The following is a 115,343-nucleotide window of genomic DNA, read 5'->3' as shown; positions in this document are numbered from 1 at the left end:
GCAACGACAGGCTGACGTTGCGTGTGACGTCGAGCTGGCCGAATCGCTTGGACAGCCCCTGTATGTCGAGTGCAGCGCTCACGGCGTCACCTCCTTGTCCGTGGTCGTCGCGTTGGGGTTGCCGGTGGCGTCTGCCGCGGTCGTGCGCTGGACCCGGCGTCGCACAGGGGCCACGCGGGCGGCAAAGCGATCCACCAGTCCGATCAGGCCATCGGGCGCGAACCGCACCACGAGGATGAGCAACACACCGAGCGCGGCGAGCCAGTTCGTTGGATCGATGGCGGCGATGCGATCGGACAGCACCATGAAGACGATCGCCCCGAGCGCCGCGCCGTAGAGACGTCCGGTGCCGCCCAGGGCGAGCATCACGAGCACGTTCGCCGACAGCGTGAACGACAGCGTGTCAAGGGCGACGATGTTGTTGACCTGGGCCGAGAGCGCCCCTGCCACGCCTGCCAACGCTGCGGCGAGGGTGTACAGCATCAGGCGGCGCAGGCCGACACGCACGCCGAGCAGCGACATGCGCATGGCGTTCTCGCGAATGCCCTGCACGGCAAGACCGAACGGCGAGTTCACGAGGCATTGCGTGAACAGATACACGACGAGCAACACGGCGAGTGCATAGAGATACGCCGTGTGCCCATAGATATCGAACGTGAACCTGCCCAGCACCGGGGCGATGGTGTAGCCGGTCAGGCCGTCATCGCCCATCGTGATCGACTTTGCGACATTGCCCGCCTCGTAGAGCAGCGTGGCGCACGCGAGGGTGAGCATGATCTGCGTGAGCCCGCTCACCCGCAGCACGACGATGCCGGTGATGAGCCCCACCCCGGCGGCCACCACCGCACCGGCCACCAGCCCCAGCAGCGGGTCGGGCGATACGTGCAGCGCGAAAAGGCCGGCCGCGTAGGCACCGCTGCCGAAGAATGCCGCGTGCCCCAGCGTCTCGATACCGCAATAGCCCTGCACGAGATCGAGCGAGAGCGCGAAGATGATCATGATCAGCACGCTCGTGGCGAGCGCGAGATACAGATCGGCAAAGAAGTAGGTGGCGACGGCGGCGAGAAGCAACACCGCATCGAGCGCGCCGAGCCGTTTGCGACGCAGCGCGGAGGCCACCTGCACCGTACCCGCAGCCGGCGGCAGAGGATTCGTATGTGACATCGTGACCCTCCGCTCAGGCACGGCCGACCAACCCTTGCGGGCGGATCAGCAGAATGGCCAGCACGGCCAGGTAGATCATGAAAGCGCCAAGCGCCGGCACGTAGTAGCGCCCCAGCGTGTCGATCAGACCGAGCAGCAGCCCCGCGTAAAGCGACCCGCGCAGACTGCCCAGACCACCGGCGGCCACCACGATCAGCACGAGCACCAGGTACTTCAGGCCGTAATACGGTTCGAGCGGCAGAATCTGGCTCGACAGCGCGCCGCCCAGCCCGGACAGACCGCATCCGATGGCAAACGTGATCGAGAACACGAGCGGCACATTGATGCCGACGCATCGCGCCATGCGCGGGTTATCGACCGCCGCGCGCAGCCTCGCGCCGAAAGGCGTGCGCTCCAGGCCCCACCAGATCCCGAGTGCCACGACCGCGCTGCACACCAACGCGAAGATGCGATAGACGGACACGGAGAACGCACCGAAGTCCCACGTGCCGCGCAGTCCCTCCGGGATGGGGATCGACTGCAGCTCGGTCCCGGCGAGATGCTTGGCCAGCGCGCAGATGATGAACGCGAGTCCGATCGTCATGAGCAACTGCCCCAGGCCGTTGGCCGTGTAGACCCAGCGATACAGCGTGCGCTCGAGCACGGCGCCGAGCATCATCGTGCCCGCCACCCCGACGAGCAGCGCGGCGAAGAAATCGAGCCCGGCACGCTGCATGGCCCACAAGGTGAAATAACCGCCGATCATGGCGAAGGCGGAGTGCGCGAGATTGACCACGCGCATCACGCCCAGCGTGACGGTGAGACCCACCGAGATGAGGAACAGCAACATCCCATAGGCCACACCGTCGATCGACAACGACAGGAAAGTGGCAAGCGATTGCGTCATGACGAATTACCGAACGAACTGAGCGACGATGTCTGCGTTACTTGGCAGCCACCTGGGGGTGGCTCACGTGCCACGGCTCGACCACCGACTTGAAGGTCTCAATGGGCTTGTTGCCCAGCTTGCCGTCGATGTTCTCCACGCGGCGGATGTACACGTTCTGCACGATCTCGCGCGTCTTCGGATCGATCGACACCGGTCCACGCGCGCTCATCCAGGCGAAGCCCTTCACGGCGGCGATGGCCTTGTCGCCATCCCTCTTGCCCTTGGTGGCCTTGATCATCTGTGCAATCACGGTCATCGAGTCGTAGGCCGACACGGAAGCGATCGACGGCAGCGCCCCCGGACCGTACTTCGCCTTGTATGCCTTCACGAACGCGGTGTTTTCCGGCGTCGTCAGGAACGGCGAGTAGTGCAGTGCTGTGATCGTGCCAAGCGCGCTGTCGCCAATCGCCGGCAGATCGGACTCCATTGTCTCCGTCGTTGCGAAGAGCTGGATGCCGGTCTTGTCGAGTTCGCGCTCCTTGAACGCCTTGACGAAGCCCGCCGACATCGGTCCCACCGGCATGAACAGGAAAAGGGCATCCGGCTTGGCGTCGCGCACCCGTTGCAGGTAGCTCGAGAAGTCGGTCGTACCGAGCGGCACCTTCACTTCAACGGCGATCTTGCCGCCCGCCTTCTTGAACGTCTCGCTGTAGGCGTCGATCGCGTCGTAGCCCGGAGCGTAATCGGCGACCACGATGGCCGCGTTCTTCACGCCCTTGCTGGCCGCATACTCCACGAGCGGCACGCTCACGGTCCACTGCGTGAAGCCAGTACGCACGAAATACGGCGACTTGAGCGTCACGCTGGACGTGCCCGAGTTGCCGATCACGAGCGGCGTCTTTGTCTGCGTCGCCACGTCGGCCATGGCCAGCACGTTCGGCGTGAACGAACCGCCGAAGAGGTACTGCACCTGATCGCGCACCACCAGTTCCTGCGCAAGCTGACGCGTGCGCTGCGGATTCACACCGCCTTCGTCACGCTCCAGGACCACGAGTGTGTCGTCGCCCACCTTGCTCTTGTGCTGCTCGAGCCACAGGTTCACACCCCGTCGATACTCCGTGCCCCACCAGGACGCCGAGCCGGAGAACTGCCCCAGCATGCCGACCTTGATTTCCTCGGCACGCGCCGAGACAGCGGTGAATTGGCAAACGCTCGCAAGTGCCACAGCAAGCCAAAGATGGCGCTTCATCATGGTGTCGTCTCCTCCGTCGGCGTCGTGCGCCGCTCCGTTTTTTGATGTGGCGCGCCGGGGGTTGGCGGGCCTTTTCAAGGTATCGGAAACAGCTTAGGCAGCCGGGCGCGGCACGTCGAATGAAACTCCCGCGTCGAGCGTTGCGTTTTTCGTATATCCCCGAGATTTCCCCTACGTGATGGGACGCATTTTGCGAAGGAGATTTCGCAGTGCGAGACGTTCCGCGTTCCCATGGTGGAACACCCGTCACAAAAGGCGCGGCGGGAAATCGTCAAGGAACGTGATGGGAATTGGGACGCGCGCGAGGCAGAACGCGACAACGCATGCAAGTCATGGTGGATTGGGCGAAATTCGCCGCGCTCGCGAACGATATCGCGAGCGCGCTGCGCGTCTTACGTCGGATGCTGCATGGTCGGTGCCAGTGCGCGCAGCTCGTCGAGCAACTGCTCCGCGGCCGGGGACAACAAACCGTCGCGCCGCGTCGCAACGCCGATCGCACGACGAGCGTGTTGCAACGGCACTGGCACGACGGCCAGTTCGCCGGTGCGCAACTCCGATGTGATCTGCACCGGCGAGAGCAAGGCGAGCCGGTCGCTCGACGACAACAGACCACGTACCACCGGCGAACTGCTGGCATGCACCTGTGTGCGCGGCAACGCCAGATCTTCCGCATGAAACACGCGCTCGAACACTCTGCGCGCGGGCGTGGCGGGCAGCGGACTCACCCAGCCGTACTCGGCAAGTTCCGCCAGCGTTGGCGTACGCGCCGACGACAGGCACGGATGATCGGCACGCGCGACCACCGACAGATGATCCTCGAACAATGCCTCCTGACGGATGTCCGGCGGCACATCGCTCGCCCGCAAGGCGCCGACGATCATGTCGACGTCCGCCTGGCGCAACTGGCGAATCAGGGCTTCGTAGGTGCCGTCGACCACCGTCACGTTCAGATACGGCGAACGGAACAGCAAACTGTCGATCGCCTTGGGCAGCAGGAAGCCGCTGGACAGCGGCAACGCGGCCACGATCACGGTGCCTTGCTGACGCCCGCCGAACGGCGCGAGTTCGTCTTCGGCAATCGCCAGCTCGGCCAGCGCGCGCTTGACCGGGCCGAGCAGGGCCTGCGCCTCGTCGGTCAGGCGCGTGCCGCGCGGCGTGCGTCGAAACAGCTTGATGCCGATGAGATCTTCGAGCTGGTCGAGATTGCGCTGAATCGTCGGCTGAGAGCATTGCAGGCGGCTCGCCGCGAGCGGTCCGCTCCCCAGCTCCGCCACCGCGATGAAGCTCGTGAGCTGTTGCGGCGCGACGACCGCCGCGAAGCGACTTGCCGCCCGCGCGCCACCGTCGGCCTGCGACGCCGTGGCCGCGAATGCCTCGCGATACCCGGTGGCCAGCTCCGCGAGCGCGCGCGTGGCGCGCACCCCCAGGCGCTGGCCGGCCGCGTTCGGAATCAGGCCACGTCCGCTGCGGTGAAACAGCGGAAAACCCAGCTCCGCTTCGATGTCGGAGATCGACCGCGCAACGGCGGACTGCGAAAGATGCAACGTGCGCGCCGCCCGCGCGACCGAATCGCATTCGAGGACGGCGACCATCGCGCGCAGGCCGCGCAACTTTCGGCACAGGAGCGACGCCTCGTTGGTCTGTGGCGTGCGGCTCCAGGTGCCGCGCTCGTGACACGCCAGCGCGGGCGCGGGCGGCGTGTGAGTCAGACTGATGGAGGTGTCGATGGACATGTGCGATGCCTGGTTCGGCCGGGCTCAGCGCATGGTCGGCACGCGTCGCGTGGCCATGAACTCGTCGAACGTCTCGCCGCGCATGAGCGCATAGACCTCGAGGTTGGTTTTGCGCACCACGCGGGCGAACTTCTCCAGCACGAAGAAATTCACGCCATGGCGCACCAGACCCAGCCAGTCCTGCGCCTGCACCATCGCCTGTTCGTCGGCGGTGAGGCCGGCCGCCGTCATCGCGGCGACGGGATCGCCGAGGAACGTCTCGCGATTCTCGGCGCGAATCATGTGCCAGAAGAAGCGGTTGAGCTTGAGCGTGCGATGGCTCACGCGCAGGTCGAACGCGTACGTGCCAGTGATCGCCTCGATGCCTTCGAGTTGCGGATTCATGCGGCCTCCTCCTCGTAGAGCGCGACGGTCATCGCGGTGGTGGTCGCGAGGTAGTAGTTCAGATGCAGGCGCTTGATGCGTGGACCCAGCGCACCGCGCATTGACAGCCACATGATTTGCTCGACGCTCTCGGCTCCGCCGCGCGCCACGTAATCCACATGCTTGAGTTCGGTCAGCGTCTCGGGCTGGTTTTCGAGCAACGACAGGAACTCGCGATCCCACGCTTCGTCGTTGTAGCCCGCGCGCTCGCCGTGGATCTGATGCGAGAGACCGCCCGTGCCGACGACCACCACGCGCAAATCTTCCGGATACGACTCGATGGCGCGGCGCACGGCCTGGCCGAGGCGATAGCAGCGACGGCCCGTCGGCAACGGGTATTGCAGGACATTGATGGCGATCGGCACGACAGTGCCCGGCCAGTCCGGCGTGTGCGGCCAGAGCAGCGGCAGCGGCGACGCGCAGCCGTGGTCGATCGGCTTGTCCTGGAACACAGTGATGTCGAACTCGTCGTTCACGAGCGACTCGGCGATGTGCGCCTGCAACGCGACGTCGCCTCGAATCGGCGGCAGCGGACGCAGCCCCGCCCCTTCGTCGGCAATCGGGAACGTGTCGCCCACGCCGAGCGCGAACGTCGGATACATGTCGAAGAAGAACGTGGTCGCGTGATCGTTGTAGAAGAACACCAACACATCGGCCTGTTTCTCGGCCAGCCACTTCGCCACGGGCTCGTAACCCTGGAACAGCGGCGCCCATGCGGGATCCTGCTGCTTGCCCTTGTCGTACGCCACGCCGATGGTCGGCACGTGCGACGTACCGATCCCGCCAATGATCTTTGCCACGTGAAGTCTCCGTCTTTTGTCTTGTCATGCGCGGGCGGCGGCGTGCGACGACCCGCATTTGTGCTGCGGCGAGTCTATACGGGATCCCGTATGCACATAAAGCAGGGTATCTACTGATGCTAAAGGTAATTACGGGATCCCATAATAAAAAAGCCGGGGCTGGAAAGGTCCAGCACGACCGGCACGTATTCCAGCGATCGAAAGGAGACGCATGCTGCATCCCACGCCAACCACGGTTCTGTTGCGCGAGATGATCCTCAAGGGCGAACTGGCGCCCGGCGAGCGCCTGGCCGAAGCCAAGCTCGCAGAACAGTTGGGGGTCTCGCGCATGCCGGTCCGGCAGGCGTTGCCGGTGCTTGCCGAAGAGGGACTGGTGGTGCGCGCCGGTCAGCGAGGCTACGCGGTGCGCGCGCATACGCGAGAGGAGAGTGTCGAGGCGCTGCATCTGCGCGGCGCACTCGAAGGCTATGCCGCGCGTCTGCTGGCTGAAAAAGGCGCCAGCGTCGAATTGCTCAAGCAATTGCGCGCGCTGCTGGCCGAGGGCGATGCCTTGCTCGCCGACCATACGATGACGGCCGAAGTGCAGATTGGGTACGCCTCGCTCAACGCGCGCTTTCACGACCTGCTCGTCACCGGCGCACAGAACGCACTGCTCGAAGGCTTTGTCACGCGCTGCAATCTGGTGCCATTCGTCGCGCCGCGCACGGTTGCCTTCGGGCACAAGGATCGACGCCAGTACGCCGACATCATCGCGTATGCGCATCGGCAGCATCACGCGATCGTCGAGGCGATTGCCGCACGCCAGCCCGATCGCGCCGAGTTCATGTGCCGCGAGCACATCGTCACGCAAGAACACAGCATGGGTGCGCAGTGGCTCTGACGCGCCGCCCCTGACTTCACCGACTTCACCGACTTCACCGACTTCATCCCGATCATTTTCCATCAACACGAGCACGCGCCAGTCGAAGGCGCGCCAAGGAGACAAATCATCATGTTCCTGAAAAATACCTGGTACGTCGCCTGCACGCCGGACGCGTTTGCCGACAAGCCGCTGGGTCGCAAGATCTGCAACGAAGCGATGGTGTTTTTCCGCGATGCGAATGGCAATGCCGCCGCCCTGGAAGATTTCTGTCCGCATCGCGGCGCGGCGTTGTCGCTGGGCTTCGTCAACGACGGCCACCTGGTGTGCGGTTATCACGGCCTGACGGTCGATGGCGGCGGCAAGTGCACGAAGATGGTCGGCCAGCGTGTCGGCGGCTTCCCGAAAACGCGCGCGTATCCGTGCGTGGAACGCTACGGCTTCGTGTGGGTCTGGCCGGGCGACGCCGCGCTCGCGAATCCCGACGAGATCCCGCACCTGGAATGGGCGGTGAGCGATGGTTGGGCGTACGGCGGCGGCCTGTACCACATCAAGTGCGACTATCGACTGATGATCGACAACCTGATGGACCTGACGCACGAGACCTATGTGCACGCGACGAGCATCGGTCAGGAAGAGATCGAGGAAGCCCCGCCGAAGACGACGGTGGAGGGGGACACGGTGATCACGGCGCGTCATATGGAGAACATCAAGGCGCCGCCGTTCTGGGCGAGCGCACTGCGCGCGAACGGCCTGGACGATCAGGTGCCGTGCGACCGCTGGCAAGTGTGCCGCTTCACGCCGCCGAGTCACGTGATGATCGAAGTGGGCGTGGCGCACGCGGGTCATGGCGGTTACGACGCCCCGGCCGACAAGAAGGCAGGCAGCATCGTCGTCGACTTCATCACGCCCGAGACCGACGAGTCGATCTGGTACTTCTGGGGCATGGCGCGCAACTTCAAGCCCGAGGATGCGGCGCTGACCGCCTCGATCAAGCGCGGCCAGGGCGGCATCTTCGCCGAGGACCAGGAAGTGCTCGAAGCGCAGCAGCGCAATCTCGCGGCGTATCCGGAGAAGAAGATCCTCAAGCTCAACATCGACGCCGGCGGCGTGCAGTCGCGCAAAGTGCTCGATCGTCTGATCGATGCCGAACGGGCCCGGGCGGCGAACGTGGAGAGCGCGGCATGAAGGTCCGGCTGGCGAGCAAGCGCGATGTCGCCACCGACATCTGCGAATTCGAATGGGTGAGTGTCGACGGCAGCCCGCTGCCGGCCTTTACCGCTGGCGCGCACATCGACGTGCATGTCGCCGACGGTCTCGTGCGGCAGTACTCGTTGTGCAATGCGCCCGGTGAGACCCATCGTTATTGCGTGGGCGTGCTGCGCGATCCGGCGTCTCGAGGTGGCTCGACCGGCATGCACGCGCTCACGCCCGGCACGACGCTGGAGATCAGCGCCCCGCGCAATCACTTCCCCTTGGCGGAACACGCCACGCACAGCATCCTGCTCGCCGGTGGCATCGGCGTGACGCCGATTCTGTGCATGGCCGAGGCGTTGTCTGCCCGCGACGCATCGTTCGAAGTGCATTACGGTACGCGTGAGCCGGCGCGCACGGCGTTTCGCGAACGTTTCGCGCGCGACGATCTCGCGGCGAAGACGCGACTGTACTTCGACAGCGAAGGCGAGCGCGCCGATCTCGACGCCATTCTTGCGCAACCGTCCGGCGGCAAGCACCTTTACGTCTGCGGTCCGGCAGGATTCATCGACGCCGTGCTGGCGCGTGCGGATGCGGCGCAGTGGCCGGAAGGCAATGTGCATCGAGAGTACTTCGCCGCACCGGTACCCGTGGAGACGGCGGGCGACAAGGCGTTCCAGGTCAAGCTGCATTCGAGCGGTCGCGTGATCGACGTGAAGGCCGGCGAGACCATCGTCGCGGCGCTCGCGGCGCAGGGTGTGGAAGTGCAGATGTCGTGCGAACAAGGCGTCTGCGGCACGTGTCTCACGCGCGTGATCGACGGCACCCCTGAGCATCGCGACGTCTACCTGACCGACGATGAACGCGCCGCGAACGACCAGATCCTGCCGTGCTGCTCGCGTAGCCAGTCGCCCATGCTGGTGCTCGATCTGTAACGCGTCATCGTCGACACCGTAGGGAATCGCCCCGCTTCGCATCGCGAGCGGGGCCGCATTTTCCAATGATGACCGAACCGCGTCGCGACCTTCGTCGACGTCATCGGCGCTGCGGACATCACAGCACCCGGTCCTTGGTCTCGCGGACGAGGACCGTCGAGATCAGTGCCATCGCGGCAATCACGAGGAAGTAGACGATGACCGGCCAGATGTGGCCATGGCTCCATGCAAGCAGGCCCGCCGCAATCATCGGTGCGAGTCCGCCACCGAGCACGGTACCGATCTGCTTGCCGAGCGATACGCCCGAGAAGCGCACACGCGTATCGAACAATTCCGAGAAAAAGCTGCCTTCGGGGCCGAACATCATCGGGTGAATCAGGCCCGCGCCGATCACGATGGCGAGCACGACCAGCGCCGTCTCCTTGCTGCCCATCATCAGGAAGAACGGATAGATGAAGATCGCCGTCGCGACCAACCCCAGCAAGAACATCGGACGGCGTCCCAGCTTGTCGGAGAGCATGCCGAACGCCGGGATCGTCAGCATGGCGAGCAGGTTCGCGTACAGCACGCCGTCGGCCATCGTGCTGCGCGGCAAGCCGAGCGTCTTGGTACCGTACGACAGTGAGAAGATCGCCACCAGGTAAAAGAAGCTCGTCTCGGCCAGACAGATGAAGAACGTCACGAGCGTCGGCCGCCAGTAATGCGTGAGCACTTCCACGACGGGCACTTTCGCGATGTCGCGATGCTGCTCCGCCGCCTTGAAGCTCGGCGACTCCTCCACTTTCAGGCGCACATAGGTGCCCAGTGCCACGAGCAGCAGGCTCACGAGAAACGGCACGCGCCAGCCCCACGTCAGCAGATCCTTTTCGGGCAATCGGGTGATCAGCACGATGGCGAGCGACGCGGCAACGATCGACGTCGGCCCGGCGGCCTGGATCAGTCCGCCGAAAAGGCCGCGCAGGTGCGCGGGCGCACCTTCGACCGTCATCAGCAGTCCGCCGACCGACTCGCCGCCGAGCGCAAACCCCTGCACGAAGCGCAGCGTCACGAGCATTATCGGCGCCCACATGCCGACCTGGTCATAGGTCGGCAACAGGCCGATCATCGTGGTGGCCACGCCCATCAGCACCAGCGTGAACAGCAGGATGGACTTGCGCCCGACGCGATCGCCAAAGTGTCCGAAGACGATGCCGCCGACAGGCCGCGCAAGGAAGCCGACGGCGAAGGTGGCGAACACGGCGATCATGCCGGTCATCGGGTCGAGCTGGGGGAAGAACAGCCGGTCGAACACGATGGGCGCGAGAAAGCCATAGACGAAAAAGTCATACCACTCGATGGCGGTACCGAAGCAACTGGCCGCCACCACGCGGCCGAAATTCGCCGTCGCGCCGGCGCGCGTCGCTTCGTTGTGTTGCATGTCGCCGGCCTGCGTATGGCCGGACGTTGCGCCGGCGGCAGCCGGTGCAGTCTCAAACGGTTGTGACACGGTTGTCTCCTCCGGCCGTCTGTTCCGGTGTCCCGGCTGCGGCGGTATGGTGGTCCTGCATGACGCCATCGGCGCCGAGTGACGGAACGTCGCTCAGAACGGGTAATGACGCGGGGTGGTCTGCACTGTTATCCAGCGCAGATCGGTGAATTCATGGATACCGGCCTTGCCGCCGAAACGTCCCCAACCGCTCGACTTCACGCCGCCGAATGGCATCTGCGCTTCGTCGTGCACCGTGGGGCCATTGATGTGACAGATGCCCGATTCGATGCGCTTGGCCACGCCCATCGCGCGAGCAATGTCACGGCTGAACACGGCGGACGACAGGCCATAGGCATTGTCGTTGGCGCAGGCGATGGCGGCTTCGTCGTCCTTCACCCGCACGATGCCCTTGACCGGACCGAACGATTCCTCGCGATAGATGTGCATGTCCGGCGTGACGTGATCGAGCAACGTCGCGGGCATCAGCGTGGTGTCGGCCCGGCCGCCGCACAGCAGCGTTGCGCCCTTGGCAAGCGCATCGTCGATCAACGCATTGCAGCGTTCGACCGTAGCCATATCGATCACTGAGCCCAGCACGACCGGCCCCTCGCGCGGATCGCCCAGCGGTAGCGCGCGCGCCTTGGCGGCGAGCTTGTCAACGAAGGCGTCGGCGATCGATTCGGCAACCACGATGCGCTCCGTCGACATACAGATCTGGCCGGAGTTGGCGAACGCGCCGAACGCGACACCGTCCACGGCCGCGTCGAGGTCGGCATCGTCGAGCACAAGGCACGGCGCCTTGCCGCCCAGCTCCAGCACCGCCGGCTTGAGATACTCGGCGCACAGCGTGGCGATGATGCGGCCGACGCGCGTCGAGCCGGTAAAGTTCACGCGACGCACGGCAGGCGCGGCGATCAGCGCCTCGACGATCGCGCCCGCGTCTTTTGGTGCATTCGTGATGAAGTTCACGACCCCCGGTGGCAGACCGGCTTCGTCGAGCGCATCGGCAATCAGGCCGTGCGTGGCCGGGCACAGCTCCGAGCCCTTGAAGACGACGGTATTGCCGCAGGCGAGCGGCAGGGCAAGCGAGCGCACGCCGAGAATCACCGGCGCGTTCCACGGCGCGATGCCAAGCACCACGCCCGCCGCCTGACGCACGCCCATCGCAAGGCTGCCCGGCACATCCGAAGGAATGATCTCGCCGGCGATCTGCGTCGTCATGGCAGCCGCTTCGCGCAGACCCTGTGCCGCCAAATGCACATTGAAGCCCGCCCACAATCCGGATGCACCGGTCTCCGCCGCCATGGCCGCCTGAAACGCTTCGACCTTCGCTTCCAGCCGGTCGGCGGCCTTCATCAACAGTGCGCGCCGTTCTCCGGGGCCGGTGCTGGACCAGGCGGGGAAGGCGTCGCACGCGGCCTGCACCGCGGCGCGGGCGTCGTCGGCCGTGGCGGCCGGGGCACGCGAGGCCACTTCGCCGTCCAGCGGATTGCGTCGCTCGAACGTGGCGCCGTGCTTGGCGCCGATGCGCTTACCGGCGATCAGCATCGTCAGCGCTTTGGGGTCTTGCTGGGCTTGCATGGTGATTTGTCTCCTGGCTTGGTCGTTCGTCTCGGGATGGCATGCGCCGTGCGTCACATCACCACGATCTCGACAAGACGCGTCTCGCCGCTCGTGATCGCCTGCGACAGGACGTCGCGCAACTCGCTACCCTGCGCGACGCGCTGCGCACGCACGCCCATGCCCTCGGCCAGACGCACGAAATCCAGATCGGGCAGATCGGTGCCCTGCACCGGATCGGCGGGGCCGAAGCCGAACGACGGCGCAAATTCCTGCAACGCGGCGTAGCGACGATTATTCAAGATAACGAATGTGATTGGCAGCCGGGCTTGCACCGCGCTCCACAAGCCTTGGATCGAGTACATGGCAGAGCCGTCGCCAATCAGGCCGATGACACGCCGCCCCGGATGCGCCATCGCCACACCGACGGCGGCAGGCATCGAGTAGCCGAGACCGCCGCTGTTCATCGTGTAGAACGTGCCAGGCTTCGAGAACGGCAGGTATTGCTGCATCACGGCGCGCGCGCTCGGCGCCTCCTCGACGACGATGTCGTGCGCCTCGCGCACGCTCGCGAGCGTTTGCAGTGCGAAGGCCGTCGACATACGCTCGCCGGCGGCATTCGGCAGCGCCACCGGTGGCAGGTTGCGTGCGGGCGGCAAGACACGCTCGCCGGGGATGTCGCGCGCGAGCAAGGCTTCGACACCGAGTCGCACGTTACCGACGACAGAGGCGCCGACCGGCGTCCACGCGGCCACGCCCGGATCTTCGATCAACTGGAACAGCGAAGCGCCTTCGGGCACGTGCGGCCCCGTTCCTTCCACGTGATACGTAAACGCCGGGGCGCCAATCACGAGAATCAGATCGTGACCGCCCAGCAGATCGACAATCTTCTCGCGCATTGGCGGCAGGAAGCCGGCAAACAACCGGTGATCCTCCGGGAATGCACAACGCGCGCACATCGGTGCGGTGAAGACGCGCGCGTGATGCCGCTCGGCCAACGCGCGCACGGCATCGAACGCCCCCGCGCGATCAATCGACGAGCCGACGACAAACACCGGACGCTCACATGCGTCGAGCGCCGCCCCCAGTTGGGCAAGCGCGAACGGGTCGGGCTGCACTCGCGTGCTCACCTGGCGCGGCGGCAACGCCTCGGCGGGCCGATCCCAATCGTCGACCGGAATGGAGACGAAGACCGGCCCTTTCGGCTCCTGCATGGCGATGTAATACGCACGGGCCAGCGCCAGCGGCACGTCTTCGGCTCGCGCCGGTTCCAGACTGAACTTGACGTACGGCTGCGGCAGCTCGGTCGCGCGCACCGACGCGAGGAAAGGATCGAACGGGAGAATCGAGCGTGCCTGCTGTCCGGCCGTCACGATGAGCGGCGTCTGGTTCTTGTAGGCCGTAAAGATATTGCCCATCGCGTTGCCCACACCGGCGGCCGAATGCAGGTTGATGAACGCGGCGTTGCCGGTCGCCTGCGCGTAACCGTCGGCCATGCCGACAACGACCGCTTCCTGCAGGCCCAGCACGTACTCAAAGTCCGGCGGGAAGTCGCGGAACAGCGGCAGCTCGGTCGAGCCGGGATTGGCGAATACCTTGGTCATGCCATGGCGGCGCATCAGATCGATGACCACCTCGCGAACCGTCAGGGCCTGAGGGTCGCCGGCGCGTTGGCCGGCACGAAGTTCTCGGCTGTCTTTCATGGGGGCTGTCGTCTCCTGCCGCCGTCGACGTGCAAACGCGTGACGGCGGGGTGCCTGTGTCGTGGCTCGGACCGCGCGATGGGGCGTGGGGCGCAGCGAGCGTTTCGGTGAGTATAGGCAGTCGACATATGCATCGGAATTGCTTTTGTGTGCCGAAGTCATTACGCTTTTGCATGACTTGTGCGTCGCCACGTCGCCATGGTGACGCGCGGTCTCGTCCCGAACTCCGGAGTGCCTTCCGCCTCATGAGCCTCAATCTCCAGCAATTGCGCGCTTTCACGACCATCGTCGCGACCGGCAGTCTCGGGCGCGCGGCGACGGCGCTGCATCTCACGCAGCCCGCGCTGAGCCGCACCATCAAACGGCTCGAAGCCGATCTCGGCGCGCCGCTGTTCGAGCGTCACAGCAAGGGGATGGCCTTGACGGCGTTCGGGCAGGCATTGCTGCCGCACGCGATGTTGCTGGAGCGGGAAGCCGACCACGCGCGCGAGGAAATCGATGCGCTGCGCGGTCTCGCCAAAGGCACGATCAAGGTCGGCGCGGTCGGCGCCATCGCAAGCCATGTGCTGCCGCTCGCGGTCGAGCGCGTGCTCGATCGCTGGCCGAACCTGCGCGTGGAAATCATCGAAGGGGTATGGGACCGGCTCGCCCAGGGACTGATGCGCCACGAGATCGACCTGGCGCTCTCGACCGTGGCGACCGATACCGACGACATCGTTGCGATCTCCGACTGCCATTGGGAGGACAACAGCTATGTGGTGGCCGCATGCGACCATCCGTTGCGCCAGCGCAAGGCGCTCTCACTGGCCGACACGCTCGGGGAACGCTGGGCGATTCCGCCGCGCGGCACCGCGCCATACGCGCATGTGGAGAGCGTGTTCGCCGCGCATGGGCTGGCACTGCCGAACATCGTCGTGGAGACGCGTTCTGTCCCGGTGCTCAAGAGCATGGTCGCGCGATGCGGGTTTCTGACGTGGATGCCCGAGCCGATGTATGACGTCGAAGCGCGGGCGCGTGTGATGGACACCCTGCCGATCGCGACCGTACACGCCAAGCGCACGCTCACGGCCTTTCGCCGCCGCCAGGGGATCCTGCCGAGTCCTGCCGCCAAGCTGCTCGACGAACTGCGTCGACTGACGGCACCCGGCTGATGCCGCGGACGCCAGTCAGTCGGCGACAGCCACGATGTGCGCACGATGGTATGGCGTACCGCCGTACTCCTTGGGGCCGTGAATTGTCTCGACGCGCGCGATGCGCCACGCCACCGGCCGCGTGAAGCGCGGACCATCGTAGGCGAACGTGTGGAACTCGCCGTTCTCGCCACACGCGTCGACGTGCGTCGGCAGATCGGCCAGCAAGGACGCATCATATTCGCGGCCGACGAATTCCGGCCCGAGGTGCCGGCCATCCACACAGACGATCACCGCGCGATAGCCCAGCGAGATGAACTCGTGCGCGAGCGTCAGACGCGCTCGCTGCCACAACGGCAATACGGCGGTCATGCCGGCGGCTGCGCAGACCTTCTCTTCCCAATCGCGATGCGGCTGCAAATCGATATCGCCGAACAAGCCGTGCGTGATGCCGTCGGCGCGCATTGCGTGCAAGCGGGCGACGAACGCCGCCTCGTATTCGCGCCAGCCGGCATGGCCGACGTCGAGCGCAATGCCGAGCGCCTCGGCCTGCGCCTGCATCAATTCACGCGGCAAGCCGTGCGAGCGCGAGCTGTCGCCCGTTTCATCAAACATCGCCAGTAGACGCCGCACGTCGTAGTGCGGCTCGCCGCGCGCGTCGCACGACAGCGCATGATGCAGGGCAAGGCAGGAATCCTTGCCGCCGCTCCAGGAGAAAAAGGCGGGGGTGGGCATGGGGTCTCGTGAGGGGATCGCAATAAAACAAAGCGGACCCCGCAGGGTCCGCCTTCGATACCGGCCGGGCCGCGCGATGTCGCCATCGGCACCGCCCGCCAGGCGTCGCACTCAGTGCGAGCGGATCATCGTGCCGAACGGCTGTTCCGTCAGGATTTCGAGCAGCACCGAATGTTCGATACGGCCGTCGACGATGTGCACCGACTTCACGCCGCTCTTCGCGGCATCGAGTGCCGACGAGATCTTCGGCAACATGCCGCCCGAGATCGTGCCGTCTGCGAACAGGTCGTCGATCTCGCGCGCCGACAGATCGGTCAGCAGCTTGCCGTCCTTGTCCATCACGCCCGGGATATTGGTCATCATCACCAGCTTCTCGGCGCCCAGCACCGTGGCGAGCTTGCCCGCCACGAGGTCGGCGTTGATGTTGTACGCCTGACCGTCTTCCCCGACGCCGATCGGCGAAATCACCGGGATGAACGCGTCGTCCTGCAGGGCGCGCACCACGGCCGGATTGATCGAGTCGACTTCACCGACAAAACCGATGTCGAGGAGCTCGCCGGCGTTTTCGCGATCCGGAATCAGCATCTTGCGCGCATTGATCAGCCCGCCGTCCTTGCCGGTGAGCCCCACCGCCTGGCCGCCGTACTGGTTGATCAGCATGACGATGTCCTGCTGGACTTCGCCGCCGAGCACCCACTCGACCACTTCCATCGTCTCTTCGTCGGTCACCCGCATGCCCTGGATGAACGTGCCCTGCTTGCCGATCTTCTTGAGCGCCTGATCGATCTGCGGGCCGCCCCCGTGCACCACCACCGGGTTGATGCCCACGAGCTTGAGCAGAATGACGTCGCGCGCGAAGCCTCGCTTCAGACGCTCTTCGGTCATTGCGTTGCCGCCGTATTTGATCACCACGGTCTTGCCATGGTATTTGCGGATGTACGGCATCGCCTCAGCCAGAACTTCGGCCTTGAGAGCAGGTGCGATGTCGTCGATGGAAGACAGTTGCGGATCGGACATGGCAGGAAGCATATTTCGCAGATGGACCAGAAACACGGCGAATTGTACAGCCAAGAAGCCCGTGCGTGCGGGGCGTCGACGGGTTTCGGAAGGGTCTGGGACGTGCATCGGCCAATGTCCCTGGCTACCCGTCGTCTCATGCGGGGCGGCAACCGCAAAAGCGGCGATTCTCGCCCCGTCAGCGGCGCAGGACCGAGCGTGCATATCTCCCCCTTTGACGTCTGTGCGGACGCCCGTCAGCGGCTCATTTTTACCTCGCCCCCTGTCGTTCGCCGATTTGCGCGCCGCGGCCGCCCGCCGGTGACCGCGGCGTGACGGCACCGACGCTGTTGCAGTTGTGCAACTCGTACCGCCGCGCAGCACCGATGACATGGGTGGCGAAGCAACGCCGCCGTCTCACGCACGGCGCTGCTTGCCGCCGGTGAGGGGATTGACGGCACCGCCGCCGCCCCCGACTGACCCCGGTCGACGGCCTGTCCCCCCGGGTGCGCCCGGTGCCGGTGGCGGAGGTCGTCCCCCGGTGTGACGGCCGCCCACGCGGCCGCCGACACCCGCCGTGCCGCGAAACATCAGCTTCTGACGCGTACCGAGGGACTTGTTGGCCATGGACCTATTCGTTATGTGCGCCGTGCGCCATGCCTGCCATGCCGGCCATGCCGCTGCCCGCAGGCGCGCCCGCCGTCAGGGCGCGCACGGGCACCTGCACCTGCTGCTCGGACACCTTGTGATCGGCGGATTCGAAGCGCAACGTGACCGGCACGGTGCCGCCCGTCTTGAGCGGCGCCTTCAGGTCATTGAGCATGATGTGATAGCTGCCCGGCCTGAGCTGCACGGGCTGATTGGCTGGCAGCGGCAATCCGTTCGGCAGGGCGCGCATTTTCATGAGCGTGCCTTCGAGCTTCATTTCATGCACTTCGGCGTTGGCTGCGGCGGGGGTGCTCACGCCGACGAGGGTGGTCGCCCGAGACGCCTGCAACGTCATGAAGATGCCGGTCGCGGTCTGACCGGGCACCGTGCCGCGTGCCCACGCGTCAGAAACTGCCACCTGCCCCACCTGTGCGTAAGCCGAGGCCATGCCAAGACTCAGTGCGGTAGCCGCCCAAAGTTTGTGCTTCATGCAAACTCCTTATCGTTGACGGCGGAAGGCCGCCGCCCTGTATCGCATGAGAGGTTGCGCGACATCCTGCCGCGCAAGACGTGGGCATTCATTGTAGTCTCGCCCCGCCAAACGCGGGCGCGTGCTGCGTGATGCCGGTCATCGGCCGCATGCGGCAGAGTGTCGCAGCGCCCGGCGACGCCGGATTGCCCGTGACCCGGACTTGGTACACTTGTCGTATGACTCATTTTCCCATCGAGCGAGCCAACGTCGTTCAGCTCTTCTGGTTGCGCTGTCTGGCCATCGTTGGTCAGTTGGCCACCATCGGCGTCGTGCAACTCTGGCTCGGGGTACGCCTGCCCCTCGAGCCGATGCTCACCATCATCGCGCTCGAAGTCTTGTTCAACGTGCTCACGTGGGTGCGCGCGCGACGCGGTATCGAGCGTGCCCGGCGCCATACCGATCTGGACCTGATGAGCCAGTTGCTCGTCGATCTGGCCGCGCTCACGGCGTTGCTGTTCTTCTCGGGTGGCGCGACCAACCCATTCGTCTCCCTCTTCCTGCCGGGCCTGGCCATCGCCGCCGCCGTGCTGCCGTGGCGCAACGCGTCGCAACTGGCACTGCTCTCGCTGGTCGCCTATGGCGCGCTGAACTTCCAGTACGTGCCGCTCAATCTGGCGGACCCGGGCAACCTGCTGCGCCTGCATCTGGCGGGCATGTGGGTCAACTTCGTGGTCAGCGTACTCGTGATCGCGTGGTTCGTTTCGCGGATGTCGCGGGCCTTGCGCGCGCGCGACGCGCAACTCGCCCGCGCCGAACAGCGACTGCTGCGCGACGAGCGGATGGCCGCCCTCGGTGCGCAAGCCGCGAGCGTGGCGCACGAACTCGGCACGCCGCTCTCGACGATGGCCGTGGTCGTCGGTGAACTGCGCAGCGAGAGTCGGGGCAACGCCGCATTGACGCCGTTCGAACCGGATCTGCAGACCCTCGAACAACAGATCGCGCTGTGCAAGAGCGCCATCGGTCACGTGCAGACGCGCGCCGCGGCGCCGGTGCGGCAGGCATTGGCCGAGTGGTTGCCGGCGTTCACCACGCAATGGCGTCTGCGGCACCCGCAAGTCCAGTTCCAGTTGCGCGTGCCGCCGAAGTTGACCGCGCGCATCGAAGACACCGTGCAGGTTGGACAGATCCTGACCATCCTGCTCGACAACGCCGCCTACTTCAGCCCGTCGTCGGTCACCCTCGACGTGGCCGTCACGCCGGACGACATCCGCTTCACCGTGTGCGACGAAGGTTCCGGCATGAGCGCCGAGCTGCGCACCCGGCTGGGAACGTCGCCTGTCATGAGCACGCACGGCGGGCATGGCATGGGCCTGTACCTGGCGTTTGCCAGCGCGCAGCGGCTCGGCGGCGACATCACCCTCACCCCCAACACGCCGCAAGGCACGCGCGCCGAGCTGCGCCTGCCGATGGCCACCTTCCTCTTCGGCTCGCGGAGTCAGACATGAACGCCTCCCACTTCCTACTCATCGACGACGATGTCGTCTTCGCCGAAACGCTCGCCCGCGCGCTGACCCGGCGCGGCTACGACGTCCAGATCGCCGCCGACAGTGCCGCGGCGCTACTCGCGGCACGTACGCGTCAGTTCGACCTGATCTCGGTGGACCTTCATCTCGGCCACGATTCCGGACTGCCGCTCATCGCACCGCTGCGCGCGTTGCAGCCGAAATCCCGCATGCTGGTGCTCACCGGTTACGCGAGCATTGCGACGGCAGTGCAAGCCGTCAAGGACGGCGCCGACAACTACCTGGCCAAGCCCGCCAACGCCGACACCATCCTGGCGTCGCTGCGCAGCGACGCGAGCGAGACGCAAGCCGATGAAGCCATCGAGAACCCCTCGCCGCTGTCGGTCGCGCGCCTCGAATGGGAGCACATTCAACGCGTCCTCACCGAACACAACGGCAACATCTCCGCCACGGCACGAGCGCTGAACATGCACCGGCGCACGCTGCAACGCAAACTGCTCAAGCGCCCAGTGAAGCAGTAACGCCAATCGTCGAACGCAAAAAAGGCCCCGAAGGGCCTTTTTTACATCGCATCACATCGCAGCGAACATCACGCCATCACAGCACGTAGCGCGACAGATCTTCGTTCTGCGCCACTTCCTCAAGGAAGCGATTGACGTAGCTGGCGTCGATGGTCACCACTTCATTCGCCTGCTTGCCGGCGTTGTACGAGATGTCCTCGAGCAGCTTCTCGATGACGGTGTACAGACGTCGCGCGCCGATGTTTTCCGTCTTCTCGTTGACCGAGTAGGCGATCTCCGCGAGCCGCTTGATGCCGTCCGGCGCGAAGTCGAGGTTCACGTCTTCCGTGGCGAGCAAGGCCTGATATTGCTTCACGAGGCTGGCATCCGTCTGCGTGAGGATCGCTTCGAAATCCTGGACCGACAGCGATTCGAGTTCGACGCGGATCGGGAAGCGGCCTTGCAGTTCCGGAATCAGATCGCTCGGCTTGGCCAGATGGAACGCCCCGCTCGCGATGAACAGGATGTGATCCGTCTTGATCATGCCGAACTTCGTGCTCACGGTCGTGCCTTCGACGAGCGGCAGCAGGTCGCGCTGCACGCCCTGGCGCGACACGTCGCCGCCGCCCACTTCGCTGCGCGTGGCGATCTTGTCGATTTCGTCGAGGAACACGATGCCGTTCTGCTCGACGTTGCGCAAGGCCAGTTGCTTGACCTCCTCGTCGTTGAGCATCTTCGACGCTTCCTCGTCGGTCAGCACCTTGAGCGCGTCCTTGATCTTGAGCGTCTGGCGCTTCTTGCGCTGGTTGCCCAGGTTCGCGAACATCCCCTTGATCTGCTCGGTCATCTCTTCCATGCCCGGCGGGCCCATGATCTCCATGCCCTGCACCGGAATTTCCACTTCCAGCTCGACTTCCTTGTCGTCGAGCTGCCCCTCGCGCAGACGCTTGCGGAACGTCTGGCGCGTGGCGTTATCCTCGCTGCTGGGCTCGACCTCGTGCGATGCCGCTCCGAAACGGATGTCGCGCGACGACTCGCGCCCGCTCGGCAGCAGCAGATCGAGAATGCGATCCTCGGCACGATCTTCCGCCGTGGTGCGCACCTTCTTCATTTCGGCTTCGCGCGTCTGCTTGATCGCGATTTCCGCGAGATCGCGCACGATGCTGTCCACGTCGCGCCCCACGTAGCCGACTTCAGTGAACTTGGTCGCTTCGACCTTGATGAAAGGCGCATCGGCCAGCTTGGCCAGACGGCGCGCGATTTCGGTCTTGCCGACACCGGTCGGGCCGATCATCAGAATGTTCTTCGGCGTGATTTCCTGACGCAGGGGATCGGCCACCTGCTGGCGACGCCAGCGGTTGCGCAACGCCACCGCGACGGCCTTCTTGGCCTTGTGCTGGCCGATGATGTGTTTGTCGAGTTCGGAAACGATCTCTGAGGGGGTCATATGGGTCATGACGTTAGCCAAATTAGGGGGTTCGCACAGAGGGTGACGCCCGGCCGCACACGGCCCGGCCGGCCATTCGCACCGCAGACGTCCATCGGCTGCGGCACGTGCGTCGTCACTGCGCTGCCTTCGGGGGCAGCGACTCGATGATGTGGTTGCCGTTGGTGTAGATGCACATTTCGCCCGCGATCGTCAGCGCCTTCTTGACGACTTCCGCCGGCGTCAGCTCGGTATTCTCGACCAGCGCCCGGGCCGCCGCCTGGGCATACGATCCTCCCGAGCCGATGGCGGCAACGCCGCCTTCCGGATCGAGCACATCGCCGTTACCGGTAATGACCAGCGTGGTCTCGGCATCGGCGACGATCATCATCGCTTCGAGCCGGCGCAGCATGCGGTCGGTGCGCCAGTCCTTGGCCAGTTCCACCGCCGAGCGCGTCAGATGCCCCTGGTGCTTCTGGAGCTTCGCTTCGAAACGATCGAGCAGCGAGAAGGCATCGGCCGTCGCACCGGCGAAGCCAACCATGACCTTGCCTTCGTAAATCGTGCGTACCTTGCGGGCGGTGCCCTTCATCACGATATTGCCGAGGGTGACCTGACCATCGCCGCCAAGCGCGACCTGATCGCCGCGTCGAACGCAGACGATGGTGGTGCCGTGATATTGCTCCATGCCTGTTCCTTTTCGGGGGGCGACACGCGCCCCGTAACGATTGGCCCGACCGCGCGCGCCGCACAGCCGCGACGACGCGCCCTGCCGGGCGAGACGTGACTGTAGTTTAGGGCAATCGAAAGAATATCAAGAGGCGTCGACGGCAGCACATCCGCCCCGCTCGTCGACACCCGGCCGATGTCGCGCAATGCGGCATGGATCGGGAGATTTGCGCGGCATCATGCCGCGCAAATCGCTTGTTGCGAGAAAATTTCTCGGAAATTGCCTCGTTTTTGCGGAGCGATCCCGCTCAGAACGTGGTGCGCAAACCGACGCGAACCGAGCGCCCTCCCTGCGGCGCAATGTCGCGCAACACCGAACTGGCCAGACGTACCTCCTGGTTGGTCAGGTTCTCCCCTTTCAGGTACGCCAGCCACTGTGCGCCCCCCGCCTTGAACTGGTACGTGAGCGCTGCACCGAGCGTGGTGTAGCCGTCGGTCGTCAGATCGTTGGCGGGCACGCGACCTTGCGCGCTGGCGTGCACCATTTCCAGTCGCGCCCCCCAGTGGCCCAGACCGTACGCAAGCGCCGCCGTCAGACGCAACGGCGCAATGCGCGGCAGCGGTTCGCCTGTGTCGCGATTGCGTCCGATCGTGTAATCGCCGCGCAGCTCGAGATCGAGATTGCCGTGCCCCTGCCAGAGGCGCGCACGGCCTTCGGCTTCCGCGCCGTAGAGATCCGCAGGCACGCCCGCGTATTGATAGACGGGCAAGCGCTGGTCGCCCTCGTCGATCGTGCGCCCGGTGTTGTTGAGCGCGATGAAGTTGTTGAAGCGGCTGTAGAAGAGACCGACGCTGCCCTTGTTCGCGCCGTGAGCATACCGTAGCGACAGGTCCGTCGAAAACGCCTTTTCAAGTGCGGCCTGCGGATTGCCGATTTCCCAGACGCCGGTCGCCAGATGTGGCCCATTCGCATACAGCTCGTAGAACGTCGGTGCGCGCTCGGTGTATGAGGTGTTGAGCGCGACCGACCAGGCCGGCGCCAAGGCGACCACCGCGCCCGCGGACACGCTGCCCGGCGTGAAATCGCGCGACGGCAGGTTATCGAAGCGTGCGTTGCCGCCGGCTGTCGGCTTGACGCTCGAGTGTTCAATGCGCGCGCCGAACGACAGCTTCACGGCCTGACTGACGGCCCACTCCTCCAGCGCGAACAGCGCGACGTTGCGCGTGTCGCTCTTCGGCACGAAGGCTTCTTCTCCCAGGGCGGAGAACGTGTTCTGCGAGAACTGCATGCCCACCGCGCCATCGAGCGGCCCGATCTTCGCGTGGCGCGCTTCAATACGGCCTTCGTAGCCGTGGTTCTTGAAGGTCGTGCCCGTCTCGCCGTTTTCGATTTCCTTGTGCTCGTAGTCGGTGTAGCCGAAGTCGAACTTGAGCGCGGTGATCGGGCCGCTCAGGTCACGGACTTCGCCGGCCAACGCCAGGCGCTGTTGCCGCAACCGGATGCGCGTGTCGGCCTCGGCCACGGTGCCGTAATCGGAGTCGTAACCGGCGTACGAAATGCCAGTGTAGCCATTGGCCCATGTCCGCGAAGCGCCGACGGCCGCGCCACTCACTTGCCCCTGACTGTTAGGTAAGGTACCCGACGGTTGCGCCGTGCCTTCGTCGTCGAGTGCCCGCTGTCGCGCCGAACGTGCGAAGCCGGGAATGCGCAGGTCTGCGCTTTTTCGCGCGAAACCGTCCACATGGAACGCGAACTCGCCGTTGCCGAATTCGAGCTGCGCGGCCCCGGCGCGTTCGCGATTCGCGCCACCGTAGCTCACGTCCGTCGCCCCGGAAATGCCGGTGATGGATTCGCGTGGAATGCGGTTGTCGAGGGTATTGATCACACCCCCGACCGCGCTGCCGCCATAGAGCAGCGCCGCAGGGCCCCGCACGATTTCCACGCGTTCGATCGTGAGCGGATCCTGCGCGACGGCGTGATCGTAGGAGAGCGACGAAGCGTCAAGCGCTGCGGTGCCGTTCTGCAATACGCGAATGCGGTCGCCGTCGAGACCGCGAATGATCGGACGGCTGACGTTCGGACCATAAGACGTGGCCGAAACACCCGGCAGGCCGTCAAGCGTCTCGCCCAGCGTGCCGGCACGGCGCAGTGCCAGCGCCTTCCCGTCGAGTTCGGTGAGCGGCACGGTCAGGTCGGCAGCGGCGCGTCCGAGCGGATTGCCCGTCACGAAGGTGGCCGGCAGGGTCACTTCGGCCAGCGCCGGGGCGGCCGTGGCGGACGACGGTTTCGATGATGCATCGGGCACGTCGGCCGCCTGCACGGACACGCTTGCGGCGGCGAGCGCGCCGAACGTCAACGCGGCGGCGAGCGGCAGTGGCGCGAGCACGGAACGTGGGTGGCACATCTGGCGCGAAGCGCAAAGGGCATCAAAAGGGGAAGCGAGCGAGAACGTCGCGCGCTCACGCGCGGCGGTCGAAACAGGGAGTGCCATGTCGGTATGAAATGTATTGGGGCGGTGCGCGGGAGCGTTGTCGAACGGCTCCCGGGGATCCCGTGATTCGGCATGAACGAAGCCCCGCCGCGCCGGCCCCGAGGGGCAGACGAGCGCGCAGCCGCAACCACCATCGGGCGCCGGAGAGCGGCGATGGTCGGTGCGAGCATTGGCAGGGATTCGCGCCGTCAGCGCGGGGGAACGCGAAATGCGCGAGGCATCGCGCGAAGACGCGTGGCGTCAGGCCACAAGCGGCGGTGCGCGGGAGTCGAACGGTCGTCGCAGAACGCTCGCGTGGCGGCGTCCGGTGGGGCGCTGCGGGGCGCTCGCTGTGGCGCCATCGCTGCCCCACGACAAGACGGCCACGGCCATCGCGGCCGCCAGTGTCGCCCCTTCGAACAGGTGGCAATGATGGTGGTGGCTGCCAAAACCGATGGACGCCACCCGCATCGATTGGCCCGGCCCATCTGCGGCGATCGCTAGATCCGCATCATCCGCATCCTCTGATTCGGCCGCGTCGACCGCGGCCGACGCGGCACGATCTGCCGATACCCGCGGCACACTGCCGGACAACCCGCGGGCATGCACGATCTCGTGCTGCAGTCCCCAGATCTGTACGCCGAGCAGCGCGACGATGAGCCACGCGACCCAACCGCTTCGCCCACGCCCCATCAGCGTGCGCAGACGCGCACGCCACAGGCAAGAAGCGGATTCGATGGATGGCATGGGCGAACTCAATTGCAACTGAGTTGCAATTGTGACATAAAGCCTGCCCGACGGCGAGCGTTAGCGGGCGTTGCGTATAAGCCACAGTCCCGAACGGACGGCGTCAAAAAGGCAACAAAAAAGGCGTGCCGAGAAGACACGCCTTTTGGCAAACCGGGGGCCCGACGGACCCGCCCCGCCGCCGCGCGGCGTCGGGCCGGTGATGCGATCAGTCGCCGAACAACTTTTGACGGAGTTCGCGACGTTCCTGCGCTTCGAGCGACAGGGTGGCCGTCGGGCGGGCGAGCAGACGCGGAACGCCGATCGGCTCTCCGGTTTCTTCGCACCAGCCATATTCACCCGATTCGATACGCGCGAGCGACTGTTGTACTTTCTTCAGCAGCTTGCGTTCGCGATCGCGGGTACGCAGCTCGAGCGCGTGCTCCTCTTCGATCGTGGCGCGGTCGGCCGGATCCGGGACGAGAATGGTTTCCCGCAGGTTCTCGGTGGTTTGACCGGCGTTACGCAGAATGTCAGCTTGCAGATTTTCCAGACGATCCTTGAAGAAGGCGAGTTGATCTTCATTCATGTAGTCCTTCTCGCCCATCTTCAGAATTTCGGCCTCGGTCAAAAGTCTTTTCTTGCTCATGGGTTTTTGTGGCGTCTCTTTCGGATAGTCCGGTGACGCCCCTGCAGCGAGTGGGGCGTCTTGCTTACCGGCGATGCCGCGGGCGGCTTCTTGGGTTACGTTCCTGCCGGACGATCTGGGCACCCCGTGCTTGGCAGCGGCCTTCTCGCCCGTCTTCGAATTACCTGCTGGAGCCCGACTGGCACCCGCTTCTGACGTCAGTCCCGACCGACGCGTGGGGCCTGCGGTAGCAGTCTTGCGAGAGGCGGTAGCCATAGCGGTGCTCCTCTGCCTGCCCTCCGAAGTGCCGCGTCGGTTCGCTGGCGGCAGCCCCAGTGGGCACGTATTGTAACCGAATCGTTCAACGGCCACGGTTAAGGGGTTTCCCGTTGCACGGTTCGCCGGTCCCGCTCAGACCAGACAGCGCTCCAGCCCTTGCAGGATGATGTCTTTCGGCAGCTCGGCGCCAATGAACACCATCTTGGTGTTCGGCATCTCACCGGGTTGCCATTTCGCGCCCACGTCGCTGCCCATCATCTGGTGCACGCCCTGGAACACGACCCGGCGGTCGATGCCGCGCATGTTTAATACACCTTTATAACGCAATAAGCGTTCGCCGTACACCTGTAGGATGCTCCCGAGGAAATCCTCCAGCTTCGCCGGATCGAAGGCCTTCTCACTGCGGAAGACGAACGACTTGATGGCGTCGTTGTGGTGGGCATGGGCGTGGTGGGCATGACCGTGGTCGTGCCCCTCATGGGCACACTGGTCATGTTCGTGATCACATTGCGAATGATCATGGTCGTGATCATGGTCGTGATCGTGGTCATGGTCGTGCTCATCGGCACCGAGGAAGTCCGGATCGATGTCGAGCTTGTCGTTCAGGTTGAAGCCGTGAAGGTCGAAGATCTGCTTGAGGTCGGCCTGGCCGAAGTCGACTTCCTGTTGCGGCGCACGCGGATTCATGTGCGCGAGGCGATGCTTCAGGTCGCCCAGCGCTTCGGGCGTGACCAGATCGGCCTTGGTGATGAACAGGCGATCGGCAAAGCCCACCTGGCGCTGTACCACTTCGTGCTGATCGAGCTGCTGCTGGCCGTGCTTCGCGTCGACCAGCGTGATGATGGCGTCAAGCCGGTAGGTGTCGGCCACTTCGTCGTCGATGAAGAAGGTCTGTGCCACCGGGCCGGGGTTGGCCAGGCCAGTCGTCTCGATGACCACGCGATCGAACTGAATCTCGCCCGCGTCGCGCTGGCTGTTCAGGTCGGACAGCGCCTTCACCAGGTCGCCACGGATCGTGCAGCAAATGCAGCCGTTGCTCATCTGCACGATCTGCTCGGCGTTCTCCTGCACGAGGATGTCGTTATCGATGTTCTCTTCACCGAACTCGTTTTCGATGACGGCGATTTTCATGCCGTGCGCCTCGGTCAGGATGCGCTTGAGCAGCGTGGTTTTCCCGCTGCCGAGAAAGCCGGTCAGGATGGTGACGGGGGTCATGAATGCTATGTCCTGTAGTCATACGGCGTACCCGATGCCGCCGGAATGTCGCCCACTGTACCCGAGGCGGCGAAAAACGGCTGGGAACGCGTCAGTTGGGGGCGCCCGCGCACTGCGCGCAGGTGCCGTGAATCATTAGCTCGACCTGTTCGCCCACGAAACCCTTGGGCAGGCGCTTGAGTTCGCGCTCACTTAATTGGGGATGCTGCGGCCAATCGTCAAGACAGAAGGTTCGGTGGCAGCGTACGCAACGAAAATGTCCGTGTTGCGTATGCGGACGCGGCGACGCAGCGCGTTGCGGGTCGACATGCTCGGCCATCACGAAGCGGAAAATGCGGTCGTCGCCGGCCTGCTTGATGGCCCAGCCCTGCGCGACCAGCCAATCGAGCACGCGGTAGGCCGTGACACGGTCGAGCGGATCGGCGTCGGTGGCAAGATCGGCCAGCACTTCCTGATGCGTGAGCGGACGGCCTGCCTTGAGCAGCAGCGCCAGCACACGGACGCGCCCCGAGGTCACACGGCCCGATTGCTCCTGCAAGCTTGCGCGGGCCGCTTCCAGATACGGTTGTAGTTGAGTAAGGCTCATGAATCGATTTAAGCACAGCCCCGTCAGCGCTGCAACCGAGTTGCAACAGTGAGCGCTTTGTCGCGAGCGCCAGGGGACCACCGAGGCACGCCGGCCGATTCTGGCGGGAAGTCGACGACGAAGGCGCCTTACAATTGACGCAAAAATCACCGATCGCCATGTCGCCCACCGCTCTCGCCCTTGTCGTCACTGCCGCTTTTCTGCACGCCACCTGGAATTTCCTCGCCAAGCGCATCGACACGAGCGAAGGCGGCGGCCCGCAACTCGTCTTCCTCTATGCGTTGCTCACCGTGGTGCTGTACACGCCACTGGCGCTGTTCTTCCTGATCGGCTCGCACGCCCATTGGCCGAATACACTCGGCTGGATCGTCATCGCCACGAGCGCCCTGCTTCACTACGGCTACACGCTGGTCTTGCAGCGCGGCTATCGCGTGGGCGACCTGTCGGTTGTTTACCCGCTGGCGCGCGGCACCGGGCCGTTGCTCTCGTCGCTGGGTGCCATCGTGTTGCTGGGGGAACGCCCGGGTTGGCTGGCGCTTTTCGGGATCAGCCTGGTCGTGATGGGCGTGCTGCTCATTGCCGGTGGCGAGCGCCTGTTCCGGCGCGGCGCCCTGCACGCGGGTGCCGGTTGGGGCGTGCTGACGGGCGGCTTCATCGCGGCATATACGCTGGCCGACGCCTACGCCATTCGCACGCTGTTGCTCGCGCCGCTCGTCTATTACTACCTGGAGAACGTGCTGCGGGTGGCGCTCTCGGCACCGATGGCGTGCTCGCGTCCCGCGCGCATGACGATGCTCTGGCAGGCGAACTGGCGCAAGATCGTGCTGATCTCGCTGATCTCGCCGATGTCCTACTTCCTGATCCTGACAGCGCTCAAGTACGCGCCGGTCTCGCACGTCGCCCCGGCACGGGAGATGTCGATGATGATCGCCGCGCTGCTGGGCGTGCGCCTGCTGGGCGAGGGAGAGGTGCACCGCCGCGTGGGCGGTGCCGTGTTGATCGCGCTGGGCGTGGTCGCGCTGACACTCGATTGATGCCCCAAGAAAGCGAGCACTTACATTCGTTGTAGCCAAAGCCCCTTGAGGTATTCGCCTTCAGGGAATTGCGTGAGCATCGGGTGGTCCATGCCTGCCGACAGGCGGCGCAGAATGCGTGCGTCGACACCGGCATCGACGGCCGCGCCCGCCACGATCTTCTGGAACAGGTCGGCGTCGATCGCGCCCGAGCATGAGTACGTCAGCAGCTGGCCGCCCGGACGCAACAACTTGAAGCCCGCCATGTTGATGTCCTTGTACGCCCGCGCGGCACGGTCCACGTGGTGGGCCGACGGCGCAAACTTCGGCGGATCGAGCACGATCATGTCGAACACCCGCCCCTCTTCGCGCAACGCGCGCAGGGTCTTGAAGACATCGGCGTCGCGCCATTCGGCACGCGCGGCATCGAAACCGTTGAGTTCGACGTTGCGCGCGCCGATCGCCAACGCGTCGCCCGACGAGTCGATGGACAGCACGCTCTGTGCCCCGCCCGCCAACGCCGCCAGCGAAAAGCCGCCGGTATAGCAGAAGCAGTTGAGCACGTCGCGGCCCTTGGCCTGTTGCTGCACCAGCAGACGGTTGTCGCGCTGATCGACATAGAAGCCAGTCTTGTGCCCGTGACGCACGTCGACGTAATACTTCACCCCGCACTCATACGTCGTCAGCAACTCGGGGGCCTCGGGCGGCTCGGCCCCCGCCAGCACGCCCGTGAGGCTCGGCAGGCCTTCGCGCTCGCGCACGGCGGCATCGGAGCGCTCGTAGACATTGGGGCAGCCGGTCGCGCCGACGAGGGCGTGTACGATCGCGTCCTTCCAGGCCTCCACGCCCGCGGCCATGAACTGGCAGACGATCTGGTCCGTCACTGGTGCGCCGGGAGCCGACTGGTATCGGTCGACGATCAGGCCCGGCAAGCCGTCGGCCTCGCCGAAGATCACGCGGGTGGCGCCGGTGTCGTGCACCATCTGTTCGCGATAGGCGAGAGCGGCGCTCACGCGACGTTTGAAGAACGCATGATCGACCGGCTCGTTTTCATCGAACGTCCATACGCGCGCGCGGATGGCGGAGACCGGGCTGAAGGCGGCGCGCGCGAGAAAGCGCCCGTCGGCGGCGCGCACCACGACCGTCGCGCCGGAAGCCGGCTTGCCGTCCACGCGCGCCACGGCGGTGGCGTAAATCCAGGGGTGACGGCGCAGCAAGGACTTTTCTTTGCCGGGCTTGAGGGTCAAGGTATTCATGCGGGACGGACCAACGGTTGCCTACGGGGTGACGGCAAGTCGTACGGCACGGGCAGCGGCGTCGCCTCCGGAGAGTGACGTCCGGCAGACGGACAACGTGCGGGACTTGCTGGGGAAGGACGCGATTCTACACCGAGTCGCCCCGTGCGCCGCAACGCTCAGGGCTTCTTGCGCGAGCGCGGATGCGCCTGATCATAGACCTTCGCAAGATGTTGGAAGTCGAGTTTCGTATAGATCTGCGTCGTCGAAATATTGCTGTGACCCAGCATTTCCTGCACGGCGCGCAGATCGCCGGACGATTGCAGGACATGCGTGGCGAACGAGTGGCGCAACATGTGCGGGTGGACGTGTGTGGGCAGGCCGGCCGCCAGCGCGTGGCGCGCCAGCCCTTGCTGCACCGCGCGCGCGCCGATGCGCTTGCCGCGCGCCGACAGGAACAATGCATGCGGCTCGGCCGTTGCCAGCGCGGCACGCATGTCCAGCCAACGGGTCAGCGCCAGCGCCGCTTTCTCACCCACCGGCACGCGGCGTCGCTTGTTCCCCTTGCCGGTCACAACCACGTCGCGTTCGGGCAAATCCAGCCAGCTCGCGGAACGGTAGCCGTCGGCTTCGACATAGCAATGGTCGAGGCTCGTGAGTTCCGACAGACGCAGGCCCGACGAGTACAGCAGTTCGAACATCGCCCGGTTGCGGACGGCCTCGGCGGACGTGCCCGAGGCAAACTCGACGAGGGCCGACGCCTGATCCGGCGACAGCGCCTTCGGCAACGGCTTGGGCTGCTTTGGCGCACGCACGCCTTCGACCGGATTGGCCGCCAGCGAGGTGCGCTGGGCGAGCCAGGCGAAGTAGCCGCGCCAGGCGGAGAGCTTGCGGGCGATCGAGCGGCCGACGAGGCCCTCGCCATGCAACTGCATGACGAAGTGGCGAATGTCGCCATGCTCCAGCGATTCGAGCGAACGGCCGCGCGCCAGACGCTGCAACTGGCGAAGGTCGCGCGTGTAGTTCTCCAGGGTGAGTCCGGCGAGCTTACGCTCACTGGCGAGCGACGTGAGGTAGTCGCGGATGCCTGGTTCGAGCGGCGCATCGTCGATCGGCGCTTCGGCGTCCGCCTTGGGCTTGCGCCCGCGTGCCAGCGAGGATTGACCGGCGCGGGCCTTGGATGCGGCCCCGCTGACAGGACGTGGCGATCGAGTCGAGGTGACCATGAGCCGTGGTGAATTGAGCCGTCAGATCGTCAGACCGACAGGGCGCCGGCGACGCGCATCAGTCGTTCGCGCGCAGCTTGCTGAGCGCCGCCCCGGCCAGCTCACCGATCTGCGACAGGAAGTCGGTCGCCATGCCGTCGTGGAAACGGCGGGCGTCTTCCGAACCCATGACGAGCAGGCCGAAGACCGGTCCATCGGTCAGTTGCGGGTCGCGCAGCGCGAGCAGGGCCACCGACGCCGGATCGCTCGGCGCGCCGAGCCACGTGACCGCTTCGAAACCGGTATTGGCGCCGCAATAGGGCGTCGCGAGGCTCGACGCGAAGATTTTCACCTCTTCGCTCACGCTGCGGGCGAACTCGGCGGGTGCATACGGCGCCGCCACGTTCCACACGCGAACCGCCGCGTAGGGGACGTTGAAAACGTCGCGCAAACCCCGGGCGATCGCGTCGGGCAAGGCATGCGGATCACGCTCGCCGAGCAGGCCGAGGGTCCACCGATGCAGTTTGGCCGAGATATCGTCGTTTTCGTGGCCATAGCGCATCAGTTCCGCGAGGCGTCGCTCGATCTGCTTGGTCTTCTCACGCTGCATCTCGATCTGACGCTCTTGCAGCGACACGGCACGCTGGCCGTGCGGACTGGTGAGCCGCACGCCCGCCAGCAATTCGGCATGGCGTTCGAAAAAGTCGGGATGCGCAATCAGGTATTCCGCAATATCTCGGTCGTTCATGAGTGTCCGTCTGCTGTTCGTCAACGGCCGCCAGCCACTTCTGCGCACAAGGCACAAGCGTGGCATGCGGCCGCCAGGGTCGCTAAATCAGAGTCCTTCAGAAACCAAAATCTTACTGTGCCGCTACCGCAGCGCGTCCGCGCGGAACGTCGGAACCGACAGTCCGCGTCAGATCTCGATCGTCCCTTCGAAGACCGTGGTGGCCGGTCCCGTCATGATGACCGGGCCGCTTGCGCCATCCCAGTCGATGGTGAGCGTGCCGCCGCGCGTCTCGATGGCCACGGGCGCGGCAAGCAGGCCACGGCGGATGCCCGCCACTGCCGCCGCGCACGCACCGGTGCCGCAGGCGAGCGTTTCGCCGGCACCGCGCTCGTACACGCGCAGACGCGCCCGATGCTTGTCCACCACCTGCAGGAAGCCTGCATTCACACGACGCGGGAAGCGCGCATGACGCTCGATCTGCGGGCCGTCCGTTTCCACCGGCGCGGTATCGACGTCCTCCACCACCTGCACGGCGTGCGGATTGCCCATCGAGACCACGGAAATCCACGTCGTCTTGCCGGCCACGTCGAGCGGCCAGAGCATGTCGTCGCCCTCGCGACGGCCTGCCAGCCCGTTGGCGTCGAACGGCACGTCCGACGCCGTGAGGATCGGCGCGCCCATGTCAACGCTGACCTGGCCGTCGTCGCGCATCGTAAGCGTGATCACGCCCTGCTGGACCTCGACGCGTACCGAACGCTTGTCGGTCAGCCCCGTGTCGCGCACGAACTTGACGAAGCAGCGCGCGCCGTTGCCGCAATGCTCGACCTCGCCGCCGTCGGCGTTGAAGATGCGATAGCGGAAGTCCACGCCGGGCTGCATCGAGCGTTCGACGAGCAGGAGCTGATCGGCGCCGACGCCGAAATGGCGGTCGGCGAGCGCGCGCCACTGCTCGGGCGCGAAATCGATGGTCTGCGAGATGCCGTCGATCACGACGAAGTCGTTACCGGCGCCTTGCATCTTAGTGAATTTGAGCTTCATGCCGCTATTGTAGTGGAGAAGGTCGACGCGCATCCGGCGCCCGTCAATACACGCCCGGCTCGCCGGGCGGGCGCGTCTTGAAGCGCTTGTGCACCCAGTAGTACTGCTCCGGCATCTTCAGGATCTGTTCTTCGAGGAACGCGTTCATGCGGCGCGCGTCGGCGTCCGGGTCGCCGCTCGGGTAGTTTTCCCACACCGGGAAGACCTTGAGGCGGTAGCCCTTGAAATTGGGCAGCACCTCGCCGATGAACGGCAGGATCTGGGCCCGGCCGACCTCGGCGAGACGTGACACCGACGTCAGCGTACAGGTCGGAACGCCGAAGAACGGCACGAACGTGGAGTTTCGTGCGCCGTAGTCCATGTCGGCCGCCAGCATGACCGGCTTGCCTTTGCGGAACATGCGCAGCACGTCGCGCGCGCTGTCGCCGCGCGGGATCATTTGCGCGTCGAAACGACCACGCTGCTCGCGCGCCATGGCGTCGAACGCCGGGTTCGACATCGGCGTGTAGAGCGACGCGCACGGCCGGTGCAGCGAGTAATTGATAAACACCGAGCCCGCCTCGATGCCCACGAAGTGGAACCCGAGCAGAATCGTCGGCGGCATATTCGGGTCGCGCAGGTCGACGGCCGAGTCGAGTTCGATGAGCCGCTCCAGCTTCTTGCCGTCGGCGAACCATTGCACGCTGCGCTCGGCGTAGCTGCGAATGGCGTGCACGAACGACGCCTTGGCGACGCGCTCGCGCGTCGCTTCGTCCCAATGTGGAAAGCACAGCCGCAAATTGGTGTGCACGACGCGCTTTCGAGAGCTGGGAATCCGGTACAACAGGTGCCCGAGGCCCGCGCCAAAGCGCGCGACCCAGCCGTAGGGCAACAGGTTGAGCCCGCGCAGCAGGCCAACGCTCAGGTAGTACCCGAGGGATTTCTTGGGAGTGGTTGCCATGTCGCAAGCAGGAATTCTTCAGGGGCGTATAATAAGCGACATCGCCGAGTTAACTGACAACTTGCGGGGCGATTCGGATGTGCCACCCTATCGAGGCAGCGCATTCGACCAATTTTCCGCTAAAGCGTCGCCGCTTCCCCTCCGATGACGGCAACGTGAGTCGCCAAATTCGTTTAAAGGAGCCAGAAGTGGCGAACGACTATCTCTTTACTTCCGAATCGGTCTCCGAAGGCCACCCGGACAAGGTCGCCGACCAGATTTCGGATGCCGTTCTCGACGCCATCCTGACGCAAGACAAGTACGCGCGTGTTGCCGCAGAAACGCTGTGCAACACGGGCCTCGTCGTGCTGGCGGGTGAAATCACCACGACCGCCACGGTCGACTACCAGCAGGTCGCGCGCGAAACCATCCGCCGCATCGGCTACGACAACACCGACTACGGTATCGACTACAAGGGTTGCGCGGTGCTGGTCGCCTACGATCGCCAGTCGCCGGACATCGCCCAGGGTGTGGACCGTGCGCATGACGACAACCTCGATCAGGGCGCCGGCGACCAGGGCCTGATGTTCGGCTACGCCTGCGATGAAACGCCGGAACTCATGCCGCTGCCGATCTACCTGTCGCACCGTCTGGTCGAGCGCCAGTCGCAAGTGCGCCGTGACGGTCGTCTGCCCTGGCTGCGCCCGGATGCCAAGTCGCAAGTCACCATCAAGTACGAAAACGGCCGCCCGCACAGCATCGACACGGTCGTGCTCTCGACGCAGCACCATCCGGACATCGCGCTGGAAGCCTTGCGCGAAGCCGTGATCGAAGAGGTCATCAAGCCGGTGCTGCCGGCCGACCTGATCAAGGGCGACATCAAGTTCCTGGTGAACCCGACCGGCCGTTTCGTGATCGGTGGCCCGCAGGGCGACGCCGGCCTCACGGGCCGCAAGATCATCGTCGACACCTACGGTGGTGCCGCACCGCACGGCGGTGGCGCGTTCTCGGGCAAGGATCCGTCGAAGGTCGACCGCTCGGCCGCCTACGCCGGCCGTTACGTCGCGAAGAATATCGTGGCCGCCGGTCTCGCCTCGAAGTGCGTGATCCAGGTCTCGTACGCCATCGGCGTGGCGCGTCCGACGTCGGTCATGGTCAACACCTTCGGCACGGGCAAGATCAGCGATCAGCGCATCGCCGAGCTGATCGAGAAGCACTTCGACCTGCGTCCGAAGGGCATCATCCAGATGCTCGACCTGCTGCGTCCGATCTACGAGAAGACCGCCGCCTACGGCCACTTCGGTCGTGAAGAGCCGGAGTTCTCGTGGGAAGCGACTGACCGTGCCGACATCCTGCTGGCCGACGCCGGCCTGCGCGCCGTGGCCTGATCCGGTATCGCCCTCGCGGCATCCGCCCGGCTCGACCGGGGGATGCCAGACGAAACCCCCGCTCGGGTCGAACCGGCGGGGGTTTTGTTTTGTCGCGACGCCGAATGCCAGCGCCGCGCAATCAGCGCAACAACTGCCGGATCATCGTGGCGAACACCCTGCCATAGGGCGGATTGAGCAGCCCCGCGCCATTCCAGCGCGCCTGCCGGAAGATCGGCTTCTCCTTGGAGAACGTCCGGAAGCCCGCCTCGCCGTGGTACCCGCCCATGCCCGAAGGCCCGACACCGCCGAACGGCAGCCCATGCTCCGCGACATGCAGCAGCGTGTCGTTGATCGTCACGCCGCCCGACAGCGTGCCGTCGACCACGCGGCGAATGCGCGTGTTGTCAGTGTCGAACACATACAGGGCGAGCGGATGCGCACGCGCGTTCACATACGCGATGGCCGCGTCCAAATCGTCGTAGGGCACCACCGGCAACAACGGACCGAAGATCTCCTCGCGCATCACGCGCATGCCGTCGTGCACGCCAGTGAGCACCACGGGCGGCAGACGTCTGCGCGATGCCTGCGCCGGGGTATCGAACAGCGCGTGCGACGTGGCGCCCTGTGCCGCCGCCTCGGCGGCAAGCCCGGACAAACGCTCGAAGTGACGCGGCGACACGATGCTCGTGTATTGCGGATTGTTCACGGCGTCCGGATACAGCCGCGCCGCCACCTGCCGCGCCGTGGCAACGAAGGCGTCGATCCTCTCACGCGGCACGAGCACGTAGTCGGGCGCCACGCAGGTTTGCCCTGCGTTGACCAGCTTGCCGAGCAAGATGCGCTCCACGGCATGCTCCCAGCGCGCACCCGGTCCGATGATGGCCGGCGACTTGCCGCCGAGTTCGAGCGTCACCGGCGTGAGGTGTTCGCTTGCCGCGCGCATCACGTGATGGCCGATCGATGTCGCCCCGGTGAACAACAGATGGTCGAACGCCAGCGTCGAGAACGCGCGCGCGACCTGTGCATCGCCGGTCACGACCGTCACCCACTCCGGCGGGAAGGTCTCGGCCACGGCGGCCGCGAATGCATCCGCGAAGCGTGGCGTGACCTCGGAGACCTTGATCATCACCCGATTGCCGGCGGCCAACGCATCGGTGAGCGGGCCGACGGCCAGAAACAACGGATAATTCCACGGCACGATCACACCGACGACGCCAAGCGGCTGCGGCACGACGGCGCGCCGGGCAGGCAACAGCCACAGGTTCGCCCAGCCGCGCGAGCCGCGCATCCAGCGACGCGTGTGCGCGAGTGCATGTTTCAGGTTGCCGTGTGCGGGGAATAGTTCGAGCATGTCCGTTTCCTGCGCCGAGCGGCCGCCGAAATCGGCGTCGATAGCACGCGCGAACGGCTCGCGATACTTGTGCAGCATCGCCTGCAGCGCCTTCAGATGGCGCTTGCGCGTCGGCCAGTCGACTTGCGGCGCGGCGTCGTGTGCTCGGCGCATCGCGTCAAAGCGCGGCAACAGCATCGCGCAGGCGATGTCGTCGTCCGTCGCGGTATCCCGTGCCGACGACACCGGTATCGCCTCATGCAAATCGTTCAACTCCCGGGTGTGTCCCATGCCCTGTGCTCCCTGAGGTCGCGGGTAGCCCCCGTCGGGGCCGTCCAGCGCCGTCGATATATTGTTATCCGTTATGCGAGAAAAGCCCGGTCGAGCCAGGCGCGTTGCACTGCCACCGCGAGCGTGTCCGGCATCACGCCGTACACCCGCCCGCCCGCGTTCGAGAAGCGGCTCTCGATGAAGCCGTGTGCCAACTCGGCCGGCGCGTGTTCGAGCAACAACGCCGCCTGTGCCAGCAGCACCACCTGCTGTGCAATGGCGCGCGCGCGGGCCGCGTGCGTTGCCGGATCGGCGGCCAGCCAACCGTGCAACTGCGCCAACGCCGCGCGCAGCGGCGCATGCGACCCCGTGCGCTCGGCGAGCCATTGGAACCAGTGTTGGGTGACGTCAGGCTCGCGGCTCATGGCGCGCAGCAGATCGAGACACATCACGTTGCCCGAGCCTTCCCAGATCGAATTGACGGGCGCTTCGCGATACAGACGCGCGAGCGGGCTGGTCTCGACGTAACCGTTGCCGCCCCACACCTCCATGCACTCGCCCGCGAGTTCAAGCGCGCGCTTGCATACCCAGAATTTCGCGGCGGGCAGCACGATGCGGCGCCACGCCCGCTCACGCGGCGAATCGTCGTCGGACGCCTGCGCATCGAACGCCCGCGCCAGCCGCATCGCCAGCCACGTCGCCGCTTCCGACTCCAGCGCCAGATCGGCGAGCACCGTCGTCATCAGATCCTGATCGATGAGCTTCGCCCCGAACGCCGAGCGATGGCGCGCGTGATGAATCGCCTGCACGACACCCGTTCGCATCATCGCCGCACTGCCGATCACGCAGTCGAGCCGCGTGTAAGTCGCCATCTCGATGATGGTGGGAATCCCGCGCCCCGGCGCGCCGACGCGTGTGCCATATGCGCCCTGCAACTCGACTTCGCTGCTCGCGTTGGAGCGATTGCCAAGCTTGTCCTTCAGGCGCTGCACCTGCACCGCGTTCTTGCGGCCGTCCGGCGCATAGCGCGGCACGAAAAAGCAGGACAGCGCGTCGCTGTCGGCATCGCGTGCGAGCACCAGATGCGCGTCGCACTGCGGTGCCGAGAAGAACCATTTGTGGCCGATCAGCGAGAACGCGCCGCCGCCGCATTCGGTGGCCGTGGTGGTGTTGGTGCGCACGTCGGAGCCGCCCTGCTTCTCCGTCATCCCCATGCCGATGAGAATGGCGTGCTTCTGCGCAAGTGGCACGTCGCGCGGGTCGTGTTGGGGCGCGAGCAACTTGTCCTTGATCGACGCGAAGCGCGTGGGTTCCTTGGCGAGCACGGGAATGCTCGCGAACGTCATGGTCGTGGGGCACAACGCGCCCGCCTCGTTTTGCGCGTGCAGGAAATACGAGGCCGTGCGCGCCGCCATCGCGCCATCGCGCGGATGCGCCCACGGCATCGACTGGAGTTCGGCGCCACGCAACAGGCCCATGAGCGCATGCCACGATGGATGAAACTCGACGCGATCGATGCGATTGCCTTGCGCATCGAACGATTGCAGCTCCGGCGCGTGACGATTGGCGGCCTCCGCCCACGCCTGCACCTCGGCTTCACCCAGCCGGGCGCCCTGGCGGTGCAGGACTTTCGCATGCCAGCCCGCGCCGAACGCCGTCACAGCGGATTGCAGCGCAGTGTCGGTGGCGTAGAGGTTGTAGTCGGTGAGCGGCGGCACCTGATTGGTGACGTCGTGGGTCTGCCAGGCTTGCGTCATCCGTGTCTCCATATGCCCGATCACCGTATGCGGCGGTCGCGCTAAGTGCATCCTTTCATCATAGCGGCTAGGTTCGCGCGCTCCCATAAATTAGAGGATTACTTCACATCCCCCCCGGGCGCGCGGATTGTCTGCCTACAATGAGTGCCGCTGCGAGTTGACACCCATGCGGCGGCACTGCAGGCGGCGAAACACGAGAAAGCAGCGTGCAGGACCATAAGCAGAAAGCAGCGGACAAGACGTCAAAAAAAAAGCAGCAGGTGCGGTGCCCATCCAAGGGAGGATGACAGCATGGAGTACGACTACATCATTGTTGGTGGTGGCTCGGCCGGTTGTGCCCTGGCGGCGCGATTGGCCGACGGCGCGCCCGGCAGCACGATCGCGCTGATCGAAGCGGGCCCACCCGACGACAGCTTTCTCGTGCGGCTACCGCTCGGTATCGCCGCGTTGGTGCCGTTCCGCTCGCGTCGCAACTATGGCTATCGCACAACCCCGCAGCCGGGACTGGCTGGACGCCAGGGCTATCAGCCGCGCGGACGCGGTCTCGGCGGCTCGAGTTCGATCAACGCGATGATCTACACGCGCGGCCACCCGGACGATTACGACGCGTGGGCGCAGGCCGGCTGCACCGGCTGGGGATGGGACGACGTGTTGCCGTACTTCCGTCGCAACGAACATAACGAGCGCGGCGCGGATGCCTGGCATGGCACAGGCGGCCCGCTCAACGTCGCCGATCTGCGCACGGTCAATCCGTTCTCGCAACACTATGTCGACGCAGCGCGCGAAGCCGGGTTTCCCGTGACCGACGACTTCAACGGTCCGCACTACGAAGGGGCGGGCATCTATCAGGTCACGCAGAAAGACGGGCAGCGATGGAACGCGGCACGCGCCTATCTGCACGGAAAATCGCGCGCGAATCTCCACGTCGTGACCGATGCGCTCGTGCAGCGCATCGTCTTCGAGGGCAGGCGCGCGACCGGTGTCAAAGTACAACGGCGCGGGGCGCTGGAGACGATCCGCGCACGCGCCGAAGTCGTGCTGAGCGCTGGGGCGTTCAATTCGCCGCAGTTGTTGATGTGTTCCGGGATCGGCCCTGCCGAGCATTTGCGCTCGCATGGCGTGGCGGTGCAGGTCGATGCACCCGGTGTCGGCGAGAACCTGCAGGATCACATCGACTTCATCATCAACAAGTTCGTGGCCCATCGCGATCTGGTCGGCTACACCCCTGCGGGACTGTGGCATCTGCTTACGCAGGGACTCGACTATCTGCGCGAGCGGCGCGGCCTGTTCGCGAGCAACAGCGCCGAGGCGGGTGGGTTCCTCAAGAGCGATCCGTCGCTGGCGCATCCGGATTTGCAGATGCACTTCCTGGTGGGCATCTGCGACAACCACAATCGCCGTCTGCATTTGCGGCGCGGCCTGTCGTTGCACGCCTGCGTGCTGCATCCGAAGAGCCGTGGACGCGTGACGCTCGCCAGCGCGGACATGCGCGACGCACCACGGATCGACCCGGCCTTCCTGCAAGCGCAGGAGGACGTCGACACGCTGCTGCGCGGGGTACGGGTGATTCGCCGGATTCTTGCGGCGCCGTCGCTCGCGCAGTTCGGCGGCGAGGAGTTGCACAGCCGGGGCATCGAATCGGACGAAGCGCTCACGGCGCTGATTCGTGCGCGCGCCGACACCATCTACCACCCGGTCGGCACGTGCCGGATGGGCAGCGATGCGACGTCGGTCGTCGATGCGCAATTGCGCGTGCGTGGCGTGGCGGGGTTGCGCGTGGTCGACGCGTCGATCATGCCCACGCTTATCGGTGGCAATACCAACGCGCCGTCGATGATGATCGGTGAAAAGGCAGCGGACCTGATGCTGGCCCGAACGGGCACGTCGATGCAGCGCGTCGAATCGGCGCCGGTCGGCGCCGCGCCGCGCACGCCGCCCGCGTTAGCCGCCCGGGCGCAGCCACAGGTTTAGAAGCGGCTCGCCCCACAGCAGGCTCGCCACCGCGCCCAGGCATAGCCAGGGGCCGAATGGCAGCGGCTCGCGCGTGGCGCGGCCGCGCCACGCGCCGAGCGCCGCGAAGGCAAGCGTGGCCGCCACCGCGCCGAACGCCAGCATCAGCGGCGTGCCGATCCAGCCCAGCCAGGCACCGCACGCGGCGGCGAGCTTGGCGTCGCCGCCGCCGAGTCCGTCGATACCGGTCAGCGCCCGATACGCCCCCCCCGTCGCCGCCATGACCCCATACCCCAACGCAGCGCCAAGCACAGCGTCGTCGATGGGCAGGGTCAGGCCCGCGACGCTGCCCAGCAATCCCGCCCACAGCAGCGGCAACGTCAGTGCATCGGGCAACAACCGCGTGTCGATGTCGATCAGCGCAAGCGCCAGCAACGTCGCGCCGAAGCCGCACCATGCCAGCATCGCGAGGTATTGCATCGACGGTACGAAATGCCACGCGACAATCGCGAACATGACACCACAGGACAGTTCGACGAGCGGATATCGCAGCGAGATCCCGGTGCGGCAATACGCGCAGCGGCCGCGCAGGAAGACAAAACCGAGCACCGGGACATTGTGGCGCGCCGCGATGCGCGTCTCGCAACGCGGGCAGCGCGACGGCGGCCACGCGAGGTTGAAGGTGGGCGCGACCGGCGGCGCCTCGCCAGACCACGACGCCGCCTCCTGCGACCATTGCCGCTCCAGCATGCGCGGCACGCGGCACACGACCACGTTCAGGAAGCTTCCCACAAGCAGCCCCAGCGTCGCCATCGCGGCCACCACCGCTTCGCGCGGCAGCGCCCGAAAGTCGTGCCACAGGGCATCGATAAGCCATGACATGGTCAGAACATCGACTCCGCGTATTCCCCCGCCGCGTGGCCGATCTGCAGCATGCCGCCCACGGTGAGGATGATCGTCAGGCCAACCAGCGCCATCAGCACCGAGCGAAGCGCGGCAGAACGCGTCTTGATGCGGTCCGCGACCTCCTCGATGGTCATCAGGCCGATCTTGCGAATGCCGGCGTCGAAGTTGGTACGTCCCGAGTATTCGACCAGGCGATCGAAGACTTCCTCGTTGAAGATGCCGGTGTCCATCGCCTTGACCATGCTTCGCTCGCTCTTGAGCGACGCTCGCATGCGCAGCAAATGCGAGCGCATCCACGGCGAGGCGCCCGCGAGCATCAGCGACACGGCGTCGAACACCGACGTCTTTGCACCGGTCAGCGCGGCCAGTGACACGAGAAACTCCCCGGCGCGCACGTCGCGATACACCGCGTAGGGGCCGAAGTTCTCGACGCGCTGCCGCAGCGGCCCCGTCCATCGGCTCAGCGACAGCAATACCGCCACCACGATCAAGACCGGCACGCCATAGAGCAATGGCCACCAGTTCGCCACGAACCCGGACACGATATACAACCCCGCGCCCACGAGGGGAAACATCTCCGGCGGCATGATCTCGGTCATGATCGGCATCATGCCGTAGGCCACGCCCAACTGGATCGCGGCGAGCAGCACCGACATGAAGATCGGCAGCACAACGGCCCCGGCGATCGCCGCGCGTGTTTGCTGCTGCAGGGTGACCACCCGCGCCAGAAAGCGCAGCGTGCCGGCCAGATCGCCCTTCTCGCCGGCCGAGATCACGATCAGGTCTTCGTCGGGAATCGTGCCCTGCCACGACTTTCGCAGGTTCTTCGAACTGGCGCGATCGCGCCATATCGCATAGAGCGGCGCCATCGGACTGCGCCGCTCCTTGGCGCGCGCATACCGACGGGAGAACAGTTCGAACGGATTGGCGCCGTCCTCGATGGCATCGGCAAAGTCGCTGTAGAACTTCGCTCGCATTTTGCGAAAGTGACGTTTCGCACGGCTCAGGCCCGGGTACGGGTCACGCGCGGGCGATAGCTTGGCAAGCAGACGATTGACGGCTTCTAGCATAGGAAGTTGGGCGACGTTTCGAACAAGTTTCTTGAGGATGACTTACACGCTCGCGAGTCGGCGTGGCGGTTGCGGCGACGTGGTACCCCCCTGCCATATCTGGAATTTCTTGAGCTTGTAGAACGAGGCTTCGATGTCACGCGGATCGACGCGACCTTGCGCCATCTTGTAGATCGCATGCTCCATCGCCGATTTTCCGTGCATGATGGGGCTCGTGAGATCGCCATCGTGGTAGGTACGCCAGTGGCGCTGCGCCTCCCAGAATTTCGACTGGCGCAGCAGATCGAGCAATTCCTCGGTCACCTCGCACACCTCCGCCACGACCGTCTGCCCCGCGGTGCCCCGGTCCTTGCAATGTGCGCACCCCGGCCCCGCCACACACACGCGCGCCGTGTCGATACCGAGGCCGCCGATCACGCTCAACGTCATCTCGTCGAGCTTGCCGACGGCCGGCACCTTGCAGTGATCGCACAACACCGGGATCAGCTTTTGATACACCATCGCGGTGAGAAAATTGGGAGACGTCACAGCCGAGACCGGCATACCGATCTCATCGCTGATCAGGCGCGGAATGATGCCGAAGGCGCTCGACGCGTGCACGGTGGAGAGTACCTGGTGGCCCGTCTCGGTCATCGATTTCGCGAAGGACCCGGTCTCGACATCGCGGATCTCGCCAGGCATGAGCTTGTCCGGGTCGCCGCGCAGCAGCACCTTGGCCGCCGCACCGAAGGCCGATTCGCCGTGACCGTCTTCGGCACGCCGCTGAATCGGGATCTGCGTCACATGAGGCTGGATGTATTCGACCGGATCTTCGATGGAAAAGAATTTCTTACCGGCGTCGCGCTCATACATCATCATCGTGCGCAGCGTCGTCGACTTTCCCGAACCCGTCTCGCCGGCGATGATCGTCAGCCCCGGGCTGCGATGCACCGCGTTCTCCAGCACTTCGACCTGATCGTCGGAATACCCGAGTTCGGCGAGCGTCATGACATCCTCGTCGACAGCCTCGTTCACGAGCAGACGCAGCACGACGTCGACGCCGCGATTCTCCTTGATGCTCTGCAAGCGCAGTTGATACTTGCGATTGCGCAGGTTCAGCGGAATCGAGCAACTCTGGTGCTGGTCTTCGTCGAAGTGATTGTGGCTTCGGCTGCTGGGGTCGGCGCGCGAGTTGTAGGCCGCCGAGACGGCATCGAGCATGGCATGGTAGTCGCGCGAGAGGCGATCCAGCTCGCTGGTCGCACGAAGCTTGCCGTGGATGCGCATGCGCACGCGCACATGCTGGCCCTCGCGAAACTCGAAATGGATATCCGAGGCACGCGCATCGATCGCCCGTTCGATGATCAGGTCGAAGTTTCGATAGGCGCCGGTGCGCTGCTCCTCGGCTCGGGCACCCGTCTCGCCATACTGCTGAAGGCGCGACTGCATGAGCAGGATCTCTTCCGTGGTGCCAACGTAGACACCTTCGAGATCCAGCCGATGCGTCGCGCGCACCGCCTGTTCGAACCGCGAGAGCAGGTCGGACCCCTGCATGCGCACGAACGTCGTGTGCTCGAGCAACACCAGGAACAGGCGCGGCTTGATGGCCACGAGCACCAGCGAACCGTTCTCGGCCCCGGCCAGGGTAATGCCGAGATCCTGACGCCAGCCCTGCGTCTGGATGTCGTCGATGCGAAGGTCGGCAATCGGCCGCGCCACCGCGCCGCCACGCGCACTGACGCGCGAGAATACCGCCTGGAAGCGGTCAGAAATCGTCGCCATTGCGCCGCCCCGGTGACCCCTGTCTTGCACTGCCCGCGCGTGTCGGGCCCATCGCATTGGGTAACAGCAGGCGGCGTGGCTTGCCGCCTCGCGCCACGTCGACGTAGTCGCGGCCGATCTTCACGACTCGCCAGTCGCCAAACCGATCGCCGTCGCTCACGCTGTAGCCAAAGCGGCCGTCGACGCGCAGATAGGCCACCGTGGTGTCGTCAACGCCATGAATGAACAGCAGTTCCGGCGACACGTCGGGCGTCGCGCCCGTGGCGGGCTGGCGCGCGTCCTCCGCCGTCGCACGCTGCGCGTCCGCGGCTTCCTGCGACGACTTGAGATGCGCACGTGCAAAGGTGTCGATCGTCTCGGCGGCACGCGCAGGCGTGATCGGCAACGAGAGCATCGCGGCCGTCGCGAACCCTGCGGTGAGGCGAAGCTTAGTGGACATAGTAGGTTCCTTGAGCGGAGAAGACGGGTTTGGTGTCGTCGATCACAATCGTCAACTCGCGCAATGACATGTTGCCGGCGCGCATCATCAAGCCGGCCACGGAGTCGACAAAGGCCAGGTGTCCAGCCATCTTCCATTCGCCCTTGGCGATCGGCGGCGGCACATCGCTGCGCGTCGCCACCCCCGCGGGCGCGTTGACCAGCGGTTGGGGCATGGACAGCGAGATGTCCATGCCGTAGTCGCCGAGCGATTGCAGACGGGCGCCGGCCGTGCGCAGGAACTGCGTGCGCGGCACAGGCGTCACGCGCGCATCGCCATCGTCGATGTCCTCTTCGCCGTCGGCGAGCCCTTTGGCGGCGTTCGCGGCCGACGCCGTCGGGGCCGGTTTCGACACCGGTACGAGGGTGTCGGCGGGCGTCATCGTTTCCGTTGCATTGTCGAGATCGACGATCTGCGCGTTCGGGCGCTGGGAGAGCAGCAGATCGAACGTGCCGCCCTCCCGGCGACGCCACTGAATCTCGCAGACATTGACGTTGCACGTGATGGCCGCGGGACGCCATCCGCCAGCGCTCGCCGGCAATGCCTGGATCGCGTGTTGCAAACGCCTGGCATACGACGCGCCGGCCGAAAACGGCTCCGCGGCGATCGCGCGCGCAAGTGCCTGCTTGTAGGCGTCGATCGGATCGACCCGATTGGCCGCGGCAAGCTTCGCCTGCTGCATGTCGTCATACCACGACCATCCCCACCAACCGGCGCCGCCGACGAGACAGAGTGCCGCGAAGCAGAGGGCGACGATCTTCAGTTGCCGGGCGGGCAGCGGCTTGCGCACCACCTGCAGCCGCGCCTCGTGCGGGACATCCGCATGCATCTGCTTCGCGATGTCGTCCAGCGTGAGCGCCACATCGGCACCACCGCAACTCAAGGGGGCGACACCGGCAATCGTGATCTTGCCCTCGATCTCCGCGGCCCATTGCTCCAGCCGTGCGGCAACGTCGGCGGCGGGCATCACCAGATCCAGTTCCGGGCGGCGATCGCGCAACGTAATGAACAGCGTTGCCGAGGCATTGTCGGGGTCGGGATGCAGGAACGCGACGTTGGGTGCATCGACCAGGGTGCCGAGCACCGCACCGAGCGCATATCGCTCTGGCGCGCGGTCTCCTTTGACGACGGCGTCCATCGCAAACAATCCCACGGTGCGCGTACCTGCGCCGTCGTCTGCTACGGCGAAGTGCGACGCGTCGCGGCTCCTGGCGAGACCCCGGATCTCCGTGAGCTCTTTTTGCAGGCCGAGCAGTGTCTCCCACTGCGCGCCGACGACGAGCTGGTTGGACAATATGCGCGTCATGTCACACGCCCTCGGTCAGTTCCGGCGAAATCAGGATGACGACTTCCTTGACCTGCTGACGCGCCTCCTTCGTGCCGCCTTCGTAATTGAAGATGCCGTCGCGATCGGTCGAATCGTCATTGCGACGGAAGCCGCTGAGCACCAGCGTATCGCCCGACTTGAGCGACGCCCGCTGCATGGTCTGGATCGACGCCGTGATCGGCAACTGCATGAAAGTGCCTATGCCGAGACCGTCATCACCGCTCGTGCGTCCGGCCCGGCCACCCACGCCCACGCGCACGCCATCGGCACCGATTTCCGCACTCACGTCAGAGCCTGAGCCTTCGTCGGTGCCTGCGTTGCTGCCGCTCGGCGTTTCCTTGCCCGTGCGCAAATTGATCTTGTCGAGCTTCCTGAGGTCGGACATGTCGATCTGCACCTGCAACATCACGCTTCGGTTATCCATGAGCGTGGGCAACAGGTTCATCACAAAACCGGTGGTCAGCACTGACTGCTCGGCGGTCACGACCGCCTGTCCGCCATAGTTGCCGGGCGTCATCTTCGTTTGCGCGACGAAACCCTGGTTCTGGGTGACCGCCACCGGCGCCGGCTGATTGTTCAGCGTGACGACCGTAGTGTCGATCACCGTACTCACGCGCCCCTGCTGACTGAGCGCGCGGATAAACGCGTTGGAGCCCTTGAATCGCCCGCTGTCGAGTGTCCTGATCTGCATGCCGCCTTTGCGCGACATCAGCGCGCCGCCAGCCGCAGGACCGGCCAGCCCCAGCGTAAAGCCACTCGCGGCCTGGTACACCAGATCCCAGTCGACGCCCACGGCCGAATTTTCTTCCAACGAGACGGAATACACCTGCACGCGCAACTTGACCTGACGGCCGAGCACCGCGTTTTCCGATTCGATATAACGTGCTACGCGTTCAATGACGTCGGCCGTGTCACTCACGACCAACGAACTCGTCACGACTGAGGGTGTGACACGTCCGCCCTCGGAGAGCATGTCCGTCACGGTCTTGACGAGATCCGACCAGTAGTCGAGTTCGGACTCCACGCTCACGTTGGCGTCGGCGTTGAAGCTCAGATCGACGCCGCCCGCCGAGCCGCTCGCCCCGCCACCGCCGGAGGCACCGCGATTGGCCTGCATTTGCGAGGCCTTGCCCACGGACGCCCGATACGACGAGCTGCCGGGCATCATCTTGATCTGGAAGGTTCGCGTGACATACCGCGCGAAGTGAACGACACCGTCGCGATAGGTCCAGTGCGTCCCCGTTCGATGCGCGATGGTGTCCAGCAAACCGGAAAGCGTGCCGGAGAATTGCAACGGCACCGCCGGCTCGCCGGTTTCGGTGCAATTGAGTTGGAAGAGGTTCGTCGGACCGCCCCCGCCGTTGCCGCCACGACTCGGGCCGCGCCCCCCACGCGCACCACCGCCCCCATTACCCACGGCGCACGACACATCCGAGGCCATGCGGATCGTCAGGCCGTTGCTGCGGGCCACCTGGGCCAGGACGACCGACATCGGCAACGGCGCCCCGGTCGCAAAGCGCACGTTGCGCTTGAAGAAGTCCGGCAACGCAATCGAGGCATGGATCGGGACGGAGCGCTTCGCCAGCCACGCCCCCTCGACGTGCTCGATGGCGCGAATCGGGGCGGCCGAATGCGCGTCAAACGCCGATCGCGCGCTCGTTTGCACTTGCGAGACGTTGGCATCGGTCTTGGAGAGCATGCCGGGTGTACCGCACGCCGTCAGGAACATGGTGGCGCACAACACGCCTAGTCGCTTACTCATGGATTGCCGCTTCCGTGATGATGGCTGCGCGCGGGGGGATGCGCAGCGCTTGTTATTGAGTGGCGTGAACGACGCGTAGCACCCGGTTGGCCTCGTAGACCTTCACGCGAATGGGGGCGTCAGTGTTTTGCAACGAGACGACGACCTGCTCGACGATGCCGAGGAAGTCGCCCGTGAACGTTGCCGGATACTCGATGGGGAAGTCGCGGTCGATTTCCCAGGCGAGTTGCCAGCCGTGCGCCTCCAGGTAGCGCGCAAGCGCCACTGACACACGGCCGTCGCCCGGCGACATCAACAGTTCGAGAAGCTCCCGGACTTCGACCTGCGCCGCCAGCGGTTCCGGCGGTGTCGCGGCCTGCGATGCCGCGTCAGGCGTGGAGCCCCCATCTGGCGGCGCATCGCCCGGCGCCGCCGTTTCCAGCGCACTTGCGAACGAACGCGGCGACGATGCCGCTGCCGCCGCGTCGCCCGACATCAACGGCTTATGGCTGGCGAACGCGATCGGCAGATCGCCAGATCGATGCGCCCCATCGGAAGTCTCGAAAGCGAAAACCGTACTCGACCATACAGTTGACGCGACAGCAGCGGTCAGCACTCTTTTGATGTGCATGGTTTCCTCACGTCGAATTCAATGCCGAAATGCCGGATGGGGTTCGACCATGGGATCAGGAGCCGCTGATGGTGAACTCAAGCTTCGCCTTGGTCAGGTCGTTCTTCCCGACGTCGCCCTGGCCGCCGGAATTCGACGATTTGCAAGCCTCCGCCAACTTGCTCATCTGGAAGCTTGTTTTCAGATTTTTAAGCGACGTGCCGTTCACGGATATCGTCGCGAAGTTCGTATGCAACGTCGTCATGAATTTTTGACATTGGTCGCTGGGAACATCCTCCGACGTAATCTGTACCCCGAAATTCGGCCCGTCATTGATAGCGGCAGTGATAGGTGCCATCTTCATGATCCCGCCGAACCGGTTCAAGTATTCACCATCAACGTTGCTTGGCGACGGCGTCATCGCCCCGAACAACCCCATGTTGTCCATGTCCTTCGGGGTCGTCTTGGCAGTCAATTGCCCGGACAGCACAGCGTTCTGCACCGATACCACCGCCATCTGCCAGTCCTTGATCTCCTGGTTCACCCGGACCGAATTCATCAGCCTGGGCACACCGACCATCGCGCCGGCCATGATCAGCCCCATGACCGCCACGGCGACGGACAACTCCACCAGCGTTACACCGCGCTGACGGCGCTTGTTCCACCGGTCAGCCATGTTGTGCTTCATTTGCACGAGTGCGCGCTCGTTCCCTTGCATGTCCATACCCCTCTTCCTGAGCAAATCGATTGGAAAAGTCGCGCGCCTTACCGGTGACATCCCTGCGCTGCGACAGGGGCGATTTATGCCTGAACACCCGGCAACGCGTTATCGCGTGTTATCCGGATTTTTCGCAAATTGACAATTCCGGATAGCAAGAAAGCCCCCATCCGGGTGCAAATTCCGATAAGACGACGTCTATCGCCAAAGTCCGGACGACGGCCTTGGCGGGGGTGCAGAACAAGGGGGAACGCGGATCGAGGCGAACGGGCGTCGCGAGAATGGTCGTCGTGGCCTTCGGAATTGGCCTAACCGTAGGAAGAGTATTCACAACGTCGAGCGCCGACGTCGTTATTCAGCGGTTTCACAAGCCACGTGGCGCGCCTGCGTACGCAGATCCGGGGCTACGCGATGTCCCTGCGGCGGACCGGGCGCAAGGTCGGGTTTGCGCCGCGCCGCATCACTGCGGGGACGTTGGCACCATCAAGGTGCAGCGGTCATCCCACCTTCATGCCTGCCAGCTCCGGCCGCGCGGGCGGATACGACAGGTTCAGCTCGGTCAGCGCCTGCACCAGCAACTCCGCCACCATCAGGTTACGGTGACGCTTCACGTCGGACGGCACCACGTACCACGGCGCATGTTCCGTCGAGGTGGCCGATAACGCTGCCTCGTAAGCCTTGGTGTAATGCGGCCAGAAGCTGCGTTCCTTGAGATCGTTCAGTTCGAATTTCCAGTGCTTGTTCGGATCGTCGATGCGCTCCTGCAAGCGCTTGCGCTGCTCGTCGGACGAGATATACAGGAAGCACTTGATGATGCGCGTGTGGTTGTCCGCAAGCAGGCGTTCGAAGTTGTTGATGTGCGTGTAACGTCGCTTGCACTCGTCGGCGTCGATCCAGTCGTGCACGCGCGTGATGAGCACGTCTTCGTAATGACTGCGATTGAAGATCACCAACTCGCCCGCCCCCGGCACGACGCCATGGACACGCCAAAGAAAATCGTGCGCCAGCTCCGAGGGCGTTGGCGATTTGAAATTGGCCACGCGAATGCCGAGCGGATCGACGTTCTGGAACACCGCCCGAATGGTGCTGTCCTTGCCGCTGGTGTCCATCCCTTGCAGCACGAGCAGGACGCGCTGCCGACTGTTGGCGTGCAGAAGCGTCTGCAACTCGTCGAGCTTGAGTGCCAGCTCTGCCATGCGCGCCTTGTCGTCGCCCTTGCGCTCGCCCGTGAAAGGCGTGTCGGCCGGATCGTAGTCCGACAGGTCGAGCTTCTTGCCGAGCGGTACGCGGTATTTCTCGAACATTGCCAACTCCTCGTGACAGGCTTTGCGACCTAGTATCGCGCAAAAGCAAAAACGCGGTGCCGAACCGGCCACCGCGCTTATTTCCTGAAATGCCGCCGCCACCGCGATGGCGTCCGGTTCCGCCCGAATCAGGCCCCGAGCTTCTTCTTGAGCAACGCGTTGACCTGCGCCGGATTGGCCTTGCCCTTGGTCGCCTTCATCGCCTGGCCGACCAAGGCATTGAACGCCTTCTCCTTGCCGGCACGGAACTCCTCGACGGACTTGGCGTTGGCGGCCAGCACTTCATCGATGATCTTCTCGATCGCGCCCGTGTCGGTGATCTGCTTCAGGCCCTTCGCTTCGATGATGCGATCTGCCGCGCCCTCGTCGTCGGCGCGCGCTTCCCACATCAACTGGAAGACCTCCTTGGCGATCTTGTTGGAGATCGTGTTGTCGGCGATACGCGCGAGCAAACCCGCGAGCTGCGCGCTCGATACCGGGCTTTCGTCGATGCCGATGTCGTCCCGGTTCAGTTGCGACGACAACTCGCCCATGATCCAGTTCGCGGCCGGCTTGGCGCTTGCCTTGCCCGCCTTCGCGACCACGGCTTCGAAGTAAGCGGCTTGCGCCTTCGACTGCGTGAGTACGGCGGCGTCGTAGTCGGACAAGCCATACGACTCGACGAAGCGCACCTGCATGCCGGCGGGCAGCTCGGGCAGCGAGGCGCGCACGCGTTCGATCCATTCGTGATCGATCACGAGCGGCAGCAGGTCCGGATCGGGGAAATAGCGATAGTCGTGCGCATCTTCCTTGCTGCGCATCGAACGCGTTTCCTTCTTGTCGGGATCGTACAGGCGCGTTTCCTGCACCACGGTGCCGCCGTCTTCGATCAGCTCGATCTGACGGCGCACCTCGTACTGGATCGCCTCTTCGAGGAAGCGGAACGAGTTCAGGTTCTTGATTTCGGCACGCGTGCCGAATGCCTTCTGACCGACCGGACGCACGGAGACGTTGGCATCGCAACGGAATGAGCCTTCCTGCATGTTGCCGTCGCAAATACCAAGCCACACCACCAGTCCGTGCAGCGTCTTGGCGTAGGCCACGGCCTCGGCCGCGCTGCGCATGTCGGGCTCGGTCACGATCTCGAGCAGCGGCGTGCCGGCACGGTTCAGGTCGATGCCGGTCATGCCGGCGAAGTCTTCGTGCAGCGACTTGCCCGCGTCTTCCTCGAGGTGCGCACGCGTGAGCGTCACGACCTTTTCATAGGCTTCGCGGCCGGTGCGGGCATCCGCCTCGACCTGGATCTTCAGCGAGCCGCCCTGCACCACCGGGATTTCGTACTGGCTGATCTGATAGCCCTTCGGCAGATCGGGGTAGAAGTAATTCTTGCGCGCGAAGATGCTGCGCGGCGCAATCGTCGCCCCGATCGCCAGGCCGAATTCGATCGCGCGCTCGACAGCTCCGCGATTGAGCACCGGCAACACGCCCGGCAGCGCCAGATCCACGGGACAGGCTTGCGTGTTGGGGGCCGCGCCGAACTGCGTCGATGCGCCCGAGAAAATCTTGGAAGCGGTGGAGAGCTGTGTGTGCGTCTCCAGACCAATAACGACTTCCCATTGCATAAGGTTCACCCTGTCTCAACTTGTCGGCATGGCGCATTCGCCCTGCCCTTGCCGCCGGCCGTCCCCGCTGCGGTGACGCGCCGGCCTCTGTTCCTGTTCGCCGATGCTGACTGGCGCCTACCTGCGAGTATCCGCCGCACAGATCCCCGAGCGCGGATCGAAACTCACCGGCCAGGCGTTCTGGTAGATCCCCGGCGTGCAATACGCCTCGCAATTCGCATGGCCGATGGTCACATTGCCCGGATCCTGCCAGATGAGCAGCTTGCAGCTTCCACTGTTCGCCCGCAGTTCGATGCTCGGGCGCCACTGCGTCTGGTGGAAATCCGCCAGATTGAAGTGGCAACTTCCGCGCTGGCCGACCCACAGACGCCAATCAAGCGACTGCACCTGGTTGGACGACACCTTGAGCGTAGCCTGTTCGCGAAACCCGTCTTCGTCCGTCTGCGAGCAGTAGCCCGACAGATTGATCTCGCGGTAAGCGATCGGCGTCGGACGCCCGATCGGCAGGCTGCACGACGCGAGCGTGAGCACCATGCCGGCGAGCACCAGCCCCTTCGATACCCACGTGGCGGCGCGCGCCCCCTGCGGCGCGAGCGACGTCGTCAAGCGCTGGCGGCGCACGGTCAGACGCCTGCCGGAGCGCGCGTGTGCCAGTCGGTCGCGCGCTGGAACGCGTCGGCCACTTGCAACAGGCGGGCTTCGTCGAAGTAGTTGCCAATCAGTTGCAGGCCGACCGGACGCGCTTCGCGTCCCGTGCCGACCGGCAGGCTCATCCCCGGCAGTCCGGCCAGGCTCACCGACAGTGTGTAGATGTCGGCCAGGTACATCTGCACTGGGTCGGCGCTCTTCTCGCCAAGGTTCCACGCGACCGACGGCGCTACCGGCCCCATGATGACGTCGCACTGTGCGAACGCATTCTGGAAGTCCTGCGCGATCAGGCGGCGAATCTTCTGCGCCTGCAGATAGTACGCGTCGTAGTAGCCATGCGAGAGCACGTACGTGCCCACGAGAATGCGGCGTTTGACTTCCGTGCCGAAGCCTTCGGCACGCGACTTCTTGTACATGTCGAGCAGATCGCGATACTCGGCCGCGCGGTGGCCGTAGCGCACGCCATCGAAACGCGAGAGATTCGACGAGGCTTCGGCCGGTGCCAGCACGTAGTACACCGGAATCGACAGCTCTGTCTTGGGCAGCGACACCGGTACGCGCACGGCGCCAAGCCCCTCGAATTCGCGCAGCGCGTTGTCGATGGCTTCGCGCACGTCGGCATCGAGGCCTTCACCGAAGTACTCGGCCGGCAAGCCGATGCGCAGACCGGCCAGCGGCTTGTCGGCCGTTGCGCCGTCGAGCGGCTTGCCCAGACCGCGTGCGAAGTCTTCGTCGGCGCGCTCCAGGCTGGTCGAGTCGCGCTCGTCGAAACCGGCCATGCCGTTGAGCAGCCATGCGCAATCCGCCGCGCTATGGCCGAACGGACCGCCCTGGTCGAGGGACGAAGCGAACGCGATCATGCCGTAACGCGACACCCGGCCATACGTCGGCTTGATGCCGGTCACGCCGCAGAACGCCGCCGGCTGACGAATCGAGCCGCCGGTATCGGTCCCGGTGGCGACCGGCGCGAGACGCGCGGCCACCGCGGCGGCCGACCCGCCCGACGAGCCGCCGGGCACGGCGCGCTTGTCCCACGGGTTCTTGACCGGCCCGTAGCACGAGTTTTCGTTCGACGAGCCCATGGCGAACTCGTCCATATTGGTCTTGCCCAGCGTGACCATGCCGGCGTGCGCGAGGCGCTCGACGACCGCGGCGTCATACGGGCTCACATAGTTCTCGAGCATGCGCGAGCCGGCGGTACTGCGCCAGCCGCGCGTGACGAACACGTCCTTGTGCGCGACGGGAATGCCCAGCAACGGCCGGTTCGCGCCCTCGCCGGCGGCAATGCGGGCGTCGGCGGCGCGCGCCTGCGCGAGGCTCGCCTCGGCGTCGACGTGCACGAACGCGTTCAGATCGGCGGCCCCGCCAATGCGGTCCAGGTAGTGCTGCGTGAGCTCGACGCTCGAGACACGCTTGGCGTCGAGCGCGGCGCGCAAATCCTGCAAGTGAATCAGATCTTGTTCCATGGTGGCTGCTGTGCGTTATAGCGCATGAAGGCATGAGGGCATGCGGGGCGCCGAGGGCGCGCGGCAATCCGTTGCACGAGCGCCCGGCGCGCCGGACACTCCGCAACGGGCCGGACTCATTCGATGACCTTCGGCACCAGATAGAGGCCGTCCTGAACGGCGGGCGCGGGGCGCTGGTTGGCCTCGCGATCGACCTGCTCGGTCACCGCATCGGTGCGCAGGCGCTGGGCAACGGCCTGAATTTGCTCGATCGGATGCGCCAGCGGGGCGACGTCCTTCGTGTCGACCGATTGCATCTGCTCGACGAGCGCGAAGAAGCCGTTCAGCTCCTTTTCCATGTGAGCCGCCTCGTCATCGGCCAGCTCGAGACGCGCGAGGTGGGCGATGCGTTTGACGTCTGAGAGATTCAAAGCCATGAAGAAATCCCGAAAAAATGCGCATTGGAGAGCAGCCGGGTGCATGTCTGACGCCAAAATTAGGGACAGAATGCGGAGAATGTGCGGACGAGGCCGGACTCGTCTACGGTTTTACTCCGTGCACCGGGCTGCGCAGGAGGGCTGGCACGCCGTGCCACAAGGCGCTCGGCGCGCGCGCCGGGGGCGTCGAATGGGGTGTCAACGTGCTCGTTTTTCCTGCAAAACCTGCGAAATTATAAGGTATCATTGCGCATTAAATTTGCGTCGGAGCGTGTTTTTGCACCCTTCGACGCTGTCGCGCAGGTGGGCCTCGGCCAGTCCGGGGGGCGCGACAGACGATCGCGCAGTCCATCGGAAGACCCTGACGCGACGGATGGATAACGGCAGTCCCGCCTCCTGCCCGGTACCGCATTCCTCGGTTTGTCCGCACGTTTCGCGAGCCGCCGCGTGGCGCCTGGCGAATTTTTTGCGAACAGGCTGGAACCCAGATGACAGGCTGCCGTCCCAGTCACATCCATTGGGGCGGCCTCACGCAAACACAGGATTTTGCATGTTCGGTTTTCTTCGTAGCTATTTCTCAAACGACCTGGCCATTGACCTGGGCACGGCCAACACGCTCATCTACATGCGCGGCAAGGGCGTCGTGCTCGACGAACCGTCGGTCGTCGCCATTCGCCAGGAAGGCGGCCCGAGCGGCAAGAAGACGATTCAAGCCGTCGGCAAGGAAGCCAAGCAGATGCTCGGCAAGGTGCCGGGCAACATCGAGGCGATCCGCCCGATGAAGGACGGCGTGATCGCCGACTTCACGGTGACCGAGCAGATGATCAAGCAGTTCATCAAGATGGCGCACGAGTCGCGCCTGTTCTCTCCGTCGCCGCGCATCATCATCTGCGTGCCGTGCGGGTCGACCCAGGTCGAGCGCCGCGCCATCAAGGAAGCCGCCCACGGTGCCGGCGCCTCGCAGGTGTACCTGATCGAAGAACCGATGGCCGCGGCCATCGGCGCCGGCCTGCCGGTCTCGGAAGCCACCGGCTCGATGGTCGTCGACATCGGCGGCGGCACGACCGAAGTGGGCGTGATCTCGCTGGGCGGTATCGTCTACAAGGGTTCGGTGCGGGTTGGCGGCGACAAGTTCGACGAAGCCATCGTCAACTACATCCGCCGCAACTACGGCATGCTGATCGGCGAACAGACCGCCGAAGCCATCAAGAAGGAAATCGGTTCGGCCTTCCCGGGCTCCGAAGTCAAGGAAATGGAAGTCAAGGGCCGCAACCTCTCGGAAGGGATTCCGCGTGCCTTCACCATTTCGAGCAACGAAATCCTGGAAGCCCTGACCGACCCGCTGAACCAGATCGTGTCGTCGGTGAAGATCGCGCTGGAACAGACGCCGCCGGAACTGGGTGCCGATATCGCCGAGCGCGGCATGATGCTCACGGGCGGCGGTGCACTGCTGCGCGATCTCGACCGCCTGCTCGCCGAAGAGACCGGCCTGCCGGTGCTCGTCGCCGAAGACCCGCTCACCTGCGTGGTGCGGGGCTCGGGCATGGCGCTCGAGCGCATGGACAAGCTCGGCAGCATCTTCTCCTACGAGTAAGCCAACGTGCGTGGTTCGTCGTCCGGCGCGGTGGGGCCAAGCGTTTCCCCCCTCGCCCGGCACGGCCGGCCACGCTGCAACACCATGCGCACGGAGCGTGTCGTCATGCCGTTCCGTCGCACCCGACTGACACCATTCGCGCACCGCGGCGCCTCGCTGCGCGTGCTCCCCTGAAGGGCCCACCATGCAGTACAGTCCGCCGCCACTGTTCAAACAGGGTCCGTCGGCGTTGGCCCGGCTGATCTGTTTCGTCGCGCTCGCCATCGGCCTGCTCGTGGTCGACTCGCACTACAACACGCTGGAGCGGGTTCGGTCCGTCGTCGGCACCGCCCTGTATCCGGTGCAGCGCATGATGCTGCTGCCGCGCGACGCCATTCTTGGCGTGGCGGGCTTCTTCTCAACCGAATCGCAACTCTCGGGCGAGAACCGGGCGCTTCTCGCCCAAAACCTCGAACTCTCCGTGCAGGCCCAGCGCAATAACCAGTTGGTCGCTGAAAACGAACATCTGCGTCAACTGCTCGCCCTGCGCGAGCGCCTGCCCGTGCCGAGCATTCCCGCCGAGATCGAATACGACACGCGCGACCCGTTCACACAGCGCGTGGTCATCGATCGCGGCACGAAGCACGGCGTGAAGCTCGGCGCCCCGGTCGTCACGGAACAGGGCCTGCTCGGCCAGGTCTCGCGCGTCTTCCTGCTGCAAAGCGAAGTCACCCTGCTCACCGACAAGGAGCAAGCCGTGCCCGTGCAGGTCGCGCGCAGCGGGGTGCACAGTGTGATCTACGGCGGACTGCGCGGCGATGTGCTTGACCTGCGCTTCATTCCGCTGTCAGCCGACGTCAAGGTCGGTGACGAAATCGCCACCAGTGGCCTGGACGGCATCTACCCGGCCGGCCTGCCCGTGGCCCGCATTACCAAGGTCGACCGCGTCTCCGACACCGCGTTTGCGCGCATCCTGTGCCAGCCGGTCGCCAATCTGCGCAGCCAGCGTCAGGTGCTGGTGCTGCAATACACCACGCCGCTTGCCCTGCACCCGGACGCCGCCGCCGATCTCGCGCGCGCCTCCGATCCGTCGGCCAGCGGTGACAAGCCCGGCCAGAAGGGCGGCACGCGCGCCGATCCGAAGCGCCCACCGGCCGCCCGCAAGGGTCATTGAGGAATCGATATGTCACGACCGCAATACATTCTGCTGCCGGTCAATCCATACTTCATCGCGCTCAGCCTCGTGGTGGCGTTCCTGGTCAACCTGATGCCGTGGGGGCATGCCCCCGCCATGCCCGATTTCGTCGCGCTGGTGCTCATGTTCTGGAACATCCACCAGCCCCGCAAGGTGGGCATGGGTGTGGCTTTCCTCGTCGGACTGCTCATGGATGTGCACAACGCCGGCCTGCTGGGCGAGCACGCGCTCGCCTACACGCTGCTGTCGTATGGCGCGATCATGATTCACCGCCGTGTCCTGTTTTTCACGCTGCTCGGTCAGGCGCTGACGGTGCTGCCGTTGCTCTTGCTCGCGCACGTGGTGCCGTTCATCATCCGCCTGGCGACCGGTGCGGCGTTTCCGGGCTGGTGGCCGCTCGCGGCGGGCTTTGTCGAAGCCCTGCTCTGGCCGGTGATCAGTATCCTGTTGCTGGCGCCGCAGAAACGCGCCGTCGACCGCGACGACACGCGTCCGATCTGATGGGCTCCCTCCCCTTCCGATCGCACCACCGAGCCCCGCCTGCATGACCGAGTTCAAGAATCCCCAGCAACAACTGCAGACGTTTCATCTGCGGATCACGGCGGCTGCCTTTTTCGTGCTGATCTGCTTTGGCCTGCTCAGCGTACGCTTCGTCTACCTGCAGGTCTTCCGTCACAGCCAGTACGCCCTGCAAGCTGACGAAAACCGCGTCTCGCTCGCGCCCATCGTGCCCAACCGGGGCGTGATCATGGATCGCAACGGTGTGGTGCTCGCGCGCAACTATTCCGCGTATACGCTGGAAATCACGCCGTCGAAGATCGGTCGTCCGCTGGAAGATCTCATCACCGATCTGTCCGACGTGATCGAGATCACGCCGCGCGATCGGGCGCGCTTCAAGAAGCTCATGGACGACAGCAAGAGCTTCGAGAGCCTGCCGATTCGCACGCGCCTGACCGACGAGGAAGTCGCGCGCTTCACCGCGCAACGTTTCCGTTTCCCTGGCGTGGATGTGCACGCCAGGCTGTTCCGTCAGTATCCGCTCGGCGAGACAGCCGCGCACGTGATCGGCTACATCGGCCGGATCTCGCAGCGCGATCGCCAGCGTATCGAGGCGATGAGCGACGAGAACGACAGCGACAGCGCCAAGTACGACATCCGCCGGGACGTCAATAACTACAAGGGTACCGATTACATTGGCAAGATCGGCGTCGAGCAGAGTTACGAGACGCAGCTCCACGGCATCACCGGTTTCGAGGAAATCGAAGTCACCGCCGGTGGCCGCCCGGTGCGCACGATCTCGCGCACCCCGGCCACGCCGGGCGACAACCTGGTGCTGTCGCTCGACATCAAGCTCCAGGAAGTGGCCGAGCAGGCCTTCGCCGGGCGGCGCGGCGCGGTCGTCGCCATCGAACCGAAGACGGGCGACGTGCTCGCGTTCGTGTCGGCACCGAGCTTCGATCCGAACCTGTTTGTCGAAGGCATCGACCAGCAGAACTGGGACGCGCTGAACAACTCGCCCGACCGGCCCCTGCTCAATCGTCCGTTGCGCGGCACCTATCCGATTGGCTCGACCTACAAACCATTCATGGCGCTCGCCGCGCTCGAACTGGGCAAGCGCACCACGAGTTGGGGCTTCCAGGACACGGGCTCGTTTACGCTCGGCAACCATACGTTCCGCAACGACGTGCGTAACGGCCAGGGCTGGATCGACATGTACCGCTCGATCGTGGTCTCGAACGACACCTATTACTACATGCTCGCGCACGACCTCGGCGTGAACGCCATTCACGACTTCATGGCGCCGCTCGGCTTCGGTCAGTTGACCGGCATCGACATCGAAGGCGAAGCGCGCGGTATCCTGCCGTCGACCGAGTGGAAGCGCAAGGCGTACAAGAAGCCCGCACAGCAGAAGTGGTACGACGGCGAGACGGTCAGCCTGGGCATCGGGCAAGGCTACAACTCGTTCACGATCCTGCAACTGGCGCACGCCACGGCCACGCTGGCCAACAATGGCGTGGTGATGAAACCTCACCTCGTGAAGGCCATCGAGGACCCCGTCACGCATGTGCGCCAGTTGACCGTGCCGCACGAAAGCGCGCGGCTGCCTTACAAGCAGGCGAATATCGATTTCGTCAAACGCGCGATGGTCGGGGTGATCAAGGAAGGCACGGGCCGCCAGGCATTCGCGGGCGCGCCGTATGAGGTCGGCGGCAAGACCGGTACGGCGCAGGTCTACTCGCTCGGCAAGAACGAGAAGTACAACCACAACGCCGTTCCCGAATTCAAGCGCGACCACGCCTTGTTCATCGCGTTCGCCCCCGCCGACGATCCGAAGATCGCCATCGCACTGATCGTCGAGAATGCCGGATGGGGCGCCGCACAAGCCGGTCCGGTCGCGCGTCGTCTGCTCGATTACTACCTCATCGACGAGCCGAAGGAGCGCGCTGCTGAAGCGGCTGCGTTGCAGGCCGCCGCATCGGGTCCCGGCGCGGCATCAGGTGCCTCGGCCGTATCCGCCGCGCCGGACGCCGCGCCCGCCAGCGCGGCCGAACTCGCTGGCCGCGCTGGCGATGGCGCGACGACTGCGGCACGCGTCGCCAGCAAGGCATCCGCCGCCGGCGCGCCGAAGCCCGCCCCGGCGCCGCATCGTCAGCCCGCCGTGAGTCCGACCGTCGCCGACGAGGCTCGCCATCGCGCCGCCATTCGCGCGCAAGGAGGAACGCCATGATGGCGCTCGACAAACATGCATGGAAAGAACAGGTCAAGCGTCTGTTCGTCGGTTTCGACAAACCGCTGGCATTGATCGTCTTCCTGCTGCTGTGCGTGGGACTGGTCACGCTCTACAGCGCCAGTATCGATGTGCCCGGGCGCGTCGAAGACCAGGTGCGCAACATCGTGCTCACATTCATTCTGATGTGGCTGCTGGCGATGCTGCCAACGCAGACGCTGATGAAGTTCGCGGTGCCGCTCTATACGGCCGGGATCGCGCTGCTCGTTGCGGTGGCGATGTTCGGGCTGACGAAGAAGGGGGCGAAGCGCTGGCTGAACGTCGGGATGGTGATCCAGCCGTCCGAGATCATGAAGATCGCCATGCCGCTGATGCTCGCGTGGTACTTCCAGAAGCGCGAGGGCAATATCCGTTGGTTCGACTACCTGGTCGCGATGGCCTTGCTCGGTGTGCCCGTCGGGCTGATCGCCAAGCAGCCGGACCTGGGCACCGGCCTGCTCGTGGCCGCGGCCGGACTCTACGTGATCTATCTGGCCGGCCTGTCGTGGAAGCTCATTCTGCCGGTGCTCGTCGCCGTGGTGATCGGCATCGGTACAGTCCTCGCGGTCCAGGACAAGATCTGCCAGCCGGGCGTCGAATGGTACTTCCTGCACGACTACCAGAAGCATCGCGTGTGCACGCTGCTGGACCCGACGTCGGATCCGCTCGGCAAGGGCTTCCATACGATCCAGTCGGTCATTGCCATCGGCTCGGGCGGCACGACCGGCAAGGGCTGGCTCAAAGGGACGCAAGCCCACCTAGAATTCATTCCCGAGAAGCACACCGACTTCATTTTCGCGGTGTTTGCCGAAGAGTTCGGGCTGATGGGCGAAGCGGTGCTGCTGGTGCTGTATCTGCTGCTGATCGCGCGCGGTCTGGTGATCGCCGCCTCCGGTGCCACCTTGTTCGGGCGGCTGCTTGCGGGGGCCGTCACGATGATCTTCTTTACCTACGCCTTCGTGAACATGGGGATGGTGAGCGGCATTCTCCCGGTGGTCGGCGTTCCGCTCCCGTTCATGAGCTACGGCGGCACCGCGCTGGTGACACTCGGCCTGGGCGTCGGCATTCTGATGAGCGTGGCGCGCGAGAAGCGCCTCATGCAGAGCTGACGGCCCGGCATGGCTGCGCAGACAAGACGGCAGGGCCTTCGCCCTGCCGTTTTTCTTGCATGCCGAACGCTGCGACTAACGGGCCGGTACCGGGGACGTGGGCGGCACGGACACCCGATTCATCGCGTCGAGCTTGCCTTGAGCGGCCACGTCGCCCTGGGCGGCGGCCTTCTCGTACCATAGGCGCGCCCGGCCGGGATCCGGCGTGACGACGCCATAGCCGCGCTCGTAGTAGCTTGCCACGATGTACTGCGACGGCAGGTCGCCCCCGCGCGCGGCTTTCTCGTACCAGCCGAACGCCGTCTTGTAATCCCTGGGGACGCCGCGTCCGATGAAGTATTCGTTGGCGATGGCCGCCTGCGCCTGCACGTGGCCCTGCCTGGCCGCCTTTTCGTACCAGAGATTGGCCTGCGGAATCGATTTGCCGACGACGTAACCGTCGTCGAACATCTTGCCGTAGACGTACTGTGCCTGCGTCATGCCCGCGTTCGCGGCGCGTTCGAGCCACTGCACCGCGCCGCTCGGATCGAGCGTGCCGCCCTCGCCGTTGAGCAGCATCATGGCGTAGTCGAATTGAGCGAGGCGATTGCCCTGCTCGGCCGCCCGGCGGAACTCGCCGAGCGCCTGCGACTGCTGGCCCGCCTCATAGTGCTGCACAGCCTGATCGGTCAGTGCCTGGGCCGGGGCTTGTGCGGCGGCCACGGCATAGGGAATCGGTTGACACGCCGTCCCTACCAGCGTGGCGGCGAGACCGGCAAGCAGCCGGCGTATGGCGCGAGACGTCGACATGGCGAACCTCCTGAGACAGGCTTTGGACGTATTGTGCGCCAAATGGAAAAGATGCGCCGGGGCGCGCGCTCGCCCGGATTTCGCCGTCGTGTTGACGATCGAGGTCCCGTCCACCAACGTAAAAACCCCGGCGCCAGGCCGGGGTTTTTGTGTGGCGCAAGACGACCGACTTACGGTTTGATGTACGCGTAGCCCTTCTGTTGCAGGCGCGTGAGTTCGACCACACCGGACGGCGTAAAGTCCGCGTCGAGCACGAACTGGTCCTTCTTCAGGTTGCGCTGCTTCATCGTGATTTCACACACCTCGAACTTGACGCCGCGCGCATGCAACGCCGAGATCAGCGGCCCGACGGTCGCCGCATCTTTGTAACTCTCCATCAGGAAGTCGACGCCTTTCGCATGCGCGACGACCACGACGTCGGTATCCGGCACCGTGTCGAGCTGGTTGCGAACGTTGCGCAACGCGGCCAGCGCCTGCTTCTCGGCGTCGTTGATGTGATACACGACCTTGTCGCGTGCGAACGCCTGCGTGGCAGGCACGGCGAATGCCGTGAACAGGAGCGCAGCCAGCAGGCCGCGCAGCAGCGTCTTCATTTTTGGAGTCCCCTATTGGTTACGTGGTGCCAGCCGCATCATAGCGCGTTGGCCCGCCGCGGGACATGCCCGGGCCCGCCGCGCCGGGCATCGCATCCAGCGCCAAGTACGGCGGGGGCGCCTCCCATGCCGCGTCCGTCTGCGTCGCGGCATCGGCACATGCCGCACGCCCCTCTCGTCGCGGAAGCGACAACAACGCGCGGCGCTCGGCTCGCGAACTCACGAAATCCGCCCGGAAGTCGCCGTGATCGAGCGGTGGTGCGCCTGGCCGCCACCACTCGGTCACGGCAGCCACCGGTCGATTGGCGACCTGCGCCAGGGAGTGCAGATTGCCGTGCGAATCTCGCCGCCGCATCGCGAGAAGCTGCACCAAGCGCTGCGTGTTCTGCGCAATCACGTCGCTGCCTGCTGAAAGTCTTGTCATGCCAACCCCCGAAAATAAAAAACCCGCCAGACTCAAGATCTGACGGGTTGGAACTTTCGGTCATGTCGTGACCGGCGGTCGTCGAATTTCGGCAGCAGAGTATCGAATTTGACGCATCGCGGGTATCGTCCCGGCCCGCGCGAGCGCCGCGGACGCCGATCGCATAGGCAATCCCAAGCGCGGCATAGTCGGCGTAGTCCGCGTAGATGCGAACTATGCGGTGACTTCCGACCAGCAGTTCGGCGTCTCGTACAAACGCAGGCGCACCAAGCGCAAGTCGCGGCCGTAGTGCGCGTCGAAGACGTGGCTCAGCTTGTCGAACGCCGCCGCCGCCAGGTTCTCGACGGTAGGCACACGATCGAAGACCACCGTCTTGTGGTCAGGCATGGTCTCGAGGAAATTGCGCACCGCGGTGTCGCCCTCATAGACGAGGAACGCATGGTCCCACACCGACACAAGATGCTCGTTGGCGAGCGCCTTCACGTCGGCGAAGTCCATCACCATGCCATTGTCCGACGCGCCGCTCTCGCGGCTCACTTCGCCCGCGAGCGTGATCTCGAGCACGTAGCGATGCCCGTGCAGGTTGCGGCACTGGCTTCGGTGATCGGGAATGCGGTGGCCCGCATCGAATTCGAGTTTCCGGGTAATCGTAATCACGGCAACGGCTCAGGGAATATTCAGGTACTTGTGCGTCTGCATCGACAACGACCAGCGCGGATGCGCTTTGCAATAGTCGATGGCCAACTTCGTATTGGTGTCGCGCAGCGGTCCGTCCATCGGCTGGAGATAGAAGTGCGCGAAGTCGAGCGCCTCATAATCGGCCAGGCGCTGGCGATCCTGCGGCACCACGACTTTCAGCTCATCGCCGCGCGTGACGATCAGTTCGGCATCCGCCTTCGGGCTCACGCACACCCAGTCGATCCCCTCGGGGATGGCTTGCGTGCCGTTGGTCTCCACCGCGATGCGGAAGCCCTCGGCGTGCAGCGCGTCGATAAGGGCGGGGTCGAGCTGGAGCAACGGCTCACCGCCCGTGCACACGACGAACCGATGCGCGCGGTCGCCCGCCGGCCACAACGCCGCGATCCGGGCCACGAGATCCGCCGGCGTGCGGTACTTGCCGCCAAGCTCGCCGTCGGTGCCGACAAAATCGGTGTCGCAGAACTGGCACACGGCATCCGCGCGGTCCTCTTCCCGGCCAGTCCACAGGTTGCATCCTGCAAACCGGCAGAACACCGCCGGGCGTCCGGCATTGGCGCCCTCGCCCTGCAAGGTGTAGAAGATTTCCTTGACCGCGTACGTCATAGTTTCTCGATTCCCTCGGGATCAGGCCGCGCCGCGATCCTGATCGTGATGGCGTGCGCGCCATTGCTCATAGCCGCGCTGGCGCAACTGGCACGCCGGACATTCGCCGCACCCGTAGCCCCACGAATGCAGCACGCTGCGCTCGCCCAGATAGCACGTGTGCGTGTCTTCGCGCACGGTCTCGACCAGCACGTCGCCGCCCAGGTCCTGCGCCATCTGCCATGTGTCGGCCTTGTCGATCCACATCAGCGGCGTCTCGACGATAAAGCGCTGGTCCATGCCCAGATTGAGCGCGACCTGCAGCGCCTTCATGGTGTCGTCGCGGCAATCGGGGTAGCCCGAGAAATCCGTCTCGCACATCCCGCCGACCAGCACGCGCAAACCGCGTCGATACGCGATAGTCGCACCAATCGTCAGGAACAGCAGATTCCGGCCCGGCACGAAGGTGTTCGGCAGGTGGTTCGCCGCCATCGCGATGGTGGTCTCGCGCGTGAGCGACGTCTCGCTGATCTGGCCCAGGATCGACAGGTCGATCATGTGGTCATCCCCCAGACGGGGCGCCCACTGCGGGAAACGCACCCGCAGCTTGGCCAGTACGTCGGTGCGGCACTCCAGCTCCACGCTGTGACGCTGGCCGTAATCGAAGCCCAGCGTTTCGACGCGCGCATAGCGCGACAGCGCCCACGCGAGGCAGGTGGTCGAATCCTGTCCACCAGAGAACAGGACCAGAGCGGAATCGGTGCTTGTCGTCATGATCGTGCGCTAGCAGTATCGCCCTCGCCGTCAGGGCGACGGGGGCTGGGACACGCGCTTGCAGCCACCCCTCGGGCGGCCCGCGTGCGGGATATGTCACGCGATTGTGAACCGCGACGCCCCGCGCGACTATCGCCAGGACGTGATACCCATCATCGGGCAGCGTTTTCGTTCAAACGCAAAAAGGGCTTGCGATGTGCGCAAGCCCTTCGAATTTGGTGGCCTGGGTCGGAATCGAACCAACGACACGCGGATTTTCAATCCGCTGCTCTACCAACTGAGCTACCGGGCCAAGAGAAAGGCGATTATAGAGACTGCAGGCGCTTTTCGCAAGCCCTTCGTCGAAAAAATCTGCAGGAAAGCGGCATCACGTCTTGCTCTTCGAGAGTTCCACGCCCAGTTGCTTGAGCTTGCGATACAAATGCGTGCGCTCCAGCCCGGTCTTCTCGGCCACGCGCGTCATGCTGCCGTGCTCCCTGGCCAGATGGTAGGCGAAGTAGGCGCGCTCGAAGGCATCGCGCGCCTCGCGCAGCGGCACGTCGAACGAGATGTCGCCCGACATGCCCGCCGCGGCCCCTGCAGCGGCGCCCTCGAGATCGTGGACACCGAGCGATGCATGGTGCATGGCCGAGCCGTTCAGGCCCGCGCCCGCGTGGCGAGGCTCGCTCTCGCCGAAGACGCCCGCGTCCGGCGCGTCGTCGTCGGGTTCGAACGCGCTGGGTACGCCCCCGGACGGATCGCGCTTGCCGCGCGCGAGTCCCTGCTCCACCGCCTGCAACAGCTTCTGCAACGCGATGGGCTTTTCGAGGAAATTGAGCGCCCCGATCTTGGTCGCCTCGACGGCGGTATCGATCGTGGCGTGGCCCGACATCATGATCACGGGCATCGTCAGCAATTGCTGCGCCGCCCATTCCTTGAGCAAGGTTACGCCGTCGGTATCGGGCATCCAGATATCGAGCAGCACGAGATCGGGCATGTGCGCCGCGCGGAAGGCGCGCGCTTCCTGCGCGTTCTCCGCGACTTCCACGACATGTCCCTCGTCGCTCAGAATCTCGGAGAGCAGTTCCCGGATCCCCATTTCGTCGTCCACCACCAAAATGGTTGCCATTTACGCTACCTTCGTGTTTTCTGCCGGCTTGTTGCGCGACAGTTCCTGGTCGTCAGCCAATTGAGTAAACAAGATCGAAATCTGTGCGCCTGCACTGCCTTCGCCCTCGGGTAATGACCGGTTGCGAATGTCGATGCGCGCATGATGCTCGTCGATGATCTTCTTGACCATCGCCAATCCGAGTCCGGTGCCCTTCGACTTCGTCGTCACGTAGGGCTCGAATGCGCGGGTCAGAATGCGTGCCGGGAAACCCGGCCCGTTGTCCGTGATCGTCAAACGCACGGCCGTGCGTTTCGGTTCGCCGGGAAGCATATCCGTTCCTGCGTATTCTACTGTCTTCGTTTCCACCGTGATAAGAGGGTTTTCGGTTGCACTGACCGCATCTTGAGCATTCTGCAGCAGATTATGAATAACCTGGCGCAATTGCGTCGAGTCGCCGCGAATCTCCGGCAGGTCCGCGTCCAGATACGCACGAATCGCGCCGCGCCCTTCCTCCACCCCGTATAACGTCAGCACCTCGCCAATCAACTCGTTGAGTTGCAGCGAATGCATGACCGCCGGCGGCAAGCGCGCGTAGTCGCGAAAATCGTCGACCATGCGCTTCATGGCCGCCACCTGGTTGACGATGGTCGTCGCGCCGCGGCGCAGCACTTCGGCATCGGCCGGCGGCAGCTTGTCCGACAATTTCATCTGCAACCGCTCGGCAGAGAGCTGGATGGGCGTGAGCGGGTTCTTGATCTCATGCGCCAGACGCCGTGCCACTTCGGCCCACGCGACCGAACGCTGCGCCGAGATCACATCGCTGATATCGTCGAACACCACGACGTAGCCACCGCCCGCGCGCGTCGGCACCCCGGCCACCGCGACCATCGGCTCGGGCAGATGCGAGCCGCGCACGAGCAGCGTCACGGCATCGGTCTCGCCCGGCAGCGTCAGGCCGATCTGTTGTTGCCAATGCCCGCCCGGGCCGAGATCGGCATTCGCATCGCGATCGGCAAACGCGCGACGCAGCGTCTCACCGAACTCCACCAGCGCCGGAATATGCGCTGGCGAGCGATTCAGCTCCCCCTGGAAGCTCTGCTTGAAGATGCGTTCGGCGCCGGCATTGGCCGTCGTCAGGCGAAAGTCGCGATCGAAGACGAACACGCCGGCCGTCAGGCTCGACAGTATGCTCTCCAGGTGCGCCTTCGAACTTTCCAGCGCGAGCCGGTTGCGCTCGACCGTCGCGCGCGCGTCGGACAACTGGCGCGTCATGGCATTGAACGCCTGCGTGAGGAAGCCGAGTTCGTCGTTGGTTCGCACTTCCCCCTTTGGCGACAGATCCCCGGCGGCGACTTCCTGCGTGCCGCGCGCGAGCAGGAAGAGCGGCCGTGCGAGCTGGTTGCCGAGCGCCAACGCAAGCATCATCGCCACGAACGTGGCGAGGAACAGCGAGAGCGTCAGTGTGCCGATGTACATCTTGCGCAGGCCCGTGCGGCCGAGCGCCTTTTCCTGGTATTCACGATAGGCACTCTGCACCGCCTCGGCGTTTTGCGCCAGATTGGCCGGCACCAGTTGTGTGACTTGGAGGAAACGCTCTTCGTCTTGCAAAGAAGATGTATATCCGGAAGGGATGCGGATCACCACGCGCCAGCGCAGTTGATCCTTTGCCTGATGCTTGTCGTAGCCCTCGCTGCCCCCTTCGATGGCGGTGTAGCCGCGCGACTGCGTGCGCGCCTGACGTAGCATGAGCGGCGTCGGCAAATCCGGCACAAGCGCATTGAAGCTGCCCGATGCCGACGCGAGCACACGCCCGTTGCCATCGACGATGGTCGCATCCTGCAAGCCGAACTGGTCGCGCATGCGCAGCAGCGTGAGCGTTCCGCCCTTGTCGCCGCGCGACGCGAGGTTGTCGGAGACGAGCTGCGCCTTCGCACTGAGATCCGACAGGCCGTTGTTCAGGATGGCGCGTCCGAGTTCGAGCCCGGAATCGAGCGCCGTCTCGACGCGCACATCGAACCACGATTCGATGCTGCGCGAGACGAACTGCAGCGACACCAGGTAGATGATGCCGCCCGGCAGCACACCGACCAGTGCGAAGAAGATCGCCAGCTTGGCGAGGAGTCGCGTGCCGAAGCGTCGCTGGCGCAGCCGCGCCAGGATGATCCAGACAAGCGCGCCGACGATGAAGACGAAGATGATCGCCACCGCGATATTCGCGGTGTAGAGCAGCGAATAGTAGCGATCGAAGAATTCGGTATTGGCCGACGCGAGCGCAAGCAGGCCGAACAGGCCGATGGCGACGAGCGCCATCGTGACGATCAGCGTGCGAATGACGATGTGCTTGAGCAGGCTGCCGCCGTTATTTGACACGGGCGGCTCCGGGCGGCAGCGCCGCGCTGAAGGCAAGCGGCAGGTTGCCCCTCAGGCGGAACGCGTGATTCGGGGGGCCGGAGGGCAGGCTCGCGGCCACGACCGGCGGCGCAGCCACGCTGGCCGACGGTGCCGACGCGGGCGGCGCGGGCGTGAACATGAAGCGCGCCCAGTCCGAGCTTAGATTCCAGTCGCGATTGTTCACGGCGTCGATCTGGAACGGCTTGGGCATCAGCGCATTGTCGAGCCGCATGCGAACCGAGGCCTGGTACTGCGTGCCCGGCTTGACGATGCCCTTGTCGATGACGTGCCAACCACTCACATTGCGCACGAGCGCGAGCGCGTCGCGCAACGAGGCGAAGCCGAGCTGCAGTCCGCCATTGCTACTGTTGCCGTTATTGCTGGAGACGCGATACTGACGCGTGAGCGGCTGGAACCATAATCGCACGCTCTGCGACGTGGTCACGACCTTCTCGTCGAACCAGTACCAGCGTGAGCGGGTGAGTTCGAAGTCGGTCGTGAAATACAACGAGATGCCGCGATTGACTGCGTCTTCCAGGCTACTGTTGAGTTCGAAGGCGAAGCGCGCGTCGAGCGCCCAGCCACCCTCGGACGGTTCGAGCCGGGCTTCGCGCACCTGGATGTCATTGTCGGCACGCGCGGGCGCAGCGAAGCCGAGCGCAAAAACGCACAGCAGCAGCGGCAGCAAACAGGCCAGTAGCCGTTGGGAGAAAGTCACCGTTTCTGGAAGCGAGCGTAATAGAAGCCGTCGTGGGCGCCGCCAGGGGTCATCAGCAATTGCCCGGGAGCGTCCAATCGTACCGCATCTGTGCGAACACGTTCAAACCATCGCGCTTGCAGTTCATTTTCCGCCGGGAAGATCGAGCACGTCGCATAGATCAACTCACCGCCGACGGCCAGCGTCTCCCAGAGCGCCAGCAAAATGCGTCGCTGCTCTTCGGCCAGGGCCGCAATGTCGGCCTCGCGACGCAGCCAGCGAATATCCGGATGGCGGCGCACGATGCCGGATGCCGAACACGGCACGTCCGCCAGAATGCGATCGAACGGCACGCCGTCCCAGCCGCCGCCAGACCACTTCGATGGCGTGCCGGCGTCGCCGATGTGCACGTCGGCAGTGAGTCCCAGACGCTCGAGGTTTTCGTAGATGCGCGGCACGCGCAGGCGATCCGACTCGAGCGCAGTGACCTGCACGTCAGCCAACTCCAGCAGATGGCCGGTCTTGCCGCCCGGGGCTGCGCAGGCGTCCAGCACCCGCATGCCGGCACGCGGTGACTCACCAAGCACGAGTGGCGCGGCCAGTTGCGCGCCGGCGTCCTGCACCGACACCCATCCGTCGGCAAAACCCGGCAGCCGGTCCACCGGCACGGCCTGCGCAAGCCGCAAGGCGACCGGACCGATGACCTCGGCTTCCATGCCCGCCGCCGACAGGCTCGCCTGCATGGCCGCCACGCTGATGCGACGGGTATTCACGCGCAGCGTCATCGGCCCGCGGCTGTCGCCAGCGGCAAGCAAGGTCTCCCATTGGTCCGGATAGGCCTCGCGCACCATGTCGACCCACCACTCGGGGTAGTTCCAGCGGGCTTCGGGCTGCTTGGCAATCTCGGCCATCAAGGTCTCGCGCTCGCGCAGGAAGCGACGCAGCACGGCGTTGGCCAGCCCCTTCGCGGCAACCGTGCGACGCTGGGCGGCAATCGCTTCCACGGCCTGATCGACGACGGTAAATTCGGTGTACGCAGCATCCTCGGCGGTGTCCTGCAGTAACGCGAAGGCGCATAGCAGGATGTCGCGCACCCGGGCTTGTAGTGCGGGCTTGACCAACAAGGCGAGCAGCGCGCGACTGCTGCCCAGACGTCGCACGGCGCGATAGGCGAGATCCTGTGCTGCGGCGCGCACGGTCGGTGCGCATTGCGTGGTGGCGTGCGCCAGCGCTTGCGGCAACGCGGTGCCGTTCTGGACGGATTCGAGGGCCTGCGCGGCGCGCTGCAGCGCGTAGGCCAGGGATTCGGTGGGCAGACTCGGTTGCGGCATGGGCTTTCTACAAACAAACATGCCCGCGCGACGGCGGGCATGTGGGCTATCGGACGGCTGTCGGGCGACAGGATAGCAGACTGGTCAACCGCACTTGGCGGCGACACCCGCGTGGCCGGGCCAGGCCCTGGCCGGCGAGGTCAGTCCTCACTTTCGCGCGTGTTCGTGCGCGCGGCGCGCACGATCAGGCCGGATACTGGCCGGTGCGCGCCATCTCCATCAGTCGCGCCACGCGCTCTTCGGTCGCCGGGTGGGTCGAGAACAGATTGGCGATCGTGCCGCCGGACAGCGGATTCATGATCATCATCTGCGCCGTGGCCGGATGCTGCTCGGCCGCCGCGAACGGAATACCCTGCGCATAACGGTGAATCTTGTCGAGCGCCATCGCCAGCGACTGCGGATCGCCGGAGATCTCCGCGCCGCCGCGGTCCGCCTCGAATTCGCGGGCACGCGAAATCGCCATCTGGATCAGCGATGCAGCCAACGGCGCGAGAATCGCCACGGCAATGCTCGCGATCGGATTGGTCGGACGGCCGTTCTCGTCGCGTCCGCCGAAGAACATGGCGAAGTTGGCGAGTGCTGAAATGGCACCGGCCATCGTGGCGGAAATCGTCGAAAGGAGAATGTCGCGATGCTTCACGTGCGCCAGCTCATGCGCCATCACGCCACGCAGCTCGCGATCGGAGAGCACGCGCAGGATGCCGGTCGTGGCCGCCACGGCCGCGTGCTCCGGATTGCGGCCGGTCGCGAACGCGTTGGGCGCGTCCTCGTTGATCAGGTAGACCTTCGGCATCGGCAGGCCGGCACGCTGCGACAGCTCGCGCACCATGTTGTAGAACTGCGGCGCGCTCGTCTCGTCGACTTGCTGCGCGTTGTACATGCGCAGCACCATCTTGTCCGAGAACCAGTACGAAAAGAAATTCATCGCGAGCGCGAACGCCAGCGCGAGCATCATGCCCTGCTTGCCGCCGATCATGCCGCCCACCACCATGAACAACGCGGTGATGGCCGCCATCAGCAGGGTGGTCTTCATCCAATTGAACATGGTGTTCTCCTCTGCAATCTTGATGATCCAAGGAAACCACGCACTTTGCGTGTTCCCGGGCGTTAGATGGGGCCGGACGTCAAAAATTCAACGCCAGCGGCCCTCATTTCGAGATTTTTCAGACGTTCGCGGCGATTTCCCGCCGATTCAAAGACGTTTCGAGACCTTTCGACAAGGTTTCGACGATCGGAACGGTCGATTCGGTCGAAATTACTGCGCCGGCGGATGCCCTGCCGCGAACACGTCCCCGGCTGCCAGCGCGAATCCCGCGAGGAATTCGCGAACCGGCAAACGCTTGCCGCCCGGCTTCTGGCACTCGGTCACACGAAGCGCGCCGGTCCCGCAGGCGACGACGATGGCGTCAGCGCTCACGTCAAGAATAGTGCCGGGGGCAACCCCCGGTTTGCCCGCCACGGCGCTCGCGCGCCACACCTTGACGGGCGTGTCATGTACCGTGCCAAGCGCGCCCGGGAACGGATCGAACGCCCGGACCTGCCGCGACAGCCCCTCGGCGGGTTTGCGCCAGTCGAGCACCGCCTCCTGCTTGGCGATCTTCTCCGCATAGGTCACGCCGACCTCGGGCTGGGCGACGCTCGGCAAATAACCGTCGCGCGCGAGCTGACGCAAGGCATCGACGATCAACTTGCCGCCCAGCGCCGCCATGCGGTCGTGCAGCACCGCCGTGGTGTCGTCCGGACCGATGGGTTCGGCTTCGCGCAGAACCATCGCGCCCGTATCGAGGCCGGCGTCCATCTGCATGATGGTGATGCCGGTTTCGGCATCGCCTGCCTCGATGGCACGGTGGATCGGTGCCGCACCACGCCAGCGCGGCAGCAGTGAGCCGTGAATGTTCAGGCAACCGTAACGGGGCAGATCGAGCACCTCCTGCGGCAGGATCAGGCCATACGCGGCCACGACCATGACATCGGGCGCCAGCGCGCGCAGTTGTTCGATGGCGGCCGCGGCTTCCTCCGGAAATTTGCCGTGGCGGCGCAGCGACGACGGCTGCGCCACCGGCATGCCGCGCGCCTGGGCGTACCGCTTGACCGGACTGGCATGCAGCTTCATGCCTCGACCCGCGGGGCGATCTGGTTGAGTGAGCACCAACTCCACAGAAAAACCGGCAGCATCGATGGCGGCAAGCGCCGTTTGTGCGAATTCCGGCGTACCGGCGAAGACGATGCGAAGCGTCATGACGAACTTCCTTGCGCTGAACGCGATAACTTATTTGACGGTGCCAGCGGATGCGGACACCGTGGCCGAAGGCGTCACGAAGGCGCGGAAGCGCTCATTGGTATCGCCGGCGCGGCCGCCCTGCCAGATCTCGCGCCAGCCTTCCGGCGCCGGGATGCGCGCATTGGCCTTGTCGAGCAGCAGCAGCACGCTGCAGCGCGACGCCTGCGTCAGATCCTGAAGCTGTACCGGACGCACATCGATGAAATAGTCGAGCATGGCACGCTCCGATTCACCGACGTTGTACGACCCGACGCATCGGGTCGCCAGTGACGTGCCGTGCGGCGCCGCATGGGACAGCGACGCGCGCAGTTCGTCGAACGGCGTGCGGTAGCTACGGGCTTCGTTGATCCATGGCAACAGCAGCGTCGAGAGCGTTCCCCAGACGAACATCAGCCCGGCGAAACCGAAGACCAGGGCACCGAGCTGACGGCGATGCACGATGGCCGTCACCCACAACGCGGCGACGACGACCGCCGCCAGCACCAGTCCCGGCGAGAACGGCAGCACGTAATCGAGGGGCAGCCACTTGCCGATCGGCCCGGCGGCGATGTGTCCACCCCCGCTCAGTTGCAGCCCCCAGCGCACCCAAAGGAACAGCCCCAACACGCTCATGAGGACGAGCGCCACACGAGACCAGGCCTTCTCGAGCCAGGTCGGCAGACGAACGCCCGCGCCCAGTACCGCAATGGCCGGAAAGAGCGGCAACATATATATATCGCGAATCGCCGATGAGGCGACGAGCGTCGCCACAAACAGGCCGGCGTACAGCCAGAGCATCGCCTGCTCCGGGCACTCGCTCAGGAAACGCCGCAACCCGCCGCCCTGCCGCAGTTGCGCGATCAGGGCGCCGAGCGCGAGCCAGCCCGCCGGGAAGGTCAGCCCGATCAGGCTCGCGGCGTCGCTCCCATACGTTGTGCGCTCCCCGCCGAGATGGACGAAGCCGAAGAACCGGCCAAAGTTGTTATCCCAGAACCATTCGATGAACAGCGGCTCGGAGGCATGCCAGAACAACGCCGGCCAGATGATCAGCCACGGCAGCGACGCCAGGACTGCCCAGCCGAGCGCGCCCGCGTAACGGCGCGTCCGATAGGCCGGCACGGCGAGCACGGCCAGCGCGGTGAGGCCCAGCACGCCGGGCACGAGCAGGCCCTTGCTCAGAAACGCGATACCGGCGCCCGTGCCGAACAGCAGCCCCCACAAGCGCGATGCGTTCTCGGCCTTGGCCAAGCGGCCCAGCGCCGCCAGCGCGAGCGCGGCGCCTGCAAGCTGCGGCACATCCGCCGTCAGTTTGTGAATGTTCTCGATAGCGCCGAAGCTGCCCACCATGAGCATGGGCGCGAGCCAGTTGAACGTGTCGGTGTCGGTGTTGGTGTCGTGCGTCTGCGCCGGGCCGTAGAGGCGCTGCGCCAGCCGGCCGACACAGATCACCGCGATCACGAGCCAGGCGAGCACCGCGAGCTGCGCCGCATCGAAGACCGGCAGCACGCCGGAGGCCAGCCGCGCGAAGAACGCCCCCGTCCAGTACATGACGGGCGGCTTCTCCACGAAAGGATCGGCGGCCACGTGCGGCACAACCAGATCGTGGCCGCGAAAGAAGTTGAGCACCATGCCGACGGAATACGGCTCGTCGGCTTTCCAGGGGTCGCGGTCGAACAGGCCCGCCAGCAGGAAAGCGAACAGGAGTGCGGCGCTCAGCCAATAGATCTTGCGGGTGCGGGAAGACGGCGAAACGATGGCGATGGACATCTCGGCAAACAGTCGGGAGTTGGCCCGACGGCGAGCGTTCGATGACGCCCCGTCGCAGCGGCGAAAGGCGGGCGCGTGCGCCCGCGAGCGCTGCAAGTATAGAGGACTTTTCGCCGGGCGCGCCCACGTCGGGCGCCGCCGGCCCGCGTCAGGCGCGTTCGACCTGCTTTTTCATCTTTTGCTTGATGCGATTGCGCTTGAGCGGCGAGAGGTACTCGACGAACACGCGGCCCTTGAGGTGATCCATCTCGTGCTGGATGCACACGGCGAGCAGGCCGTCGGCGTCCAGCTCGAGCGCCTCGCCGTGCTCGTTCAGCGCGCGCACGCGCACACGGTCGGCGCGCTCGACTTCGTCGTAGATGCCGGGCACCGAGAGGCAGCCCTCTTCATAGACCTTCTGCTCGTCGCTGCGCCAGACGATCTCGGGATTGATGAACACGCGCAATTCATCGCGCGTCTCCGAGAGATCCATCACGATGACTTGCTCGTGCACGTCGATCTGCGTGGCCGCAAGGCCAATGCCGGGGGCGTCGTACATGGTCTCGGCCATGTCCTTGACGAGCTGGCGAATCCGGTCGTCGACCTTGGCAACCGGCTTGGCCACCTTGTGCAAACGCGGATCGGGATATTGAAGAATTGTCAGTAATGCCATGATGAAAACGGGAAATCGCCGCATTGCCCAACGAGCGGCCGCGAACGCACAATCTTGTGATGGCAGCTGCGTCGCGAGGCTCGCGCCGCAACGGATATCCGCCTTGGCCCCCCGGTCAATGCTTACCGGATGATGAAAAATTTTAGCATAGCGCCCTTCTCGACGCTGACAGCCAGCGATGCGCCCCCCACCCCGGCGCCTCGCCCTGGGCCCCGTCCCGAGGCCCGTTCTGACGCCGTGGCCGGCCAAACCGCCCGTCACACCGCCACCGAGCACGATCCCCATCAGATCGGTGCTGACCGTGCGGAAATCAAGGACTGGCTGCGGCTATGTCACACGCCCGGGGTGCCGCCTGCCGCGGTGCGGCGACTATTGACGGTATTCGGCGTGCCCGAGGCGATTTTTCGTGCGCCGCGTGCCCGGCTCGCCGAGGTGTTGCCGGACGCCCTTGTGGCCAGGCTGCTCGCCCCGATGTCCGCCGAGCTGAATGCGCAGATCGCCCGCACGGTCGGCTGGGCCAGCCATCCCGGGTGTACCGTCGTGACGTTGTCCGAGCCGGTCTACCCGCGTGCGCTGCTGGCGCTTGGCGACGCCCCGCCGATCCTGTATTGCCGCGGCGACGCCGGCCTGCCCAACCGCGCCGGGGTCGCGGCGGCCCTCGTCGGCAGCCGCCGCGCCACGCCGCAGGGACGCGACAACGCGCGGCACTTCGCCCGCACGCTGGGCAACGCGGGCGTGAGCGTCGTGTCGGGGCTCGCGGCGGGCATTGACGCCGCCGCCCACGAAGGCGCGCTCGAGACGGCAGGCGGCACCTGTGCGGTGGTAGGCACCGGTGCCGATCTCGTCTATCCCGCCCGCCATCGCGCCCTGGCCGAGCGCATCGCCGAACGCGGCCTGTTGCTGTCCGCGTTTCCTGTCGGCACACCGCCCCGCGCCGATCATTTCCCACGGCGCAACCGGCTGATCGCCGCGCTCGCGCAATGCACCGTGGTCGTCGAAGCTACAACACACTCGGGCTCGCTGATTACGGCACGTCTGGCAGGCGAATTGGGCCGGGACGTGCTCGCCGTGCCCGGCTCGATCCACGCCCCGCAGAGCCGCGGCTGCCATACCTTGATCCGCGACGGCGCCACGCTCGCGACATCGCCCGAGGACGTCTTCGAAGCCCTGGGCATCGCACCGCCCGCCCAGACGGCCACGGAGCATCCGTCGAGAGATTCGGCGGACGGTGGCAACCCAGGAGACGCGCGCGCAAGCGGCCGCAGCAAACGCGCCCATGCGTCGCCCCGCCAGCCGTCTGCCAGCACACCACCCGATCTGTTCAGCATTCACGGCGACGGGCGCGCCAACGGCCCGCCACCCGCCCCAGCCGTCGTGGCGACGCGCACTGCCCCGTCACCCGGTATGGCAGCAGTCCTTGAAGCGCTGGGGTATGATCCGGTCAGCGCGGACGCCCTCTGCGGGCGTACCGGCTTGGCGATCACCGCAGTGCTCGCGCATCTGAGCGTGCTCGAGCTCGACGGCCATATCGCGCGGCTGCCCGGTGGGCGGTTTGCGCGACGCACCGCCCCGGGCGTACGCTAGCGAATGCCCCGGCCGCCGAGGCCAATGCCCGAAATGCGCCGCGCACCGCTGCGCCCCCTCCCAATTCCCGGATACCGACCTCACCGACACCATGCCCGTTTTCGATCCTGTCGCCGACCGTTCCGTGCTCGCCGCCACGCTGGCCGATGACAACACGCGTCTCGTGGCTTGTTTGTGCGCGGCGTGGTGCGGCACCTGCCGGGAATATGCGCTGGCGTTCGAACAGCTGGCAGCGCGCCATCCGGCGCTTTGCTTCGTCTGGGTGGATATCGAGACGCATGCCGACTGGCTCGACGATCACGACATCGAGAATTTCCCGACCCTGCTGGTTCAGGATGCCCGGCAGGCTACCGGACAGGCCCGCTTTTTCGGCCCCGTGCTGCCCGCCATCGGCATTCTCGAGCGTATGCTCGACACGCGCGTACTGGGCGACGCCACGGTCGCCGCCCCCGCGCTGCGCGAGCATTTGCTTGCCGGATAACGCCCGCCGGAACCGGGCGGCAAGCGCACTGGGCAAAGCCCGCGCCCCGGCCACGGTGGTGGCGCGGCGGCGGCACCGCCCGCGCTTGCCGCCGGCTTGCGACGCGCTTATGATGTGCCGCTTTCAGGCACGCCTTGTGCCCGATCCGACGGCAACGCCGGATTGGCTATATGTTATAAAGCCAACGAATGTCGCGTGGCGACACCTCCTCACCATTACCTAACGTCATGTCAAAAGCTCTGATCATTGCCGAGAAACCGTCTGTCGCGAATGACATCGCGCGGGCGCTGGGCGGCTTTACCAAGCATGACGAGTACTTCGAGAGCGACGACTACGTCGTCTCGTCGGCGGTTGGCCACCTCGTCGAAATCGGCGCGCCGGAAGACTATGAAGTCAAACGCGGCAAGTGGAGTTTCGCCAACCTTCCCGTAATTCCTCCGCATTTCGACCTCAAGCCGATCGCCAAGAGCGAGTCGCGTCTGAAGGTGCTCACCCGGCTCATCAAGCGCAAGGATGTGGACGTCCTGATCAACGCCTGCGACGCGGGACGCGAAGGGGAGCTGATTTTCCGCCTGATCGCCCAGCACGCGAAGGCGAAGCAGCCGGTCAGGCGTCTGTGGCTGCAATCGATGACGCCGCAGTCGATTCGCGACGGCTTCGGTCGTCTGCGCAGCGACGACGACATGCTGCCGCTGGCCGACGCCGCGCGCAGCCGCGCCGAAGCCGACTGGCTCGTGGGCATCAACGGCACGCGTGCCATGACGGCGTTCAACAGCAAGGGCGGCGGCTTCTTCCTGACGACGGTCGGTCGCGTGCAGACGCCGACGCTGTCGATCGTGGTCGAGCGCGAAGAGAAGATTCGCAAGTTCGTATCGCGCGACTACTGGGAAGTGCACGCCGATTTTGTTGCCTCCGCGGGCTTTTACGCGGGCCGCTGGTTCGATCCGAACTTCAAGCGCAACGAATTCGATCCGGAGCAGCGCGATTCGCGCCTGTGGAGCGTTGCGGCGGCCGAATCGGTCGTGGCGGCGGTGCGCGGCAAGCAGGGCACGGTCACGGAAGAGTCGAAGCCGTCGACGCAACTCTCACCGCTGCTGTTCGACCTGACGAGCCTGCAGCGTGAGGCCAACGGCCGCTTCGGCTTCTCCGCGAAGAACACGCTGGGCCTGGCGCAGGCGCTGTACGAAAAGCACAAGGTGCTGACATACCCGCGTACCGACGCGCGCGCCCTGCCGGAAGACTATCTGGCCACCGTCAAGGAGACGATGGCCGTGCTCAAGGAGAGCAACAATTACCACCAGTTCGCCAACCAGATCCTGAACAAGGACTGGGTCAAGCCGAACAAGCGGATCTTCGACAACAGCAAGATCAGCGACCACTTCGCCATCATCCCGACGCTGCAGGCGCCGAAGAACCTCTCTGAGCCGGAGCAGAAGCTGTACGACCTCGTCGTCAAGCGCTTCCTGGCGGTGTTCTTCCCGGCGGCCGAGTACCAGGTGACGACCCGGATCACGGAAGTCGTGGGTCATCACTTCAAGACTGAGGGCAAGGTGCTCGTCAACGCCGGTTGGCTGGCCATTTACGGCAAGGAAGCACAGGGCGACGGGAAAGACGGCAAGGAAGAGCAGTCGAACCTCGTGCCGGTCGCGAAGAACGAGAAGGTCGGTGTCGACAAGGTGGAAGCGGTCGGCCTGCAAACCAAGCCGCCGGCGCGCTACAGCGAAGCGACGCTGCTCTCGGCGATGGAAGGCGCGGGCAAGCTCGTCGAAGAGGGTGAGTGGCGCGAGGCGATGGCGGGCAAGGGTCTGGGGACCCCGGCCACGCGCGCGGCCATCATCGAAGGATTGCTGACGGAAAAGTATCTCGTGCGTGAAGGCCGCGAGTTGCATCCGACGGCCAAGGCCTTCCAGTTGATGACGCTACTGCGCGGGCTCGGCGTGGACGAACTCACGCTGCCCGAGCTGACGGGCGAGTGGGAAGCCAAGCTCTCGCAGATCGAGCGCGGCGGCCTCAAGCGTGACGAATTCATGCACGAGATCGCGCAAATGACGCAGACCATCGTCAAGCGCGCGAAGGAATACGACTCGGACACGATCCCCGGCGACTACGCCACGCTCAGCACCCCCTGCCCGCATTGCGGCGGCGTGGTCAAGGAGAACTACCGGCGCTTCGCGTGCACGAACTGCAGCTTCTCGATCTCGAAAATCCCCGGCGGGCGACAGTTCGAAATCCCGGAAGTCGAAGACCTGCTCAAGAACAAGACGATCGGGCCGTTGTCGGGTTTCCGCAGCAAGATGGGCCGCCCCTTCTCGGCCATTCTCAAGCTCTCGCCCGACGACGAGATGGGTTACAAACTCGAGTTCGACTTCGGCCAGGACAGCGGCGACGAAGACGGCGAGGCCCCGGACTTCACGGGACAGGAGCCGGTCGGCAAGTGTCCGAAGTGCGGCGGGAGCGTGTTCGAGCACGGCATGCGTTATGTCTGCGAGAACGCCGTCGCCAGCCCGAAGACGTGCGACTTCACGTCGGGCAAGGTGATTCTCCAGCAGGAAATCACGCGTGAACAGATCCACAAGCTGCTGACCGAAGGCAAGACGGATCTGCTGACGAACTTCAAGTCGTCGCGTACGGGACGCACGTTCAAGGCGTATCTGGCCAAGCAGAAGGACGGTTCCATCGGCTTCGAATTTGAAGCCAAGGCACCGAAGAAGACAGCGGCGAAGGCAGGCGATGCCGAGGCTGACGGCAAGGCCGCGCCGGCGCGCAAGACGGCAACGAAGACCGCGGCGGCGAAGGCGCCGGCCAAAAAGACGGCGGCCCGGAAAGCGCCGGCGAAAGCCAAGCCGGCCAAGAAGGACGCGACGTCCGGCGCATCGGACAACGCAGCCGTCGAGGACGACGAAGCGCCGTTCTAGGCGGATCGGATGTCGCATCGCCCGGTTGTCTCCGGGCAATGAAAACGGCCACTCCCTCGGGAGTGGCCGTTTTGCCATGTCATGACACGAACGACATCACACCGGAATCCCGGTGGTCGGTGCGCTCGGCGACGGGATCTTGGGCGGCACCCAGCGCTCGGCGGCCGAAATGCCTTCGTTCTGACGGAAGTACTCGACGGTAAGATCGATGAATCCGCGCGTCTTGGCCGACAGGTACTTGCGGCTCGGATAGACGAGCGAAACATCGACCGGCGTCTGTGAGTAGTTGCGCATCAACGCGACGAGATCGCCGTCGCGCACATCGTTACCCACGAGGTAGGACGGCAGGAACGCAATGCCGTGTCCCAGCAGCACCGACTGACGCAGCAGCGCCGTGTTGTTGCAGATGAACTTGTTCTGCACACGCACGCGCACCTCGCCGTCCGGGCCGGAAAACACGCGATCTTCGCTCCAGATGTCATTCGGCAGCCCGAGCACACCATGCTCACCCAACTCTTGCGGCGTCACCGGTTCGCCGTGCTCGGCGATATAAGCCGGCGACGCACACAACATCACGCGCGTCTCGGCGAGCACACGCGAAATCAGGCTTTCGCTGTTGATCATGCGCGTGAGCAGAATGCCGCAGTCGTAGCCCTCTTCCACCAGGTCGATCGCGCGGTCGGACAGCGTGAGGTCCACCACCACTTTCGAGTGCAGTTCCTGGTACTTCTTGACAAGCGGCGCGAGGTTGCGCAGCCCGAACGACACCGGAGCGACGACCTTCAGCGTACCTTTCGGATCGCGCGAAGCGCTGGAGATGAGGGCGTCGGCCTCGTCGACTTCGTCGATGATCTGCCGGCAACGTTCCAGATACACCTGCCCGGCGCCGGTCAGCGACAGGCTGCGGGTGGTGCGGTTGAGCAGGCGAACGCCAAGATGCGATTCCAGTTCCGCGACGTGCCGCGTGACCACGGCGGCCGACAGATCCATCTGGGCAGCCGTACGAGCAAAGCTCCCGTTGTCGGCTACTTTGACGAAAACGCGCATCGATTGCAGACGGTCCATGTAGTTTCCAATCGTGATGTGCCGCGTCGTACTGGCAGGGGCAAGCATGGGCAGGCCGGCCATTCACCGGCGCTGCGCCTACCCGCGGGCACCGGTCGGCCCCTCCGCCCGAGATCGTTCCGGGGCGAGCTGCGCGTGCCGCCAGGGCCGTCGACACGGCGGGGACTTCAATAAGGCGCTAGCTTACCGTAGGCGGCCAGAATTTGCCTGACGTGGCAATGATTTTGGTGCATGGCCACCCTGTGATACGTGCCGCTGCGCCCCTGGATTCGCGACCGAAGCCGGATGTCCCGCAACGCTCTCAGGCCGTCGTCACCGTCGCACGCCGCCCCCGAGCCGTCAGCCGGGGGTTTGACGCAGGTCAGGGCGCGGCGTTCGTCGCAACGCTACAGTCGAATATCCCCCATTGTTACAGGCCGCGTCATGACTCCGCCCCTCCCTTCGTCGACGGTTTGCGCCAACGCCTCAGCCGCCAGCAAACCGCATGACGGCGCGCCGTGCCCCGGCTGCGCGTCGCAGGCGTCGCCCGAAGGCCACGGCCGCTCACGATGCGGCACGCGCCCGGCGCTGCACAGCCCCGCAGCCGCCCCGATTCGCTTCGACGCGCAGTTGCTCGCGCGTTACGACGTGAACGGACCGCGCTACACGTCGTACCCCACGGCGCTGCAATTTCGCGAGACCTTCGGCGCGGGCGACTACGCGCGGGCGGCTGTACAGTCCAAGCGCACCGGCAAGCCGCTCTCGCTGTACGTCCACGTTCCGTTCTGCGACACCGTGTGCTTCTACTGCGCATGCACCAAGATCGTCACGCACAATCGCGCTCACGCGCAGGCTTACGTCGAGCGCCTGCATACGGAGATCGCGCGGCAGGCGTCGCTGCTTGGCGCAGGCCGCACGCTCGCGCAAATGCACTGGGGCGGCGGTACGCCGACATTCCTCTCGCTCGAACAGATGGCTTCGCTCATTGAAGTCATCGGGCGCCATTTCGTGATGACGCTTGACGACGACGCCGAGTACGCCATCGAGATCGACCCACGCAGCGCCGGCCCGGCGTCGATTCGCGCCTTGCGCGCGCTCGGGTTCAATCGCCTGTCCATCGGGGTGCAGGATTTCGACCCCCGTGTCCAGGCGGCCATTCATCGCGTGCAGCCGCGCGCGCTGGTCGAAGCCGCGCTCGACGCGGCGCGAAGCTGCGGTTTCCGGTCGGTCAACTTCGATCTGATCTACGGCCTGCCGTATCAGACGCCCGAGTCGTTCTCGAACACGCTTGACGCCGTGATCGAGATGGCGCCGGAACGCCTGTCGGTGTTCAGCTATGCGCATCTGCCGCAGCAGTTCAAGATGCAGCGTTGCCTGCCCGACGCCTTGCCGGACGGCCCGCAAAAACTCGCGTTGTTGCAGACGATCATTACCCGTCTGAGCGCAGCAGGCTATGTCTATATCGGCATGGATCACTTTGCGCGTCCCGACGACGATCTCGCCCGCGCACAGGCCGCCGGCACCCTGCATCGCAACTTCCAGGGTTACAGCACACGGGGCGATTGCGATCTCGTCGGCGTGGGCATGTCGGCCATCGGCCGCGTGGGCGATAGCTATGCGCAGAACGCCAAGACCCTGAAGTCGTATTACGCGGCCATCGATGCCGGTGGACTCGCGGTTGCGCGCGGCGTGCGGCTCGATGACGACGACCATCTCCGGCGCGATGTCATCTCGCGACTGATGTGTCACATGTCGCTGGACTTCGCCGCCCTCGAAGCGGCCCACGGGATCGATGTCGTTACCTACTTCGCGAGCGAGCTGGGCGAGTTGGCCGAACTGGCGGCCGACGGTCTCGTGGCCATCGACGCCCACGGGTTGCGCATCCTGCCGGCGGGGCGTCTGCTGGTGCGCGTCGTCGCTCAGGTCTTCGATCGCTATCGTCGCAGCGACGCCCACACGCGCTGCGCGAAAGTGATGTGAGCGAAGCGCGGCTTGCCCCATGAAAAAACGCCCGGCGAAGCTCACCGGGCGCTCTCACTGCCTGGGCGACAGAGGCGAATCAGGCTAACAACATTTCAGCAGCATCGTCCACCGCGCTTGCCACCGTAGCGCGCTTCCTGCCGCTCCCGGAAGAACGCCTCATAGTTCATGACCGGCTGATCCGGGTGCGTGGCCTGCATATGCGCAACATACGTCTCGTAGTCGGGCAGGCCAACCATCAGGCGCATGGCCTGCCCCAGATACCGGCCCACCTTACCGACTTCATCGAGCATGGCGTCGCCCCCGGTCTCAGACTTGACGGCCGGCCGGCATCGGCTCGAACGGCGCTTCGCGGGCCGTTGGCTTGTTGGCCTGGCGCGCCACGAGGATGGTGCGCACGCCGAAGATCGCCACGGACACGACCACGAACATGAACACGCCGGAGAGCGTTGCATCGACGTAATCGTTGAACACGATCCGCTGCATCTGCGCCACCGACCTGGCTGGCGCGAGCAACTTGCCGTCGGCGAGCGCCGCCTGATACTTCGCCGCGTGCGCAAGGAAGCCGACCTTCGGATTCGCATCGAACATTTTCTGCCACCCGGCCGTGAGCGTGCAGGCCAGCAGCCACAGCGTGGGCAGGATCGTCACCCAGGCAAAGCGCTCGCGCTTGAGCTTGTAGATCACGCACGTCGCGAGGATCAGCGCGATCGCGGCCAGCATCTGGTTCGAGATGCCGAACAGCGGCCACAGCGTATTGATGCCACCCAGCGGATCGACCACGCCCTGGTAGAGGAAGTAGCCCCACGCGGCCACACACAGGCCCGTGGCGATGAGGTTCGCGGGCCAGGAATCCGTGCGCTTGAGCGACGGCACGAACGTCCCCAGCAGATCCTGCAGCATGAAGCGGCCAGCACGCGTGCCCGCATCCACCGCCGTCAGGATGAACAGCGCTTCGAACAGAATCGCGAAGTGATACCAAAACGCCATCATCGCTTCGCCGCCGACCACCCGGTGCAGGATCTGGGCCATGCCGACAGCGAGTGTCGGAGCGCCGCCGGCACGCGAGATGATCGTGTTTTCGCCAACGGCGTGTGCGGTGGCGGTGAGCACGTCCGGCGTGATGGCGAAGCCCCAGCCCGAGACGACGTGCGCCACGGCTTCCGGCGTCGTGCCGATCAGGGCCGCTGGGCTGTTCATCGCAAAGTACACGCCCGGATCGATCACTGATGCCGCGACCAACGCCATGATGGCCACGAACGATTCCATCAGCATGCCGCCGTAACCGATGAAGCGCGCATTGACTTCGTTATCCAGCAGCTTCGGCGTGGTGCCCGACGAGATCAACGCATGGAAGCCGGACACGGCGCCGCACGCGATCGTGATGAAGAGGAACGGGAACAACTTGCCCGACCAGACCGGGCCGCTGCCGTCGACGAACTGCGTGAGTGCCGGCATCTTCAACTCGGGCGCGACGACCAGGATGCCGATGGCCAGCGCCATGATCGTGCCGATCTTCAGGAACGTCGACAGATAATCGCGCGGCGCGAGCAACAGCCACACCGGCAAGACGGACGCGACGAAGCCGTAGCCAATCAGCATCCACGTCAGTTGCTTGCCGTCAAACGTGAACAACGGCGCAAAGGTGGCGCTGTCGTGCACGTTCTGGCCGAAATAGATCGCGGCCATCAGCATCACGAAGCCGATGATCGACACTTCCCCGATGCGGCCCGGACGGATGTAGCGCGTGTAGACGCCCATGAACAGCGCGATCGGAATCGTCAGGCCCACGGTGAACGTGCCCCACGGCGAGCCCGCGAGGGCCTTGACCACGATCAGCGCCAGCACGGCCAGAATGATGATCATGATGAGGAACGCACCGAACAGCGCGATCACCCCGGGAACCATGCCGAGTTCGGACTTCACGAGGTCGCCCAGCGAGCGGCCGTCGCGACGCGTGGAGATGAACAGCACCATGAAGTCCTGCACCGCACCGGCGAACACCACCCCGGCGAGAATCCACAACATGCCCGGCAGATAGCCCATTTGCGCGGCGAGCACCGGGCCGACGAGCGGCCCCGCGCCGGCAATCGCGGCGAAGTGGTGACCGAACAGCACGTAGCGGTTGGTCGGCACGTAGTCCAGACCATCGTTATGACGCCAGGCCGGCGTCATGCGCGAGCCGTCGAGTTGCGCGACGCGCGACGCGATGAACTTGCTGTAAAAACGATAAGCGATCAGATACACGCAGACGGCCGCGATCACGATCCAGAGTGCGCTGACGCTTTCGCCGCGCGATAGAGCCACCGTGCCGAGCGCGCACGCGCCGACGACGGCCACCGCTGCCCAAGGCAGTTGTTGCCAGATGCGATTCATTGTCTCTCCTCGGAACTGCCTCCTTCAGGCAGCAACCCGGGACGGTGCCGTTGCGGCACTGCCCCGCCTCTTGACGCGGCGCCATGACAACGCCGTGGAACGTGGCTCACTGCGCGCGCCCCTCTTTCGGGGGTCTGCGCTCAGCGAGAACCGGCGGCATTGCGCGGCGCATCGGTATGTGACCATCCGACCTCACGCAACACTGGCGAGACGCTGGCGAGTTGCACTCGTCAGCCCCGGCCACGATTCGGCGTGTAGTATTGGCGTTTGCCCGCCCCGCCACAAGCGCGGAACTACGCAGGTCCGCTACGTGCTACTACGTAGCGAACCCCCGTGAAACGCGGCATTGCAGCCTTCCGAATGCCATGAATCTCCGACAGAAATTTTTCGTCCTGGCGCTGCTGCCGGTCGCCTTGGCGATGGTCGCCATCGCGCTGGCCGTGCGACACCAGGGCAACGAGCTTTCGAGCGCGCAGCACGACGCCGTGCAAACCACCTCGCTGGCCAACAAGCGCGCCGAGCTGCTGCATTACGTGGACCTTGCGCGCAAGGCCATCGAGCCGCTGTACGACGGCCCCGACACGCCCGCTGCCCGCGAGGCCGCCCTCGCCATCCTTGCGCGCCTGTCGTTCGGCAAGGACGGCTACTTCTTCGTCTACGATCTCAACGGCCGCAGCCTGATGCACCCGCGGCAACCCGAGCTTGTCGGCCACAACCTCTGGTCGCTCAAGGATGCATCGGGCGCGCCCACGATCCAGCGCCTGATCGCGGCGGCACGCGCCGGTGGCGGCTACGTGCAATATCCCTGGGAAAAACCGTCCCTGCACCAGATGGCGCCCAAGCTCGGCTATGTCGTCGCCCTGTCGCGCTGGAACTGGATGATCGGCACCGGGATTTATCTTGACGACGTCGAAGCCACGCTGCGCGAGTCGGACGACCGCGCGCAGGCGAACATCGACCGCACACTGATCTGGATCACCCTCATCGCGTCTTCGTGCCTGGCGATCGTGGCCTTGTGCGGGCTCGCGGTGAACATCAGCGAACTCAAGACCGCCGATGCGAAGTTGCGCCAACTCGCCCGTCAGGTGGTGGAATCGCAGGAGCTCGAGCGCGCGCGCATCTCGCGCGAGTTGCACGACGGCATCAGCCAGTTGCTGGTGTCGGTCAAGTTGCTGCTCGAGTCGGCGTCGATGCGCCTGCCGGGATCGCCCGCCGCAGCCAGCACCGCGCTGGGCGTCGCCATCGAGCGGTTGAATGGCACGCTCGGGGAAGTGCGACGCATTTCGCAGGCGCTGCGCCCGGCCATGCTCGACGATCTCGGACTGGCCGCCGCCATCGATCAACTCGCACGGGAATTCGGCTCGCATGCGGCCCTCCCGGTCGAGATGCAAGTCGAAGGCGACGCGCCCGTGCTGGACGACAACATCAAGACGATGCTCTATCGCATCGCGCAGGAGGCGCTGACCAACATCGAGCGCCATGCGCACGCGACGCGCGTCTCGATCCTGCTGAAGTTCAAGCCCAACGGCATTCATCTGTCGATTGCCGACGACGGTTGCGGCTTCGACGTCGCCGACGTACATCACAATCCCAGCCATGGCATCGGCCTGCGCAACATGCGAGAGCGGCTCGACGCCGTTGGCGGTGTGCTCGGCGTTCAGTCGTGGCCCGGTCTTACCACCATCAGCGCGTGGGTGCCCCTCACGCCCGCTGCCGTGAAAGCGGCGCTTCGAGCAACCTCACGCCCATGACGCAAGCGCATCCCATTCGACTGCTCCTGATCGACGACCACCCGCTTGTGCGCGACGGACTGCGCGCGCGCTTCGATGCCTCACCCAACCTGCAGGTCGTTGGTGAAGCCGGTAATGCACAGGAAGCGCTCACGCGGGCGAAGACATCGTCTCCGGATCTCGCGCTGATGGACATCAGCATGCGCGGCACGAACGGCATCGAACTGACGGCGCAGTTTCGCGAGCAGTTTCCGCACATTGCCGTGCTGATTCTCTCGATGCACGACAACGCCGAATATGTGCGTCAGGCGGTGCGTGCCGGCGCACGCGGCTATGTGCTCAAGGACGCCCCCGCCCACGAGATCGTGGCCGCCATCGAACGCGTGGCGCGAGGTGATTCTTACTACAGCGCCGCCATTGCCACGCGCGTGGTGCAGGCCTCGACATCGCACGCGCCCATCGATTCGCTCACGCCGCGCGAACGTGAAATCCTCTCGCGGATTGCGCGCGGATTGGCCAACAAGCAAATTGCCACGGAAATGGATTTGTCGGTCCGGACCGTGGAGACGCACCGGCTCAACATCAAGCGCAAGCTCGGTATCGAAGGACAAGCCGAGCTGATCAAATTCGCCGTGGAGAATCGACTGTAGCGCGCATGCCGGTCACTGGTCGCGCTCAGGTCCGCCAACCGTGAGGCGGCTTACGCCGACAGTGATCCGTGCAGAAACGGGTTGTACACCTCCACACCGGTATTGGAAAAATCCTTGACGTTGCGCGTGACCACGACGAGCCGATGCACCAGCGCGGTGGCAGCGATCAACTTGTCGATGGGGTGTTCCTGATGAGGCGCGCGCATCCGGCCCCAGACGTTGCAGATCGTCTGATTGACGTCAAGGACCCGACCGTCGAAATCATGCTTCACCGACTCGGCCCAGGACTCCACGAGCGCTGCCTGACGAATATCGTTTCGGTAGCGAAGCTTGCAGGCACCGCGCCGCAACTCCCCTAACGTGAGCACCGACACGTAGCGAGGCAAACCGCCTGCGACGGCGTGGCGCATAAAGCGCTGCACGCCAACGTCGCCGCCCCCGGACTTGCGGCATTCACTTACGACGTTGGTATCGAGCAGATACATCGGCAGCCTCGACAGGTATCAGTCAGCACGCTCGAAATCGCTGTCAAGACCCACATTGGGCATGGCGAGCAGCGCCTCTTCAAATGATCGGTAGCCTGGCCGCCGCGCCACGTTATCCAGAATCGTCAGCACCTCTTCCTCTGGCGTTCTCCCGTACATGGCCGCACGCGACCGGATCGATCGCATGAGCGGTTCATCGATACCTTCGATCAACATCATGTGCATAAGCGCCTCCTCATGTTACGAATGGAAAAGTCGTCGTCCGAACGGAACAACAGGAGAAATGCTATCACCGCATGCCTTTCGAAAACCGCACGGATCCTTGCCTGGCAAACGTTTCGGAAGTCTCACAAGAAAAGAAAAATCCCACCGAAGTCTCCCTCGGTGGGATCGTTGTGCGCGCCGCCATCGCGTAACCTGCGATGCCGGCATCGGACAAATCACGACTTCAGGCGACGCTCGATGTCGGCCTTCGTGTCGAGCAGCGACTGCGGCAGACGACGACTGAACATGTCGAACAACTCGGTGTGGAGCTTCAACTCTTCGTGCCAGGCGGCCGCGTCCATCGACGTCACGTCGTCGAACTGCGACGGCGTGAACGACAAGCCGTTCCAGTTCAAATCCTCGTAGCGTGGCGTGATGCCGAACGCGTTCTCCACCCCTTGCGCGGTGCCGTCGATACGGCCCAGCATCCACGCCAGCACGCGCATGTTCTCGCCAAAGCCCGGCCACACGAACTTGCCGTCCGCGCCCTTGCGGAACCAGTTCACGCAGTAGATCTTCGGCAGCGTGGCACCGGTCTTGTCGAGATGCGCGCCGGTATCGAGCCAGTGCTGGAAGTAGTCGCTCATGTTGTAGCCGCAGAACGGCAGCATCGCGAACGGATCGCGACGCACCACCCCCTGCTGGCCCGCCGCCGCGGCCGTCGTCTCCGAGCCCATGGTCGCGGCCATGTACACGCCTTCGGTCCAGTCGCGCGCTTCCGTCACCAGCGGCACGGTCGTCGAGCGGCGGCCGCCGAAGATGAACGCGTCGATCGCCACACCGGCCGGGTTCTCCCAGTCGGCGTCGATCGACGGACATTGCGCGGCCGGCGCCGTGAAACGCGAATTCGGATGGGCCGCCTTGCGGCCCGTCGCCTTCGCACTCTCCGGCGTCCAGTCGTTGCCCTGCCAGTCGATCAGGTGCGCCGGCGGCGTGTCCGTCAGGCCTTCCCACCACACGTCGCCGTCGTCGGTCAGGGCCACGTTGGTGAAGATGACGTTCGCACCGAGCGTCGCCAGCGCGTTCGGGTTGGTCTTCTCGCTCGTGCCCGGCGCCACGCCGAAGAAGCCGGCTTCCGGATTGATCGCGTACAGGCGGCCACCCTTGCCCGGCTTGATCCAGGCGATGTCGTCGCCAATGGTCTCGACCTTCCAGCCGTCAAAGCCCTTCGGCGGAATCAGCATGGCGAAGTTGGTCTTGCCGCAGGCCGACGGGAACGCCGCCGCCACGTGATACTTCCTGCCCTCGGGCGACGTCACGCCCAGGATCAGCATATGCTCGGCCAGCCAGCCTTCGTCGCGGCCCATCTTCGAGGCGATGCGCAGCGCGAAGCACTTCTTGCCCAGCAGCGCATTGCCGCCGTAGCCTGAGCCATAGCTCCAGATTTCGCGGGTTTCCGGGAAATGAACGATGTACTTCGTGCTGTTGCACGGCCATGCCACGTCATGCTCACCGGCGGCAAGCGGCTTGCCCACCGTGTGCACGCACGGCACGAACTCGCCGTCGGTACCCAGCACGTCGTACACGTCGCGGCCCATGCGCGTCATGATGCGCATGTTCACGGTCACGTAAGGCGTGTCGGACAATTCAACGCCGATATGGGCAATCGGCGAACCGAGCGGGCCCATCGAGAACGGCACGACATACATCGTGCGGCCGCGCATGCAGCCCTGGAACAGGCCGTCGAGCGTCGTGCGCATTTCGCGCGGATCGATCCAGTGATTGGTCGGGCCGGCGTCTTCGCGCTTTTCGCTACAGATGAATGTGCGGTCTTCCACCCGAGCCACGTCCGAAGGATCGGACAGCGCGAGGAACGAGTTCGGTCGCTTGGCCGGGTTGAGGCGCTTCATCGTGCCGGCGGCCACCATCTGCTCGCACAGACGATCGTATTCCTCCTGCGAACCATCGCACCAGACGACGCGCTCGGGCTGGGTGATCTCGGCGATGTGCGACACCCAGTCGATCAGCTTGCGATGACGCACCCAGGCGGGCAGTTCACGGGTCGCGACATTGGACGACGAGGAGGCGTTGAGCGCGCTAGCGCTCACACTGGCTTGTGTCATGCGGGTTGTCTCCATGCAGAGTCGAGAAATCAGGGGGGACGCCGAGCGTGCGTCGCGCAGGCCCCTTGGATCGCCGGGCAACCCTTCCGGTTGGGGATACCGGTCGGGCGGGATGGCCCTGGCGATCGCCGCGCGCGCAGCACCGCAAAGCGCACGCAGGCACAGGCCGCACGACGTACCGCGCGTGTTGTGTGTCTTGCGAAGCACGCAAGACACAACGCGGGAAGGCAGGGGGCAACGTGCGCACCGATACGTGCGCAGCAGGCGTCTCGCTCACCGGGTCCGGCTTGGTTTTGCGGGGTGGGTTCGATTTTTTGCCATCGTGTTGAGGCGGTTTCGCCATGGTTGCCAGGACACCTGCCATACTATGCAAAACGAGGTGTCAGCATACCACCGCGCAAATCGCGCCGGTGCTGCGTCGCAACAAGGTTGGCGCGGGGCTGCCCCGACAGACGCCGTCCCTGTCGTCGACCCGTACGTCCACCGGTCGCGGCAGCCTCCGACCCATGTTCCGCCTGCGCAGAACGCTCGCCGTCCTGCGCCGATCCGATTACGCTTTGTCATGAAAATTGCCATTCTCGACGACTATCAGGACGCCGTTCGCAAGCTCGACTGCTTTTCCCTGCTGGCCGGCCACGACGTCAAGGTCTTCAACAACACCGTCAAGGGCGTCGGGCAACTCGCTGCCCGCGTCGGCGAAGCGGAAGTGCTCGTGCTGATTCGCGAGCGCACCGCCATCACCGCCCAGCTCATCGACAAACTACCGCGTCTGCGCGTCATCAGCCAGACCGGGCGCGCCGGCGCGCACATCGACATCGACGCCTGTACCGCACGCGGCGTGGCGGTGCTCGAGGGCGTCGGCTCGCCGACCGCGCCGGCCGAGCTCACTTGGGCACTGATCATGGCCGCCCAGCGCCGCATTCCTCAATACGTCTCCAGCCTGAAGCACGGCGCCTGGCAGCAGTCGGGCCTGAAATCGTCGAGCATGCCAGCGAACTTCGGGCTGGGTCAGGTGCTGCGCGGGCAGACGCTCGGCCTCTGGGGCTACGGCAAGATCGGCCGTCTCGTGGCCGGCTACGGCCGGGCGTTCGGCATGGAAGTGATGGTGTGGGGCCGCGAGGGCTCGCGTGAAGCCGCGGCCGCCGACGGCTTGCGCGTGGCAAACAGCAAGGAAGAACTGTTCACGCAAAGCGACGTGCTGTCGATGCACCTGCGCCTGAACGACGAGACGCGCCACCTCGTCAAGCTCGACGATCTGCTACGCATGAAGCCGACCGCGCTGTTCGTCAACACGAGCCGGGCGGAACTGGTCGAAGAGAACGCACTGATCACGGCGCTTAACCGGGGCCGGCCCGGCATGGCGGCCATCGACGTGTTCGAGAGTGAGCCGATTCTGCAAGGCAACCCGCTGCTGCGGCTCGAGAACTGCGTGTGCACGCCGCATATCGGCTACGTCGAGCGTGAAAGCTACGAGCTGTATTTCCGCGTGGCCTTCCAGAACATCGTCGACTTCCTGAATGGCGAACGCTCGCACGTCGCGAACCCGGCCGCCTTGCTCGGCTTCGGACGCTAGCGCGCTCGGGCGATGCCATCGGGAACGTCCCGGAACGCAGCGCGAGCCATGCCCCCTACGCCATCGAGTCCCGATGTCGCAGGAAGGTCTCGCCGTCCTGGCGGCCAAGCGCGAATGCCGGGCCCATCATGTCGGGGCGCGTGTAATCCCAACTCGAAATCGGCACGGGCACGGACGGCTGCACATACAGGCGATCCTGCCCACCGTGATGCTGCGTGAAGATCTGCGGACGCGGATAACGGCGCGTCACCAGCACCAGGACTTGCCCGGGCGTGGTGTCGAGCGCGTCGACCGGCACATTGTCGACCATGCCACCGTCGAGCACGGGGCGTCCGTCACGCCGCAGGATCGGCGTGAACGGCGGCGTGCATGACGATTGCAGCATCAGATCGGCCAGATCCGCCGTCGTCCGGCAATCCTGCGCACGCACGAATTCGGGTGTGAAACCGAGTTGCCGGGCGAGCGTCGGATGCAGCGTGCGACGCACATGCTTGTCGATGTTGTACGCCACCAGCCCCGCCGCCGTTGCCATGCGGGGCCCGAGCCAGCGCGGGATGTGCGACAGGCCCACGCGAATCTCCGGCGCCGCAGCGAGCTTGTCGAGCTGGCCGTCGTAGATCGCGAGCAGCGCCTGCCGATAGATGCCGTAATGCGGAAACACCCGTTCACGGCGCAACAGGTTGCCCCAATAGGCGTTCTTGCGGTTGCTCGCGAGCGCCTGCCGGTAGTAGTCCATCACCCAGTCCGACGAGCGCATGTGTAGCATGCATGCCGTGGCCGCGCCGGCCGAGATGCCGGTGATGACACGCGGGCGCAACGGCATCTCGCGCGTCACGCGTTCCCAGAATCCCGCCTGCCACCAGCAACGGTTGCCGCCCCCGGCAAATACGATCTGATCGAACAAATACCCTCCTTGATGCTATCGCGCCAGCCCGCTCACAGCAGTGCGTAGGTCGTGGTCGCGTGCACGGCCATCTTGCCCGACGCGTCCAGAATCTCGATCTCGCCGAACACCAGGTTCTTGCCGCGACGCAGGATCCGCGCAATCACACGCAAATCGCCATCGGTGACCGGGCGCATGAACTGTGTGTTGAGCGTGACGGTCGTCATCGGCTGGAAGCCGCCGAGTGCGGCCGAGACGGCCACCACCATCGCCGTGTCCGCCACGGCCATGAACACTTGCCCGCAGATCACGCCGCCACCATGCTTGAATGCGGCGTCGAACGGCAATCGCAATTCGCTTTGCTCCGGGCCGGTCGCCTCGATTTGCAGATTCAGTTGCCGCACCCACGGGGAAACGAGTCCCTCGAGCATCTTCTGCGCTTGCACCAGCTCCATCCTGAGCGTCCTCCGAATTCGTTGTGACGCCGATGATAGCCCCAAAACAGAAGCACCACCCGACAAAGGGGGCACCCGGGTCATACGCCTGGGCCAGGCAACTGGATCATGCACGCGAATGACCCTCGGCGGCCGCTCGCCCGTTCGTCCTGTCGTGATGAATCTGTTGGCCCGGGTGATTTTCGCGGTGCTGCGGCTTGGCGTCACGCGACGTCTCGGTCGTGGGCGTCTGGGCAAACCAACGCCCGCGAAGCGAACGCACCGCTCTGCGCAAGGGTCACGGCACTCGGCGTCACGGTTGTGCGGGCGTTCGTGATGGAATCCTTATTGGCTTTGCCATGCTTCGAAATGGCTTGAACGCCCATCGGGGGATGCGTATCCACGAAATCGGCGTGGATCCGGGCAGTCCGAACGGTAATCGCTTGTCTCGCCCCGCCTGCGCCGATTCGCGCCATGTCCCCGAAATCACGAGGACACCCGCAGACAGCGCCGTAACGATTTGATACAGTGGTGCCCATTTGGCCGGCACGCGACGCTAGCGAGCGTGCCATTCCGTATCTTTCTGCCCCCCTTACGCGAACCCGCGAGTCAAGAAGGAGCCTTCCCCATGCAGAGCACCAGAGACGATCTCGGCAAACTGATCTTGCGCCTCACCCTCGGCATCCTGTTGCTGTTTCACGGCGTGAACAAGGTCATCAACGGAATCGGCTTCATCGAAGGCATGATCACGTCTCATGGCCTGCCAAGCTTTCTCTCCTACGGCGTCTATCTCGGCGAACTGCTCGCCCCGGTGCTGCTGATTCTCGGCGTCCTTACCCGCCTGGGCGGCCTGCTCGTCGTGGGTAACATGGTGGTCGCGTTCTCGCTGGTGCATCTGAGCCAACTCGGCGATCTCGCGAAGACCGGCGGCTGGTCGCTCGAACTGCAAGCCTTCTATTTGTTCATGGGCGTGTGCGTGATGCTCTTCGGCGCTGGCCGGTACAGCGTGTCGGGCGGTCGCGGCGCCTGGGACTGATCGAACGACGACAGGCGCTAGGCACGCCCCTCGCGCCACGATGATGACGGCCCGCCCTTGTCGACCCTCGGCAAGGGCGGGCCGAGTCGTTTCGGTATATTGCGAATCCCGGCGCTGGTAACGTCAGGTAATACACCGGTTGCACTTTGCAACGTGTTCGGTGCGGCGATGACTTACTCTGAAACTGCCAATTCCGGCAGCACTCACAGGAGTCAACACCATGCGCAAACTGAAGATCGCCGCCGCATCGGCCGTTCTCGTCGCCACCTCGATGTTCGGCGTCGCCCACGCCGCCGACACGGCGGCACCGGCCGCCACGGCGCCGCATGCCGCCTCGTACCACGCGCGCGGCGAGCGCGGCCCCTGGGGGCTCGGTAACCTGCACAGGCTGCACGATCAATTGAAGCTCGACGCGCAGCAGGAGCAAGCCTGGCAGCAGGCCGTGAGTACGTCAAAGCAGAACCACGACGCCATGCGCAAGAACGACGCGCCGTTCCGCCAGATGATGGCGCAGGCAAAGGATCAGAAGATCCTCGACCTGGCCGGCATGCGAGCCGCCCGCGAGAAGATGTTCGATCAGAACCGTCAGCTTCGCAGCCAGACGGAAGATGCTTGGCTGAACGTGTACAACGGTCTGAACAACGACCAGAAGACGCTCGTGAGTACCACGATCAAGGCGCGCTGGGCCAAGAGGGAGGCCTGGCACGACAAGGCGCGCCAACATCGCGGCCCGATGCACAAGAGCGCCCCGGCCACGCCGCCGCCGGCCGGTCAAGCGCAATAAGTCAGATGCGCGCAAGCCGCGCGCCGCCGGGCGGGGCCGCCCGGGGCGCGTCGGCGCTCAGGTCTCGCTCCACAAGCGCAGCAGGTTGTGATAGCAGCCGACGAGCGTGCGCCGCGCGGTGTCGTCCGCGTCCGACGCGTTCAGCCGCTGGATCGCGTTGTCCATGTCGAAGAGCAGCGTGCGCTGCGTGTCATCCCTCACGAGACTTTGCACCCAGAAGAAGCACCCGATCCGCGCGCCGCGCGTGATCGGATTCACGCGGTGCAGGCTGGTCGCCGGATACAGCACCATGTCGCCCGCGGCCAGTTTCACCTGATGCGCACCGTATTGATCCTCGATCACCAGCTCCCCGCCGTCGTACTCATCCGGCCCGGCGAGAAAGAGTGTGGCGGAAATATCGGTGCGAATGCGCATGCCGCTACCCGGCTGCAGACGAATTGCGCCATCCACGTGATGGCCGAAGTGCATGCCTTCGCCGTAGCGGTTGAACATGGGCGCATAGACCTTGTTCGGCAGTGCCGCGCTGATGAACAGCGGATTGCGCTCCAGCGCGCCGAGAATCACGTCGCCCAGCGCGCGCGCCACGGCCGAGCCCTCGTCGATCTGCTGATTCTGCTTGACGGGCGCCCCCTGATAGCCTGCCGTGGCCAGCCCGTCGACCCAGGCGTCGCCCGCATTGTCGAGCGTTGCCCGAACCCAGCGCACCTGCTCGGCACTGAGGACATCCGGAATGCGTAGCAACATCGGCGTGCGTCTCCGTCAGAACCGGTAAGTGCCCGTGAGCAGCGCCGTACGCCCGATGCCCGGCGCGGCCCGTCCGCCGTCTGACGGCACCAGGGCGTCGAAGTATGTCTTGTTGAACACGTTGAGCAGGTTGAGGCGAATGTCGTATTTCGGCTGACGATAGGCGATGGTCGCGTCCCAGCGCGTGTAACCGCCCACGCGAATCAGGTTCGTGTTCGCAGCATAGCGCATCGACATGTACTTCATGCCGCCGCCCACTTCCCAGTGGCCGAGCGTATAGGTCGACCAGAGCGTCAACGAATGACGCGGGGTGTTGGCCAACACGTTGCCCTGCGTGCCGTCGTTCGCCTGCACGACTTCCGAATTCAGGAACATGTAGCCGCCCATCACCTGCCAGTTCGGCGTGATGCGGCCCGTGGCACTCACTTGCGCGCCGCGAATGCGCACCTTGCCCGCGTTCGTGTATTCGCCCGACGTGCCGGTCTGCGTGCGCGCGTTGTTCTGCGTGACCTGGAACAGTGCGGTGTTGATCGCCAGGTTGTCGTTGAACAGATTCCACTTGCTGCCAACCTCGAACGACGTGTTCGTCGCTGGCGCCAGGGCCTGCGTGTTGTTGGTGACGGTCAGCGTTTCGAGCGACGGGTTGAACGATGTGCCGTATGAAAAGTAATACGATTGCGCATCGCTCGGCTGATAGATCACGCCTGTGCGCACGCTCGTATAGTTGACCGTCTGTGTCGCGTATCCCGGCGAACTCACGGTATTCGATAGCTGCGCCTTGAAGCGATCCCAGCGCAGCCCGCCCACGACCTTCCAGTGGCGGGTCAGTTCGAGGGTGTCGTTCGCGTAGAACGCGACCGTCTGTGCCGTACCCTGCGCCAGATTGCGGGCGGTCGTCGTCACATTCGGAAGATTCGCGTAGTACGCCGTACTACTGGCCGGAATCCAACCGAGGAAGCCGGTCGACTGCCCGGCGCCGGTGCGCGAATACGCCTGGTTTTCATACGTGTCCTGCCCGAACTCCGCCCCGGCGATCAAGGTGTGCTTGACCGGCCCGGTCGCGAACGTCTTCACGACATCGGTCTGGTTATACAGCGACGAGTCGGTGATCTTGCGGTCGTGGCTCTGCAACTGCACCCAGAGCTGATCGAGCGAATACGACGGCACGCCCGCCGTCGGGCCGACCGGCAACGCCGTGAAGCCACCCGTGCCGTTGGAGACGCCCACGGCATGCGGCGATGTTTCGATGGCGTCGATGACATAGCGGCTGTACTGCGTCTGGTTCGTGATTTTCAGACTGTCGTCGACCCGGTGCTCGATCTTCGCCGAGAGGTTCATCACGTCCTGCACCGTGCGGTCGGTCGTCAGGCCGTAGAACTGTTGCTTCGAGACCGGCAGTGGACTGCCGTTGTAGCCCACGGTGCCATAATCCGCCATGTCTCGGTTGTGCTGAACGAGTGCCGAGAGCGTGATCTGGGTTGGCGTGCCGATACCCAGCTTGAGCGTGGGGGCGACGCCCCAGTCCCGATTGTTGATGACGTCGCGCGTGGTGTGGATGTCCTGCGCGAAGCCATTGATCCGGAAGGCAGCGGTATCCGAGAGCGGATGGTTGAGGTCGAACGTGGCGCGATACTGGTCGTTCGTGCCGATCGTGCCGGAGACTTCATTGAGCGGCTTGAGATTGGCCTGCTTGCTCACCTGGTTGATGACGCCACCGGTCGAGCCGCGGCCGAACAGCATCGACGACGGGCCTTCGAGCACTTCGATGGCGTCGAGATCGAACGTATCGCGATAGTACTGGCCGCGATCGCGTAAGCCGTCGAGGTAGATGTCGGTGCGCGCCGTAAAACCGCGCAGGTTGATGTTGTTGCCGATCTGCCCGCCCTCGGCGCCGCCGAGCGTAATGGCCGGCGAATTGCGCAGTGCGTCGGCGAACGACGTGGCGCCCTGCGCCTGCATGACCGCCTTGTCGATCACGGTGACCGATTGCGGAATATCACGTATCGCCGTGGGCACCTTGCCGCCGACGGTCGAAATGTCACGCTGGTACTCGTCACGAATCGACGTGCCGGACACTTCGGTCTGCGGCAGCGTGGCAGACGGAGCCGCGCCCGGCGTGGTGCCCTGGGTCGTGTCCGCCGTCGTGCCCTGGCTCTGTGCGACAACTGTGCTCTGTGCCATGGCGGGCGAGGCGTAGGTGACAGCGAACGGCGTGGCGAAGAGCGCCATCATTGCCACCGTCAGTGGCTTGCGTTGCATCATGATCGATCGGTTTCGAAATGCGTCGTGGTCGGAGAATGAATGAAGGATGCCGACGGATCACGCGCCGAGACCTGTACAGACGTCCCACGCGCAGCCGGCTTCATCAACATGGAGCGAGAATATAAATGAGAATGATTTACATTACAATTACTTTAAAGCAATTGACTTGTCTTGCTGACAGTGCCATCGCGCCCGGCAACGCCTTTGCCTCGGGGCCGGACGGCCGATCTGCCGCAGCGGCGCTCGTGCCGGAGGCAAGCGCCAAAACGGCACGACGCCCGCAATGACGTGTGAATTCCTCAGGTATTGCCGACGAAATCGAGACACGTGTTTATACTTTGGGCTGCAGTACATCATGCATTCGGCCGGAGCCCCCCCCGGAACGGCCTTGACGTTTCGTCAGAGTGCCGGTGTTCCGGCCCCATTGGCATCCCGTGCCGCGCGCCGGATACGTCGGTCTGGTGCAACGACATCATGAATTCGCGGCGCCGGCGCCGCCCACATGGGTGCGCGTCGTTGCTGCCTATTTGCCGTCCAGGGACAATGCAAGCCACCAGATCGCTCTACCTGCTCGGACCGATGCGGGTCGAACAAGGCAAACAGGCGTGCGCCGTGAAGTACACGAAAGCGCGCGGCCTGCTGGCCTATCTCGCCCTGCAGCCGGGCTTTCATACGCGCGGCGCACTCGCCGACCTGTTCTGGCCCGACGAAGACGGCCAGGGGGGCCGCGACAAGCTCAAGCGCATGCTCTTCCACCTGCGCGACACGCTCGGCGACGAACTCTTCGAATCCGATCGCCAGGTCGTGCGCCTGCGCCCCGAGACCGGGCTCTGGATCGACGCACACGTCTTCGCGAGCATGATCGAACAGGCGAATCGCACGCTCGACACCGTAACGGGCCTGGATCTGGCCGCCCATCTGCAACATCTGGCCGACGCCGTCGCCCTCTATCAGGGGCCCTTCCTGCACGGGCTGTCGGTTCGCGATACGCCCGATCTCGAACAGTGGATCGAACTGCAACGCGACGAATATCAACGCCGCCGCGTCTTCGGCGAACGGCTGCTCGCCGACGGTTACGCGCGTCTGGGCGATCTCGATCAGGCGCTCGCTCATGCGCGCCAGCTCGTCGCGCTGGCGCCGTTCGACGAATCGGGCTGGCAATGCCTGCTCGCGCTATTGCTGCGCGCCGGGCGCCGCGATGAAGCCGAGACCGAATACCGCCGTCTGTGCGACATCCTCGACGAAGAACTCGGTGAGCAGCCCGGCGAGGCGCTCACGCAGTTGCTGGAGACACCGCCCGCGCGTATGGAACAGCGCGCCACGGGTCCCGAGCGGCGCCAGCTGACCGTCGTGGCCATTGAGCTCGCGCCAAATGGCATCGACGATCCCGACGCGCTCGTCGGCACGATGCGCCCCCCGCTCGTGCAATGCGAGACGATCCTGCGCCAGTCGTGGGGCTACACGGTGCGCACGCCGACGGGTGGCCTGCTCGGCTATTTCGGATATCCCACCGCGCTCGAAGGCACCGGACGACACGCCGTCGAAGCCGCCATGCGCTGCGCGCAGGCAAGCTCCGTACGCGTCGGCATCGGTGTGGGCATTCACACCGGACTGGTCATCAGCTCGGTGGCCGACGACAGCCCCGACACCGGCGGACGCGTGTCGCGCTCGGCCACACAGTTGGCCGACATGGCGCTGCCCGGCGAAGTGCTGATCTGCGACGCCACGCAGCGCCTCATCGGCGTGGCCATCGCCTCCACACCGCACGGCAGCGTGCGCGAGCGCCATGCACATCGCGAGATTCCGGTGTTTCGCGTCAATCCCGATAGAACGCCGGAACGTCGTTCGCGACGTCGCGCGGCCATGCTCTTCGGCCGCGACGCCACGCTGGCCGAACTTACCGCCGTGCACACGGGCATGCGGGACGCCAGCGCCGGGCACGGTGTGCTGACGCTCGTAATCGGCGAGGCCGGCATCGGGAAATCGGCGCTGGTGCGTCATTTCGTCGAAACGCGCGGCCTGCGCGCGATCGAACTGGCCTGCGCGCCGGACGGCGCGGGCACGCCCTTCCACCCGATCGCGCGCTGGCTGCGCGCGCAATCGGTCGAGGGCGCCGCGCAACTGCCGCAACCCGCCCTGCTGGCGCATCGCCGCCTTCGCGCCTTGTTCGACATGCACGCCGACGGCAACGTGCCGCACGCGTGGAAGCAGGCCGTGCTCGACGAAGCGCCCGCCCTGCTTTCCGCCTTGCTGCCCGACGGCGGCGTGCTGATGCTCGACGACGCCCACTGGGCGGATCCCTCCACGCTGGAATGGCTCGCGCTCATGGCGGAGAATCCGCCTCGCGGCCGCCTGCTGATGGTGTGCGCCCGGCCCGAATTCGAGCAGCCGTGGCGTCATCATGTGGGCTTGCGCCGGATCGACCTGGCCCCGCTCGATGCGGGAGCGGCTGCGTCGATCGTGCGCGCCGCGACCCCGCGCGTGGCCCTGCCCGCCGCCCTGCGCGAGCGCATCGTGCATCTGGCCGAAGGCGTGCCGCTGTTCCTTCAAGAGCTGGCGCGAGCCACCGCCACCCAACAGGGCGCCCGCAGCGCCGCCGGCGCCATGCCCATGCCCGCGAGCCTTCAGGAGCTGATGATGGCACGCATCGACGCCGCAGGCAGCGCCAAGCCGGTCGCACACTTCGCCTCGTGCCTCGGCCCGGCGTTCCAGGTTGATCTGCTCGCCGTCGCGAGCGGACGCTCGATGGCGCTCGTGGAGCGCGCGCTCGACACGCTCGTCGCGTGCGCGCTGGTGCAGCGTCAGGACCATGGCCGCTACGTCTTCCGCCACGCGCTGCTGCACAAGGCGGCTTACGACGCGCAGCCACAGGAACGCCGTCAGGACGCGCACCGCCGGATCGCCCTTGCCATGCGCGAGCACAACGACGACGCCGTGCAGACCGAACCCGAAGTGCTTGCGTGGCATTTCCGCCAGGCCGACGAACCGGACGCCGCCATCGAGCACTACCGTCTCGCGGGCGAGTACGCGACGGAGCGCCAGGCCTTCCGGGAAGCGTGTGCGCACTATCAGAGCGCGCTCGACGTCTTGCGGCAGACCGGTTCCGGCGCGCTGATCGCGCAACGCGAGTTGCAACTGCGCATGGCGCTCGGCGTGCCGCTCGTTTCGCTGCACGGCTACGGCTCGGAGCCGGCGCGTCATAACTTCGAGACGGCGCTCGCACTCGCGCAGCCGATGGGCGACGACGTCGCGCTGTTCCCGGTCTTCTGGGGACTGTGGCTCGGCTCCAGTTCGTGGAGCGGCTTCGAGCGCAGCATCGAACTCGCACGCAAGCTCATTCTCATCGCAGAACAAGCCGATGCCGCACCGTTGCTCGCCCACGCTTACTACGCGCTGGGCAACAGCCTTTGCTGCCACGGCGACTTCGGCGGCGCGGTCACGGCGCTCGAAAGCAGCCTCGCCCATTACCGTCCCGAACACGCCGACACCGGGCTGGGCGAAGACGCCCGCATCACCGCGCTATCGTTCCTCTCGTGGGCCTACTGGTTCACGGGGCGGCACGATGCCTCGCTCGCGGCCAGCGAAGAAGCGCTGGCGATGGGACGTCAGCAAGGCCGCCGCTACTCCTTCTCGTTCGCCCTCGTGTTCGCCGCGATGCTGCGACGCCTGCGTCGCGAGGTGGCCTCCGCCGAAGCGTTGGCGAGTGAGGCCATCGAAGTGGCGTCGGAGACCGGCGTGGCGCTCTGGGCACTGGCCGGGCAGACGATTCGCGGCTGGGCGCTCGCCTCGCGCGGCGACGTGAGCGGCCTGGAGCGCATCACCGACTGCGTGGGACGTCTGAGCGAAATCATGGGCGGCGTCGAAGGCATCTTCTTCGGGTTGCTGGTGGAAGCCTGCGCCGGCACCGGCGACATCGCGCTTGGACTGCATGCGGCCGAGCGCGGTACGCACGTGACCGTGCGTCGCAGCGACGCCCATTGGCAAGCGGAATTCCTGCGTCAGAAGGGCGGCTTTCTTCGCGCCGGTCATCATCCCGACGACGCCGTGCGTCCATGGCTCGAACACGCGCTGCAAATCGCGCGGGCACAGGCGTCGCCGATGCTCACCCTGCGCGCCGCGGTCAGCCTGTTGCGCCTGGGCGGCGGCGACGCGCCGGGCGACCCCGAGTACGTGGACCTGCTGCGCGAGGCGCTCGACGCACTGCAAGGCGGCGAGACCCTCGCCGACGTGCAGGAGGCGAGGGCGGTGATCGCCGACGTTTTCGCGCGTCGCCCCGTCCTGCGCGCCGCCCGATTCGGTAGCTGATCGGGCAAGGACGGGCGGCGCGCCTGTGCCGGCCGTTCGCGCATCGCGCGAATAGCCGCTATCAGTTGCGCTGTATGTCCGTGCGGGGTCCGGCCGTTATATTGCAGCGACCGGTGCCCCTAGCCCAACCACCGAACCGACATGTCCCTCAACTCCCTGCGCGTGCCCCCCGGCGCCTTGCCGGACACGCGCCTCACCGCCAGTGATTCAGCGCTCGCCTTGGTGAGTCCTCTCCCCCTTGCGCCCGCGTCGCGGGTGTCGCGCGAAGTGGTCGTCTCCGGCTGCGTCAAGCGTCGTCACTCCTTCGATCTCGGCGCACTCATGCGCCTGCCCACGCAACTGACCGGGCCGCTCGACGTCGTCTGCCTCTCAGGCAGGACGGTGCGCAGCGCGAGCGAATACAAGGGCGTCAGGCTGAGCGCACTGCTCGACATCGCGCAACTGCGCCTGCCGCATGCCCGCGACTTCACGCGAGCGTTCGTCCTGGCGCAAGGGGCCGACGGCTACACCGTCATGTTCTCGTGGCATGAGCTGTACAACACGCCGGTGGGCATCGGTGCACTCGTCATCTATGAACGTGACGGACGGCCGCTTGGCGACGACGAAGGCGGCATCGGCCTAATCTCAACCGGCGATCTTCGTGTGGCGCTACGCCGGGTACGTGCACTCAAGCGGCTCTCCGTCCATCTGCCCGATCCGCCGACGCGTTGACCCGCCCCGCGCCGACCAGGCGTTTCGTACACTGACGGCACTTTCCTCACGGTCACGCAAACGATGACGCCACCTCACCGCCCCCCCGTCGCAACGGACGCGCAAGCCGTCGGCCGCTGGCGCATGCCGCCCGAGTGGCATCCGCATGCCGCCTGCTGGATGGCCTGGCCGAGCCACACGGTCATGTCGGGCGCGCGTCGGCATGAGGTCGTCGGTGAACTGGAACGCATGGCCCGCGCGATCGCGCACTTCGAGCCGCTGCATGTCGCGGTCGACCCCCATCATCTCGACGAAGCGCGTCGCTGCCTGCCCGAGAGCGCCACGCTTCACCCGATGCCCGTCGAGGATCACTGGATGCGCGACACCGGCCCCACCTTCGTGCTCGACGACGCCCAGACGCTGCACGCGCTGCGCTGGAATTTCAACGGTTGGGGACACAAGATCCGACCGATGCCCGACGCCGATCCGAGGCTCGCGCAACGTGTCGCGCTGTCGCTCGACATTGACACTACGTCAATGCCGATCGTGGGCGAAGGAGGATCGTGGCATGTGGATGGCGAGGGCACGCTGATCGTGACGCAGACCTCGATTCTCAATCCGAATCGCAACCCCGGCCTGACGCGTCGTGAAGCGGAAGACGTGTTCCGTCATTGGCTGGGGGTAACGCACGTCGTGTGGCTACCCGGCTCACGGCTCGATACGATCACCGACGGTCACGTCGACGGCATCGCGAGCTTCGTGCGGCCCGGCGTATTGCTCGCCACCGGGGCCGACGGCAACGACGAATGGGCGCGTGAGGCGAAGGAAAACCTGCGGGCGCTGCGCCTCGCGCGCGACGCCCGCGGACGGCACTTCGACATCGGCCTGCTGCCCTGCGTTGATTTTGACGTCCTGCCCGCCGCTGTCGCGGACGATCCCGACTTCGCGCCGGAGTATGTGAACTTCTATTTGCCTAACCGTGGCGTCGTGATGGCGTCGTTTGGAGATCCGGCGGCTGACGCGCAGGCACGCGACATCGTGCAGCAGGCATTCCCCGACCGGCACATCGCGCAGATGCCGCTGCGCGGCATTGCGCGGCGCGGCGGCGGGATTCATTGCTGCACGCAACAGCAACCGGCGACGATCTCGCTGTAAACTTCCGGCGCGCACCGGTCCGCCCGGGTCCGCCGTTGCAAGCCCCAGCCCGCCTTAACTCGACGTCGCGCGACGTTTGCGCGCGGGCGCGGCCTTCGTCGCCGCGGCGGCCTTAATGCCGGTGACCTTCGGCTTGGCAGGCACCTTGCCAGTGGCCTTCGCGACACGCTTCACCGCGCTCGTCCCCTCGGGCGCCAACGCGCGCGACCCGTTCGTCCCGAGTTGCGAGCGCACTCGCTGCTGCATGTCGGCGATATCCGAATCGAGAATGAGGCGACCGCGCAGCTTCCCGTTCATCCGTTTGATGTAGGTGCGCGCTTCCTGCATGTGGAAGTGCATGAGCTCACGCACGCGTTGCGCATCCCCCGCGCGCGCCGCGTCGGTAATCCGGCGATGGATATCGACGTTGGCCGTACCGAACTTCTCGTGCTCACGCCGCGGTGTCTCGTTGCCGAACACGATCAACTGGCGAATCATCTCGTTGACGAGTTCGCAGGTGAAGCGCAGGAAGCTGTTGGGATTGGCCGCCGCGAGAATGTCGTGGAAGTCCATGTCGGCCTGACGCTGTCGCAGCAATTCGCTCCGGTCGTGCGACGCGGGACTGCAACACGCCATGTTGTGTTCAAGCGCCTCGAAGTCAGCCTCGGTCAGGTGCGGCACCGCACCGGCGGCCAGCTCCGGCTCGAGCAACTGACGCACCATGTAGATGTCGTCGATGCTCACTTCCTTGAAGAAGAGGTAGTTCTGCATGAGCTGGAACGTGCGCTCGAGTGGCACTTCCACCACCATGCCGCCCCCCGACGGACCCGTGCTGACCTTGATGAGTCCCTGTACTTCAAGTGACTTGAGCGCGTCGCGAATAGTGCTCTTCGACACCGCGAACATCTGCTGCAATTCCACCTCGCGCGGCAGACGGTCGCCTGGCAGCAGGTTGCCCTCGGTAATCAGACGCTTGATGGCTTCGGCGACAAGATCGCCACGCTTTTGTTGTTTGATTTCCATCGGCTCTCGCACCGTTTGCGCATCTCGTGCCATATGGCGCCTCTCAAGGATCTGTTCACATGACTGACAGGCTTGTGAACGTGTTCTACCGGCAGTGCCGGATGAGAATTTTTTCTGATTGACACCTCAAAATATTATACCTACGATCAAATTCATCCTATTTATCATAATAAATATGACGGATAGGGATAAGGCCCCGGACGCTGCAAGCTGTCACTGTCAGGTCGCTGCCTGGGATCGATTTTCTCGGATCTCTGGCCGGTCAGCGTGTGACGCGCTGCACGTTTGTACCCCATGAACGATTGCTCCCTTCCCTGGAGACCCAATTGAATCGTCGTGAACTATTGAAGCTCGCCGCTGCGGCGTCTCTGCCTGCCTCCTCCTTATTCACCGCGCGCGATGTGTTCGCGCAAAGCACCGGCGCCATCGAGCTGGCGTGTCCGGTACCGATGTCGGGCCCATTCGCCGCCAACGGCAAGTTTGCCGATCTGGGCATGAAGCTTATCGTCGAGCAGTACGGCAAGGTGGTTGGCCGCCCGCTCGCCTATACCACCCTGGACACCGAGGGCAAGCCCGCCACGGCCATCCGCCGCGTGCAGGAAATCGCGCAACAGAAGGGCGCTCGCTTCTTCGCGGGTGGCATTCTGTCGTCCGAAGCGCTGGCCATGGGCAAGGAGGTCGAGAAGGCCGGCGGCGTTTTCATCACGACGGCCGGCGCCGACGAAATCACGGGCAAGGACTGCAACCACGCCACGTTCCGCTGGTCGGTGCCGACCTTCGGCGCCATCGAGCAAACCGTACGCCCGCTGATCGAAGCGATGCCCAAGGCCAAGCGCTGGTACACGATCACGCCGCAATACGTGTTCGGCGAAGGCTTGCTCACCGCCGCGAAGAACGTCTTCAAGGAAAAGGGCATCGAACACGTCGGCAACAGCTATCACTCGCTGTCGGAGAAGGAGTTCTCGGGCTATCTCACGAACGCGGCCGCCGCCAAGCCCGACGTGCTGCTGCTCCTGAACTTCGGCTCGCAATCGTCCGATACGCTGCGTCAGGCGGTGAGCTTCGGCATGAAGAAGAACTGCACGATCCTGATGGCATGGGCCTCCGGCCTGGAGCAGTTCGAGACGCTCGGCGCCGATCTGTGCGACGGGGTGTACTTCGGCGCGCAATACTGGCACGCGGTCGCCTCGCCGCTGAACCTCGATCTCGTCAAGCGCACGCAGGACCGCTTCAAGCAGAATCCGAACTACAGCCTCGCGGGCTCGTACATCTGCACGAAGCTCATGCTCGACGGCATGATCAAGGCCGGCAGCGCCGATCCGAAGGCCGTCATCGCCGCGATGGAAGGCATGAAGTACGACGGGCTCACGGGGCCGGAAGAGATCCGCAAGGGCGATCACCAGGTGCTCAAGAACTATTATCTGCTCAAGGGCAAGCCCAAGGCGAAGATGAGAAATGCCGACGACTTCGCCGACATTGTCAGCGCCGGGAAATCGTTCCTGCCGCTCGACAAGACCCAGTGCAAGCTGGCCTGAGCGTGTAGCGCAGCGCGCTGTCGCTGCGCGAGCGCTCACGCTGTGTCGCTCGCGGGGACGCCTGGCCGTCTCCGCACGTGTCGTGCGTGCCGCTCGGCGAACGCCGGACGGCACACGGTGCTCCACGTCCACCCAAGCTCTCCGGGACGCGCATGAACGTCTATTTTCTGCAGGTCATCAACGGCATCGGGATCGGCATGCTGTACTTCCTGCTCGCCGTCGGGTTGTCGATCATCTTCGGCCTGCTGCGCTTCGTGAATTTCGCGCACGGCGCCTTCTATGTGCTCGGCGCGTATTGCTGCTACCAGGCGATGCAATGGGGCCTGTCGTTCTGGCTCGCGCTGATCGTCTGCCCGATCGTCGTCGGCGCCCTCGCCTGGATCGCCGAGAAGCTGCTGCTCTCGCGCATCTACGAGAAAGCGCACGAATTCCACATCCTCGTCACGGTCGGCCTGGCGCTCGTCGTGCAGGAGCTGGTCATCATCATCTGGGGGCCGCTCGGCGATAACGTCGCCGTGCCCGCGGCGCTCGATGGCGTGGTGATGTGGGGCAGCTTCATCTATCCGAAGTACCGGCTCTTCCTCATCGGCTTCACCATCGTGTTCGCGGCCGTGCTCTGGTGGCTGCTCGAAGGCACGCGCCTGGGTAGCGCGGTGCGCGCGGGCAGCGAGTCGTCCGAGATGGTGTCGCTGCTCGGCATCAACGTGTTCCGGGTGTTCAGCCTCGCGTTCGCGCTCGGCGCGGGCACCGCCGCGCTGGCCGGGGTATTGGCGGCACCGGTGCGCGGCGTCGAACCGTTCATGGGCATCGAGGCCTTGGGCATCGCCTTCGTGGTGGTCGTCATCGGGGGCATGGGCAGTTTTGCCGGCGCGCTCGTGGGCGGTCTCGTGATCGGTATCGTGCAAAGCCTGATGAGCACGATCTGGCCGGAAGGCGCCCGATTGATGATCTATGTGGCGATGGCGGCGGTGCTGCTCATGCGCCCGCACGGCCTGCTCGGGAGGGGATGATGCTGGTACGTTACCGTTTTTGGCTGCTCGCCGCCGCCGTCACGCTGATCCTGCCGGTCACGCTGTCCTCGGGCACGCTCGCGACCGAAGTGCTCGTCTACGCGCTTGCCGCGCTTGGCTGCAACCTGTTGCTCGGCTACACCGGGCTGCTCTCGTTCGGCCAGGGCATCTTCTTCGGCTTGGGCAGCTACGCGCTGGGCATCCTGCTCACGCGCACGGCGCTGCCCATGCCACTCGCCGTCGGTGCGGCGATCGTGCTGGGGGCGGTGATCGCAGCCATCGTTGGGAGTTTCGCGATCCGGCAGAAGGGCACCTACTTCGTGATGCTGACGCTGGCGTGTGCGCAGATGTTCTACTTCCTCGCCTACACCGCGACGGACTGGACCGGCGGCGACAACGGGCTGCTCGACATCCCGCGCCAGTCACTCGCGCTGGGCGGCAAGACGCTGATCCCGCTCGAGACGCCCTGGCAGTACTACACCTTCGTCGCGGTCGTCTTCCTGATTGTCTTCGCGGTGCTGTTGCGTGTGGCCGATTCGGTGTTCGGCCGCACGCTGCTCGCCATTCGCGACAACGAGGCCCGCGCGGCCGCCATCGGCTATCACGTGAAAACGTTCAAGCTCGTGGCCTTCGCCATTTCGGGCGCCGTCACGGCGCTGGCGGGCGCGTTGCATGCGCTCATGACGGGCATCGCGCCGCTGTCCAACATCGAATACCACTCGAGCGAAATGATTCTTGTGATGACGGTAATCGGCGGCACCGGCAACCTCTTCGCATCGGTGCTGGGCGCGGCATTCTACGTCATTGCCGCCGATTGGCTCTCCACGCTCTGGCCGCGCTGGTTGCTGTTGCTCGGCCTGCTGCTCATCGCGGTCAGTCTGTTCATGCATCGTGGCCTGTGGGGCGTGGGCGAAGCGCTGTGGTATCGCATCACCGGCAAGCGCGGCGGGCCGAACGGCAAACTGGATACGCAGGGAGACCCGACATGAGCGACGCTCTCATCGAAGCCACCGGCGTCGTCAAACGCTACGGCAAATTCACCGCGCTGCACGGCGTCGATCTGCGCGTGGCCCCGCGCACGGTGCACTCGGTCATCGGCCCGAACGGCGCGGGCAAGACCACGCTGTTTCATATGCTCACCGGCACGGTACCGGTCTCGGGCGGGCGCATCCTGTTCGACGGTCACGACGTCACCACAGAAGCCGATTACCGGCGTGTCCAGCGCGGCATCGCGCGCTCGTTTCAGGTGACGGCACTCTTCCAGAATCTGTCGGTGCGCGAGAACCTGCGGCTGGCCGCGCTGGGGGTGACGCCGCGCCGCGCACTCTCGTGCTGGCGCAAGGCGGACGGCCCGCGCGCTTGCGCATCCGTCGTCGACGACGTGCTCACGCGCCTCGCCCTCACGCGTCACGCCGGCACGGCGGCAGGCGCGCTCTCGCACGGTCAGCAACGCCGCCTGGAGGTGGGCATGGCGCTCGCGGCACGTCCCAAGGCAATCTTCCTCGACGAGCCAACGTCGGGCATGGGCATCGACGATCTCGACGACATGAAGCAGCTCATTCGCGGCCTGCGCGACGATCACACCGTCGTGCTCATCGAACACAACATGAATATCGTGATGGACATCTCCGACACCATCACCGTGATGCAGCAAGGCAGGGTGCTCGTCGAAGGCAAGCCGGACGTCATTCGTGCCGACGACCGCGTGCGCGCCGCCTATCTCGGCAACATGATTACCGGAGGCCGCGCATGATCCTCGACGTGGAAGGCGTTCACAGCTATTACGGCAAGAGCCACATCCTGCAGGGCGTATCGCTGAGCGTGGGCGATGGCGAACTCGTCACGCTGCTCGGACGCAACGGCGCGGGCAAGTCGACCACGCTCAAGACCATTGCGGGCGTCGTGCCGCCCAAGGCCGGCAGCATCGCGTTCCTGGGCAAGCCCGTTGCAGGACAACCGGCGCATCGCATTGCCGCGCGCGGCGTGTGCTTCGTGCCCGAACATCGCGGCATCTTCAAGCTGCTCACCGTCGAGGAAAACCTCAAGCTCGGTGCGCGTCGCGATTCACCGTGGCAGCTTGCCGACATCTATCGCATCTTTCCGCGCTTGCAGGAGCGCCGCAAGAACGGCGGCGCGCAACTCTCCGGCGGCGAACAGCAGATGCTGGCGATCGGGCGCGCGTTGATGAATCACCCGCGTCTGCTCATGCTCGACGAGCCGGTCGAAGGGCTCGCTCCGGTGATCGTCGAGGAAATCGTGGCGCAGTTGAAGCTCATCAAGCAAGCGGGCGTCGCGATCCTGCTCGTCGAGCAGAACCTGGAAGTCTGCACGCAGCTCGCCGACCGGCATTACATCGTCGAACAAGGCGTGATCGTGTATGGCGCGGACAACGCCACGTTTCTCGCCGACGAGGTCGTCAAGGACCGTTATCTCGGCGTGGGCGTGGCTTGAGCCGCGCATCCCCCGTTTCCCCCAACGCGCGCCGCCACGTCCCGATGCCGCGAGGCGAGCGCGCCATTCTGCCAACGCAGGCGCCTGCGCGAATGACGCGGCGCCTGCCCTGAAGGACTTGTGAACATGGAACGTCTCGATCAACCGGCTGCCGCAGTGCGCATCGACGGCGCGCGCCTGTGGGACAGCCTGATGCAACTTGCGCACATCGGCGCGACCCCGAAGGGCGGCGTATGCCGCCTCGCCCTGACCGATCTCGACCGGCAGGGCCGCGATCTGTTCGTGACGTGGGCCAAGGCGATTGGCTGCACGGTGCGTGTCGATGCCATCGGCAACGTCTTTGCGCGCCGCGCAGGCCGCAACGACGCGCTACCGCCCGTCATGACCGGCAGTCACATCGACACCCAGCCGACCGGCGGCAAGTTCGACGGCAACTACGGCGTGCTCGCCGGACTGGAGGTGCTGCGCACGCTCAACGACAACGGCATCGAGACCGACGCGCCGCTCGAAGTCGTCGTCTGGACCAACGAGGAGGGGTCGCGCTTCGTGCCCGTGATGATGGGGTCCGGCGTCTATGCGGGCGCCTTCACGCTGGATCACGCACTCGCGCAAACCGATCACGACGGCGTGAGCGTCGCCGACGCACTGCGCGCCATCGGCTACGCCGGTGCGACACCGGCCGTGGGTGAAGCGGGCGCCGTCGGTGCGTATTTCGAAGCGCACATCGAGCAAGGACCGGTGCTCGAAGCGCACGGGAAGACCATCGGCGTGGTGCAGGGGGCACTCGGTCAGCGCTGGTACGATGTGACCCTCACGGGCATGGAGGCCCATGCCGGCCCGACGCCCATGGAACTACGCCGCGACGCGCTGCTCGCGGCCGCGCAGTTGATTCAGGCGGTGAACCGCATTGCATGCGAGCACGCGCCGCATGCGCGCGGCACGGTCGGCTGGGTCGACAACTATCCGAACTCGCGCAACGTGATTCCGGGCCGCGTGAAGCTCTCGGTCGATCTGCGCGCCGCCGACGACGCCACGCTCGACGCGCTCGACGCCAAGCTGCGCGCCGAGTGCGCCGCGTTGCGCACCGATGGCATCGACATCGCCATCGAGCCGGTCGTGTACTTCCCGCCCCAGCCGTTTGCACCGGAACTCGTCGAAGCGATTCGGCGGGGCGCGCAGGCGCTTGGCTTGTCGTCGATGGATGCCATCAGCGGTGCGGGGCACGATGCCGTCTATCTCGCGCGCGTCGCCCCCACGGCGATGATCTTCGTCCCGTGCAAGGACGGCATCAGTCACAACGAGATCGAGGACGCCGATCCGGCGCACCTCGAAGCCGGTTGCAACGTGCTGTTGCAGGCGATGCTGCAACGCGCGGGAGGTGTGGCATGAAAGTCATGATCGCGCGGATGAATCACGAGACAAATACCTTCTCGCCGGTACCCACACCGCTCGACGCCTTCGGCAACCACGGCCCGAGCTATGACGAGGCCGCCTGTCGCGAGAACAAGGGCATGCGCACCGCGATGGCCGCGTTCATCGATCTCGCCGAGGCCGCCGGGGCGCAGATGGTAACGCCCGTCTCCGCTGCGGCCAACCCGAGCGGCCCGGTCGCGGCGAGCGCCTACACCGCCCTGTGCGACCGGATCGTGGCGGCCGCAGGCGGTGTCGATGCGATCCTGCTCGATCTGCACGGCGCGATGGTTGCGGAAAACAGCGACGACGGCGAGGGCGATCTGCTGGAGCGCGTGCGCGCGGCCGCGCCCGATACACCGATCGCGGTTGCGCTCGACCTGCATGCGAACGTCACGCCGAAGATCGTGGCGAACGCCGATATCGTCGTGGGCTTCAAGACGTATCCGCACATCGACATGTACGAGACAGGCGAGCACGCCGGACGCTTGCTGTTCGAGATGTTACAGGGCAAGCGCCGCCCTCGCGTGGTCTGGCGACAACCGCCGTTGATGGTGCATACGTTGCGCAGCACGAGCCACGGCGGCGCGATGAAGCTTGCGCTCGACGCCGCGCGGCGCGCCGAAGCCGAGGAGGGCATTCCGGCCGTATCGGTGTTCTCGGGTTTTTCGCTCGCGGACATCCCCGCGCCGTGCATCAGCGTCGTCGTGACGGCGGATGACGGCGAGGCGGGCTTGGCACGTGCGCAAGCCGTCGCCGATCGTATCGCCGCGCAGGTGTGGGAGGCACGCGACGACTTCGTCTACCGCAGCGCGCCGCTCGCCGAGTCGATTGCCGAAGCGAAGCGGCTGGCCGAAGGCGCCGACAAGCCGGTGCTGCTGCTCGATCACAGCGACAACTGTATGTCGGGCGGCACGTGCGACACGATGGATGTGCTCGACGCCGCGCTCGCGGCCGGACTGACGGGTATCGGCGTCGGTCCGCTGTGCGACCCGGAAGCGGTCGCGACGTTGATCGCCGCAGGCGAGGGCGCCGAGGTGACGCTGGCGGTCGGCAACAAACGCGCGCTGACGCAATTGGGCATCGTCAAGACACCGCCGGTGCTCACGGGCATCGTGCGCAAGATCGGCGACGGCGAGTATGTCGTGAGCGGACCGACGTACACCGGGCAACGCTGCTACATGGGGCGCACGGTGCTGTTCGATATCGGGCCGGCGCGCATCGTGGTGACGGAGCGCACGCACGAACCGTGGGATCACGGCGTGTTCACGTGCGTCGGCCTCGACCCGCGCCGCGAGCGCTTCCTGCTGCTCAAGTCGCGCATGTATTGCCGCCCGGTGTTCGTGCCGATTGCCCAGGGCCTCGTCGAATGCGACAGCGACGGCGTAACGAGTTCAAATTACGCGCTGTTCCCGTTCTCGCACCTGAACCGTCCGGTGTATCCGCTGGATCGGGAGGTGAAGTTCGGCGGATAAGTATGCGGTGGCGGGCCTTCACGGCCCGCCACCTCTCAACCTCCCCCACAAGGAATCCCGTCGATCGGGCATTCTTCCGTCCCGGGTGTCGAGCGGGTGATGGCCTCGACTTTCCGCTGTGTGCCTTCCGGGTCGGTGACCCAATCGCGGTAGAACCCGAACGGGCAATCGGCGACGCCGTTGGCGCTTTCGCCCGAATGGATCGTCCCGGTGTATCCGCGGTGAAGTAGCTTATACAGATGGTTCTGCGACTGCATGTTCTTGCGCGCGTCGCGAATCGCGCTCACGGACAGCTCCGCGTATTGCACGCCCATCTCCTCCTCGCCGCACTCACCGAGTGTGCGGCCGTCGAAGCCGACGATCGCCGAGTGGCCGAAGTACGAATACACACCGTCCCAGCCCGTCGCGTTCGCGACAGCCACATACGTGTTGTTCATCCACGCCATCGCCTTCGCCACAAGCACCTGTTGATCCTTGGCCGGATACATATACCCCTGACAACGCACCACCAGCTCCGCACCGTTCATCGTGCAATCCCGCCAGATCTCCGGATAGTTGCCGTCATCGCAGATGATCAGACTGATCTTCAGCCCCTTCGGCCCTACCGTCACATAAGTGCGGTCGCCGGGGTACCAGCCTTCGATGGGTGTCCACGGCATAATCTTGCGGTACTTCTGCACGATCTCCCCGCGATTGTCGATCAGCACCAGCGTGTTGTAAGGCACCTTGTTCGGATGATCCTCGTGCCGCTCACCCGTGAGCGAAAACACCCCCCACACATTCGCCTTGCGACATGCCGCCGAGAAAATATCCGTCTCTTCGCCCGGCACCGTCGCTGCAGTGTCGAACATCTCCTGACGGTCGTACATGATCCCGTGCGTCGAGTACTCGGGAAAGATCACGAGATCCATGCCGGGCAACCCCTGCTTCATGCCGACGACCATGTCGGCGATCCTGCGCGCGTTCTCCAATACCTCCGCCTTCGTATGCAAACGCGGCATCTTGTAGTTGACGACCGCAACGCCCACACAGTCGCGGCTACTCGAAATATCCCCATGTCGCATGAGTCCCTTCTCCTTCAAAACTCGCGGTCCCGACGCACGGCCCGGAGACCCCGGGCCGTGCCGAGCCCTTCCAACAGAATCAATGGCTGATCATCCAGGGCCGTCCCGCCGGCCGCTTCAGCCCGCCCGTTGCCGTGGACGTCTGCCCACTCGCCCCCGCCAGCGACACCTTGCCGCCGGTGCAGCAACTGCACCCCGGTCGATGACGCGACGACGGCCCGTCGCCCGAATGACGCGGTGCATGTGCCGCCCGCTCGTTCGTGGCGTGCGCCGCGCGACTCGCACTTCCCATCAACGCAAGCGACGGCGCCGTCATCACACGCGTGCCCTCACCCCCGCAATCCGGGCAATGGCACGGCGTGTCGCGATCCGCCATGCGCCGCATGACGGCGAACGGTCCGCACGTCGCACATTCGAAGTCGTAAATCGGCATCTCCGC

Annotated in this window: 100 protein-coding genes, 1 tRNA gene and 1 pseudogene (1 of these 102 only partly in view); 33 read left to right on the top strand and 69 right to left on the bottom strand. The window is 65.2% G+C overall.

Going from position 1 to position 115,343, the window contains the following annotated elements:
- From PTE31013_RS01460 to PTE31013_RS01430, 7 genes are all read right to left on the bottom strand, one after another.
- A protein-coding gene (locus PTE31013_RS01460; protein WP_150611057.1) for an ABC transporter ATP-binding protein crosses the window boundary here: on the bottom strand, positions 1-82 show its beginning. Its footprint begins 671 nt before the window's first position; the window shows 82 of its 753 coding nt (coding positions 1-82); the start codon lies at positions 80-82; its stop codon lies off the left edge, out of view.
- On the bottom strand, positions 79-1,164 hold the full coding sequence (locus PTE31013_RS01455) for a branched-chain amino acid ABC transporter permease (RefSeq protein WP_150611056.1): 1,086 nt from the start codon (positions 1,162-1,164) through the stop codon (positions 79-81). Before PTE31013_RS01455 ends, PTE31013_RS01460 begins: the two co-directional genes overlap by 4 nt.
- 13 nt (positions 1,165-1,177) lie before the next feature.
- The gene (locus PTE31013_RS01450; protein WP_150611055.1) at positions 1,178-2,050 is read right to left on the bottom strand and encodes a branched-chain amino acid ABC transporter permease; all 873 of its coding nucleotides are present in this window, start codon (positions 2,048-2,050) and stop codon (positions 1,178-1,180) included.
- Between the two features lie 37 nt (positions 2,051-2,087).
- Positions 2,088-3,284 carry an ABC transporter substrate-binding protein gene (locus tag PTE31013_RS01445; RefSeq protein WP_150611054.1) on the bottom strand — a complete coding sequence of 399 codons (1,197 nt, stop codon included), beginning with the start codon at positions 3,282-3,284 and terminating at the stop codon, positions 2,088-2,090.
- A gap of 392 nt (positions 3,285-3,676) precedes the next feature.
- Entirely contained in the window at positions 3,677-5,017 is a 1,341-nt protein-coding gene (locus tag PTE31013_RS01440; RefSeq protein WP_150611053.1) for a LysR family transcriptional regulator, read from the bottom strand.
- Between the two features lie 24 nt (positions 5,018-5,041).
- Positions 5,042-5,401 (bottom strand): protocatechuate 3,4-dioxygenase, encoded by a 360-nt coding sequence (locus tag PTE31013_RS01435; RefSeq protein WP_150611052.1) that lies wholly within the window; start codon positions 5,399-5,401, stop codon positions 5,042-5,044.
- Entirely contained in the window at positions 5,398-6,240 is an 843-nt protein-coding gene (locus PTE31013_RS01430; RefSeq protein ID WP_150611051.1) for a gallate dioxygenase, read from the bottom strand. The genes PTE31013_RS01435 and PTE31013_RS01430 overlap by 4 nt, the downstream gene beginning before the upstream one ends.
- 211 nt (positions 6,241-6,451) lie before the next feature.
- Here PTE31013_RS01430 and PTE31013_RS01425 point away from each other — a divergent pair, with 211 nt between their 5' ends.
- The 3 genes from PTE31013_RS01425 (at position 6,452) to PTE31013_RS01415 (ending at position 9,228) form a co-directional block, all read left to right on the top strand.
- Positions 6,452-7,120: a GntR family transcriptional regulator gene (locus tag PTE31013_RS01425; protein WP_150611050.1), complete on the top strand. Its 669-nt coding sequence runs from the start codon at positions 6,452-6,454 to the stop codon at positions 7,118-7,120.
- Positions 7,121-7,231: 111 nt separating this feature from the next.
- Positions 7,232-8,287, top strand: a complete 1,056-nt coding sequence (locus PTE31013_RS01420) for an aromatic ring-hydroxylating dioxygenase subunit alpha (protein WP_150611049.1) — start codon at positions 7,232-7,234, stop codon at positions 8,285-8,287.
- A complete protein-coding gene (locus PTE31013_RS01415) occupies positions 8,284-9,228 on the top strand; it encodes a PDR/VanB family oxidoreductase (protein WP_150611048.1) in 945 nt (314 codons plus the stop codon). The genes PTE31013_RS01420 and PTE31013_RS01415 overlap by 4 nt, the downstream gene beginning before the upstream one ends.
- Positions 9,229-9,346: 118 nt before the next feature.
- On the opposite strand, the gene PTE31013_RS01410 is transcribed toward PTE31013_RS01415, so the two are convergent.
- The 3 genes from PTE31013_RS01410 to mdlC all read right to left on the bottom strand — a co-directional run bounded on the left by PTE31013_RS01410 (position 9,347) and on the right by mdlC (position 13,959).
- Complete coding sequence (locus PTE31013_RS01410) at positions 9,347-10,714, bottom strand: MFS transporter (protein WP_150611047.1); 1,368 nt, start codon at positions 10,712-10,714, stop codon at positions 9,347-9,349.
- A 93-nt stretch (positions 10,715-10,807) separates the two neighbouring features.
- Positions 10,808-12,277, bottom strand: coding sequence for an aldehyde dehydrogenase (locus PTE31013_RS01405; RefSeq protein ID WP_150611046.1), 1,470 nt, complete (start codon positions 12,275-12,277; stop codon positions 10,808-10,810).
- 53 nt (positions 12,278-12,330) lie between these two features.
- Positions 12,331-13,959, bottom strand: a complete 1,629-nt coding sequence (gene mdlC, locus PTE31013_RS01400) for a benzoylformate decarboxylase (RefSeq protein WP_150611045.1) — start codon at positions 13,957-13,959, stop codon at positions 12,331-12,333.
- A 245-nt stretch (positions 13,960-14,204) separates the two neighbouring features.
- On the opposite strand from mdlC, the gene PTE31013_RS01395 reads away from it, so the two are divergent.
- On the top strand, positions 14,205-15,110 hold the full coding sequence (locus tag PTE31013_RS01395; protein WP_150611044.1) for a LysR family transcriptional regulator: 906 nt from the start codon (positions 14,205-14,207) through the stop codon (positions 15,108-15,110).
- A 15-nt stretch (positions 15,111-15,125) separates the two neighbouring features.
- On the opposite strand, the gene PTE31013_RS01390 is transcribed toward PTE31013_RS01395, so the two are convergent.
- From PTE31013_RS01390 to PTE31013_RS01380, 4 genes are all read right to left on the bottom strand, one after another.
- On the bottom strand, positions 15,126-15,824 hold the full coding sequence (locus tag PTE31013_RS01390; protein ID WP_150611043.1) for an adenine nucleotide alpha hydrolase: 699 nt from the start codon (positions 15,822-15,824) through the stop codon (positions 15,126-15,128).
- A 111-nt stretch (positions 15,825-15,935) separates the two neighbouring features.
- Entirely contained in the window at positions 15,936-16,841 is a 906-nt protein-coding gene (gene argB, locus PTE31013_RS01385) for an acetylglutamate kinase (protein ID WP_150611042.1), read from the bottom strand.
- Between the two features lie 396 nt (positions 16,842-17,237).
- Positions 17,238-17,447, bottom strand: coding sequence for a hypothetical protein (locus tag PTE31013_RS24700; protein WP_174978390.1), 210 nt, complete (start codon positions 17,445-17,447; stop codon positions 17,238-17,240).
- Positions 17,448-17,451: 4 nt separating this feature from the next.
- The gene (locus PTE31013_RS01380) at positions 17,452-17,916 is read right to left on the bottom strand and encodes a copper chaperone PCu(A)C (RefSeq protein WP_425495528.1); all 465 of its coding nucleotides are present in this window, start codon (positions 17,914-17,916) and stop codon (positions 17,452-17,454) included.
- 260 nt (positions 17,917-18,176) lie between these two features.
- On the opposite strand from PTE31013_RS01380, the gene PTE31013_RS01375 reads away from it, so the two are divergent.
- Together PTE31013_RS01375 and PTE31013_RS01370 are read left to right on the top strand one after the other, a co-directional pair.
- Entirely contained in the window at positions 18,177-19,445 is a 1,269-nt protein-coding gene (locus PTE31013_RS01375) for an ATP-binding protein (RefSeq protein WP_150611040.1), read from the top strand.
- On the top strand, positions 19,442-19,984 hold the full coding sequence (locus tag PTE31013_RS01370; RefSeq protein WP_017235115.1) for a response regulator transcription factor: 543 nt from the start codon (positions 19,442-19,444) through the stop codon (positions 19,982-19,984). Before PTE31013_RS01375 ends, PTE31013_RS01370 begins: the two co-directional genes overlap by 4 nt.
- A 76-nt stretch (positions 19,985-20,060) precedes the next feature.
- Here PTE31013_RS01370 and hslU read toward each other — a convergent pair whose 3' ends face one another.
- The 7 genes from hslU to PTE31013_RS01335 form a co-directional block, all read right to left on the bottom strand.
- Positions 20,061-21,419: an ATP-dependent protease ATPase subunit HslU gene (hslU, locus tag PTE31013_RS01365; RefSeq protein WP_150611039.1), complete on the bottom strand. Its 1,359-nt coding sequence runs from the start codon at positions 21,417-21,419 to the stop codon at positions 20,061-20,063.
- Between the two features lie 106 nt (positions 21,420-21,525).
- Positions 21,526-22,077, bottom strand: coding sequence for an ATP-dependent protease subunit HslV (gene hslV / locus PTE31013_RS01360; protein ID WP_150611038.1), 552 nt, complete (start codon positions 22,075-22,077; stop codon positions 21,526-21,528).
- 289 nt (positions 22,078-22,366) lie between these two features.
- On the bottom strand, positions 22,367-24,463 hold the full coding sequence (locus PTE31013_RS01355) for a TonB-dependent receptor (protein WP_425495527.1): 2,097 nt from the start codon (positions 24,461-24,463) through the stop codon (positions 22,367-22,369).
- Between the two features lie 327 nt (positions 24,464-24,790).
- Positions 24,791-25,276, bottom strand: a complete 486-nt coding sequence (locus PTE31013_RS01350; protein ID WP_150611037.1) for a hypothetical protein — start codon at positions 25,274-25,276, stop codon at positions 24,791-24,793.
- A gap of 208 nt (positions 25,277-25,484) precedes the next feature.
- Positions 25,485-25,904, bottom strand: a complete 420-nt coding sequence (gene dksA, locus PTE31013_RS01345; RefSeq protein ID WP_130027651.1) for an RNA polymerase-binding protein DksA — start codon at positions 25,902-25,904, stop codon at positions 25,485-25,487.
- A gap of 390 nt (positions 25,905-26,294) precedes the next feature.
- Positions 26,295-27,377: a CobW family GTP-binding protein gene (locus tag PTE31013_RS01340; protein WP_150611036.1), complete on the bottom strand. Its 1,083-nt coding sequence runs from the start codon at positions 27,375-27,377 to the stop codon at positions 26,295-26,297.
- A gap of 91 nt (positions 27,378-27,468) precedes the next feature.
- Entirely contained in the window at positions 27,469-27,963 is a 495-nt protein-coding gene (locus tag PTE31013_RS01335; RefSeq protein ID WP_150611035.1) for a Fur family transcriptional regulator, read from the bottom strand.
- 158 nt (positions 27,964-28,121) lie between these two features.
- On the opposite strand from PTE31013_RS01335, the gene PTE31013_RS01330 reads away from it, so the two are divergent.
- Positions 28,122-28,997: a DMT family transporter gene (locus tag PTE31013_RS01330; protein WP_150611034.1), complete on the top strand. Its 876-nt coding sequence runs from the start codon at positions 28,122-28,124 to the stop codon at positions 28,995-28,997.
- Between the two features lie 20 nt (positions 28,998-29,017).
- Here the strand turns inward: PTE31013_RS01330 and PTE31013_RS01325 are convergent, their stop codons facing one another.
- The 5 genes from PTE31013_RS01325 to PTE31013_RS01305 form a co-directional block, all read right to left on the bottom strand.
- Positions 29,018-30,232, bottom strand: coding sequence for a class I SAM-dependent rRNA methyltransferase (locus tag PTE31013_RS01325; RefSeq protein ID WP_150611033.1), 1,215 nt, complete (start codon positions 30,230-30,232; stop codon positions 29,018-29,020).
- 158 nt (positions 30,233-30,390) lie between these two features.
- The gene (gene xerC / locus PTE31013_RS01320) at positions 30,391-31,437 is read right to left on the bottom strand and encodes a tyrosine recombinase XerC (RefSeq protein WP_150611032.1); all 1,047 of its coding nucleotides are present in this window, start codon (positions 31,435-31,437) and stop codon (positions 30,391-30,393) included.
- A gap of 58 nt (positions 31,438-31,495) precedes the next feature.
- Positions 31,496-32,164 carry a DUF484 family protein gene (locus PTE31013_RS01315; RefSeq protein ID WP_150611031.1) on the bottom strand — a complete coding sequence of 223 codons (669 nt, stop codon included), beginning with the start codon at positions 32,162-32,164 and terminating at the stop codon, positions 31,496-31,498.
- Positions 32,165-32,332: 168 nt separating this feature from the next.
- On the bottom strand, positions 32,333-33,184 hold the full coding sequence (gene dapF, locus PTE31013_RS01310; protein WP_150611030.1) for a diaminopimelate epimerase: 852 nt from the start codon (positions 33,182-33,184) through the stop codon (positions 32,333-32,335).
- A 43-nt stretch (positions 33,185-33,227) separates the two neighbouring features.
- A complete protein-coding gene (locus PTE31013_RS01305) occupies positions 33,228-34,124 on the bottom strand; it encodes a lipid A biosynthesis lauroyl acyltransferase (protein ID WP_150611029.1) in 897 nt (298 codons plus the stop codon).
- 188 nt (positions 34,125-34,312) lie between these two features.
- On the opposite strand from PTE31013_RS01305, the gene metK reads away from it, so the two are divergent.
- Complete coding sequence (gene metK, locus PTE31013_RS01300; protein WP_150611028.1) at positions 34,313-35,491, top strand: methionine adenosyltransferase; 1,179 nt, start codon at positions 34,313-34,315, stop codon at positions 35,489-35,491.
- Between the two features lie 121 nt (positions 35,492-35,612).
- Here the strand turns inward: metK and PTE31013_RS01295 are convergent, their stop codons facing one another.
- The gene (locus PTE31013_RS01295) at positions 35,613-37,001 is read right to left on the bottom strand and encodes a coniferyl aldehyde dehydrogenase (RefSeq protein ID WP_174978420.1); all 1,389 of its coding nucleotides are present in this window, start codon (positions 36,999-37,001) and stop codon (positions 35,613-35,615) included.
- 164 nt (positions 37,002-37,165) lie between these two features.
- The gene (locus PTE31013_RS01290; RefSeq protein ID WP_150611026.1) at positions 37,166-38,830 is read right to left on the bottom strand and encodes an isovaleryl-CoA dehydrogenase; all 1,665 of its coding nucleotides are present in this window, start codon (positions 38,828-38,830) and stop codon (positions 37,166-37,168) included.
- A 291-nt stretch (positions 38,831-39,121) separates the two neighbouring features.
- On the opposite strand from PTE31013_RS01290, the gene PTE31013_RS01285 reads away from it, so the two are divergent.
- On the top strand, positions 39,122-40,801 hold the full coding sequence (locus PTE31013_RS01285; protein ID WP_150611025.1) for a GMC family oxidoreductase: 1,680 nt from the start codon (positions 39,122-39,124) through the stop codon (positions 40,799-40,801).
- Here PTE31013_RS01285 and PTE31013_RS01280 read toward each other — a convergent pair.
- From PTE31013_RS01280 to gatC, 13 genes are all read right to left on the bottom strand, one after another.
- Positions 40,772-41,662 (bottom strand): prepilin peptidase, encoded by an 891-nt coding sequence (locus PTE31013_RS01280; RefSeq protein WP_150611024.1) that lies wholly within the window; start codon positions 41,660-41,662, stop codon positions 40,772-40,774. The genes PTE31013_RS01285 and PTE31013_RS01280 overlap by 30 nt on opposite strands.
- A 2-nt stretch (positions 41,663-41,664) precedes the next feature.
- A complete protein-coding gene (locus PTE31013_RS01275; RefSeq protein ID WP_150611023.1) occupies positions 41,665-42,756 on the bottom strand; it encodes a type II secretion system F family protein in 1,092 nt (363 codons plus the stop codon).
- Between the two features lie 42 nt (positions 42,757-42,798).
- Positions 42,799-44,517 (bottom strand): GspE/PulE family protein, encoded by a 1,719-nt coding sequence (locus tag PTE31013_RS01270; RefSeq protein ID WP_174978389.1) that lies wholly within the window; start codon positions 44,515-44,517, stop codon positions 42,799-42,801.
- Positions 44,501-44,956 carry a hypothetical protein gene (locus PTE31013_RS01265; protein WP_150611021.1) on the bottom strand — a complete coding sequence of 152 codons (456 nt, stop codon included), beginning with the start codon at positions 44,954-44,956 and terminating at the stop codon, positions 44,501-44,503. The genes PTE31013_RS01270 and PTE31013_RS01265 overlap by 17 nt, the downstream gene beginning before the upstream one ends.
- On the bottom strand, positions 44,946-46,301 hold the full coding sequence (pilO2, locus tag PTE31013_RS01260; RefSeq protein WP_150611020.1) for a type 4b pilus protein PilO2: 1,356 nt from the start codon (positions 46,299-46,301) through the stop codon (positions 44,946-44,948). Before pilO2 ends, PTE31013_RS01265 begins: the two co-directional genes overlap by 11 nt.
- 1 nt (position 46,302) lies before the next feature.
- A complete protein-coding gene (locus PTE31013_RS01255; protein WP_150611019.1) occupies positions 46,303-48,084 on the bottom strand; it encodes a secretin N-terminal domain-containing protein in 1,782 nt (593 codons plus the stop codon).
- Positions 48,085-48,136: 52 nt separating this feature from the next.
- A complete protein-coding gene (locus PTE31013_RS01250; RefSeq protein WP_150611018.1) occupies positions 48,137-48,694 on the bottom strand; it encodes a toxin co-regulated pilus biosynthesis Q family protein in 558 nt (185 codons plus the stop codon).
- Between the two features lie 55 nt (positions 48,695-48,749).
- A complete protein-coding gene (locus PTE31013_RS24695; RefSeq protein ID WP_174978388.1) occupies positions 48,750-49,361 on the bottom strand; it encodes a type 4 pilus major pilin in 612 nt (203 codons plus the stop codon).
- Positions 49,362-49,888: 527 nt separating this feature from the next.
- Positions 49,889-50,695: a polyphosphate kinase 2 family protein gene (locus PTE31013_RS01240; RefSeq protein ID WP_150611017.1), complete on the bottom strand. Its 807-nt coding sequence runs from the start codon at positions 50,693-50,695 to the stop codon at positions 49,889-49,891.
- A gap of 128 nt (positions 50,696-50,823) precedes the next feature.
- Positions 50,824-52,296, bottom strand: a complete 1,473-nt coding sequence (gene gatB / locus PTE31013_RS01235; protein ID WP_150611553.1) for an Asp-tRNA(Asn)/Glu-tRNA(Gln) amidotransferase subunit GatB — start codon at positions 52,294-52,296, stop codon at positions 50,824-50,826.
- Positions 52,297-52,413: 117 nt separating this feature from the next.
- The gene (locus PTE31013_RS01230; protein WP_246173882.1) at positions 52,414-52,830 is read right to left on the bottom strand and encodes a hypothetical protein; all 417 of its coding nucleotides are present in this window, start codon (positions 52,828-52,830) and stop codon (positions 52,414-52,416) included.
- Positions 52,831-52,919: 89 nt separating this feature from the next.
- Positions 52,920-54,410 (bottom strand): Asp-tRNA(Asn)/Glu-tRNA(Gln) amidotransferase subunit GatA, encoded by a 1,491-nt coding sequence (gene gatA, locus PTE31013_RS01225; RefSeq protein ID WP_150611015.1) that lies wholly within the window; start codon positions 54,408-54,410, stop codon positions 52,920-52,922.
- Positions 54,411-54,526: 116 nt separating this feature from the next.
- Positions 54,527-54,826 carry an Asp-tRNA(Asn)/Glu-tRNA(Gln) amidotransferase subunit GatC gene (gatC, locus tag PTE31013_RS01220; protein ID WP_130024534.1) on the bottom strand — a complete coding sequence of 100 codons (300 nt, stop codon included), beginning with the start codon at positions 54,824-54,826 and terminating at the stop codon, positions 54,527-54,529.
- A gap of 550 nt (positions 54,827-55,376) precedes the next feature.
- On the opposite strand from gatC, the gene PTE31013_RS01215 reads away from it, so the two are divergent.
- The 5 genes from PTE31013_RS01215 (at position 55,377) to rodA (ending at position 61,470) form a co-directional block, all read left to right on the top strand.
- Positions 55,377-56,420, top strand: coding sequence for a rod shape-determining protein (locus PTE31013_RS01215; RefSeq protein WP_010805637.1), 1,044 nt, complete (start codon positions 55,377-55,379; stop codon positions 56,418-56,420).
- A gap of 184 nt (positions 56,421-56,604) precedes the next feature.
- On the top strand, positions 56,605-57,573 hold the full coding sequence (mreC, locus tag PTE31013_RS01210; protein ID WP_150611014.1) for a rod shape-determining protein MreC: 969 nt from the start codon (positions 56,605-56,607) through the stop codon (positions 57,571-57,573).
- A gap of 9 nt (positions 57,574-57,582) precedes the next feature.
- Positions 57,583-58,095 carry a rod shape-determining protein MreD gene (mreD, locus tag PTE31013_RS01205; RefSeq protein ID WP_150611013.1) on the top strand — a complete coding sequence of 171 codons (513 nt, stop codon included), beginning with the start codon at positions 57,583-57,585 and terminating at the stop codon, positions 58,093-58,095.
- A gap of 43 nt (positions 58,096-58,138) precedes the next feature.
- Complete coding sequence (gene mrdA / locus PTE31013_RS01200) at positions 58,139-60,322, top strand: penicillin-binding protein 2 (RefSeq protein WP_150611012.1); 2,184 nt, start codon at positions 58,139-58,141, stop codon at positions 60,320-60,322.
- Positions 60,322-61,470, top strand: a complete 1,149-nt coding sequence (gene rodA, locus PTE31013_RS01195) for a rod shape-determining protein RodA (protein WP_150611552.1) — start codon at positions 60,322-60,324, stop codon at positions 61,468-61,470. The genes mrdA and rodA overlap by 1 nt, the downstream gene beginning before the upstream one ends.
- Positions 61,471-61,545: 75 nt before the next feature.
- On the opposite strand, the gene PTE31013_RS01190 is transcribed toward rodA, so the two are convergent.
- The 15 genes and pseudogenes from PTE31013_RS01190 to def all read right to left on the bottom strand — a co-directional run bounded on the left by PTE31013_RS01190 (position 61,546) and on the right by def (position 75,519).
- Positions 61,546-62,259: a tetratricopeptide repeat protein gene (locus PTE31013_RS01190; protein ID WP_246173854.1), complete on the bottom strand. Its 714-nt coding sequence runs from the start codon at positions 62,257-62,259 to the stop codon at positions 61,546-61,548.
- Between the two features lie 170 nt (positions 62,260-62,429).
- Positions 62,430-62,852, bottom strand: a complete 423-nt coding sequence (locus PTE31013_RS01185) for a DsrE family protein (RefSeq protein ID WP_150611010.1) — start codon at positions 62,850-62,852, stop codon at positions 62,430-62,432.
- 19 nt (positions 62,853-62,871) lie between these two features.
- Positions 62,872-63,276 (bottom strand): hypothetical protein, encoded by a 405-nt coding sequence (locus PTE31013_RS01180; RefSeq protein ID WP_150611009.1) that lies wholly within the window; start codon positions 63,274-63,276, stop codon positions 62,872-62,874.
- A gap of 213 nt (positions 63,277-63,489) precedes the next feature.
- Positions 63,490-63,930, bottom strand: a complete 441-nt coding sequence (queD, locus tag PTE31013_RS01175; protein WP_418303957.1) for a 6-carboxytetrahydropterin synthase QueD — start codon at positions 63,928-63,930, stop codon at positions 63,490-63,492.
- Positions 63,931-63,942: 12 nt separating this feature from the next.
- Positions 63,943-64,578, bottom strand: a complete 636-nt coding sequence (queE, locus tag PTE31013_RS01170; RefSeq protein ID WP_150611008.1) for a 7-carboxy-7-deazaguanine synthase — start codon at positions 64,576-64,578, stop codon at positions 63,943-63,945.
- A gap of 21 nt (positions 64,579-64,599) precedes the next feature.
- Positions 64,600-65,331 (bottom strand): 7-cyano-7-deazaguanine synthase QueC, encoded by a 732-nt coding sequence (gene queC / locus PTE31013_RS01165; protein ID WP_150611007.1) that lies wholly within the window; start codon positions 65,329-65,331, stop codon positions 64,600-64,602.
- A gap of 216 nt (positions 65,332-65,547) precedes the next feature.
- A tRNA-Phe gene (locus tag PTE31013_RS01160) sits at positions 65,548-65,623 on the bottom strand.
- A 75-nt stretch (positions 65,624-65,698) separates the two neighbouring features.
- The gene (locus PTE31013_RS01155; RefSeq protein WP_150611006.1) at positions 65,699-66,439 is read right to left on the bottom strand and encodes a response regulator; all 741 of its coding nucleotides are present in this window, start codon (positions 66,437-66,439) and stop codon (positions 65,699-65,701) included.
- Complete coding sequence (locus PTE31013_RS01150; protein ID WP_281351790.1) at positions 66,440-68,731, bottom strand: sensor histidine kinase; 2,292 nt, start codon at positions 68,729-68,731, stop codon at positions 66,440-66,442.
- 196 nt (positions 68,732-68,927) lie between these two features.
- A pseudogene (locus tag PTE31013_RS01145) lies at positions 68,928-69,530 on the bottom strand (DUF4390 domain-containing protein); the annotation flags it as partial.
- On the bottom strand, positions 69,527-70,840 hold the full coding sequence (gene rsmB, locus PTE31013_RS01140; protein WP_150611003.1) for a 16S rRNA (cytosine(967)-C(5))-methyltransferase RsmB: 1,314 nt from the start codon (positions 70,838-70,840) through the stop codon (positions 69,527-69,529). The pseudogene PTE31013_RS01145 and the gene rsmB, both read right to left, overlap by 4 nt.
- A 184-nt stretch (positions 70,841-71,024) precedes the next feature.
- A complete protein-coding gene (gene htpX / locus PTE31013_RS01135) occupies positions 71,025-71,885 on the bottom strand; it encodes a zinc metalloprotease HtpX (RefSeq protein ID WP_150611002.1) in 861 nt (286 codons plus the stop codon).
- Between the two features lie 210 nt (positions 71,886-72,095).
- Positions 72,096-73,079 (bottom strand): methionyl-tRNA formyltransferase, encoded by a 984-nt coding sequence (gene fmt / locus PTE31013_RS01130; RefSeq protein WP_150611001.1) that lies wholly within the window; start codon positions 73,077-73,079, stop codon positions 72,096-72,098.
- A 30-nt stretch (positions 73,080-73,109) separates the two neighbouring features.
- Entirely contained in the window at positions 73,110-74,867 is a 1,758-nt protein-coding gene (locus tag PTE31013_RS01125) for an ArnT family glycosyltransferase (RefSeq protein ID WP_150611000.1), read from the bottom strand.
- A 148-nt stretch (positions 74,868-75,015) separates the two neighbouring features.
- Positions 75,016-75,519 carry a peptide deformylase gene (def, locus tag PTE31013_RS01120; RefSeq protein ID WP_150610999.1) on the bottom strand — a complete coding sequence of 168 codons (504 nt, stop codon included), beginning with the start codon at positions 75,517-75,519 and terminating at the stop codon, positions 75,016-75,018.
- 237 nt (positions 75,520-75,756) lie between these two features.
- On the opposite strand from def, the gene dprA reads away from it, so the two are divergent.
- From dprA to PTE31013_RS01105, 3 genes are all read left to right on the top strand, one after another.
- On the top strand, positions 75,757-77,103 hold the full coding sequence (gene dprA, locus PTE31013_RS01115; protein WP_246173853.1) for a DNA-processing protein DprA: 1,347 nt from the start codon (positions 75,757-75,759) through the stop codon (positions 77,101-77,103).
- Between the two features lie 91 nt (positions 77,104-77,194).
- Positions 77,195-77,584 (top strand): thioredoxin family protein, encoded by a 390-nt coding sequence (locus tag PTE31013_RS01110; RefSeq protein WP_150610998.1) that lies wholly within the window; start codon positions 77,195-77,197, stop codon positions 77,582-77,584.
- A 227-nt stretch (positions 77,585-77,811) separates the two neighbouring features.
- Complete coding sequence (locus PTE31013_RS01105; RefSeq protein ID WP_150610997.1) at positions 77,812-80,499, top strand: DNA topoisomerase III; 2,688 nt, start codon at positions 77,812-77,814, stop codon at positions 80,497-80,499.
- A 96-nt stretch (positions 80,500-80,595) separates the two neighbouring features.
- On the opposite strand, the gene PTE31013_RS01100 is transcribed toward PTE31013_RS01105, so the two are convergent.
- The gene (locus PTE31013_RS01100; protein WP_150610996.1) at positions 80,596-81,564 is read right to left on the bottom strand and encodes a LysR family transcriptional regulator; all 969 of its coding nucleotides are present in this window, start codon (positions 81,562-81,564) and stop codon (positions 80,596-80,598) included.
- Positions 81,565-81,987: 423 nt separating this feature from the next.
- On the opposite strand from PTE31013_RS01100, the gene hemN reads away from it, so the two are divergent.
- On the top strand, positions 81,988-83,523 hold the full coding sequence (gene hemN, locus PTE31013_RS01095; RefSeq protein ID WP_246173852.1) for an oxygen-independent coproporphyrinogen III oxidase: 1,536 nt from the start codon (positions 81,988-81,990) through the stop codon (positions 83,521-83,523).
- A gap of 95 nt (positions 83,524-83,618) precedes the next feature.
- Here hemN and PTE31013_RS01090 read toward each other — a convergent pair whose 3' ends face one another.
- Both PTE31013_RS01090 and PTE31013_RS01085 read right to left on the bottom strand, forming a co-directional pair.
- Positions 83,619-83,816 (bottom strand): YbdD/YjiX family protein, encoded by a 198-nt coding sequence (locus PTE31013_RS01090; protein ID WP_150610995.1) that lies wholly within the window; start codon positions 83,814-83,816, stop codon positions 83,619-83,621.
- A gap of 16 nt (positions 83,817-83,832) precedes the next feature.
- The gene (locus PTE31013_RS01085; protein ID WP_150610994.1) at positions 83,833-85,899 is read right to left on the bottom strand and encodes a carbon starvation CstA family protein; all 2,067 of its coding nucleotides are present in this window, start codon (positions 85,897-85,899) and stop codon (positions 83,833-83,835) included.
- A 365-nt stretch (positions 85,900-86,264) separates the two neighbouring features.
- Between PTE31013_RS01085 and PTE31013_RS01080 the strand changes: the two genes are divergently transcribed.
- A complete protein-coding gene (locus PTE31013_RS01080; protein ID WP_150610993.1) occupies positions 86,265-87,650 on the top strand; it encodes a cache domain-containing protein in 1,386 nt (461 codons plus the stop codon).
- Positions 87,647-88,279: a response regulator gene (locus PTE31013_RS01075; protein WP_150610992.1), complete on the top strand. Its 633-nt coding sequence runs from the start codon at positions 87,647-87,649 to the stop codon at positions 88,277-88,279. Before PTE31013_RS01080 ends, PTE31013_RS01075 begins: the two co-directional genes overlap by 4 nt.
- A gap of 50 nt (positions 88,280-88,329) precedes the next feature.
- Here the strand turns inward: PTE31013_RS01075 and PTE31013_RS01070 are convergent, their stop codons facing one another.
- The 3 genes from PTE31013_RS01070 to PTE31013_RS01060 form a co-directional block, all read right to left on the bottom strand.
- Positions 88,330-88,764, bottom strand: coding sequence for a type II toxin-antitoxin system VapC family toxin (locus PTE31013_RS01070; RefSeq protein ID WP_150610991.1), 435 nt, complete (start codon positions 88,762-88,764; stop codon positions 88,330-88,332).
- Between the two features lie 18 nt (positions 88,765-88,782).
- Complete coding sequence (locus PTE31013_RS01065; protein WP_150610990.1) at positions 88,783-88,983, bottom strand: DNA-binding protein; 201 nt, start codon at positions 88,981-88,983, stop codon at positions 88,783-88,785.
- A 221-nt stretch (positions 88,984-89,204) separates the two neighbouring features.
- Entirely contained in the window at positions 89,205-91,091 is a 1,887-nt protein-coding gene (locus tag PTE31013_RS01060; protein WP_246173851.1) for a phosphoenolpyruvate carboxykinase (GTP), read from the bottom strand.
- A gap of 562 nt (positions 91,092-91,653) precedes the next feature.
- Here PTE31013_RS01060 and PTE31013_RS01055 point away from each other — a divergent pair.
- A complete protein-coding gene (locus PTE31013_RS01055; RefSeq protein WP_150610989.1) occupies positions 91,654-92,664 on the top strand; it encodes a D-2-hydroxyacid dehydrogenase family protein in 1,011 nt (336 codons plus the stop codon).
- A 55-nt stretch (positions 92,665-92,719) separates the two neighbouring features.
- Here PTE31013_RS01055 and PTE31013_RS01050 read toward each other — a convergent pair whose 3' ends face one another.
- Together PTE31013_RS01050 and PTE31013_RS01045 are read right to left on the bottom strand one after the other, a co-directional pair.
- Positions 92,720-93,568, bottom strand: a complete 849-nt coding sequence (locus PTE31013_RS01050) for a patatin-like phospholipase family protein (protein WP_150610988.1) — start codon at positions 93,566-93,568, stop codon at positions 92,720-92,722.
- A gap of 32 nt (positions 93,569-93,600) precedes the next feature.
- The gene (locus PTE31013_RS01045) at positions 93,601-94,002 is read right to left on the bottom strand and encodes a PaaI family thioesterase (RefSeq protein ID WP_150610987.1); all 402 of its coding nucleotides are present in this window, start codon (positions 94,000-94,002) and stop codon (positions 93,601-93,603) included.
- 607 nt (positions 94,003-94,609) lie between these two features.
- On the opposite strand from PTE31013_RS01045, the gene PTE31013_RS01040 reads away from it, so the two are divergent.
- Both PTE31013_RS01040 and PTE31013_RS01035 read left to right on the top strand, forming a co-directional pair.
- Positions 94,610-95,017, top strand: a complete 408-nt coding sequence (locus PTE31013_RS01040) for a DoxX family protein (RefSeq protein WP_150610986.1) — start codon at positions 94,610-94,612, stop codon at positions 95,015-95,017.
- Positions 95,018-95,237: 220 nt separating this feature from the next.
- Positions 95,238-95,801: a Spy/CpxP family protein refolding chaperone gene (locus PTE31013_RS01035; protein WP_150610985.1), complete on the top strand. Its 564-nt coding sequence runs from the start codon at positions 95,238-95,240 to the stop codon at positions 95,799-95,801.
- Positions 95,802-95,858: 57 nt separating this feature from the next.
- On the opposite strand, the gene PTE31013_RS01030 is transcribed toward PTE31013_RS01035, so the two are convergent.
- Together PTE31013_RS01030 and PTE31013_RS01025 are read right to left on the bottom strand one after the other, a co-directional pair.
- Positions 95,859-96,545, bottom strand: a complete 687-nt coding sequence (locus PTE31013_RS01030) for a Fe2+-dependent dioxygenase (RefSeq protein WP_150610984.1) — start codon at positions 96,543-96,545, stop codon at positions 95,859-95,861.
- Between the two features lie 15 nt (positions 96,546-96,560).
- Positions 96,561-98,807, bottom strand: coding sequence for a TonB-dependent receptor (locus tag PTE31013_RS01025; protein ID WP_150610983.1), 2,247 nt, complete (start codon positions 98,805-98,807; stop codon positions 96,561-96,563).
- Between the two features lie 543 nt (positions 98,808-99,350).
- Between PTE31013_RS01025 and PTE31013_RS01020 the strand changes: the two genes are divergently transcribed.
- From PTE31013_RS01020 to PTE31013_RS01010, 3 genes are all read left to right on the top strand, one after another.
- Entirely contained in the window at positions 99,351-103,112 is a 3,762-nt protein-coding gene (locus tag PTE31013_RS01020) for an AfsR/SARP family transcriptional regulator (RefSeq protein ID WP_174978387.1), read from the top strand.
- 141 nt (positions 103,113-103,253) lie between these two features.
- The gene (locus PTE31013_RS01015) at positions 103,254-103,823 is read left to right on the top strand and encodes a molybdopterin-dependent oxidoreductase (protein WP_150610981.1); all 570 of its coding nucleotides are present in this window, start codon (positions 103,254-103,256) and stop codon (positions 103,821-103,823) included.
- Between the two features lie 63 nt (positions 103,824-103,886).
- The gene (locus PTE31013_RS01010) at positions 103,887-104,957 is read left to right on the top strand and encodes an agmatine deiminase family protein (protein ID WP_150610980.1); all 1,071 of its coding nucleotides are present in this window, start codon (positions 103,887-103,889) and stop codon (positions 104,955-104,957) included.
- A gap of 54 nt (positions 104,958-105,011) precedes the next feature.
- Here the strand turns inward: PTE31013_RS01010 and PTE31013_RS01005 are convergent, their stop codons facing one another.
- Positions 105,012-105,959, bottom strand: coding sequence for a FadR/GntR family transcriptional regulator (locus PTE31013_RS01005; protein WP_150610979.1), 948 nt, complete (start codon positions 105,957-105,959; stop codon positions 105,012-105,014).
- A gap of 326 nt (positions 105,960-106,285) precedes the next feature.
- Here PTE31013_RS01005 and PTE31013_RS01000 point away from each other — a divergent pair, with 326 nt between their 5' ends.
- The 7 genes from PTE31013_RS01000 (at position 106,286) to PTE31013_RS00970 (ending at position 113,840) form a co-directional block, all read left to right on the top strand.
- On the top strand, positions 106,286-107,494 hold the full coding sequence (locus PTE31013_RS01000; protein WP_150610978.1) for an ABC transporter substrate-binding protein: 1,209 nt from the start codon (positions 106,286-106,288) through the stop codon (positions 107,492-107,494).
- 152 nt (positions 107,495-107,646) lie between these two features.
- On the top strand, positions 107,647-108,504 hold the full coding sequence (locus PTE31013_RS00995; RefSeq protein ID WP_150610977.1) for a branched-chain amino acid ABC transporter permease: 858 nt from the start codon (positions 107,647-107,649) through the stop codon (positions 108,502-108,504).
- A complete protein-coding gene (locus tag PTE31013_RS00990) occupies positions 108,504-109,493 on the top strand; it encodes a branched-chain amino acid ABC transporter permease (protein ID WP_150610976.1) in 990 nt (329 codons plus the stop codon). Before PTE31013_RS00995 ends, PTE31013_RS00990 begins: the two co-directional genes overlap by 1 nt.
- Positions 109,490-110,257, top strand: coding sequence for an ABC transporter ATP-binding protein (locus PTE31013_RS00985; RefSeq protein ID WP_150610975.1), 768 nt, complete (start codon positions 109,490-109,492; stop codon positions 110,255-110,257). The genes PTE31013_RS00990 and PTE31013_RS00985 overlap by 4 nt, the downstream gene beginning before the upstream one ends.
- Entirely contained in the window at positions 110,254-110,955 is a 702-nt protein-coding gene (locus PTE31013_RS00980) for an ABC transporter ATP-binding protein (protein WP_150610974.1), read from the top strand. The genes PTE31013_RS00985 and PTE31013_RS00980 overlap by 4 nt, the downstream gene beginning before the upstream one ends.
- A 126-nt stretch (positions 110,956-111,081) precedes the next feature.
- Positions 111,082-112,344, top strand: a complete 1,263-nt coding sequence (locus tag PTE31013_RS00975) for a Zn-dependent hydrolase (protein ID WP_150610973.1) — start codon at positions 111,082-111,084, stop codon at positions 112,342-112,344.
- A complete protein-coding gene (locus tag PTE31013_RS00970) occupies positions 112,341-113,840 on the top strand; it encodes a M81 family metallopeptidase (protein ID WP_150610972.1) in 1,500 nt (499 codons plus the stop codon). The genes PTE31013_RS00975 and PTE31013_RS00970 overlap by 4 nt, the downstream gene beginning before the upstream one ends.
- A 35-nt stretch (positions 113,841-113,875) precedes the next feature.
- Here the strand turns inward: PTE31013_RS00970 and PTE31013_RS00965 are convergent, their stop codons facing one another.
- Together PTE31013_RS00965 and PTE31013_RS00960 are read right to left on the bottom strand one after the other, a co-directional pair.
- Complete coding sequence (locus tag PTE31013_RS00965) at positions 113,876-114,904, bottom strand: aliphatic amidase (RefSeq protein WP_150610971.1); 1,029 nt, start codon at positions 114,902-114,904, stop codon at positions 113,876-113,878.
- Between the two features lie 79 nt (positions 114,905-114,983).
- A complete protein-coding gene (locus PTE31013_RS00960; RefSeq protein ID WP_150583620.1) occupies positions 114,984-115,337 on the bottom strand; it encodes an FmdB family zinc ribbon protein in 354 nt (117 codons plus the stop codon).
- Positions 115,338-115,343: the final 6 nt, after the last annotated feature.

Source organism: Pandoraea terrigena, from assembly GCF_902459705.1.
In the GTDB taxonomy this organism is placed as follows: domain Bacteria; phylum Pseudomonadota; class Gammaproteobacteria; order Burkholderiales; family Burkholderiaceae; genus Pandoraea; species Pandoraea terrigena.
Note: the sequence above shows the minus strand (reverse complement) of the source record. Positions and strands in the feature narration are given on the sequence as shown.

Bases quoted from the DNA above. Each gene is read 5' to 3' on its own strand.
- PTE31013_RS01045 (WP_150610987.1), bottom strand. From the start codon at position 94,002: ATGGAGCTGGTGCAAGCGCAGAAGATGCTCGAGGGACTCGTTTCCCCG.
- mreD (WP_150611013.1), top strand. From the start codon at position 57,583: ATGTCACGACCGCAATACATTCTGCTGCCGGTCAATCCATACTTCATC.
- PTE31013_RS01450 (WP_150611055.1), bottom strand. From the start codon at position 2,050: ATGACGCAATCGCTTGCCACTTTCCTGTCGTTGTCGATCGACGGTGTG.
- hemN (WP_246173852.1), top strand. From the start codon at position 81,988: ATGACTCCGCCCCTCCCTTCGTCGACGGTTTGCGCCAACGCCTCAGCC.
- PTE31013_RS01265 (WP_150611021.1), bottom strand. From the start codon at position 44,956: ATGTCCACTAAGCTTCGCCTCACCGCAGGGTTCGCGACGGCCGCGATG.
- PTE31013_RS00970 (WP_150610972.1), top strand. From the start codon at position 112,341: ATGAAAGTCATGATCGCGCGGATGAATCACGAGACAAATACCTTCTCG.
- hslU (WP_150611039.1), bottom strand. From the start codon at position 21,419: ATGACCCATATGACCCCCTCAGAGATCGTTTCCGAACTCGACAAACAC.
- PTE31013_RS01405 (WP_150611046.1), bottom strand. From the start codon at position 12,277: ATGCAAGCCCAGCAAGACCCCAAAGCGCTGACGATGCTGATCGCCGGT.
- PTE31013_RS01250 (WP_150611018.1), bottom strand. From the start codon at position 48,694: ATGCACATCAAAAGAGTGCTGACCGCTGCTGTCGCGTCAACTGTATGG.
- PTE31013_RS01455 (WP_150611056.1), bottom strand. From the start codon at position 1,164: ATGTCACATACGAATCCTCTGCCGCCGGCTGCGGGTACGGTGCAGGTG.
- PTE31013_RS01285 (WP_150611025.1), top strand. From the start codon at position 39,122: ATGGAGTACGACTACATCATTGTTGGTGGTGGCTCGGCCGGTTGTGCC.
- PTE31013_RS01190 (WP_246173854.1), bottom strand. From the start codon at position 62,259: ATGTCGACGTCTCGCGCCATACGCCGGCTGCTTGCCGGTCTCGCCGCC.
- queE (WP_150611008.1), bottom strand. From the start codon at position 64,578: ATGACGTACGCGGTCAAGGAAATCTTCTACACCTTGCAGGGCGAGGGC.
- mrdA (WP_150611012.1), top strand. From the start codon at position 58,139: ATGACCGAGTTCAAGAATCCCCAGCAACAACTGCAGACGTTTCATCTG.
- PTE31013_RS01070 (WP_150610991.1), bottom strand. From the start codon at position 88,764: ATGTATCTGCTCGATACCAACGTCGTAAGTGAATGCCGCAAGTCCGGG.
- PTE31013_RS01435 (WP_150611052.1), bottom strand. From the start codon at position 5,401: ATGAATCCGCAACTCGAAGGCATCGAGGCGATCACTGGCACGTACGCG.
- PTE31013_RS01395 (WP_150611044.1), top strand. From the start codon at position 14,205: ATGAGCCTCAATCTCCAGCAATTGCGCGCTTTCACGACCATCGTCGCG.
- dksA (WP_130027651.1), bottom strand. From the start codon at position 25,904: ATGAGCAAGAAAAGACTTTTGACCGAGGCCGAAATTCTGAAGATGGGC.
- PTE31013_RS01215 (WP_010805637.1), top strand. From the start codon at position 55,377: ATGTTCGGTTTTCTTCGTAGCTATTTCTCAAACGACCTGGCCATTGAC.
- PTE31013_RS01280 (WP_150611024.1), bottom strand. From the start codon at position 41,662: ATGTCATGGCTTATCGATGCCCTGTGGCACGACTTTCGGGCGCTGCCG.
- PTE31013_RS01445 (WP_150611054.1), bottom strand. From the start codon at position 3,284: ATGATGAAGCGCCATCTTTGGCTTGCTGTGGCACTTGCGAGCGTTTGC.
- PTE31013_RS01340 (WP_150611036.1), bottom strand. From the start codon at position 27,377: ATGACCCCCGTCACCATCCTGACCGGCTTTCTCGGCAGCGGGAAAACC.
- PTE31013_RS01090 (WP_150610995.1), bottom strand. From the start codon at position 83,816: ATGCTCGATGAAGTCGGTAAGGTGGGCCGGTATCTGGGGCAGGCCATG.
- PTE31013_RS01025 (WP_150610983.1), bottom strand. From the start codon at position 98,807: ATGATGCAACGCAAGCCACTGACGGTGGCAATGATGGCGCTCTTCGCC.
- PTE31013_RS01005 (WP_150610979.1), bottom strand. From the start codon at position 105,959: ATGGAAATCAAACAACAAAAGCGTGGCGATCTTGTCGCCGAAGCCATC.
- mreC (WP_150611014.1), top strand. From the start codon at position 56,605: ATGCAGTACAGTCCGCCGCCACTGTTCAAACAGGGTCCGTCGGCGTTG.
- PTE31013_RS01040 (WP_150610986.1), top strand. From the start codon at position 94,610: ATGCAGAGCACCAGAGACGATCTCGGCAAACTGATCTTGCGCCTCACC.
- PTE31013_RS01110 (WP_150610998.1), top strand. From the start codon at position 77,195: ATGCCCGTTTTCGATCCTGTCGCCGACCGTTCCGTGCTCGCCGCCACG.
- PTE31013_RS01035 (WP_150610985.1), top strand. From the start codon at position 95,238: ATGCGCAAACTGAAGATCGCCGCCGCATCGGCCGTTCTCGTCGCCACC.
- PTE31013_RS01425 (WP_150611050.1), top strand. From the start codon at position 6,452: ATGCTGCATCCCACGCCAACCACGGTTCTGTTGCGCGAGATGATCCTC.
- pilO2 (WP_150611020.1), bottom strand. From the start codon at position 46,301: ATGACGCGCATATTGTCCAACCAGCTCGTCGTCGGCGCGCAGTGGGAG.
- PTE31013_RS01240 (WP_150611017.1), bottom strand. From the start codon at position 50,695: ATGTTCGAGAAATACCGCGTACCGCTCGGCAAGAAGCTCGACCTGTCG.
- PTE31013_RS01295 (WP_174978420.1), bottom strand. From the start codon at position 37,001: ATGCTGTTGCCGCGCTTTGACGCGATGCGCCGAGCACACGACGCCGCG.
- PTE31013_RS01335 (WP_150611035.1), bottom strand. From the start codon at position 27,963: ATGAGCCTTACTCAACTACAACCGTATCTGGAAGCGGCCCGCGCAAGC.
- PTE31013_RS01440 (WP_150611053.1), bottom strand. From the start codon at position 5,017: ATGTCCATCGACACCTCCATCAGTCTGACTCACACGCCGCCCGCGCCC.
- PTE31013_RS01305 (WP_150611029.1), bottom strand. From the start codon at position 34,124: ATGGCAACCACTCCCAAGAAATCCCTCGGGTACTACCTGAGCGTTGGC.
- argB (WP_150611042.1), bottom strand. From the start codon at position 16,841: ATGTCCGATCCGCAACTGTCTTCCATCGACGACATCGCACCTGCTCTC.
- gatB (WP_150611553.1), bottom strand. From the start codon at position 52,296: ATGCAATGGGAAGTCGTTATTGGTCTGGAGACGCACACACAGCTCTCC.
- PTE31013_RS01290 (WP_150611026.1), bottom strand. From the start codon at position 38,830: ATGACGCAAGCCTGGCAGACCCACGACGTCACCAATCAGGTGCCGCCG.
- PTE31013_RS01420 (WP_150611049.1), top strand. From the start codon at position 7,232: ATGTTCCTGAAAAATACCTGGTACGTCGCCTGCACGCCGGACGCGTTT.
- PTE31013_RS01065 (WP_150610990.1), bottom strand. From the start codon at position 88,983: ATGATGTTGATCGAAGGTATCGATGAACCGCTCATGCGATCGATCCGG.
- PTE31013_RS01325 (WP_150611033.1), bottom strand. From the start codon at position 30,232: ATGAATACCTTGACCCTCAAGCCCGGCAAAGAAAAGTCCTTGCTGCGC.
- PTE31013_RS00980 (WP_150610974.1), top strand. From the start codon at position 110,254: ATGATCCTCGACGTGGAAGGCGTTCACAGCTATTACGGCAAGAGCCAC.
- PTE31013_RS01415 (WP_150611048.1), top strand. From the start codon at position 8,284: ATGAAGGTCCGGCTGGCGAGCAAGCGCGATGTCGCCACCGACATCTGC.
- PTE31013_RS01275 (WP_150611023.1), bottom strand. From the start codon at position 42,756: ATGCTAGAAGCCGTCAATCGTCTGCTTGCCAAGCTATCGCCCGCGCGT.
- PTE31013_RS01390 (WP_150611043.1), bottom strand. From the start codon at position 15,824: ATGCCCACCCCCGCCTTTTTCTCCTGGAGCGGCGGCAAGGATTCCTGC.
- dapF (WP_150611030.1), bottom strand. From the start codon at position 33,184: ATGAAGCTCAAATTCACTAAGATGCAAGGCGCCGGTAACGACTTCGTC.
- def (WP_150610999.1), bottom strand. From the start codon at position 75,519: ATGGCATTACTGACAATTCTTCAATATCCCGATCCGCGTTTGCACAAG.
- PTE31013_RS00975 (WP_150610973.1), top strand. From the start codon at position 111,082: ATGGAACGTCTCGATCAACCGGCTGCCGCAGTGCGCATCGACGGCGCG.
- PTE31013_RS01330 (WP_150611034.1), top strand. From the start codon at position 28,122: ATGTCGCCCACCGCTCTCGCCCTTGTCGTCACTGCCGCTTTTCTGCAC.
- PTE31013_RS01380 (WP_425495528.1), bottom strand. From the start codon at position 17,916: ATGGCCTCGGCTTACGCACAGGTGGGGCAGGTGGCAGTTTCTGACGCG.
- PTE31013_RS01270 (WP_174978389.1), bottom strand. From the start codon at position 44,517: ATGGCGACGATTTCTGACCGCTTCCAGGCGGTATTCTCGCGCGTCAGT.
- PTE31013_RS01350 (WP_150611037.1), bottom strand. From the start codon at position 25,276: ATGCCATCCATCGAATCCGCTTCTTGCCTGTGGCGTGCGCGTCTGCGC.
- PTE31013_RS00990 (WP_150610976.1), top strand. From the start codon at position 108,504: ATGCTGGTACGTTACCGTTTTTGGCTGCTCGCCGCCGCCGTCACGCTG.
- hslV (WP_150611038.1), bottom strand. From the start codon at position 22,077: ATGGAGCAATATCACGGCACCACCATCGTCTGCGTTCGACGCGGCGAT.
- PTE31013_RS01230 (WP_246173882.1), bottom strand. From the start codon at position 52,830: ATGGTGCTCACGCTCGCGTCGTGCAGCCTGCCGATCGGGCGTCCGACG.
- PTE31013_RS01075 (WP_150610992.1), top strand. From the start codon at position 87,647: ATGACGCAAGCGCATCCCATTCGACTGCTCCTGATCGACGACCACCCG.
- PTE31013_RS01370 (WP_017235115.1), top strand. From the start codon at position 19,442: ATGAACGCCTCCCACTTCCTACTCATCGACGACGATGTCGTCTTCGCC.
- PTE31013_RS00995 (WP_150610977.1), top strand. From the start codon at position 107,647: ATGAACGTCTATTTTCTGCAGGTCATCAACGGCATCGGGATCGGCATG.
- mdlC (WP_150611045.1), bottom strand. From the start codon at position 13,959: ATGAAAGACAGCCGAGAACTTCGTGCCGGCCAACGCGCCGGCGACCCT.
- PTE31013_RS00965 (WP_150610971.1), bottom strand. From the start codon at position 114,904: ATGCGACATGGGGATATTTCGAGTAGCCGCGACTGTGTGGGCGTTGCG.
- PTE31013_RS01080 (WP_150610993.1), top strand. From the start codon at position 86,265: ATGAATCTCCGACAGAAATTTTTCGTCCTGGCGCTGCTGCCGGTCGCC.
- PTE31013_RS01155 (WP_150611006.1), bottom strand. From the start codon at position 66,439: ATGGCAACCATTTTGGTGGTGGACGACGAAATGGGGATCCGGGAACTG.
- PTE31013_RS00960 (WP_150583620.1), bottom strand. From the start codon at position 115,337: ATGCCGATTTACGACTTCGAATGTGCGACGTGCGGACCGTTCGCCGTC.
- PTE31013_RS01105 (WP_150610997.1), top strand. From the start codon at position 77,812: ATGTCAAAAGCTCTGATCATTGCCGAGAAACCGTCTGTCGCGAATGAC.
- xerC (WP_150611032.1), bottom strand. From the start codon at position 31,437: ATGGTCACCTCGACTCGATCGCCACGTCCTGTCAGCGGGGCCGCATCC.
- PTE31013_RS01020 (WP_174978387.1), top strand. From the start codon at position 99,351: ATGCAAGCCACCAGATCGCTCTACCTGCTCGGACCGATGCGGGTCGAA.
- PTE31013_RS00985 (WP_150610975.1), top strand. From the start codon at position 109,490: ATGAGCGACGCTCTCATCGAAGCCACCGGCGTCGTCAAACGCTACGGC.
- PTE31013_RS01055 (WP_150610989.1), top strand. From the start codon at position 91,654: ATGAAAATTGCCATTCTCGACGACTATCAGGACGCCGTTCGCAAGCTC.
- PTE31013_RS01060 (WP_246173851.1), bottom strand. From the start codon at position 91,091: ATGACACAAGCCAGTGTGAGCGCTAGCGCGCTCAACGCCTCCTCGTCG.
- rsmB (WP_150611003.1), bottom strand. From the start codon at position 70,840: ATGCCGCAACCGAGTCTGCCCACCGAATCCCTGGCCTACGCGCTGCAG.
- PTE31013_RS01150 (WP_281351790.1), bottom strand. From the start codon at position 68,731: ATGGCGCTCGTCGCCATCGGCCTGTTCGGCCTGCTTGCGCTCGCGTCG.
- PTE31013_RS01010 (WP_150610980.1), top strand. From the start codon at position 103,887: ATGACGCCACCTCACCGCCCCCCCGTCGCAACGGACGCGCAAGCCGTC.
- PTE31013_RS01030 (WP_150610984.1), bottom strand. From the start codon at position 96,545: ATGTTGCTACGCATTCCGGATGTCCTCAGTGCCGAGCAGGTGCGCTGG.
- gatC (WP_130024534.1), bottom strand. From the start codon at position 54,826: ATGGCTTTGAATCTCTCAGACGTCAAACGCATCGCCCACCTCGCGCGT.
- PTE31013_RS24700 (WP_174978390.1), bottom strand. From the start codon at position 17,447: ATGGCCAACAAGTCCCTCGGTACGCGTCAGAAGCTGATGTTTCGCGGC.
- PTE31013_RS01125 (WP_150611000.1), bottom strand. From the start codon at position 74,867: ATGTCCATCGCCATCGTTTCGCCGTCTTCCCGCACCCGCAAGATCTAT.
- PTE31013_RS01315 (WP_150611031.1), bottom strand. From the start codon at position 32,164: ATGAACGACCGAGATATTGCGGAATACCTGATTGCGCATCCCGACTTT.
- fmt (WP_150611001.1), bottom strand. From the start codon at position 73,079: ATGACGCTTCGCATCGTCTTCGCCGGTACGCCGGAATTCGCACAAACG.
- rodA (WP_150611552.1), top strand. From the start codon at position 60,322: ATGGCGCTCGACAAACATGCATGGAAAGAACAGGTCAAGCGTCTGTTC.
- PTE31013_RS01185 (WP_150611010.1), bottom strand. From the start codon at position 62,852: ATGAAGACGCTGCTGCGCGGCCTGCTGGCTGCGCTCCTGTTCACGGCA.
- queC (WP_150611007.1), bottom strand. From the start codon at position 65,331: ATGACGACAAGCACCGATTCCGCTCTGGTCCTGTTCTCTGGTGGACAG.
- PTE31013_RS01375 (WP_150611040.1), top strand. From the start codon at position 18,177: ATGACTCATTTTCCCATCGAGCGAGCCAACGTCGTTCAGCTCTTCTGG.
- PTE31013_RS01355 (WP_425495527.1), bottom strand. From the start codon at position 24,463: ATGTGCCACCCACGTTCCGTGCTCGCGCCACTGCCGCTCGCCGCCGCG.
- PTE31013_RS01100 (WP_150610996.1), bottom strand. From the start codon at position 81,564: ATGGACCGTCTGCAATCGATGCGCGTTTTCGTCAAAGTAGCCGACAAC.
- PTE31013_RS01255 (WP_150611019.1), bottom strand. From the start codon at position 48,084: ATGAGTAAGCGACTAGGCGTGTTGTGCGCCACCATGTTCCTGACGGCG.
- gatA (WP_150611015.1), bottom strand. From the start codon at position 54,410: ATGGAACAAGATCTGATTCACTTGCAGGATTTGCGCGCCGCGCTCGAC.
- PTE31013_RS01085 (WP_150610994.1), bottom strand. From the start codon at position 85,899: ATGAATCGCATCTGGCAACAACTGCCTTGGGCAGCGGTGGCCGTCGTC.
- PTE31013_RS01015 (WP_150610981.1), top strand. From the start codon at position 103,254: ATGTCCCTCAACTCCCTGCGCGTGCCCCCCGGCGCCTTGCCGGACACG.
- PTE31013_RS24695 (WP_174978388.1), bottom strand. From the start codon at position 49,361: ATGAAGCACAACATGGCTGACCGGTGGAACAAGCGCCGTCAGCGCGGT.
- PTE31013_RS01180 (WP_150611009.1), bottom strand. From the start codon at position 63,276: ATGACAAGACTTTCAGCAGGCAGCGACGTGATTGCGCAGAACACGCAG.
- htpX (WP_150611002.1), bottom strand. From the start codon at position 71,885: ATGTTCAATTGGATGAAGACCACCCTGCTGATGGCGGCCATCACCGCG.